The sequence below is a fragment of the Arminella tubonensis genome, from assembly GCF_003240585.1.
Classification (GTDB): domain Bacteria; phylum Pseudomonadota; class Alphaproteobacteria; order Rhizobiales; family Rhizobiaceae; genus Rhizobium; species Rhizobium tubonense.
Genome location: NZ_PCDP01000038.1, coordinates 1 through 114,034, shown reverse-complemented (window position 1 = coordinate 114,034; position 114,034 = coordinate 1). Strand labels below are relative to the sequence as shown.

109 protein-coding genes and 1 tRNA gene (1 of these 110 cut by a window edge) are annotated in these 114,034 nt (G+C 60.4%); 73 read left to right on the top strand and 37 right to left on the bottom strand.

Annotation, left to right across the window (positions count from 1 at the left end):
• From fliK to folD, 19 genes are all read left to right on the top strand, one after another.
• Positions 1-1,353: the 3' portion of a flagellar hook-length control protein FliK gene (gene fliK, locus CPY51_RS17985; protein ID WP_111161609.1), read on the top strand. Its footprint begins 231 nt before the window's first position; only the last 1,353 of its 1,584 coding nucleotides appear in the window; its start codon lies beyond the left edge, outside the window; the stop codon is at positions 1,351-1,353.
• Positions 1,256-1,861: a transglycosylase SLT domain-containing protein gene (locus tag CPY51_RS17980; protein ID WP_111161608.1), complete on the top strand. Its 606-nt coding sequence runs from the start codon at positions 1,256-1,258 to the stop codon at positions 1,859-1,861. Before fliK ends, CPY51_RS17980 begins: the two co-directional genes overlap by 98 nt.
• 280 nt (positions 1,862-2,141) lie before the next feature.
• Positions 2,142-2,813 carry a transcriptional activator Rem gene (rem, locus tag CPY51_RS17975; protein ID WP_111161607.1) on the top strand — a complete coding sequence of 224 codons (672 nt, stop codon included), beginning with the start codon at positions 2,142-2,144 and terminating at the stop codon, positions 2,811-2,813.
• A gap of 126 nt (positions 2,814-2,939) precedes the next feature.
• The gene (locus CPY51_RS17970) at positions 2,940-4,232 is read left to right on the top strand and encodes a flagellar hook protein FlgE (protein WP_111161606.1); all 1,293 of its coding nucleotides are present in this window, start codon (positions 2,940-2,942) and stop codon (positions 4,230-4,232) included.
• Between the two features lie 22 nt (positions 4,233-4,254).
• On the top strand, positions 4,255-5,745 hold the full coding sequence (flgK, locus tag CPY51_RS17965; protein ID WP_111161605.1) for a flagellar hook-associated protein FlgK: 1,491 nt from the start codon (positions 4,255-4,257) through the stop codon (positions 5,743-5,745).
• A gap of 3 nt (positions 5,746-5,748) precedes the next feature.
• Positions 5,749-6,843, top strand: a complete 1,095-nt coding sequence (locus CPY51_RS17960; protein ID WP_111161604.1) for a flagellar hook-associated family protein — start codon at positions 5,749-5,751, stop codon at positions 6,841-6,843.
• 35 nt (positions 6,844-6,878) lie between these two features.
• Positions 6,879-7,226: a flagellar biosynthesis regulator FlaF gene (gene flaF, locus CPY51_RS17955; protein WP_111161603.1), complete on the top strand. Its 348-nt coding sequence runs from the start codon at positions 6,879-6,881 to the stop codon at positions 7,224-7,226.
• Positions 7,223-7,672, top strand: coding sequence for a flagellar biosynthesis repressor FlbT (flbT, locus tag CPY51_RS17950; RefSeq protein ID WP_111161602.1), 450 nt, complete (start codon positions 7,223-7,225; stop codon positions 7,670-7,672). The genes flaF and flbT overlap by 4 nt, the downstream gene beginning before the upstream one ends.
• Complete coding sequence (flgD, locus tag CPY51_RS17945; RefSeq protein WP_111161601.1) at positions 7,663-8,151, top strand: flagellar hook assembly protein FlgD; 489 nt, start codon at positions 7,663-7,665, stop codon at positions 8,149-8,151. The genes flbT and flgD overlap by 10 nt, the downstream gene beginning before the upstream one ends.
• A 37-nt stretch (positions 8,152-8,188) precedes the next feature.
• On the top strand, positions 8,189-8,455 hold the full coding sequence (gene fliQ / locus CPY51_RS17940; protein ID WP_111161600.1) for a flagellar biosynthesis protein FliQ: 267 nt from the start codon (positions 8,189-8,191) through the stop codon (positions 8,453-8,455).
• A gap of 129 nt (positions 8,456-8,584) precedes the next feature.
• Positions 8,585-10,672: a flagellar biosynthesis protein FlhA gene (gene flhA / locus CPY51_RS17935; RefSeq protein ID WP_111161599.1), complete on the top strand. Its 2,088-nt coding sequence runs from the start codon at positions 8,585-8,587 to the stop codon at positions 10,670-10,672.
• Positions 10,669-11,421: a flagellar biosynthetic protein FliR gene (gene fliR / locus CPY51_RS17930; RefSeq protein WP_111161598.1), complete on the top strand. Its 753-nt coding sequence runs from the start codon at positions 10,669-10,671 to the stop codon at positions 11,419-11,421. The genes flhA and fliR overlap by 4 nt, the downstream gene beginning before the upstream one ends.
• A 16-nt stretch (positions 11,422-11,437) precedes the next feature.
• Positions 11,438-11,857 (top strand): hypothetical protein, encoded by a 420-nt coding sequence (locus tag CPY51_RS17925; protein ID WP_111161597.1) that lies wholly within the window; start codon positions 11,438-11,440, stop codon positions 11,855-11,857.
• Between the two features lie 31 nt (positions 11,858-11,888).
• Positions 11,889-12,482 carry a rod-binding protein gene (locus tag CPY51_RS17920; protein WP_111161596.1) on the top strand — a complete coding sequence of 198 codons (594 nt, stop codon included), beginning with the start codon at positions 11,889-11,891 and terminating at the stop codon, positions 12,480-12,482.
• A 12-nt stretch (positions 12,483-12,494) separates the two neighbouring features.
• Positions 12,495-12,860 (top strand): hypothetical protein, encoded by a 366-nt coding sequence (locus CPY51_RS17915; RefSeq protein ID WP_111161595.1) that lies wholly within the window; start codon positions 12,495-12,497, stop codon positions 12,858-12,860.
• Positions 12,860-13,399 (top strand): hypothetical protein, encoded by a 540-nt coding sequence (locus CPY51_RS17910; RefSeq protein ID WP_111161594.1) that lies wholly within the window; start codon positions 12,860-12,862, stop codon positions 13,397-13,399. Before CPY51_RS17915 ends, CPY51_RS17910 begins: the two co-directional genes overlap by 1 nt.
• A gap of 319 nt (positions 13,400-13,718) precedes the next feature.
• Positions 13,719-14,510, top strand: a complete 792-nt coding sequence (locus tag CPY51_RS17905) for a WecB/TagA/CpsF family glycosyltransferase (RefSeq protein WP_111161593.1) — start codon at positions 13,719-13,721, stop codon at positions 14,508-14,510.
• Positions 14,511-14,662: 152 nt separating this feature from the next.
• Positions 14,663-16,639: a GumC domain-containing protein gene (locus CPY51_RS17900; protein WP_111161592.1), complete on the top strand. Its 1,977-nt coding sequence runs from the start codon at positions 14,663-14,665 to the stop codon at positions 16,637-16,639.
• Between the two features lie 122 nt (positions 16,640-16,761).
• On the top strand, positions 16,762-17,661 hold the full coding sequence (gene folD, locus CPY51_RS17895) for a bifunctional methylenetetrahydrofolate dehydrogenase/methenyltetrahydrofolate cyclohydrolase FolD (RefSeq protein WP_111161591.1): 900 nt from the start codon (positions 16,762-16,764) through the stop codon (positions 17,659-17,661).
• Positions 17,662-17,672: 11 nt separating this feature from the next.
• Here folD and CPY51_RS17890 read toward each other — a convergent pair whose 3' ends face one another.
• Positions 17,673-18,698 (bottom strand): LacI family DNA-binding transcriptional regulator, encoded by a 1,026-nt coding sequence (locus tag CPY51_RS17890; RefSeq protein WP_111161590.1) that lies wholly within the window; start codon positions 18,696-18,698, stop codon positions 17,673-17,675.
• A 299-nt stretch (positions 18,699-18,997) separates the two neighbouring features.
• Between CPY51_RS17890 and CPY51_RS17885 the strand changes: the two genes are divergently transcribed.
• From CPY51_RS17885 to CPY51_RS17860, 6 genes are all read left to right on the top strand, one after another.
• Complete coding sequence (locus tag CPY51_RS17885) at positions 18,998-20,359, top strand: ABC transporter substrate-binding protein (RefSeq protein ID WP_111161589.1); 1,362 nt, start codon at positions 18,998-19,000, stop codon at positions 20,357-20,359.
• 130 nt (positions 20,360-20,489) lie between these two features.
• Positions 20,490-21,506: a carbohydrate ABC transporter permease gene (locus tag CPY51_RS17880; protein WP_111161588.1), complete on the top strand. Its 1,017-nt coding sequence runs from the start codon at positions 20,490-20,492 to the stop codon at positions 21,504-21,506.
• Between the two features lies 1 nt (position 21,507).
• The gene (locus tag CPY51_RS17875) at positions 21,508-22,671 is read left to right on the top strand and encodes a carbohydrate ABC transporter permease (protein ID WP_111161587.1); all 1,164 of its coding nucleotides are present in this window, start codon (positions 21,508-21,510) and stop codon (positions 22,669-22,671) included.
• A 28-nt stretch (positions 22,672-22,699) separates the two neighbouring features.
• Positions 22,700-24,352 (top strand): beta-galactosidase BglA, encoded by a 1,653-nt coding sequence (gene bglA / locus CPY51_RS17870; protein ID WP_111161586.1) that lies wholly within the window; start codon positions 22,700-22,702, stop codon positions 24,350-24,352.
• A gap of 21 nt (positions 24,353-24,373) precedes the next feature.
• Positions 24,374-25,462: an ABC transporter ATP-binding protein gene (locus CPY51_RS17865; RefSeq protein WP_111161585.1), complete on the top strand. Its 1,089-nt coding sequence runs from the start codon at positions 24,374-24,376 to the stop codon at positions 25,460-25,462.
• Positions 25,463-25,579: 117 nt separating this feature from the next.
• Positions 25,580-25,984: a hypothetical protein gene (locus tag CPY51_RS17860; protein ID WP_420820715.1), complete on the top strand. Its 405-nt coding sequence runs from the start codon at positions 25,580-25,582 to the stop codon at positions 25,982-25,984.
• Between the two features lie 71 nt (positions 25,985-26,055).
• Here the strand turns inward: CPY51_RS17860 and edd are convergent, their stop codons facing one another.
• The 5 genes from edd to CPY51_RS17835 form a co-directional block, all read right to left on the bottom strand.
• A complete protein-coding gene (gene edd / locus CPY51_RS17855) occupies positions 26,056-27,873 on the bottom strand; it encodes a phosphogluconate dehydratase (protein ID WP_111161583.1) in 1,818 nt (605 codons plus the stop codon).
• 68 nt (positions 27,874-27,941) lie between these two features.
• Positions 27,942-28,640 carry a 6-phosphogluconolactonase gene (pgl, locus tag CPY51_RS17850; RefSeq protein ID WP_111161582.1) on the bottom strand — a complete coding sequence of 233 codons (699 nt, stop codon included), beginning with the start codon at positions 28,638-28,640 and terminating at the stop codon, positions 27,942-27,944.
• 10 nt (positions 28,641-28,650) lie between these two features.
• A complete protein-coding gene (gene zwf / locus CPY51_RS17845; protein WP_111161581.1) occupies positions 28,651-30,126 on the bottom strand; it encodes a glucose-6-phosphate dehydrogenase in 1,476 nt (491 codons plus the stop codon).
• A 130-nt stretch (positions 30,127-30,256) separates the two neighbouring features.
• Positions 30,257-31,555, bottom strand: coding sequence for an NAD(P)/FAD-dependent oxidoreductase (locus tag CPY51_RS17840; protein WP_111161580.1), 1,299 nt, complete (start codon positions 31,553-31,555; stop codon positions 30,257-30,259).
• A gap of 12 nt (positions 31,556-31,567) precedes the next feature.
• A complete protein-coding gene (locus tag CPY51_RS17835; protein WP_111161579.1) occupies positions 31,568-33,004 on the bottom strand; it encodes a glutamine synthetase family protein in 1,437 nt (478 codons plus the stop codon).
• Positions 33,005-33,132: 128 nt separating this feature from the next.
• Between CPY51_RS17835 and CPY51_RS17830 the strand changes: the two genes are divergently transcribed.
• From CPY51_RS17830 to CPY51_RS17825, 3 genes are all read left to right on the top strand, one after another.
• Positions 33,133-34,314, top strand: a complete 1,182-nt coding sequence (locus CPY51_RS17830) for a BaiN/RdsA family NAD(P)/FAD-dependent oxidoreductase (RefSeq protein WP_111161578.1) — start codon at positions 33,133-33,135, stop codon at positions 34,312-34,314.
• A 162-nt stretch (positions 34,315-34,476) separates the two neighbouring features.
• Complete coding sequence (locus CPY51_RS32855; protein ID WP_195909565.1) at positions 34,477-34,617, top strand: hypothetical protein; 141 nt, start codon at positions 34,477-34,479, stop codon at positions 34,615-34,617.
• A gap of 342 nt (positions 34,618-34,959) precedes the next feature.
• Positions 34,960-37,497, top strand: coding sequence for a methyl-accepting chemotaxis protein (locus tag CPY51_RS17825; protein WP_111161577.1), 2,538 nt, complete (start codon positions 34,960-34,962; stop codon positions 37,495-37,497).
• Here the strand turns inward: CPY51_RS17825 and CPY51_RS17820 are convergent.
• Positions 37,482-37,811: a hypothetical protein gene (locus CPY51_RS17820; RefSeq protein WP_146260144.1), complete on the bottom strand. Its 330-nt coding sequence runs from the start codon at positions 37,809-37,811 to the stop codon at positions 37,482-37,484. The genes CPY51_RS17825 and CPY51_RS17820 overlap by 16 nt on opposite strands.
• Positions 37,812-37,813: 2 nt before the next feature.
• Between CPY51_RS17820 and CPY51_RS17815 the strand changes: the two genes are divergently transcribed.
• A complete protein-coding gene (locus CPY51_RS17815; RefSeq protein ID WP_111161575.1) occupies positions 37,814-38,683 on the top strand; it encodes a LysR family transcriptional regulator in 870 nt (289 codons plus the stop codon).
• A 2-nt stretch (positions 38,684-38,685) separates the two neighbouring features.
• On the opposite strand, the gene CPY51_RS17810 is transcribed toward CPY51_RS17815, so the two are convergent.
• Positions 38,686-39,120 (bottom strand): GFA family protein, encoded by a 435-nt coding sequence (locus CPY51_RS17810; RefSeq protein WP_111161574.1) that lies wholly within the window; start codon positions 39,118-39,120, stop codon positions 38,686-38,688.
• A 268-nt stretch (positions 39,121-39,388) separates the two neighbouring features.
• On the opposite strand from CPY51_RS17810, the gene CPY51_RS17805 reads away from it, so the two are divergent.
• The 4 genes from CPY51_RS17805 (at position 39,389) to CPY51_RS17790 (ending at position 43,467) form a co-directional block, all read left to right on the top strand.
• Positions 39,389-40,486, top strand: a complete 1,098-nt coding sequence (locus tag CPY51_RS17805) for a polyamine ABC transporter substrate-binding protein (protein ID WP_111161573.1) — start codon at positions 39,389-39,391, stop codon at positions 40,484-40,486.
• Positions 40,487-40,586: 100 nt separating this feature from the next.
• Entirely contained in the window at positions 40,587-41,729 is a 1,143-nt protein-coding gene (locus CPY51_RS17800) for an ABC transporter ATP-binding protein (RefSeq protein ID WP_111161572.1), read from the top strand.
• A gap of 4 nt (positions 41,730-41,733) precedes the next feature.
• A complete protein-coding gene (locus CPY51_RS17795) occupies positions 41,734-42,645 on the top strand; it encodes an ABC transporter permease subunit (RefSeq protein ID WP_111161571.1) in 912 nt (303 codons plus the stop codon).
• Between the two features lie 3 nt (positions 42,646-42,648).
• Entirely contained in the window at positions 42,649-43,467 is an 819-nt protein-coding gene (locus CPY51_RS17790) for an ABC transporter permease (RefSeq protein WP_111161570.1), read from the top strand.
• 12 nt (positions 43,468-43,479) lie between these two features.
• Here the strand turns inward: CPY51_RS17790 and CPY51_RS17785 are convergent, their stop codons facing one another.
• The gene (locus CPY51_RS17785) at positions 43,480-45,369 is read right to left on the bottom strand and encodes an AsmA family protein (RefSeq protein ID WP_111161569.1); all 1,890 of its coding nucleotides are present in this window, start codon (positions 45,367-45,369) and stop codon (positions 43,480-43,482) included.
• A gap of 164 nt (positions 45,370-45,533) precedes the next feature.
• Here CPY51_RS17785 and CPY51_RS17780 point away from each other — a divergent pair, with 164 nt between their 5' ends.
• On the top strand, positions 45,534-47,486 hold the full coding sequence (locus CPY51_RS17780; RefSeq protein ID WP_111161568.1) for an acetoacetate--CoA ligase: 1,953 nt from the start codon (positions 45,534-45,536) through the stop codon (positions 47,484-47,486).
• 287 nt (positions 47,487-47,773) lie between these two features.
• Positions 47,774-48,202 (top strand): type II toxin-antitoxin system PemK/MazF family toxin, encoded by a 429-nt coding sequence (locus tag CPY51_RS17775; RefSeq protein WP_111161567.1) that lies wholly within the window; start codon positions 47,774-47,776, stop codon positions 48,200-48,202.
• A 172-nt stretch (positions 48,203-48,374) separates the two neighbouring features.
• Here the strand turns inward: CPY51_RS17775 and CPY51_RS17770 are convergent, their stop codons facing one another.
• The gene (locus CPY51_RS17770) at positions 48,375-52,124 is read right to left on the bottom strand and encodes an ATP-binding protein (protein ID WP_111161566.1); all 3,750 of its coding nucleotides are present in this window, start codon (positions 52,122-52,124) and stop codon (positions 48,375-48,377) included.
• 228 nt (positions 52,125-52,352) lie between these two features.
• Here CPY51_RS17770 and CPY51_RS17765 point away from each other — a divergent pair, with 228 nt between their 5' ends.
• From CPY51_RS17765 to CPY51_RS32850, 5 genes are all read left to right on the top strand, one after another.
• Entirely contained in the window at positions 52,353-52,802 is a 450-nt protein-coding gene (locus tag CPY51_RS17765) for a phasin (protein WP_111161565.1), read from the top strand.
• A 128-nt stretch (positions 52,803-52,930) separates the two neighbouring features.
• Positions 52,931-53,007: transfer RNA gene (locus CPY51_RS17760), tRNA-His, on the top strand.
• 160 nt (positions 53,008-53,167) lie between these two features.
• Positions 53,168-54,115, top strand: a complete 948-nt coding sequence (locus CPY51_RS17755) for an LAPAL motif-containing putative phage structural protein (RefSeq protein ID WP_146260143.1) — start codon at positions 53,168-53,170, stop codon at positions 54,113-54,115.
• Positions 54,116-54,248: 133 nt separating this feature from the next.
• Entirely contained in the window at positions 54,249-54,689 is a 441-nt protein-coding gene (locus CPY51_RS17750; protein ID WP_111161563.1) for a DUF4174 domain-containing protein, read from the top strand.
• A gap of 36 nt (positions 54,690-54,725) precedes the next feature.
• A complete protein-coding gene (locus CPY51_RS32850) occupies positions 54,726-54,890 on the top strand; it encodes a hypothetical protein (protein WP_195909564.1) in 165 nt (54 codons plus the stop codon).
• Between the two features lie 133 nt (positions 54,891-55,023).
• On the opposite strand, the gene CPY51_RS17745 is transcribed toward CPY51_RS32850, so the two are convergent.
• Together CPY51_RS17745 and CPY51_RS17740 are read right to left on the bottom strand one after the other, a co-directional pair.
• Positions 55,024-55,260 (bottom strand): hypothetical protein, encoded by a 237-nt coding sequence (locus CPY51_RS17745; RefSeq protein ID WP_146260142.1) that lies wholly within the window; start codon positions 55,258-55,260, stop codon positions 55,024-55,026.
• Positions 55,261-55,466: 206 nt separating this feature from the next.
• Positions 55,467-56,348: a LysR family transcriptional regulator gene (locus tag CPY51_RS17740; protein ID WP_111161561.1), complete on the bottom strand. Its 882-nt coding sequence runs from the start codon at positions 56,346-56,348 to the stop codon at positions 55,467-55,469.
• Positions 56,349-56,465: 117 nt separating this feature from the next.
• Here CPY51_RS17740 and CPY51_RS17735 point away from each other — a divergent pair, with 117 nt between their 5' ends.
• Both CPY51_RS17735 and CPY51_RS17730 read left to right on the top strand, forming a co-directional pair.
• On the top strand, positions 56,466-57,962 hold the full coding sequence (locus CPY51_RS17735; protein ID WP_111161560.1) for a CoA-acylating methylmalonate-semialdehyde dehydrogenase: 1,497 nt from the start codon (positions 56,466-56,468) through the stop codon (positions 57,960-57,962).
• Between the two features lie 155 nt (positions 57,963-58,117).
• On the top strand, positions 58,118-58,465 hold the full coding sequence (locus tag CPY51_RS17730; protein ID WP_111161559.1) for a VOC family protein: 348 nt from the start codon (positions 58,118-58,120) through the stop codon (positions 58,463-58,465).
• A gap of 21 nt (positions 58,466-58,486) precedes the next feature.
• On the opposite strand, the gene CPY51_RS17725 is transcribed toward CPY51_RS17730, so the two are convergent.
• Positions 58,487-59,380 (bottom strand): TauD/TfdA dioxygenase family protein, encoded by an 894-nt coding sequence (locus CPY51_RS17725; protein ID WP_111161558.1) that lies wholly within the window; start codon positions 59,378-59,380, stop codon positions 58,487-58,489.
• A 298-nt stretch (positions 59,381-59,678) separates the two neighbouring features.
• On the opposite strand from CPY51_RS17725, the gene rirA reads away from it, so the two are divergent.
• The 7 genes from rirA (at position 59,679) to CPY51_RS17690 (ending at position 66,692) form a co-directional block, all read left to right on the top strand.
• Positions 59,679-60,167, top strand: coding sequence for an iron-responsive transcriptional regulator RirA (gene rirA / locus CPY51_RS17720; protein ID WP_111161557.1), 489 nt, complete (start codon positions 59,679-59,681; stop codon positions 60,165-60,167).
• Positions 60,168-60,516: 349 nt separating this feature from the next.
• The gene (locus CPY51_RS17715) at positions 60,517-62,112 is read left to right on the top strand and encodes an ABC transporter substrate-binding protein (protein ID WP_111161556.1); all 1,596 of its coding nucleotides are present in this window, start codon (positions 60,517-60,519) and stop codon (positions 62,110-62,112) included.
• Between the two features lie 88 nt (positions 62,113-62,200).
• Complete coding sequence (locus CPY51_RS17710; protein ID WP_111161555.1) at positions 62,201-63,205, top strand: ABC transporter permease subunit; 1,005 nt, start codon at positions 62,201-62,203, stop codon at positions 63,203-63,205.
• Between the two features lie 9 nt (positions 63,206-63,214).
• Entirely contained in the window at positions 63,215-64,105 is an 891-nt protein-coding gene (locus CPY51_RS17705) for an ABC transporter permease subunit (protein ID WP_111161554.1), read from the top strand.
• Positions 64,105-65,115, top strand: a complete 1,011-nt coding sequence (locus CPY51_RS17700; RefSeq protein ID WP_111161553.1) for an ABC transporter ATP-binding protein — start codon at positions 64,105-64,107, stop codon at positions 65,113-65,115. Before CPY51_RS17705 ends, CPY51_RS17700 begins: the two co-directional genes overlap by 1 nt.
• Positions 65,112-66,065: a peptide ABC transporter ATP-binding protein gene (locus tag CPY51_RS17695; protein WP_111161552.1), complete on the top strand. Its 954-nt coding sequence runs from the start codon at positions 65,112-65,114 to the stop codon at positions 66,063-66,065. The genes CPY51_RS17700 and CPY51_RS17695 overlap by 4 nt, the downstream gene beginning before the upstream one ends.
• Before the next feature lie 42 nt (positions 66,066-66,107).
• Positions 66,108-66,692 (top strand): gluconokinase, encoded by a 585-nt coding sequence (locus CPY51_RS17690; protein ID WP_420820714.1) that lies wholly within the window; start codon positions 66,108-66,110, stop codon positions 66,690-66,692.
• On the opposite strand, the gene CPY51_RS17685 is transcribed toward CPY51_RS17690, so the two are convergent.
• The 3 genes from CPY51_RS17685 to CPY51_RS17675 all read right to left on the bottom strand — a co-directional run bounded on the left by CPY51_RS17685 (position 66,689) and on the right by CPY51_RS17675 (position 69,571).
• Positions 66,689-67,936, bottom strand: a complete 1,248-nt coding sequence (locus CPY51_RS17685) for an NAD(P)/FAD-dependent oxidoreductase (protein ID WP_111161550.1) — start codon at positions 67,934-67,936, stop codon at positions 66,689-66,691. The two genes, CPY51_RS17690 and CPY51_RS17685, sit on opposite strands and share 4 nt — an antisense overlap.
• 88 nt (positions 67,937-68,024) lie before the next feature.
• A complete protein-coding gene (locus CPY51_RS17680) occupies positions 68,025-68,522 on the bottom strand; it encodes an isoprenylcysteine carboxyl methyltransferase family protein (RefSeq protein WP_111161549.1) in 498 nt (165 codons plus the stop codon).
• Complete coding sequence (locus tag CPY51_RS17675) at positions 68,519-69,571, bottom strand: type III polyketide synthase (RefSeq protein WP_111161548.1); 1,053 nt, start codon at positions 69,569-69,571, stop codon at positions 68,519-68,521. The genes CPY51_RS17680 and CPY51_RS17675 overlap by 4 nt, the downstream gene beginning before the upstream one ends.
• 197 nt (positions 69,572-69,768) lie before the next feature.
• Here CPY51_RS17675 and CPY51_RS17670 point away from each other — a divergent pair, with 197 nt between their 5' ends.
• The 7 genes from CPY51_RS17670 (at position 69,769) to CPY51_RS17640 (ending at position 76,833) form a co-directional block, all read left to right on the top strand.
• Positions 69,769-70,305, top strand: coding sequence for a tetratricopeptide repeat protein (locus tag CPY51_RS17670; RefSeq protein WP_111161547.1), 537 nt, complete (start codon positions 69,769-69,771; stop codon positions 70,303-70,305).
• 66 nt (positions 70,306-70,371) lie between these two features.
• Positions 70,372-71,016, top strand: a complete 645-nt coding sequence (locus tag CPY51_RS17665) for an RNA polymerase sigma factor (RefSeq protein ID WP_111161546.1) — start codon at positions 70,372-70,374, stop codon at positions 71,014-71,016.
• Positions 71,013-71,816 carry an anti-sigma factor family protein gene (locus tag CPY51_RS17660; RefSeq protein WP_195909563.1) on the top strand — a complete coding sequence of 268 codons (804 nt, stop codon included), beginning with the start codon at positions 71,013-71,015 and terminating at the stop codon, positions 71,814-71,816. Before CPY51_RS17665 ends, CPY51_RS17660 begins: the two co-directional genes overlap by 4 nt.
• A gap of 152 nt (positions 71,817-71,968) precedes the next feature.
• The gene (locus CPY51_RS17655; protein WP_420820713.1) at positions 71,969-73,564 is read left to right on the top strand and encodes a Ppx/GppA phosphatase family protein; all 1,596 of its coding nucleotides are present in this window, start codon (positions 71,969-71,971) and stop codon (positions 73,562-73,564) included.
• A complete protein-coding gene (locus tag CPY51_RS17650) occupies positions 73,564-74,283 on the top strand; it encodes an RlmE family RNA methyltransferase (RefSeq protein ID WP_111161544.1) in 720 nt (239 codons plus the stop codon). The genes CPY51_RS17655 and CPY51_RS17650 overlap by 1 nt, the downstream gene beginning before the upstream one ends.
• A 66-nt stretch (positions 74,284-74,349) precedes the next feature.
• Entirely contained in the window at positions 74,350-74,733 is a 384-nt protein-coding gene (locus CPY51_RS17645; RefSeq protein ID WP_111161543.1) for a VOC family protein, read from the top strand.
• A gap of 102 nt (positions 74,734-74,835) precedes the next feature.
• Positions 74,836-76,833, top strand: coding sequence for a PhoX family protein (locus tag CPY51_RS17640; RefSeq protein WP_111161542.1), 1,998 nt, complete (start codon positions 74,836-74,838; stop codon positions 76,831-76,833).
• Between the two features lie 32 nt (positions 76,834-76,865).
• On the opposite strand, the gene CPY51_RS17635 is transcribed toward CPY51_RS17640, so the two are convergent.
• Positions 76,866-78,290 carry a DHA2 family efflux MFS transporter permease subunit gene (locus CPY51_RS17635; protein WP_111161541.1) on the bottom strand — a complete coding sequence of 475 codons (1,425 nt, stop codon included), beginning with the start codon at positions 78,288-78,290 and terminating at the stop codon, positions 76,866-76,868.
• A gap of 229 nt (positions 78,291-78,519) precedes the next feature.
• On the opposite strand from CPY51_RS17635, the gene CPY51_RS17630 reads away from it, so the two are divergent.
• Positions 78,520-79,515, top strand: a complete 996-nt coding sequence (locus tag CPY51_RS17630) for an MBL fold metallo-hydrolase (protein ID WP_111161540.1) — start codon at positions 78,520-78,522, stop codon at positions 79,513-79,515.
• A gap of 380 nt (positions 79,516-79,895) precedes the next feature.
• Positions 79,896-81,401, top strand: a complete 1,506-nt coding sequence (gene guaB / locus CPY51_RS17625; RefSeq protein WP_111161925.1) for an IMP dehydrogenase — start codon at positions 79,896-79,898, stop codon at positions 81,399-81,401.
• A 540-nt stretch (positions 81,402-81,941) separates the two neighbouring features.
• Here guaB and CPY51_RS17615 read toward each other — a convergent pair.
• A complete protein-coding gene (locus CPY51_RS17615; protein WP_111161538.1) occupies positions 81,942-82,856 on the bottom strand; it encodes a LysR family transcriptional regulator in 915 nt (304 codons plus the stop codon).
• Positions 82,857-82,967: 111 nt separating this feature from the next.
• Here CPY51_RS17615 and CPY51_RS17610 point away from each other — a divergent pair, with 111 nt between their 5' ends.
• Together CPY51_RS17610 and CPY51_RS17605 are read left to right on the top strand one after the other, a co-directional pair.
• Positions 82,968-83,723, top strand: a complete 756-nt coding sequence (locus CPY51_RS17610) for an SDR family oxidoreductase (protein ID WP_111161924.1) — start codon at positions 82,968-82,970, stop codon at positions 83,721-83,723.
• Between the two features lie 131 nt (positions 83,724-83,854).
• Positions 83,855-84,271: an MAPEG family protein gene (locus CPY51_RS17605; protein WP_111161537.1), complete on the top strand. Its 417-nt coding sequence runs from the start codon at positions 83,855-83,857 to the stop codon at positions 84,269-84,271.
• 291 nt (positions 84,272-84,562) lie between these two features.
• Here CPY51_RS17605 and CPY51_RS17600 read toward each other — a convergent pair whose 3' ends face one another.
• On the bottom strand, positions 84,563-85,516 hold the full coding sequence (locus CPY51_RS17600) for a LysR substrate-binding domain-containing protein (RefSeq protein ID WP_111161536.1): 954 nt from the start codon (positions 85,514-85,516) through the stop codon (positions 84,563-84,565).
• Between the two features lie 219 nt (positions 85,517-85,735).
• On the opposite strand from CPY51_RS17600, the gene CPY51_RS17595 reads away from it, so the two are divergent.
• On the top strand, positions 85,736-86,035 hold the full coding sequence (locus CPY51_RS17595; protein WP_111161535.1) for a YjiS-like domain-containing protein: 300 nt from the start codon (positions 85,736-85,738) through the stop codon (positions 86,033-86,035).
• Between the two features lie 109 nt (positions 86,036-86,144).
• Here the strand turns inward: CPY51_RS17595 and CPY51_RS17590 are convergent, their stop codons facing one another.
• The 6 genes from CPY51_RS17590 to CPY51_RS17565 all read right to left on the bottom strand — a co-directional run bounded on the left by CPY51_RS17590 (position 86,145) and on the right by CPY51_RS17565 (position 92,862).
• A complete protein-coding gene (locus CPY51_RS17590) occupies positions 86,145-87,014 on the bottom strand; it encodes a DUF937 domain-containing protein (RefSeq protein WP_111161534.1) in 870 nt (289 codons plus the stop codon).
• A 121-nt stretch (positions 87,015-87,135) separates the two neighbouring features.
• On the bottom strand, positions 87,136-88,509 hold the full coding sequence (locus CPY51_RS17585) for a glutamate--cysteine ligase (RefSeq protein ID WP_111161533.1): 1,374 nt from the start codon (positions 88,507-88,509) through the stop codon (positions 87,136-87,138).
• A gap of 149 nt (positions 88,510-88,658) precedes the next feature.
• Positions 88,659-89,396: a 16S rRNA (uracil(1498)-N(3))-methyltransferase gene (locus CPY51_RS17580; protein ID WP_111161532.1), complete on the bottom strand. Its 738-nt coding sequence runs from the start codon at positions 89,394-89,396 to the stop codon at positions 88,659-88,661.
• Positions 89,397-89,412: 16 nt separating this feature from the next.
• Positions 89,413-90,912: an inorganic phosphate transporter gene (locus tag CPY51_RS17575; protein ID WP_111161531.1), complete on the bottom strand. Its 1,500-nt coding sequence runs from the start codon at positions 90,910-90,912 to the stop codon at positions 89,413-89,415.
• 64 nt (positions 90,913-90,976) lie between these two features.
• The gene (locus CPY51_RS17570) at positions 90,977-91,498 is read right to left on the bottom strand and encodes an NUDIX hydrolase (RefSeq protein ID WP_195909562.1); all 522 of its coding nucleotides are present in this window, start codon (positions 91,496-91,498) and stop codon (positions 90,977-90,979) included.
• A gap of 365 nt (positions 91,499-91,863) precedes the next feature.
• On the bottom strand, positions 91,864-92,862 hold the full coding sequence (locus CPY51_RS17565) for a zinc-dependent alcohol dehydrogenase family protein (protein WP_111161529.1): 999 nt from the start codon (positions 92,860-92,862) through the stop codon (positions 91,864-91,866).
• A 118-nt stretch (positions 92,863-92,980) separates the two neighbouring features.
• On the opposite strand from CPY51_RS17565, the gene CPY51_RS17560 reads away from it, so the two are divergent.
• From CPY51_RS17560 to CPY51_RS17535, 5 genes are all read left to right on the top strand, one after another.
• Positions 92,981-93,832 carry a LysR family transcriptional regulator gene (locus CPY51_RS17560; RefSeq protein ID WP_111161528.1) on the top strand — a complete coding sequence of 284 codons (852 nt, stop codon included), beginning with the start codon at positions 92,981-92,983 and terminating at the stop codon, positions 93,830-93,832.
• Between the two features lie 334 nt (positions 93,833-94,166).
• Positions 94,167-95,606, top strand: a complete 1,440-nt coding sequence (locus tag CPY51_RS17555) for an FAD-linked oxidase C-terminal domain-containing protein (protein ID WP_111161527.1) — start codon at positions 94,167-94,169, stop codon at positions 95,604-95,606.
• A 5-nt stretch (positions 95,607-95,611) separates the two neighbouring features.
• Complete coding sequence (locus tag CPY51_RS17550) at positions 95,612-96,805, top strand: FAD-binding protein (protein ID WP_420820719.1); 1,194 nt, start codon at positions 95,612-95,614, stop codon at positions 96,803-96,805.
• Between the two features lie 197 nt (positions 96,806-97,002).
• Positions 97,003-98,331, top strand: a complete 1,329-nt coding sequence (gene glcF, locus CPY51_RS17540) for a glycolate oxidase subunit GlcF (protein ID WP_111161524.1) — start codon at positions 97,003-97,005, stop codon at positions 98,329-98,331.
• Between the two features lie 40 nt (positions 98,332-98,371).
• Positions 98,372-98,812 (top strand): hypothetical protein, encoded by a 441-nt coding sequence (locus tag CPY51_RS17535; RefSeq protein WP_111161523.1) that lies wholly within the window; start codon positions 98,372-98,374, stop codon positions 98,810-98,812.
• Between the two features lie 22 nt (positions 98,813-98,834).
• Here CPY51_RS17535 and CPY51_RS17530 read toward each other — a convergent pair whose 3' ends face one another.
• The 3 genes from CPY51_RS17530 to CPY51_RS17520 form a co-directional block, all read right to left on the bottom strand.
• A complete protein-coding gene (locus CPY51_RS17530) occupies positions 98,835-99,506 on the bottom strand; it encodes an outer membrane protein (protein WP_111161522.1) in 672 nt (223 codons plus the stop codon).
• A gap of 158 nt (positions 99,507-99,664) precedes the next feature.
• Positions 99,665-100,345, bottom strand: a complete 681-nt coding sequence (locus CPY51_RS17525; RefSeq protein ID WP_111161521.1) for a L,D-transpeptidase — start codon at positions 100,343-100,345, stop codon at positions 99,665-99,667.
• A 136-nt stretch (positions 100,346-100,481) separates the two neighbouring features.
• The gene (locus CPY51_RS17520) at positions 100,482-101,234 is read right to left on the bottom strand and encodes a L,D-transpeptidase (protein ID WP_111161923.1); all 753 of its coding nucleotides are present in this window, start codon (positions 101,232-101,234) and stop codon (positions 100,482-100,484) included.
• Between the two features lie 209 nt (positions 101,235-101,443).
• Between CPY51_RS17520 and CPY51_RS17515 the strand changes: the two genes are divergently transcribed.
• Both CPY51_RS17515 and CPY51_RS17510 read left to right on the top strand, forming a co-directional pair.
• A complete protein-coding gene (locus CPY51_RS17515; RefSeq protein WP_111161520.1) occupies positions 101,444-102,073 on the top strand; it encodes a DNA-3-methyladenine glycosylase I in 630 nt (209 codons plus the stop codon).
• Entirely contained in the window at positions 102,070-102,603 is a 534-nt protein-coding gene (locus CPY51_RS17510) for a hypothetical protein (protein ID WP_111161519.1), read from the top strand. Before CPY51_RS17515 ends, CPY51_RS17510 begins: the two co-directional genes overlap by 4 nt.
• A gap of 185 nt (positions 102,604-102,788) precedes the next feature.
• Here the strand turns inward: CPY51_RS17510 and CPY51_RS17505 are convergent, their stop codons facing one another.
• The gene (locus CPY51_RS17505) at positions 102,789-103,490 is read right to left on the bottom strand and encodes an HAD family hydrolase (RefSeq protein WP_111161518.1); all 702 of its coding nucleotides are present in this window, start codon (positions 103,488-103,490) and stop codon (positions 102,789-102,791) included.
• A 252-nt stretch (positions 103,491-103,742) separates the two neighbouring features.
• On the opposite strand from CPY51_RS17505, the gene CPY51_RS17500 reads away from it, so the two are divergent.
• Positions 103,743-104,792, top strand: coding sequence for an aldo/keto reductase (locus CPY51_RS17500; protein WP_111161517.1), 1,050 nt, complete (start codon positions 103,743-103,745; stop codon positions 104,790-104,792).
• Between the two features lie 67 nt (positions 104,793-104,859).
• Here CPY51_RS17500 and copM read toward each other — a convergent pair whose 3' ends face one another.
• The 5 genes from copM to CPY51_RS17475 form a co-directional block, all read right to left on the bottom strand.
• Complete coding sequence (gene copM / locus CPY51_RS17495; RefSeq protein ID WP_275540482.1) at positions 104,860-105,258, bottom strand: CopM family metallochaperone; 399 nt, start codon at positions 105,256-105,258, stop codon at positions 104,860-104,862.
• A gap of 24 nt (positions 105,259-105,282) precedes the next feature.
• Positions 105,283-105,663 carry a hypothetical protein gene (locus CPY51_RS17490; RefSeq protein WP_111161515.1) on the bottom strand — a complete coding sequence of 127 codons (381 nt, stop codon included), beginning with the start codon at positions 105,661-105,663 and terminating at the stop codon, positions 105,283-105,285.
• Between the two features lie 67 nt (positions 105,664-105,730).
• Positions 105,731-106,042 carry a BrnA antitoxin family protein gene (locus tag CPY51_RS17485; protein ID WP_111161514.1) on the bottom strand — a complete coding sequence of 104 codons (312 nt, stop codon included), beginning with the start codon at positions 106,040-106,042 and terminating at the stop codon, positions 105,731-105,733.
• Positions 106,005-106,283 carry a BrnT family toxin gene (locus tag CPY51_RS17480; protein WP_111161513.1) on the bottom strand — a complete coding sequence of 93 codons (279 nt, stop codon included), beginning with the start codon at positions 106,281-106,283 and terminating at the stop codon, positions 106,005-106,007. The genes CPY51_RS17485 and CPY51_RS17480 overlap by 38 nt, the downstream gene beginning before the upstream one ends.
• Before the next feature lie 85 nt (positions 106,284-106,368).
• Positions 106,369-107,124 (bottom strand): hypothetical protein, encoded by a 756-nt coding sequence (locus CPY51_RS17475; protein ID WP_111161512.1) that lies wholly within the window; start codon positions 107,122-107,124, stop codon positions 106,369-106,371.
• A gap of 122 nt (positions 107,125-107,246) precedes the next feature.
• On the opposite strand from CPY51_RS17475, the gene hisS reads away from it, so the two are divergent.
• From hisS to hisG, 3 genes are all read left to right on the top strand, one after another.
• Entirely contained in the window at positions 107,247-108,767 is a 1,521-nt protein-coding gene (gene hisS, locus CPY51_RS17470; protein ID WP_111161511.1) for a histidine--tRNA ligase, read from the top strand.
• Between the two features lie 172 nt (positions 108,768-108,939).
• Positions 108,940-110,061, top strand: coding sequence for an ATP phosphoribosyltransferase regulatory subunit (locus tag CPY51_RS17465; RefSeq protein ID WP_111161510.1), 1,122 nt, complete (start codon positions 108,940-108,942; stop codon positions 110,059-110,061).
• The gene (gene hisG, locus CPY51_RS17460) at positions 110,058-110,753 is read left to right on the top strand and encodes an ATP phosphoribosyltransferase (RefSeq protein WP_111161509.1); all 696 of its coding nucleotides are present in this window, start codon (positions 110,058-110,060) and stop codon (positions 110,751-110,753) included. The genes CPY51_RS17465 and hisG overlap by 4 nt, the downstream gene beginning before the upstream one ends.
• Before the next feature lie 72 nt (positions 110,754-110,825).
• Here hisG and CPY51_RS17455 read toward each other — a convergent pair whose 3' ends face one another.
• Positions 110,826-111,272 (bottom strand): DoxX family protein, encoded by a 447-nt coding sequence (locus tag CPY51_RS17455; protein ID WP_111161508.1) that lies wholly within the window; start codon positions 111,270-111,272, stop codon positions 110,826-110,828.
• 214 nt (positions 111,273-111,486) lie between these two features.
• On the opposite strand from CPY51_RS17455, the gene CPY51_RS17450 reads away from it, so the two are divergent.
• On the top strand, positions 111,487-112,194 hold the full coding sequence (locus CPY51_RS17450) for a glutathione binding-like protein (protein ID WP_111161922.1): 708 nt from the start codon (positions 111,487-111,489) through the stop codon (positions 112,192-112,194).
• Between the two features lie 66 nt (positions 112,195-112,260).
• Here CPY51_RS17450 and CPY51_RS17445 read toward each other — a convergent pair whose 3' ends face one another.
• Both CPY51_RS17445 and CPY51_RS17440 read right to left on the bottom strand, forming a co-directional pair.
• Positions 112,261-112,707 carry a hypothetical protein gene (locus CPY51_RS17445; protein WP_195909569.1) on the bottom strand — a complete coding sequence of 149 codons (447 nt, stop codon included), beginning with the start codon at positions 112,705-112,707 and terminating at the stop codon, positions 112,261-112,263.
• Between the two features lie 761 nt (positions 112,708-113,468).
• Positions 113,469-114,034, bottom strand: a 566-nt coding sequence (locus CPY51_RS17440; protein ID WP_275540480.1) for a TCP-1/cpn60 chaperonin family protein, incomplete at its 5' end; no start/stop codon positions are given.

Genomic DNA, 114,034 nt, shown 5'->3' with positions numbered 1-114,034 from the left:
AGCGGCGCGGCCACGGCAGCAGACACCACAACGGCTGAGGATGCATCGATGGCGACCAATGCTGCCGGCTCACCGACCGACGTCAAGGGTCAAACGGTTCCGACCGGCCTGAAGACGCCGCCGTTGCTTTCCGGTTTCCCGAAGTCGCTTCTGGGCCTGCAGAAGCCGGCACTGGCCGACCAGTCGCAGCCGACAGATGCCGCACCCTCGACTGACGTGATGCCGGCTGTAGATGCCGCGAATCCGACCGGCGACCCGGTTCAGCAACTGGCTGCCACGGTTCCGACGGATCAGATTGCGCAGGTCCCGGCCGTTCAGACTGATGCAACCGATCCTGATAAGGCAGTTAAGACGACCGACTCTGCCGACAGCAAACCGACAGACACGCCGGCTCCCGATGCGAGCGGCGCCGTATCGGACGCACTGTCGCTGCTCAATGTTCCCCAGGTAAACGCGGCCCCGGCTATCCTCCAAACCGTCGCTGCCGCATTCGCCGCCGCTGATACACAGACGCCGGCAGAGCCGGCGCCTGAGCAGCCGCTTTCGAAGGTCGCCACAGACAAGATGACCAGCTTGTCGGATGTCATCGGCACCGATGCCGCACCGGCGACGACGACGGACGGCGCCGCGCAGACGTTCAAGCTCGTTCGTGCCAACGGCCGCAGCGGCTCGATGGATATGTCGATCGGCAAAGGCAGCGACGACACCGCACAACTCGACGTCAAGACCACGACAGGCGGCACAGGCGATACCATAACCGTGCTCGACTCGCGCCGCTTCCTCGGGCTCGCCGATGGTTCCAATTCGTCGCTCGTCACAGGTGCGTTGTCCGGTGACAAGGAGTGGGCGGCAACCATGCGATCGAGCTCGGCGATGGCCAGCGCCGACAGCGCGACCAGCACCGGCAAAGTCGTCAATACGCTGAAAATCCAGATGAATCCGATCGACCTCGGTCTTGTGACGGCCAACATGCGGCTGTCGGGAGATCAGTTGACCGTTGATCTCAAGGTTCAGTCCGCGGAGGCCTATCGCCAGCTGACCAACGACCAGAGCAAGATGGTGGACGCGCTCCGAGCACAGGGTTTTGCCGTCGATCGCATTACGGTTTCGATGTCGCCGGCGGCGTCCGACGGAGGCGACAGACAGAGCCAGCCGGGCTTCCAGGGCCAGCAGTCGCAGCAGCAGTCCACCGCCAACCAGGGGCAGGGCAGCGAGGCGCAGGCGAGACGGCAGGGCTACACAGGGCAACAGACGAATGGAAACGACAGTGGCCGGAGCTCGAAGGACGTGGCCGTGGACGACGGCGTTTCTGGCGGCTCTCAGCGCGGTCGCTCTGGTAGCGTCTATCTCTAGCGCCGAAGCATCGGCGGATGGCCTTTGCGAGCGCGAAATACAGTCCGCAGCCGCGAAATATGGCATCCCCGAGGGCATTCTCTACTCGGTCGGGCTGACGGAAACCGGGCGCAGGGGATCGCTTTATCCGTACGCGATGAACATCGAGGGAAAGCCGTTTTTCCCGCCATCCGAAGATGCCGCGCTGCAGCAGTTCGCGATGGCAAGACAAGCGGGCGCCAAGCTGATCGACGTCGGTTGCATGCAGATCAACCAGTACTTCCATGGCGAGAATTTTGCCTCCGTCGAGGCCATGTTCGACCCCCACGCAAACGTCGAATATGCCGCGAAATTCCTCCGCGATTTGCACGACAGGCATGACACCTGGACCATGGCGGTTGCACGCTACCACGCAGGCCCGAACAACAATCCCGAGCAGAAGATCTATGTCTGTCGGGTCATCGCCAATCTGGTGGCGACCGGCTATGGCAAGTGGACCCCGAACGCAGCCACTTTTTGTCAAAATTGATTAGCCATTAAGTTGCATTTTTATCACATTGGCACTCCGTCCATTATGGCGACAATGCGGACAAAAAATGGAAGGCAAGACGGACCTTCACAATGTATTAATTTTTCCACCGCTTTCTTGTATATAAATGGCACAGCACCTACTAAATGTAGGTCAAATCGCATCCTAAATCTTAAGCAATGGTTAATTTACGTCACTCACTTCCTGCAGTTGTTCGTGATTCGCCCGATTCGTACCCATAGCGCATCGGAAACACCACAACTGATTCGGAGGCGGACGAATGATCGTAGTGGTTGATGAGCGAGAGCTCGTTAAAGACGGATACACTTCTCTTTTTGGGCGCGAAGGCATTCCTTCCACGGGGTTCGATCCCCGGGAATTCGGCGAGTGGGTACAGACCGCAGCCGACGGCGATATTGCAGCTGTGGAGGCGTTTCTGATCGGCCAGGGACAGCACGTTCACCAGCTCCCACGCGCAATCCGCGATAGGTCGCTTGCCCCTGTTATAGCGGTCAGCGACCATCCTTCGCTTGAGGCGACTCTGGCGCTCTTTGATTGCGGCGTCGATGACGTCGTCCGCAAGCCGGTTCATCCAAGGGAAATCCTTGCCCGCGCCGCCGCCATCCGCCGCCGTCTCAAGGCGATCGCCAACTACACGGAAGTCGGCTCCATCAGGGTATTCTCCGACGGTCGCGACCCTGAGATCGGCGGCGACGTTTTCGCCCTGCCACGTCGCGAACGGCGCATCCTCGAATACCTGATTTCCAATCGCGGACGCCGGGTCACCAAGACCCAGATCTTCAGCGCGATCTACGGCATCTTCGACGAAGAGGTCGAGGAGAACGTCGTTGAAAGCCACATCTCGAAGCTGCGCAAGAAACTGCGCAAGAAGCTCGGCTTCGATCCGGTCGATTCCAAGCGGTTCCTTGGATATTGCATCGACTGGAACTGATGCCGAAAGGCAGTCACTCGCATCCCTGAGAAGCTGCTTCATGATGACCGGCTTTTCCTCTCCAGACAGCTTCACGCAAGGCAGGCCACTTAGTCTTGCGATCACGAGGAAAATGAGGATTTTCACATGAGCATTTTCGGCAGCATGAAGACGGCGGTTTCAGGGATGAATGCCCAGGCAAACCGTTTGAGCACGGTTTCGGATAATATCGCGAATTCCAACACAACCGGTTACAAGGAAGCTTCCACCAGCTTCTCCTCCCTCGTTCTGCCGTCGGGTTCGGGAAACTACAATTCCGGTGGCGTCGAAACGACCGTTCGCTACGCGATCGATCAACAGGGCGATGTTTCCTACACCACGTCAGGTACCGATCTCGCTATTCAGGGCAGCGGCTTCTTCGTTGTGCAGGATGCCGCCGGAACGCCCTACATGACCCGTGCCGGCGACTTCCAGCCTGACAGCTCGGGAAATCTGGTAAACTCGGCCGGCTTCACGCTCATGGGTTATTCGTATGGCTCGGGCGCGCCGTCCGTCGTCGTCAACGGCTTCAGCGGCCTCGTTCCGATCAATGTCAATCAGACCGGCCTGACCGCAATCGCTTCGACTAGCGGTAGCTACTCAGGCAATTTGAATTCGAATGACGCGGCCATTACTGCCAACGGAGCGGGTACCAACACCTCTGCCTCGACCTACTCGGAAAAGAGCTCCGTGATTGCCTATGATAGCCAGGGCAACGCGATTACCTACGACGTCTACCTCACCAAGACAGGCACCAATGCCTGGGATGTTGCAGTCTATAATCACGCAGACGCGAGCACCGGGACCACGCCGTTTCCATATGGTGCGGCCAGTTCGGCCCCCCTTGGGTCTGGCACCATGAAATTCGATAGCAGCGGCCAGTTGATCACGACGCCGGCAGCCAGTGCAGGCACGATCACTTCCACCGCCCCGCTGGTCATCACGGACGGCACTCCCGCCCGCACGATTTCCATGGATATGTCGGGGTTCACCCAGCTCGCGGCCAGCTTCACAGCAACTGGTGACGTTAACGGCCAGGCGCCGAATGCAGTGAAGAGCGTCACGATTGGCAAGGACGGAACCGTCGCCGCGCTTTACGGCGACGGCAGCACCAAAAATCTCTATCAGATTCCGCTGGCAACCGTTGCAAGTCCTGACAAACTCACCCTGCAGAGTGGCAATGTCTATTCTGCCAACGGCGAGTCCGGCGTGACAATCACCGGTTTCCCGCAGTCCGGCCAGTTCGGCTACATCCAGTCCAGCGCCCTCGAAGAATCCAACGTCGACCTCGCAAGCGAGCTGACGAACATGATCGAGGCTCAGAAGAGCTACACGGCAAATTCCAAGGTGTTCCAGACCGGGTCCGACCTGATGGACGTTCTTGTGAACCTCCAACGGTAAAATTAAGAGTTAGAGGGCGACCATGTCACTCACTTCGGCACTCAATACCGCGCAGTCGATATTCAACAATACGGGCACGCAGAGCAGCGTCGTATCGAACAATATCTCCAACGCGAACAATGCAGACTACGTCCGGCGCCAGGCGGTATTGACCGTCTCGTCGGGCGGTGCCCAGGTGGTGCAGATTGCCCGCAATCAGCAGCCGTCCCTCCAGCGTCAGTTTTTGAGCAGCACATCAAGCGACGCGGCCCAGCAGCGGGTGCTGCAGGGGCTCACCGACATTCAATCGGGTACCGTGGGCGGCAACGACAGCGAGTTGGCGCCTGCGACGTATCTCAGTGCTTTCCAAAAGGCACTGACGACCTATGCCGGCTCGCCCAACAGTACGACAGCGGCACAGGCGGCGATAACCGCCGCCCAGGACGTCGCCACCTCGCTCAACAACGCGACGAACGCTGTCCAGGCGGTGCGCACCAGCGCCGACAAGGAAATCAAGACGAATGTCGACACGCTGAACAAGCTGTTGACGCAATTCCAGACCGCAAACGATGCGGTCAAATCGGCAACGGCTCTCGGCGGCAACACGTCGACAGCGCTGGCCGATGCGCTCGACCAGCGCGATAGCGTGCTCAAGCAGATCTCGTCGATCGTCGGTGTCACGACTGTTACGCGCGACAACAACGACATGGCGCTCTACACGTCAGAGGGAACGACCCTCTTCGAGACCTTGCCGCGCACGGTGACCTTCAGCCCGACGAATGCCTATAGCGCATCTACTACGGGCAACGCGGTCTACATCGACGGAGTAGCCGTCGATGCCGGAACCGGCGCGGCCACCACCGGGCAGGGGACGTTGCAGGCGCTGCTGCAGGTTCGAGACGAGACGGCGCCGACATATCAGAGCCAGCTCGATGAGATCGCCCGTGGCCTCGTGACCATGTTTTCGGAAAAGGGAACGGGTACGCCGGCTGCGCCGACATTGCCTGGCCTATTCACCTGGTCGCCCGCAGGTGGCGCTACGCCCTATACGCCGACGACAAGCACCGTAATCCCCGGCATCGCTGGAACGATCACAGTCAGTTCGTCGCTGATCACCTCGCAGGGCGGCAATCCCAATCTTCTGCGCGACGGCGGCATCAACGGGACCGGCTACGTCGAAAACACCAGCGGCGATGCCAGCTACTCCACGCGGCTCGACAACTACGGCACTGCGATGAACGCCGATATGACGTTCGATCCGACGGCCGGCGTCGATACCAGCACGAATATTCTCAGCTTCTCCTCCGGTTCCGTGGGCTGGCTGGAAGCGCAGCGCAGCGCGGCAACGTCGGGCGCGGAGAATACGTCGGCGGCCCTGTCTCGCTCAAGCGACGCCTACTCCAACGGAACGGGCGTCAATCTGGACGAAGAGCTGACACTGATGATGGACATCGAGCAGTCCTACAAGGCCGGCACGAAGATATTGAATGCCGTCAACGAGATGCTTCAAGCAGTTCTAGATATTGCGAGCTAAGCGATGAAACTTTCCACGATCTCAAGCAACGCGATCCAAAATGCCATGCGGCTGACCATCCGGCAGTCGCAGAACGACATGACGCAGGCCTCGCTCGAGGCGACGACGGGTGTCTACGCCGATATCGGTGTTTCGCTCGGTGGGCAGACGGCACAGAGCATCGACCTGACCCGCGAGACCTCGCGCATCGACGCCATTCTTGGCAGCAATTCCATTGCTGAGGGCAGAATGACCGCCTCGCAGGACGCCATGAAGAACATGACGACGGCGGCGCAGGATTTCATGAACCAGCTCATCGCGCTTCGCGGCAACAAGGATGGATCCAGCGCAACGCTGACGCAGCAGACTGCGACCGATGCACTGAGCAGTCTCGTCGGCGCCGGAAACACCATGCTTGGCGGCCAGTACATCTTCGCCGGCACCAACACCGACGTGCAGCCGCTGACAGACAATACCGCTACCGCGACGTCAACCATTCAGACCGCGTTGACGGCCTATGCGGCCACCCAGGGCGTGGCGGTAAACGCGCTCACCGGCACCCAGATGACGTCGTTCATCACCAGCTACGTGGAGCCTGCATTCTCGGGAACGCCTGCTTCGCCAGTACCGCCGGTCCTCACCGACTCTGGCGGCGCTACGATAACCATACCGGATTGGTCGACCTGGTCGAGCGCATCCAGCCAGAACCTGACGAGCCGGATCAGCAACTCGGAGGTGGTTGAAACCTCCACCAACGCGAACGGCCCAGGTATGCGCTATCTGGCGCTGGCAGCAACGGTGACGACCGCATTGTCGGGACTGACCTTGAGCCCGGACGCTGCGAATGCGGTCACCGACCAGGCCACCAGCTATGCCCGCCAGGCGGTCGATGGCTTGAACAATCAGGCAAGCCAGCTGGGTCTTTCCCAGTCGCGCGCCACCAAGGCGGACGACGCGTTGAATGCCCAGAAGGACATCTTCAACAACAACATCGTCGATCTGCAGGGCGTCGATCCCTACGAGGCCTCGACCAAGGTCAACAGTTTGGAAACGCAACTTCAGACCGCTTACACAATCGTCTCGAAAATACAGCAGTTGAGTCTCGTGAATTACCTTTGATGATCAAGGGTTCGCAAGAATAAGAGGATGCATGAATGTATCAGTTCTCATATGCGGAAGTCATGCAGGATGCGGTGGTCGACGCCAGGGAACGGGAGCGCCAGGTCCTGGACCGCTCGATAGCTCTCCTGGCCGCGGCAAAAGAAAAAGAAAAATACTCTCGGGAAGCAATCGAGGCTCTGTTTTACACCAGACGGGTTTGGGTCGCTTTCATCGAGGATCTGAAGAACCCCGAAAATCAGCTTGAGATACAGCTGCGCGCCAATCTCATCTCTATCGCCATCTGGATATTGAAGGAATGCGAGAGGATCAGGAAGCGGCAGTCGACGAATTATCAGGGCATCATCGATGTCACCACCATCATCAGGGATGGACTTAAATGAAAAGTACCCTTCGTATATCGCTAAAAGCCGGTGAGAAAATCTTCATAAATGGGGCCGTGCTTCGCGTAGACCGCAAGGTCGCTTTGGAGTTCCTGAACGACGTGACCTTCCTTCTCGAGAACCACGTTCTCCAGCCGGAAGACGCAACGACACCGCTTCGCCAGCTCTATTTCATAGCGCAGATGATCCTCATCAATCCGGAAGGCAAGGAACAGTCGACGACGATGTTCCGCAAGTCGATCGTGATGTTGTTGACCTGCTTCAAGAACGAGGAAGTTCTGGCCGAGCTGAAGCGTGTCGACGGTCTCGTCGCTACCGGTCGCGCCTTCGATGCCCTCAAGGCTATCCGGGGTCTCTACACGGTCGAGGATGGCATCCTGAACAACCAGGAAATGCCCGCTGCGACGATCGAACAAATTCGCAAGGAAATCGCACCATGGCGGTAGACCCGGTCAGCGCTATCTCGACCAACAACGCCGCTGCCTCAGGCGACGCCAACAGCTCCAATTCGGCGACGGCGGCAGCTGGCGCGACCATCAACTATAACGACTTCCTGCAGCTTCTCATCGCCCAGATGAAAGACCAGGATCCGACCAGCCCGATGGATGCCAGCGCGCAGATCTCGCAGCTGGCCAGCTTCTCGCAGGTCGAACAGCAGATCCAGACCAACAACCATCTGGAAACGGTGCTCACCAACCAGATGCTGTCCCAGGCCGCGAACTACGTCGGCAAGGACATCATCAGCGCCGATGGCACGGTCAAGGGTACGGTCAAGGAAGTCAGCGTCTATTCCGACGGCATCATTGCAATTACCGAGGCAGGGGATAAGGTTCTCGTGCAGCCGGGAATCAGTGTAACGCCGGCCGGCGGCAGTGCGGACATCGATACCACGTCGACAACCAGCACTGACAGTTCGACCAACTAAACACTGGTCCCTCGTATGAAGCGGGAATGGCCTCGACATGAATGAAGCTGATGCACTGGACATCTTTCAGGCCGCGATCTGGACAGTCCTCATCGCGTCGGGTCCGGCTGTCCTTGCGGCCATGATTGTCGGCCTGGTCATCGCCATCATCCAGGCGCTGACCCAGATTCAGGAAGCGACGCTGACCTTCGTGCCGAAGATCGTCGCGGTCATGGTGACGGTCGGCGTTACGGCCCCGTTCGTCGGTTCGCAGATCTCGATCTTCACCAATCTGGTGTTTTCGCGCATCCAGTCCGGCTTTTGAGCGCGAGACGCAAGGGCTGACCGGCCCCGCAATCATCCTCGCGCAAGCTTCACCCCCTAATTCTCGGTTTGAATAGGATAAGTGGCAACGCCGCTTGTCCCCTCTCATGAAGAGACGGAAACCGACAAAATGGCGCAGCCTCCTGCAATAGCCCTTCCGAAAGTCAATCCGAGCCTGCGCGATGTCGGCTTCGCGATGGGCATCATCCTGATCCTCTGCGTCCTGTTCCTGCCCATTCCGCCGTTTCTGATCGACATGGGCCTGGCATTCTCGATCGCACTTTCCGTGTTGATCCTGATGGTTGCGTTGTGGATTCAGAAGCCGCTCGAGTTCTCGTCCTTCCCAACCATCCTGCTGATTGCCACCATGACGCGTCTGGCGCTGAACATAGCGACGACACGCGTCATTCTCTCTCACGGTTTCGAAGGTGAGAGGGCGGCTGGCGGCGTCATCGCCGGCTTTGCAAATCTCGTAATGTCCGGCGATTTCGTCATCGGTCTGATCGTCTTCCTGATCCTCATCACCATCAATTTCATCGTCATCACCAAGGGCGCGACGCGTATCGCCGAAGTCGGAGCGCGTTTCACCCTTGACGCCATTCCCGGCAAGCAGATGGCAATCGACGCCGATCTGTCCGCCGGTCTCATCGATGAAAAGGAAGCGCAGCGACGGCGCAAGGAGCTGGAGGAGGAAAGCTCCTTCTTCGGCGCGATGGACGGTGCCTCGAAGTTCGTGCGCGGTGATGCAGTCGCCGGCCTCCTGATCACCAGCATCAACATCTTCGGCGGCATCATCATCGGCTATTTCCGCCATGGCATGCCGATCGGCGAGGCTGCCGACGTCTTCGTCAAGCTCTCCGTCGGCGACGGTCTCGTCGCCCAGATGCCGGCGCTGATCGTTTCGCTTGCAGCAGGCTTCCTCGTTACCCGCGGCGGCAGCACCGGCTCGACCGACCAGGCCGTTATCAACCAGCTCAGCGGCTATCCCCGTGCGCTCGCAGTCGCCGCGGTCCTCATGGGCATCCTGGCGATCATGCCCGGCCTGCCGTTCTTTCCCTTCATCACGCTGGGTGGCCTGATGGCGACCGGTGCGTGGCTGATCCCGCGCCAGATCGAAGCCGGAAACAAGATCCTCCGCGACCAGGAGGAAAAGAAGGTGATGCAGTCCAAGGAGCTCGAAAAGGACTCTGTCAAATCGGTGCTCAAGACCTCGGAAATCGAGCTGGCACTCGGCAAGATCGTCTCCACCCGCATGCTCGGCGCCCACCAGGAACTGGCCTTCCGCGTCGGCAAGATGCGCAAGAAGTTCGCCACGCAATACGGCTTCGTCGTCCCCGAGATCAAGGTCACCGACGATATCGCCATTGCCGACAAGTCCTACCAAATCCGCATCCACGGCACGACCATCGCCTCGAATATCCTGCGCGTCGGTGAAGTGCTTGTCGTGACCGGTGCCGGCCGCAAGCCGACTGTACCGGGCGACGAAATCCGCGAACCGGCTTTCGGCATGCCCGCCGTATCGGTTCTCGAGGCCTTTGCCGAAGATCTGAAGCGCGAGGGCTTCCAGCCGATCGACAATGTTTCGGTCGTGCTGACGCACATGAGCGAAGTCATCCGCAACAACCTGCCGGCGCTTCTCTCCTACAAGGACGTCAAGATCCTGATCGATCGCCTCGACCCGGAATACAAGAAACTTGCCGACGAGATCTGCACCTCGCACATGTCCTATTCCGGCCTGCAGGCCGTCTTGAAGCTGCTGCTCGCCGAGCGCGTCTCGATCCGCAACCTCCACCTCATTCTCGAAGCCGTCGCCGAACTAGCACCGCACGTCCGCAAGACGGAGCAGATCGTCGAGCACGTCCGCGTTCGCATGTCGCAGCAGCTCTGCGGCGACCTGGCTGATAACGGCGTGCTTCGCGTGTTGCGCCTCGGCAGCAAATGGGACCTCGTCTTCCATCAGGCGCTGAAGCGTGACCCGAAGGGCGAAGTCATCGAATTCGACATCGATCCGCGCACGCTTGAGGAGTTCAGCGAGCAGGCAACCAAAGTTATCCGTGAATTCATGGACCGCGGACTACCCTTCGTACTTGTCACGTCGCCGGAAACACGATCCTATGTGCGCATGATCATCGAACGCCTGTTCGCGACTCTCCCCGTTCTGTCGCATGTGGAATTGGCAAAAGGAATCGAGATCAAGATTCTGGGCGCCATTTCATGATTTCAGACCCTCAGGGGACCATCCTTGCCTTGTTTCTCGCATTCTGCCGCATAGGCGCCTGCGTGATGGTTCTTCCGGGGTTCTCGTCTGCCCGTATTCCGCAGCAGATCCGCATTCTCGTTGCCGTCGCCCTGTCGATGGCGATACTGCCTGTCTTGTGGGAGACCATCTATCCCAAGGCGTCCGCCGGCGGCGCCAACTATATATACCTGATCTTCACCGAATCGCTGATCGGCGCGATGTACGGGATGATGGCGCGGCTTTATACGCTGGGCCTGCAATTCGCCGGGTCGGTCATATCGATGCTGATCGGTTTCAGCGCGCCCGGCGGGATGGATCTGGTCGAGGAATCCAGTGAGACATCGCTCACCAGCCTGATCACCTTCGCCGGCCTGATGATCCTGTTCATCATGGATTTCCACCACTACGTCTTCAAGGCGCTGGTCGACAGCTACACTGTCATCCCGTTTGGCGGGCATCTACAGATGCAGGCGACGCTGATCTCCTTCACCGATACGCTTCAGGCCACCACATTTATCATGCTGCGGCTGGCCAGCCCGTTCCTCCTCTATGGGCTGATGTTCCAGTTCTCGGTCGGCTTCATCAACAAGCTGGCGCCGCAGATCCCGATCTACTTCATCTCGACGCCATACCTTTTGATGGGTGGCTTGTTCATGCTCTATCTCAGCATAGCCGCCATGATCAGCCAGTTTTCGGACGCCTTTCTCAGCGTCTACAACGGCCATTGACGGCAGGGAGAGCGACATGGCCGAACGAACGCGATCGGAAAAATTGAAGCGCCTCGTCGCCGTTCAGCGCCATCTCGAACGCATGGCGGAAAGCGATCTTGCCGAGACCAGCAAGGTCCGCAGCGAGGTGGGGCAATCGATGGATCGCGTCATCGATGCGATCGGGTCGATGGATCCCGTCCATATGGTGTTCTCAGGCCACTATGCGGACCGATTCGGGCGTTTGACGCTGCGAGACCAGCAGCTTGCCGGAATGCAGGCGATGATAGAGACACGCGTGCTGACCGAACGCACCAAGGCGAACCGTCTCGAAGAGCATATGAACGACGCTCGCGCGCTGGAATCCCGCGAATCCGACGACAATGCGGTCTACGACATCATCGACCAGCAGGCCGCGTCCGCAACGCCAGCCTCCAGCAAGCTTCAAAAATCATAATCGTCGCGATTTCAAGTGAAAGGAACGTGACGTGGCGATTTCACCCCCGAGTGATTTGGTCCTGGATGTTTTGAAGGCCGCAGATCCGGTCGACGTTCAGGCCGCCCAGGCCAAGCTCCAGGCAAACAAGGCGGCCTTTGCCGCTACCAGTCTCGCAGAGGCCGGAAACGGCTTCGCGTCGACTGTCGACATTTTGAACAAGGCCGGCACGCAGTCGGGCCTTGGCAACGCGCACACACAGGTCAAGTCGGAGAAGGTGCCGGCCGCCTACCAGAAGTTCGAAGCCATGGTTCTGCAGAATTTCGTCAAGAACATGCTCCCGACCAGCGACACGCTGTACGGCAAGGGCAATGCCGGCGAGATCTGGAAGGGCATGATGGCCGAGCAGTTGGGCAACACGCTTGCCAAGGACGGCGGTATCGGCATTGCCGAGAAGATGTTCCACGAGCAGCTGCAGAAAACCCGCGGGACCGGCGTTGCCAACGTCGCGACCGATGAAAACGATCGCAAGATGGCGCTGAGCGCAATCACCGATTTCGAGCGCAAGACACTTGGCACGACATCCACCGACACGGATGAAAACGGCTCGGTGGTCAATGCGAGCATCTTGGCGAAAACAGCTTAAGGGGGTGGGGACATGGAAATAATTTCGAACGACTATCGCATCAAGTCTGTACTTGGCCGCCTTGAAATGATCATCGACAACGAGAATGTCAGGATCGGCAAGGACCGGGATTTCGACCTGAAGGTATCCAACGCGCACAAGAGCCGGTGCCTCTACGAGCTGTCGATGCTGTTTCGCGACACCGATCCGGCAGAACTCGCGGCAGCACATATCGAGCAGTTGCACGCGCTGAAGAAGAAGCTCGTGCTCAACGCCCGGCGCGTCGAAGCGCATCTGGAAGCGGTTCGCGCCGTGGCCGAGATTCTGAAGAATGCCGTGCAGGACGCCGATGCGGATGGCACATATTCCCAGGAACAATTTCTCGTTCGTGAGGCTTGATGATCAAGCTCGTTCTAACAGGCGTTTGGGTTTGCGTGGTCACTCTGGCGGCGGTCTATTTTTCCGTGCAGCTGGCAACCGCGCCGACGACCGACCCGAACGCCGCAAAAACGCCGACGCAGGAATTCGTCAAGGGCGAACAGATCAATATCCCCGTCATCAGCAATGATGGCGTGAGCGGCTATTTCCTCACTAAGGTCTCGTTCATGATGAACAAGGACAAGGCCAAGGATCTGCCGCTCCCACTGGTCGAATTGACGACGGACCAGCTGTTCACGCTGCTTGTCGGCAACAAGATGATCGACATCGCCCATCCGAATTCCTTCAAGCTCGATGAATTCCGTAGCGACATCAAGAAGAATATGAACGAGCGTCTCGGCGGAGACTATATTGCCAGCGTGCTGGTGGAGCAGATCGACTACCTCTCGAAGGACGAGATTCGCTCCAACGCGTCAGGCCCGGTCAAGAAGAACATGAAGCCGGTGAAGGTCGTCCAGGGCGATCCTGTTCCGGAGGGCGCCGACAAGTCCACGGAATAGATGGGGCTTCAATGCAGCATTGCGATATTTCGATCCGACCGGCCGCTTCCCAGTGAGGCGGCCTCTTGCGTTAACCAGAACCTCAGCTCGTGCTCGCTTAGAAAATAAAAAATTAGTATATCGGCAAAGAAATTTCGGATCGGCGGCCAACCTCGTCGAGACATGGTTAACAAAAGCTTGGGCTTCCTTCGCAACTTCTAGAGAATTCCGTAAAACTTGCTTCGGAGAGCTTTGTTATAAGCATCGCGGCTGCGTGGTTGTTGCCGAAGCCCGTGTGATGTGCGTCGACGCATGAGGCGTCGATTGCAGGAGGTCTTGTGTGAATCTGGTCGCAAATTTCGCGGTGCATGCGTCGCGTCGAATGATATTCGATCTGCCGGTCTGCGATCTCGATTGGCAGGACGCGCTCACCTTTGTCAACGAGCTGGCGTCGGCAACCGCTGGCCAGACGGTGATATCCTTCGTCAACGCCCACAACATGCTCGTCATGCTGAATGACGGAAACTACCGCGAAGTCCTTTCGGGCAATCTGGTGCTGCCGGATGGGCTCGGGTTGGACATCGCTTCACGCGTTTCCCACGGCGCATCGTTCCCCGCCAATCTCAACGGAACTGATTTCGTGCCGGCGCTTCTGACCTTCATGGACAAGCCAAAACGTATTGGACTGGTCGGAGGACGACGCGAAGTAATTGAAAAAGCAGCTGAAAATTTCCGAGCGCACGCTCCCTGGCATAACTTCGTCGTCATCTCCGATGGCTATTTCGACAAGCAGAACAGCCAAGGCGTCGTCGCTGAAATCGAGCGGCAAAAACTCGACGTGCTGATCGTCGGCATGGGAACGCCGCTGCAGGAAGCTTGGGTGGCGGCCAATGTCACCCCCGAACACGCCCGTCTCGTTCTGACGGTCGGTGCCCTGTTCGACTTCGTCTCGGGTACCGTTCCGCGGGCACCCTCGATCATGCGCACGCTGCGGCTGGAGTGGGTCTACCGCCTGCAAAAGGAACCGGGCCGTCTTTGGCGCCGATACCTGCTCGGTGTGCCGCTGTTTCTCTATCAGGTCGCCAGGCACCGCCTCAGCGAGCGGCATCAACGCCTATATCCCGACGCGTGAACCTGCAGCCTGCGGCATAGGCGGGCGCTTTCGCCATGCCGTTATATTCTCGGGCGTTAACTCTTTATTTGCCATGAAAATTTAAGGTGAGTTAATCTTCCGGAAGCTGCCGTCACGAGTCTCGGCGGTTTTGTGCACGAGATAAGCCCGCGATGCCGCAGCCACGAGAGATCAGGAAACCCCGCCTATACGACGCTAGCGTCAGGCCGTTGTCGCGGAATGGCGAACCCGTCCGCGCACTCGTTGGCGGCGGCCAGGCTTATCCCTCGGCTGCAAACATCCAGTCGCCCAGCGACGCCGAACTCCTCGATATTATCAGCCGTGCGCTACGGGGCGACCTGCACCCCGCATCCGGCCGAAACGGTGCGAGAGCAGCGCTCGACGAGCCGGCGCCCATATCGTCCGTCATAAGGGGAATCCTGCAGCGCGAGCCGACGGCCGAAATCCATCGGCCCATCGCTCCGGAGTTGGATGTCTCCGACGTCGAGCTGGAGTGGGAACCGGTGGAAGCCGCCCAGCATGAACCGAAGCGATCCGATTCGCCGCCGGAATTGCAGTCGCAAATTGTTATCCCGGATAACTCAAATCCCGTTCGGTTGCCGCGCCGCCGCTGGGCGTTCGGCCTGTCATCGATCGCCTTCGTCGTTGCAATGTCCATTGTGGGCGCGAGCATCCCTGCATGGCTGGCTGGTCCTCCCCGCTATGTCGCGCAGGCCCGGCTGCAATTGCAGGGCGAGCCAGTTTCGCAACAAGGTCTCCTCGGCGCCATCGCCGCCCGTCTCTCATCGCCGCATCTTCTCTCCCAGGTCGTTGCCAAGCTGAAGCTGGACCGCGACGCCGAATTCACCGGTGGCAAGACAACAGCCATGGGCGTCGTCTTCGATCTCTTCGCCGGCAGCGGCGGTGCATCGGACGCGCCGTCGCGGGCGCAAGCCAAGCTGCGCGATAGTCTTCTGGTGGCGAGCGATCAGCGGACCGGCGCGCTGCAGCTCTCAATCGTCTCAGGCAATGCGGCGAAATCTGCGCGGATCGCCAATCTGTTGGCCGATGTCGCCGTCTATGACGCGGCGATGACGCAGAATACCACCGCTTCCGGCAAAGGCGCCGCCGCAGCTGACGCGAGCAGCAAGGCCTATGATCAGGCGGTCGCTGCGCTCGCTGCCTTCAGGGCTGAGGTCGGCGACGACAAGATCAAGGCTGCCGTCGAGTTGCAGCAGCAGCGCAAGGATATGGACGCGGAGGTCGCGGCGGCCGCGAATGCGGTGCAGACGGCCCAGATCCGCATCACTGCCGCGAAAACCACCAAGCTCGCCGACATACTCGACGGTTCGCTTTCGCCAGACCTTGGCTCTCCCGCCGGGCTGGAGGAGCTGCGAAACCGCTACGCCGCCGAAAAGAGCACGCTATCCCAGCTCTCGGCCCAGCTCGGCCCGCGCCATCCCCGGCTGTTGGCGCAACAATCGACCGTCGATGGCTTGCGCGCGCAAATCCAGGCCGAGCTGCAGCGTCTCGTCGCCTCCTGCGACGCGGAACTCAAGCTGGCGCTCAGCGACCAGAAGTCGCTCGCCGACAAGGTCGTCGCGCTCGGGCAGAAAACCGTCGGCATCGACATGGTCCGCTTCGGCCAGCTGCAGGATGGTGCTGAGACAGCCCGCGCTCGCTATGAGGCGGCGCTGCAGACCGTCGGCATCGACAAACCGTCCGCAACTCCGGTTCCGCTTTCCGTTGCCGTTCCAGCCGTCGCCCCTGCGTGGCCTCTCGACGACAATTTGGCTGCCGCCGAGATGACAGGGTTTCTGATGGCGCTGGGTATCGCCATTTGCCTCGTGTTCCTGCGCACATGGGTGGCCGATGCCCTGCTGAGCGACGAGGACGCTGCAGTCGATATCAACACGCCCGAGCCCAATCGGAATAAAGCGGTGGAGGAAAAGCGCCCCGCAATCGAGCCACCTCCGCTGAGATTCGACATCACCACATCGGTCGCCAACGATCGCCCCTTCAGGGAGACGGAGCGGGCACCAGCCGCCCCGGTCGTTGATGAGAACCTGGCCGTGCTGCAGGACGGCATGGCCTCCCTCAGAGCCAAGGTGGAAACCTATGCCCTGCAGCGACGTGCCGCACCGAGGTAAGTGAGATCCTCGAGAAATACCCTTGTAATTACCGCTTTTTGACAGCATAGGGCGTTGGCAGGCAAATTCCGTTCTTCGCCGAGCGCTAATTTGCCGTCAAGTTCGAAGCCTGGGAGAGATGCGTGACGACAGTGATTGACGGCAAGCAGGTGGCTGCTTCGGTAGTTGATGCGGTAAAATCGGCAGCTTCGGCGCTGGAGAAGGAAACGGCCAGGAAAACCGGCCTTGCCGTGGTCATCGTCGGCGACGATCCTGCAAGCCATACCTATGTTGCCGCCAAGAGCCGGATGGCCAAGGAGTGCGGCTTTAACTCGATCCAGCATACGTTGCCGGTCGAAACGACGCAGGAAGAACTGGCCGGGCTCGTCGGTTCGCTCAATGCAGATCCCGCCGTCAACGGCATCCTCGTGCAGTTGCCGCTGCCCAAGCACCTGAATTCCGATGCCATCATTCAGTCCATCCTGCCGGAAAAGGACGTTGACGGATTGCATGTGGTCAATGCCGGCAAGCTCGCGACCGGCGACCTTGCGACGGGCCTGATTTCCTGCACCCCCGCCGGCGCCATGCTCTTCGTGCGCCGCACCCACGGGGAAGATCTTTCAGGCCTCAACGCCGTTGTCATCGGCCGCTCCAATCTTTTCGGCAAGCCGATGGCGCAACTGCTCCTGAATGCCAACGCGACAGTCACGATCGCCCACTCCCGCACCAAGAATCTGCCTGCGGTCTGCGCCCGGGCCGACATACTGGTGGCGGCTGTCGGTCGTCCGGAAATGGTCAAGGCGGATTGGGTCAAGCCCGGCGCGACGTTGATCGACGTCGGCATCAACCGCATCGCGGCACCTGAGCGGGGCGAGGGCAAGAGCCGCCTCGTCGGCGATGTCGCCTTCGCGGAATGCGCTGAGGTCGCTTCGGTCATCACGCCGGTTCCAGGTGGCGTCGGCCCGATGACCATCGCCATGCTGATGGCGAATACCGTGATCGCCGCCTATCGCGCTGCGGGCAAGACCGCGCCGACTTTCTGACAGGCGGCGCTCTAATCGGCCGGCGCTACGCCGGTCGATGCCCTGACGATCAACTCCGTCTTCCAAAGTTCCTGTTCCGGATAGGGCCCGAGATTATTCAGGCTGCCGATCAGCCTCTCGGCGATGCGAGCCCCGGCCAAGCGCAGCGACGACCGCGTCGTCGTCAGCGGCACGGAGAAATTCTCCGGCTTCAACAACGGCAGCACGTCGTCGTGCGCGATGAGCGAAATGTCCTCGCCGAGTTTCAGTCCTGCCTGGTTGACGGCGCGGATTGCGCCTAGCGACAGCACCGTGCTCGAGCAGAGGATCGCCGTCGGTCGGTCGGCAAGCTGCAGGAAACGCTCCATCGCCAGCGTCCCTTCTTCGTCAGTCATGAGAGTATGGCTGATGCAACTCTCCTCCAGCGTAAGCCCGTGCTCGGACAGCGCCGCAATAACCCCGTTCTTGCGACGAATGGCGAAATCATATTGAGCAGGACCATTCATCAGCGCGAACCGCTTGTGGCCGAGCAGTAGCAGAAGCTTTGTCGCGTTGTAGAAGGCGCCTTCGTTGTCAATGTCGAGATAGGGGTAGTCGGTTTCGGCACCAAGAGAGCGCCCGTGCACGACGAAAGGGATCGATAGGGACCTCAACATTTCCAGCCGTGGATCGTTGCCACGCAAATAGGCTATGAACAGCGCGTCGACATTGCCGCTGATGGCGAGCCGCCGAAGGGCGGCGACCTCGTCGTCCGGCTCCGCCGGCATGAGAACAAAATGGAAATCATGCCGCAGCGCCTCTTCGCCAAGGCCGGCGAGAAATTCGCCGAAATGCACGTCGAAGGAATGACCCGGCGCCGTCGGCATGACGAGGCCGATCGAACCGGCCTTGCCGGTCGCGAGCCTCTGGGCGGCCTTGTTTGGCCGGTAGCCGGTCTCCCGAACCGCTCTTAGCACCCGCTCCCGCGTTTCGTGATTGACCTCGGGATAGCCGTTCAATGCGCGGCTGACAGTGGTCTGCGACAGGCCTAACATTTGCGATAGCTGCTTCAGATTCACCTGGTCTGTCCTCTCGCATCAATGCGCTACTTTGGAGCATAATGCCTCCTCACGATCCAAAGCGCCTTCAATTATGTAGCAGCGGTTCGGCCTTACTCAAGGAAAATCGCTTTATATCTCCGACTAAAACTATGCTGCGTTGCGAGTTTTCCCTATCGCGGCCACAAGTTACACAAATCCGCTTGACTCCAGGCGGTGCGGTGGATTGAATCGAAACTAGCCAAAGCGCTTTGAAAAGCGGCATGGTTGTGCAGTTGGAGGCACGTTCTGCCTTTGGGAATTATGGGAGGGTTGACCGCATGAAGAAGTCATTTTTGATGGGCGTTGCAATGGCTGCGCTGATGGCTGGTGCCGTCTCGGCAGCGGACCTGAAGTTTCCGCCCGGCGCGGATACAAAGTTCGATTGGAAGAGCTACGATGAGTTCAAGGCCGCGCATGCGGACCTGAAGGGCGAAACCATCACCATCTTCGGTCCATGGCGCGGCGAGGACGAGGCGCTGTTTACCAGCGTGCTCAACTATTTCACCGAGGCGACCGGCGTCACCGCCAAATATTCCTCGTCCGAAAATTACGAACAGCAGATCGTCATAGACACCCAGGCGGGATCGCCGCCCAACATCGCGATCCTGCCGCAGCCGGGCCTGCTCGCCAACCTCGCCAGCAAGGGCTATCTGACATCCCTCGGCGACGACCTGGGCAAGTGGGTCAAGGACAACTACGGCGCCGGCGACAGCTGGGTCAGCTACGGCACCTACAAGGGCAAGGACGGCAAGGACGGTTTCTACGCCTTTCCGTACAAGGCCGACCTGAAGTCGCTCGTCTGGTACTCGCCGGAGAATTTCGAGGAAGCCGGCTATAAAGTGCCGGCAACCATGGAAGACCTGATGAAGCTGACCGACCAGATCGTCAAGGACGGCGGCGTGCCGTGGTGCATCGGTCTCGGTTCGGGCGGCGCGACGGGCTGGCCGGCAACGGACTGGGTCGAAGACCTGATGCTCCGCACGGTATCGCCGAAGGACTACGACGACTGGACCACCAACGAGCTGAAGTTCAATGATCCCAAGGTCGTCAACGCGATCGAGGAATTCGGCAAGTTTGCCAAGAACCCCAAATATGTCGACGGCGGTGTGGCCGCGGTTGCCTCGACCGATTTCCGCGACAGCCCGAAGGGCCTCTTCGCGGTTCCGCCGAAGTGCTACCTGCACAAGCAGGCATCCTTCATCCCGAGCTTCTTCCCGCAGGGCACGAAGCTTGGTCAGGACGCCGACTTCTTCTACTTCCCGCCTTACGCCTCGCATCCTGAACTCGGCAAGCCGGTTCTGGGCGCCGGTACGCTGGCAGCGATCACCAAGGACTCGAAGTCGGCTCGCGCCTTCATCGCCTTCCTGCAGACACCGATCGCCCAGGAAATCTGGATGGCACAGTCCGGCTTCCTGACCCCATACAAGGGTGTCAATACCGCGACCTACGCCAACGACCAGTTGCGCAAGGAAGGCGAGATCCTGACCACCGCCACCACGTTCCGCTTCGACGGCTCAGACCTGATGCCCGGTAAGATAGGCGCTGGCGCGTTCTGGACCGGCATGGTCGATTTCGTCGGCGGCAAGTCTGCCCAGGCTTCTGCCGATGACATCCAGAAGGCTTGGGACGGAATCAAGTAAACCCTCCATCGATCCCTGTCGCCGGTCAAAACCGGCGACAGTTCAAGCCGCAAAGGCAGGCATGGTGCCGTGGGGACGGCGCTGCGATGCTCGAAAGCGGTTGCGCAAGAGAACATCAGGGGAGGGTCGCATGGTTTGGCAGATTTTATCGGCGTTGGGCGCCGTGGTTCTGGGCGTTGGCGCCTGCGCCGCCTATTTCTATTTTTCCAACAAGCTCTTGGACATCGTCTTGCCGGCACGGGAGGGTGACGACGTCTTCGTCGCCTCGCGTAATCTGCGTCGACGTTCGATCATCCGGCCCTGGCTTTTCATCGGGCCGGCACTCTTCCTGCTGCTTGTCTATCTTGTCTATCCCGTCGTCGCCACGTTGATCCTGTCCTTCTACGATCGAAGTGGCGAGCAGTTTGTCGGCGGCGCGAATTATCAATGGGCATTCTACGACCGCGAATTCCGCCAGTCGATTTTCAACAATATCCTGTGGCTTGCCGTCGTACCCGCCGCCTGCACCTTCTTCGGGTTGGTGATCGCGGTGATGACCGACCGCATCTGGTGGGGCAATATCGCAAAGAGCATCGTCTTCATGCCGATGGCGATCTCCTTTGTCGGCGCTTCGGTCATCTGGAAATTCATCTACGAATATCGCGGCGGCAACGACACGCAGATCGGCCTGCTGAACGCCATCGTCCAGATGTTCGGTGGAACGCCCGAGGTGTGGATATCGGTGCCCTTCTGGAACAATTTCTTCCTGATGATCATCCTCATCTGGATCCAGACCGGCTTTGCCATGGTCATCCTGTCTGCCGCCCTGCGCGGCATCCCTGAGGAGACCATCGAGGCTGCCGTCATCGACGGTGCAAACGGCTGGCAGATCTTCTGGAAGATCATGGTGCCGCAGATCTGGGGCACGATCGCCGTGGTCTGGACGACGATCACCATCCTCGTTCTGAAGGTCTTCGACATCGTGCTCACCATGACCAACGGCCAATGGGACTCAATGGTGCTCGCCAACCTGATGTTCAACTGGATGTTCCGCGGTGGTGGCGACAGCGGCCGAAGCGCGGTCATCGCGCTGATCATCATGGTCGCCGTCATGCCGATCATGGTCTGGAACGTTCGTCGGGCCAACGCGCAAATGAAGGGGCACTGAGATGTCGATAGCACAAAGTCTCTCCCGGATTGGCCCCGCCCGCCTGTTCGTTCATTTCGCAGTCCTTCTGATCGTCATCATCTGGCTGGTGCCGACCCTCGGCATCTTCGTCACGGCGCTGCGCGACAAGGACCAGATCACCGTTTCCGGCTGGTGGACCGCCTTCGTCGGCTCCTCGCAGACCACGGCGGTAAGACTTGCCGGCGCCGATAAGCAGCAGCAGGATGGCGCCGGCTACGTCATCGCTGGCTCCGTCTTCGGAGATGGCGGGTCGCTCGGCAAAGTCCAGGCCTTCGGCGTCAAGATCCAGGACCCTGCCGCATTCAAGGCAGGTGCGCCGGCAGACCTCGGCGATGGCGAGACGCTCCTCATCAACGACGACGGCAGTTACAAATATTCGAAGAATGCATCCTTCGCCGATGCTCGCCCAAGGCGTATCTACGTCTCGGTGGCGTCGCCGCCGCAATTCACGCTGCAGAATTTCAAGACTGTGGTCACCGGCGAAGGCATTGGCCAGTCCTTCATCAATTCGCTGACGGTGACCATTCCCGCGACGATCATCCCGATCCTGATCGCCGCCTTTGCCGCCTATGCGCTTGCCTGGATGGAATTTCCCGGCAGGGCGCTGATGATCGCACTCGTCGTCGGGCTGATCGTCGTCCCGCTACAGATGTCGCTCATTCCGCTGTTGCGACTTTATAACGAAATCGGCACCTTCTTCGGCGTCCCGTCGAAGACCTATCCGGGAATCTGGCTGGCACACACAGCCTTCGGTATGCCGCTTGCCATCTATCTGCTCCGCAACTACATCGCCGGCCTGCCGAGGGAGATTATCGAATCCGCCCGCGTCGACGGCGCCAGCGATTTCGATATCTTCGTGAAGATTATCCTGCCTTTGTCCTTTCCGGCGCTGGCTTCCTTTGCGATCTTCCAGTTCCTCTGGGTCTGGAACGACCTCTTGATCGCGATGGTGTTCCTCGGCACCAACAAGGATCAACTCGTGTTGACCGGCAGCCTCAACGCGCTGCTCGGCTCGCGCGGCGGCAATTGGGAAATCCTCACGGCTTCTGCCTTCGTCACCATCCTCGTTCCGCTTATGGTCTTCTTCGGTTTGCAGCGCTATCTCGTGCGCGGTCTGCTTGCCGGGTCGGTCAAGGGCGGCTGATACTCCGCATGCATACAGGACCTCTCGAATGACTATCGCTTCCGCATCGATCACGGCGCCCGACAAGAATTGGTGGCGCGGTGCCGTGATCTACCAGATCTATCCGCGCTCCTTTCAGGATTCCAACGGCGACGGCATCGGCGATCTCAAGGGCATCGCCGCTCGCCTGCCGCACGTGGCGAACCTCGGCGCGGACGCGATCTGGGTTTCGCCCTTCTTCATGTCGCCGATGCGCGATTTCGGCTATGACGTCTCCGACTACGAAGACGTCGACCCGATCTTCGGAACGCTGACCGACTTCGATTCGCTGATTGCCGAAGCCCACCGCCTCGGCATCAAGGTGATGATCGACCTTGTGATCTCTCACAGCTCCGACCGTCATCCCTGGTTCGTCGAAAGCCGCTCCAGCCAGAATAACCCGAAGGCGGATTGGTACGTCTGGTCGGATTCGAAGCCGGATGGAACGCCGCCAAACAACTGGCTGTCGATCTTCGGCGGTTCTGCCTGGGCGTGGGATCCGACCCGCATGCAGTACTACATGCACAACTTCCTGACCTCGCAGCCCGACCTCAACCTACACAATCCCGAGGTCCAGGATCGGCTGCTCGATGTCGTACGCTTCTGGCTCGACCGCGGCGTCGACGGTTTCCGGCTGGATACCATCAACTTCTATTTCCACGACCGCGAACTGCGCGACAACCCGGCGCTTGAGCCGGCAAGGCGCAATGCGTCAACGGCTCCGGCCGTGAATCCCTATAATTTCCAGGAGCACATCTACGACAAGAACCGCCCCGAAAACATCGCCTTCCTCAAGCGCTTCCGCTCGGTGCTGGAGGAATATCCGGCGATTGCTGCCGTCGGCGAGGTTGGCGACAGCCAGCGCGGGCTGGAGATCGTCGGCGAATATACGTCCGGCGATGACAAGATGCACATGTGCTACGCCTTCGAGTTCCTGTCGCCGGATGCGCTGACACCATCACGGGTCGAAGAGGTCATGAGCGACTTCGGCGCTGCCGCTCCGGATGGTTGGGCCTGCTGGGCGTTCTCCAATCACGACGTCATGCGCCATGTCAGCCGCTGGGGCAGCCTGGTGGCGGATCGCGAAGCCTTCGCCAAGCAGTATTCGGCAATCCTCATGACGTTGCGCGGCTCGGTCTGTCTTTACCAGGGCGAGGAACTGGGGCTGACGGAAGCAGAGCTTGCCTATCAGGATCTGCAGGATCCCTACGGCATCCAGTTCTGGCCGGAATTCAAGGGTCGCGACGGCTGCCGCACGCCGATGGTCTGGGACAGCCAGGTCGCGCAAGGGGGTTTCTCGACCGTAAAGCCGTGGCTGCCGGTGCCGGTTGAACACATCCTGCGGGCTGTCAGTGTCCAGAGCGGCGATGAGAATTCCGTGCTGGAGCACTACCGCCGCTTCCTCGCCTTTCGCAAGCAGCATCTCGCCTTCGCCAAGGGCGAGATCGTCTTTGCGGAGCCGCAGGAAGAGGTGCTGGTCTACACCAGAAAATTCGAAGACGAGACTGTGCTCTGCGTGTTCAACATGAGCGCGTCGGAGGGGACGGCAGACCTGCCGGAGGGCAATTGGCAGGCTTTGCCGGGCCATGGGTTTACGAGCAATAATTACGGCAACAAGATCGATATTCCGGCCTGGGGCGCTTATTTCGCGCGTCTTGCCTGAAAGCTCGGGAGGGGGCATCGCATGACTGGAGTTGTTTTAAAAGATATCCGCAAATCCTACGGCTCGGTGAACGTGCTGCACGGCATCGATCTTGAAATCGCCGAGGGCGAATTCATCGTCTTCGTCGGCCCGTCCGGTTGCGGCAAGTCGACACTGCTGCGGATGATCGCCGGGCTCGAGAGCATCACCGGTGGCGAGATGGTCATTGGCGGACGCGTCGTCAACGAAGTCCCGCCATCGCGGCGCGGCATCGCCATGGTGTTCCAGTCCTACGCGCTCTATCCGCATATGACGGTCTACGACAACATGGCCTTCGGCATGCGGATCGCCCACGAGAGCAAGCAGGAGATCGACCGGCGCGTCCGCGCCGCCGCCTCCAGTCTGCAGCTGACCCAGTATCTGGACCGCCTGCCAAAGGCGCTATCCGGCGGCCAGCGCCAGCGCGTGGCGATCGGCCGCGCCATTTGCCGCGACCCGAAGGTCTTTCTCTTCGACGAGCCGCTATCGAACCTCGATGCAGCCTTGCGCGTCGCCACCCGCATCGAGATCGCCCGGCTGAGCGACTCCATGCCGGACACGACGATGATCTACGTCACTCACGACCAGGTCGAAGCGATGACGCTTGCCGACCGCATCGTGGTCCTTTCCGCCGGTCGCATCGAGCAGGTCGGCGCTCCGCTCGATCTCTACGAGCGCCCGCACAATCTCTTTGTTGCAAAATTCATCGGCTCGCCGGCGATGAACATCATCCCGTCAAGCATTGCGCAAACTGGCGATACGACCACGATTACCCTTACCGGCGGCAAATCAGTGACGCTCGATATTCCGTCCGCCGCATCGGAAAAGGGCAAGACCGCCAGCTTCGGCGTGCGGCCGGAAGATCTCCGCATCGCGACCGGCGAGGACTATCTGTTCGAGGGCGACGTGGCCATAGTCGAGGCTCTTGGCGAAGTCACGCTGCTTTACATCGAGGGCCTTGTGGACGGCGAGCCGATCGTTGCCAAGCTTTCCGGCATTGTCGACATCAAGAGGGGACAGAAGATGCGTTTTGCCGCAGATCGCGCGAAACTTCATCTCTTCGATGCGGAAGGTCACACCTATCGGCGATAGTTCCAAAAATGGTCCGCAGCTGCGTCGAGAAGATTTTAGCTGCGGCTTTTATTCGAACCTTCTGTTAAATTTCGACTGCTAGAACTGGGGCTCCTTACGCAATTCAGGACGCATCTGATGGCAGCTTCGGGGTCGCCAAATCATTTTCTAAACAAGGAAGAGTCTTTCATGTACGACCGCGAGGCGCGGTATCGCATGGAGGATACCATGAACGCAGCGCGTATCGAATATACGGAGAAGGGTGTCATGCATCTGGCATCCCGCCGCTGCGACATCATGCGTATTTCAAAGAGTGGCGCGATCCTGGCGATCCTCACCCAGTACAATCTTCCGAAGCAGTTCTATCTGGACATTCCGGATGCCCGCATCACCAAGGTCGGTTGCATGCTGATGAAGGTCTTTGCCAACAACACGGTCGAGGTCCGCTTCTTGAGGCTGATGACGGAGAAGGAGCTGAACAAGATTTTCGTCTACAGCACCCATCCGGCCCACCGCGACCGCGTTCTCGACATCCGCTCGTGACATTGCGTTGAAGCTGAAAAAGCCCCGCAGGACACTGGTCCTCGGGGCTTTCGTTTTCATGCATGCAAGCCTTACAGGAAGACGCCGGCACCCTGGTCGGCAGGTCCCGCGGCGCGGCGGAACGGCGCGAACAGTTCGCGCCCCATACCGAATTCATTCTCCGACAGATCGATCTTGACCGGAATGCGCTCGGCCATGTCAGCGGCGTCGACGAGCACCTCGAGTGTGCCCGCGATCGCGTCCAGACGAATGATATCGCCTTCCTGGATGCGCGCGATAGGGCCCCCTTCGACCGCTTCCGGCGTCACATGGATAGCGGCCGGGATCTTGCCGGATGCACCGGACATGCGGCCGTCCGTCAAAAGCGCCACCCGGAAGCCGCGGTCCTGCAGCACGCCGAGTGCCGGCGTCAGCTTGTGCAGTTCCGGCATCCCGTTGGCCTTCGGTCCCTGGAAACGGACGACGGCGACGAAGTCCCGGTTAAGTTTGCCGTCCTTGAAGGCGTCCTGCATTTCCTTCTGGTCGTGGAAGATCATCGCCGGCGCCTCGATGATATGCCGCTCCGGCTTGACGGCGGAGATCTTGATGACAGCCTTGCCGAGATTGCCCCTGAGCATCTTCAAGCCGCCATTGCCCTGGAAGGGCGTTTCGATTGCGGCCAGCACCTTGGGATCGGCACTCTTTTCAGGCGCCGGTTCGCGCAGCACAGTACCGTTCTCGCCAAGCTTGACGTCCACGGCGTAGCCATCGAGCCCGTGGCCGAACACGGTCCGCACGTCGTTGTGCAGCAAGCCCTTCTTCAGAAGCTGCTTGATGAGGAAGCCCATTCCGCCGGCAGCGTGGAAATGGTTCACGTCGGCAAGGCCGTTCGGGTAGACGCGGGCAAGCAACGGGATGACATCCGAGAGCTCGGAAATGTCCTGCCATGTAAGAATGATCCCGGCCGCGCGCGCCATCGCAACGAGGTGAAGCGTGTGGTTGGTCGAACCACCCGTGGCATGCAGCCCAACGACGCCGTTGACGATCGAGCGTTCGTCGATCATCTCGCCGGCCGGCGTGAATTCGTTACCCATGGCGGTGATTGCCAGCGCCCGCTTCGTCGCCTCGCGGGTCAGTGCTTCGCGCAGCGGCGTACCCGGGTTGACGAAGGATGCGCCGGGCATGTGGAAGCCCATGATCTCCATCAGCATCTGGTTGGAGTTGGCGGTCCCGTAGAACGTACAGGTTCCCGGGCCATGATAGGACTTCGATTCCGCTTCGAGCAGTTCCGGACGACCGACCTTGCCCTCTGCATAGAGCTGGCGCACGCGGGATTTCTCGTCGTTCGGCAGGCCGGTGGTCATCGGTCCCGCCGGGATGAAGATGGCCGGCAAATGCCCGAAGGAGAGGGCGGCAATCACCAGCCCCGGAACGATCTTGTCGCAGACGCCGAGGAACAGTGCCGCATCGAACATATTGTGCGATAGGCCGACAGCAGCCGACATGGCAATCAAATCGCGGGAGAACAGCGACAGCTCCATGCCGGGCTGGCCCTGCGTGACGCCGTCGCACATGGCGGGAACGCCGCCCGCGACCTGCGCAATACCGCCCGCTTGCGCTGCCGCCTCGCGGATGATCGCCGGATAGCCTTCGAAAGGCTGGTGGGCGGAAAGCATGTCGTTGTAGGAGGTTATGATCCCGAGATTGGCGACCTGGTCCCCCGCCAGGGCATCCTTCTCGGAGGGGGAACAGACTGCGAAGCCGTGGGCGAGGTTGGCGCAGCCGAGCACGCTGCGCTGCGCACCCTTCGTCGCCGCATCCCGCAGCCGGCCGAGATAGCGCTCCCGCGTTGGCTTGGAGCGTTCGATAATACGTGTGGTGATCGCAGAAATGCGTGCGTCAGCGGACATGGTTCATCCCTGCCTGTTTAGCTTGTGTTATGTATCGTGTCGGCTCGTCGTCGCCTTGACCGGCGAACTCAGGGAGCCCAGTAAATCTGAACCGGAGAAGCGGCCCTGCGTAAAATGGCGCGGATCGGCATTTCCAATTCGTCACCGGCCTGTTCGGCCTTGGCGAGAACCTCTTTCTTCCCCTCGCCCTCGATATGGAGCACCAGCAATCTGGCGTCCTGAAGGCTGGAGAAGGTGAAGGTCAATCTCGGCTCGCCGGCGCCCTCTGCTTCCATCGTGATGACGCCCCGGGGCGTCGCCGGGTCGAGGGCAAGCTTCAGATTGTTACCGCCGGGAAAAAACGATGCCGTATGGCCATCGCCGCCCATGCCGACAATCGCGACATCGAACGGATCATCGATGCCACGGGTCTGCTGCGTCACGATGACTGCCGATTTCGCGGCGTCCTCCGCAGGCTGGTAGAGCGGCACGAAACGCGCCGCCGCTGCCTTGTCCTTCAGAAGGTTGGCCTTGACCAGCAAATGGTTCGAGCGCGGATTGTCCGGTGGGACAAAACGCTCGTCCACCAGCGTGATCGTCACCTTGTCCCACGCGAGCGAACGCGATGACAGCGCCTGAAAGAAGGCCTTCGGCGTGGAGCCGCCGGAGACCGCTATGCTTGCGGAACCGCGCGCGGTGATGGCAGCCGAAAGAGCTTCGGCCACCCTGTCCGCAAGACCGGCGGCGAGTTCTGCGCCGCTGGCAAAAGCATGCATTGTCGCTGCCATCGCTATCCTCCTAGATCTCGTCGTGCCAGGTACGTCCGTCGCGCTCGATCAACGCGATGGATTGGCTCGGACCCCAGGTGCCGGAGGTGTAGCCCTGGACCTGCTGCCCGGTTGTTTCCCAGCCCTTGAGGATCGGGTCGACCCAGTGCCATGCCGCCTCGACTTCGTCGCGGCGCATGAACAGGGTCTGGTTCGAGCGGATGACGTCCATCAGCAATCGTTCATAGGCATCAGCGCTGCGAACGTGGAAGGCGTCGGCAAAGCTCATGTCGAGCGAAACGTTGCGCAGGCGCATGCCGCCCGGACCCGGGTCCTTGATCATCAGCGACTGCTTAACGCCTTCATCAGGCTGCAGGCGGATAATCAGCTGGTTTTGCTGGATGCGTCCGGCCGCCTGGTCGAAGACCACATGCGGGATCGACTTGAAGGTGATGATGATTTCCGACATACGGCCGGCGAGACGCTTGCCGGTGCGGATGTAGAAGGGAACGCCGGCCCAGCGCCAATTGCCGATTTCGGCCTTGATGGCAACGAAGGTCTCGGTGTTGGAAACGCCGCCTTCGAGCTCGTCGAGATAGCCCTTGACCGGGCCGCCTGCCGAAGCGCCGGCACGGTATTGGCCGCGAACCGTCGCATGCTCGACATTGGACGCATCGATCGGCTTGAGCGCGCGCAGCACCTTCAGCTTCTCGTCGCGCACGGCTTCCTGGTCCATCGAGGACGGAATTTCCATCGCCACAAGGCAGACGAGCTGCATGATGTGGTTCTGCACCATGTCGCGCAACGCGCCGGCGGTGTCATAGTAGCCCGCGCGGCCCTCAAGCCCGACGGATTCGGCAACCGTGATCTGCACGTGGTCGATATGGTTGGCGTTCCACAGCGGCTCGTAAAGCGCATTGGCGAAACGCAGCGCCATAAGGTTCTGAACGGTTTCCTTGCCGAGATAATGGTCGATGCGGAAGATCTGTTCTTCCTTGAAGACCTTGCCGATCGTGTCGTTGAGTTCGAGCGCCGAGGCGAGGTCGCGGCCGATCGGCTTTTCGACGACGATGCGTGTCGACTTGGTGATGAGCTTGTGGTCGCGGATCTTTTCCGAAATGTCGCCGAAAATGCCGGGAGCAACGGCGAGGTAGAAGGCCCGAACGCGCTCCTTGCCCTCTTCGAGCAGTTTCTTCAGCACGTCCCAGCCGTTGTCCGTCTTGGCATCGACGGGAACGTAGAACAGGCGCTCGCAGAATTTAGCGACTTCCTTTTCGTCGTATTCGCCCTTCTTGAGATGTTCTTTCAGGGCATCCCGGGCAAACTTGCGATACTCCTCGTGCGACAGTGCACTGCGGGAAGCGCCGATGATGCGGGTCGGCTCGGTGAACTGGCCTTCGATCTGGCGGTGATAAAGCGCGGGGAGGAGCTTGCGCTCTGCAAGGTCGCCGCTGCCACCGAAAACGACATAGTCAAAGGGTTCAACGGGAATAATTTGGCTGCTCATGAGGTATCTCTCAATCAGGCTGGGTTGTAGCCCCTTTTAATCTAATCGATTTAAAAAGGCCAGTGTGCGTTGCGATGAATCTCAAATCTGCTTGTAAAACGAATTGTCCGGAGAGGAAATCCGCTGTTGTTCAAAACCTGTCGCGCAGCGCAAACCAGGTCAGCGCCAGGAACAGAAGTGGAGCCCGCATCCGCGCTCCACCGGGAAACGACGGGATGTCCAGCGCCTTGAAAAGATCGAGGTCGTCAGAGCGCCCGAGCACCGCGTCAGCATAAAGCTTACCGCAGTAATTTGACAGCATTACTCCATGGCCGGAATAACCGCCGATCGAGGTGACGCCGGGCACGACCTCGCGCGCGAACGGTTGGCGGGGCAGGGTGATGCCCACAGTTCCGCCCCATGCATGGGTGATCTCGATGTTCCGGAGTTCAGGGTAAAGCTCCGCGATCTGCCGCGAAATATGGCTCTTGATGTCGCGAGGATTGTCGGAAGTATAGGCCTCGCGCCCGCCGAACAGCAGGCGTCCATCCCGGGATTTGCGGAAATAGCGCACCACGAACCGCGAATCTGCGACGGCCTCTCCGCCCGGCAACACGCTGCGAAATTGGTCGAGCGGCACAGTGGCACCGATGAAGGAGCGGATCGGCATGACATGCCTTGCCGTCACCGGCTCGAGATTGCCGATATAGCCGTTGCAGGCGATCAGCACCCGTTCCGCGGTGATCGTCCCGCTCGCAGTCTCGATCTCCGTCCGTCCGCCGCGTTGCTGGATCGCGGTCGCCCGGGTCATTTCGAACAGCGAGGCGCCAGCTTCCTGCGTTACCCGCGCCAGGCCGATCAGCAGCTTCAAAGGATGGATATGGCCGGTCCCCGTGTCCCGCACCCCGCAGAAATAGCGCTTGGAGCCGAGCCGCTCGCGCGTCTCCGCCTCGTCCATGAAGCGCATGTGCGGATAATCGTAGCGCATTGCCGCGATTTCAGCGTTCTCGACATAGGCCCTGATGTAGCCCGGCTTGTGCGCGACATTCATCTGCCCGGGCATGTATTCGATATCGATCCCATGCTCGGCCGCGAATGCAAGCAGATGGTGCTTGGCGCGTTCTGCGAGATCGAACAGTGCCTTCGAGCGCTCGTAGCCGAGCGTCTCCTCCATCTCCTCCGGCCACCAGCGCTGTCCGGTGCCGAGTTGGCCGCCATTTCGGCCGGACGCGCCGTCGCCGATCCTCGCCCCCTCGATCAGCACGACATTGGTGCCCGCCCTGGCGAGATTGTATGCCGCTTGCAGCCCGGTATAGCCGCCGCCGATGATGGCGACGTCAGCGCTTCGCGAGCCGTCGAGGGCCGGATAGGTCGGGCGGTCTCCCGACGTCGCCTGATACCAGGAAAGTCCAGGCGCAATCGGGCTCTGCCAATTCTCGGACAACGTCATCGGTTGATCCCCTCACACGTTGAGCAGAAGGAATTCCCGCTCCCAGGGACTGATCACCTGCATGAAGGTCTCGAATTCGCCTCGCTTGACGCCGGCATAGATGCCGATGAATTCCTTGCCGAACACTTCCTCGAAGGCTGGCTCGTCTTCCATCAGCGACACGGCTTCAAGCAGGCCGCGCGGCAGGTCGATAGAGCCTTCGTTGGCGGCATCATCAGTCGGTGCGGTCGGTTCGATCTGCCTCATGATCCCGAGAAGGCCTGAGGCAAGCGATGCGGCCAGCGCCAGATAGGGGTTGGCGTCCGAGCTCGGCAGCCGGTTTTCGACGCGGCGCGCCTGCGGGTCGGAGACCGGTACCCGAAACGCGGTCGTACGGTTGTCGTATCCCCAGGCATTGTTGACCGGGCAGGACATGTTCGGCGCCAGCCGGCGGTATGAATTCACGTAGGGCGCCAGCATCGCCATTGCGCTCGGCACATATTTTTGCATGCCGCCGATGAAGTGGAAGAACTCGGGCGATGGGCTGCCATCGAGGTCGGTAAAGACGTTCTTGCCTGTCTTGATGTTCACCACCGATTGATGGATGTGCATGGCCGAGCCTGGCTGGCCCTGCATCGGCTTGGCCATGAACGTCGCGTAGATGTTGTGCTTCAGGGCTGCTTCACGAATGGTCCGCTTGAACATGAATACCTGGTCGGCAAGCTCGATCGGGTCGCCGTGGCGCAGGTTGATTTCGAGCTGGGCCGGACCTTCCTCATGGATCAGCGTGTCGATCTCCAGCCCCTGCTTCTCGGAGAAATGGTAGATGTCGTCGATCAGCTCGTCGAACTCGTTGATGCCGGCGATGGAATAGCCCTGGCCGCCAAGGATCGAACGGCCGGACCGGCCCTTCGGCGGATGCAGCGGATAATCCGGGTCGTCGTTGGTGGCGACCAGGTAGAACTCGATCTCCGGCGCCACGACCGGCTTCCAGCCGCGCTCCGCATAGAGCGCCAGGATGCGCTTCAGCACGTTGCGCGGCGTGTAGGAGACTTCGCCGCCCTCGGAGTTGACGATGTCGCAGATCACCTGCGCCGTCGGATCGGTTTCCCAAGGGACAATCGAGAGCGTCGACAGATCGGGAACAAGCTTCAGGTCGCTGTCGCGCGGCTCATAGCGAAAGCTTTCGGTCTCGTCGGGATATTCGCCCGAGATCGTATGCCGATAGATTGCCGAAGGAAGCGCCAACGAGGTGTTCGACGTGAATTTCGACGTCGGCATCATTTTCCCGCGCGGAACGCCGGCAAGGTCGGGCGTGATGCATTCGATGTCCTCGATCCCTCGGGCCCGCAGCCATTGAACCGCTTCCTTCCAGTCGTTCACTCCGCGCGCCGACCTTAGGCTTGGGGGAAGGGCTGCAACTTTGGAGACCGGCTTGGAGGCCTTCAGCGGGGTCTTCTTCGAGGGCATAAAACACCGTATCGCGTTGATCGTGGCCGCATCATAACGGCAGTTTGCCAATTGGCGAGGGGGAGAAGGCGTTGACTTTCGCCGTCTGATGGAAAAATGAGAGCGGTGAACGACAGAGGGAACAGGATTTGGCCCGCAAATACGACGTGATCGTCATCGGCGCCGGCGCTGCGGGCATGATGTGCGCGATACAAGCCGGAAAGCGCGGTCGCTCGGTGCTGGTGATCGACCATGCCGCGGCGCCCGGCGAAAAGATCCGCATTTCTGGCGGCGGCCGCTGCAACTTCACCAATATCCATGCCGGCCCGAAGAACTTCCTGTCCGCCAATCCGCATTTCGCCAAGTCCGCCTTGGCGCGCTACACGCCACGGGATTTCATTGCCCTGGTCGAACAGCACGGCATTGCCTGGCACGAGAAGACGCTCGGCCAGCTCTTCTGCGACAATAGCGCCAAGGACATCATCCGCATGCTGGCCGACGAGATGCGGGCAGCCGGCGCCGAGCTGCGGCTGAAGATCGAGGTGGCAAGCATCGAGCAGATCGACGGAGGATTTCGCGTCGCAACGTCGGAAGGGGCGCTCGAGAGCTCGTCGCTGGTCATCGCAACCGGCGGAAAGTCTATCCCGAAGATGGGCGCCACCGGTTTCGCCTACAAGATCGCCGAGCAGTTCGGATTGCCACTGATAGAGACGCGGCCGGCTCTCGTACCGCTGACGCTCGACCCCGCACTCCTCGAATTGCTGGCGCCGCTGTCGGGCATTGCCGCTCCAGCCGAAATCCGCCATGGCAAGACCGCCTTTCGCGAGGCGCTTCTCTTCACCCATCGCGGGCTCAGCGGCCCTGCGATCCTGCAGATCTCATCCTATTGGCGCGAGGGAGACGAGATCACCGTTGGGATCGAGCCCGACATCGATGTGCTCGCCCATCTGAAAGCTGCGCGCCAGGCGAACGGTCGGCAGTCGGCACAGACGGCGCTTGCTGAAATCCTGCCGAAGCGTCTGGCTCAGCACATCGCCGAGGCCGAGAAAATGACCGGCAACATGGCCGATCAATCCGGCGCGCGCCTGGCGCAGCTCGCAGCCGCCGTGCAGGACTGGAAGATCAAGCCATCCGGCTCCGAGGGCTATCGGACCGCCGAAGTCACCTTGGGCGGCATCGATACGGCCAGCCTTGATTCGCGGACCATGGAGACAAAGGCCGTTGCCGGCCTCTTCTTCATCGGCGAATGTGTCGACGTTACCGGCTGGCTCGGTGGTTATAATTTCCAGTGGGCCTGGGCCTCAGGATATGTCGCCGGCGAGGCCGCGTGATGTTTTGGCCCGGGCATTTGCCCGGTTGCGGGGCATTCAATACTTCTTAAGAGAGCTGCGCCATTCTGTCCCGATGTCGTCAGCCGAATGGCTTCCTATATTAAGGGTTGCCGACACGCCGCTTTCGGTTATCGTGTCAGTGCGAAAATGGGATAAATGCTCATGAACAGGAATACGCGTCGCGCTCGTGCCATTGCAATTGCTGAAACCCAGTCCACCAGGCTGCTGACGATCCGGCTGGTAATGGTGGCGACTGGTGCCACGGCGGCTTTGCTTTGTTTGATCGCGTCTCGCCTCGTCTAATCGGACTTGGTAGATTGCCGGAATGTTCTTGGCAGCAGATTTAGTCTGCTGCCTGCTATGCGGTGAAGGACGTTTTGCAGGAGTGCTACAGCGCCCGCGTCCTTTTCACCTGCCCGACAGCTTCGCTGTTAGTTGTTTAAAAACAACCTTATCCTAATATTAAGATATTCCCTTCAAGCTTGCCGAAATTCTAATGGATGCATCTAAATCGATTAGATGCGAGGCAATGATTGCCCCCTTCGGGTTCCGTCTGATCAAAACCAAGGTTTACGGTTGTGCACTCACGTCAACGCCTCCTAGGCGCCGGCGGGGGGAGAGGTGTATGAAAGGCCAGAGCCACACATGTTGATCGATAAAATTCTGTCCCGCTTCAAGATCAAGACGAAGGTCCTGATTTTCGTCTTGCCTTTCGTCATCAGCATTTCCGCGGTCGGCTTGACCGGCCTGTATGCGTCAGGCCTGTTGCAAGGGCGGATGGAGATATCCAACAGCGTGCTGCAATCGCTGACGGGCTTCAAAAACCTCTACGCCTCCATGGACGATTTCCTGCGCATCACCAGCGAGCCGGCGCGCGACAAGCTTTACACCGACCTCAAGTCGCAAGAAGCCGTGTTGAACGCGACGCTCAACCAGGTCGGCAAGGACGCCGACGGCCATGACGAACTGGCCGATGCGACCACAAAGACCGCCGGCATTTCCGATGTCGTTGGCAAGCTCTGGTCCCTGCACCAACAGGAACTCGACGTGCGCAAGTCGATCGACGAGGCACAGAGAGTGTTGATCGGAACCCGCTTCAACGTCAATTTCCAGGCGCAGCAGCTCGCGGACACCATGCGCACCGACGAAGCGAACGCGACCGCAACGCTGCGCGCTGCCGACCGCCTGCTGAAGGGCGGTGACGCGCTCGTCAGCGTCGCGGAAGACTTCGGCAAGGCCCAGACCCCTCCAGACAAGGTCAAGGCCATCAAGGACCGGCTGCCTGATGTCGTCAAGGCGCAGCGCTCGATCGAACTCGCCATCCCGCAGAACCAGAAGAGCATGACCCAGTCGCTGGACGGCACCATCAAGGACCTGACCACCCTGGTCAACGGCACTGATGCGGCGACCGCTACCGACCAGACCGTCACCGATATGACGCGGCTTCTCTCGCGCTTCCGCCAGATGTCGACCTACACGCAGCTGACTGCCACCCAGATGATGCGGCAGGCGACCACGACCTTCGTCGCGCTCGATGCCCGCGTCGTCCAGACAAATTCCGTCCTCGAGGACACACGCCGCCTGGAAGCCTCGATCTATTCGATGCAGCTGGTGCTGGCCGAATTCCTGTCGACCACCAACAAGGACAACCTTGTCCGCCTGCGCCAGGAAGTCGCCAAGCTCGGCACTGACATGAATACGCTCGATCAGAGCGCCAAGGGCATGGATTTCACCGACGACATCGATGCGGCGATCGCACCGGCAATCAAGTCGATGGATGTGGACGGCGGCAAGCTCGTCGACACGATCACCCAGCGGATCGCCGAATACGCCAACGCCCGCCAGGAACTCGATCAGATCTGGGGGCAGTTGACCGCATTCGCCCAGACGCAGAAGCAGAGCGCCGGCGTCGAGCGCCAGCAGTCGAACTTCATCTCGATCCTCGCGACAGCCCTCGGCATCATCCTGTCGATCGCCGGTGGTATCGCTCTCGTGCTGACGCTGCAGCGCCCGATCGGCCAGATCACCGCTGCCATGCGCCGTATCGCCGAAGGACGGCTCGAAACCAGCATATCGGGCGAACAGCGCTACGACGAAATCGGCGATATTGCCCGGGCGCTTGGTATCTTCAAGGAAAACGCGCTGTCGAAAATCCGTATCGAGGAACAGAGCGACGAGGAACGCGCGGCGGCAGAAAACGAGCGGCAGCGCAACGACGCGGAAAAGCGCGAGCTGGATCGCCAGATCGACTTCGCCGTCAGCGAACTCGCAGCCGGTCTCGAACGCCTGGCCCAGGGAGATATTTCCTCCACCATCGAGACGCCGTTTATCGGCCGCCTCGAACAGCTGCGCCAGGATTTCAACTCGTCGATGGCCCGCCTGCAGGAGACCCTCAGCCAGGTTCGCGACAATGTCGAGCTGATCCAGAACAACGGCAACCAGATGGCTGCCTCCGCCGAGGACCTGTCGAAGCGCACCGAGCAGCAGGCTGCATCGCTTGAAGAAACCGCCGCCGCCGTCGACGAGATCACCGTAACCGTTCGCTCTTCGGCAGAGCGTGCGAAGGATGCCGACGTCATCGTCCGCGAGGCCAAGCGCAGCGCCGACGATTCGGCTGTGGTCGTCAACAACGCCATCGACGCCATGACCCGCATCGAGGATGCCTCGCGCCAGATCGAGCAGATCATCGGCGTGATCGACGAGATCGCCTTCCAGACCAACCTCCTGGCGTTGAACGCAGGCATCGAAGCGGCTCGCGCCGGCGAAGCCGGCAAGGGCTTTGCAGTGGTCGCCATGGAAGTCCGCGAACTTGCTCAGCGCTCGGCCGCGGCCGCGCAGGAAATCAAGAGCCTGATCAACAAGTCGACCCGCGAGGTCAATTCCGGCTCGCAGTTCGTCCAGGAGACCGGCACGGTGCTGGAGAAGATCAGCAGCCAGATCGTCACCATCAGCCAGCACGTCGAGATGATCGCCCGCGCCAGCCACGACCAGTCAAGCGCCCTTCAGGAGGTCAACGCGACGGTCAACCAGATGGATCAGATGACCCAGAAGAACGCCGCGATGGTCGAGGAGACCACCGCCGCCAGCCGCGAACTGGCAAACGAGGCCGACGCACTGATGCATCTCATCCAGCAGTTCAAGATAGAAGCCGAGGCCGACCGCAACTACTACCGCGCGGCCTGATCGCAAACCTCGTTGCACGCATTCGAAACGGACCGGTGGATATTTCGCCGGTCCGTTTTGTTTTTGGCGGCAGCGGTGATCCCGCGAAGGTAGCGCCAGATCGCCGCGAAACGGTCGAAAGGATCGTCGCCGAGCTCGCGATAAAAGCTCGCCTCATCCTTTTTCCAGCGTTCCCGGTCGGCTTTGTTTTGCAATTCGATGATCTTGACGATGGCAAAGTGGTCAAACATGGCTGTCTCCGCGATTGGAACTGCCGCGAGTCTATCCATCAAAAAAAGCTTCATAAACGGCCGAAAATGCTCTATATTTTTCATTGATGAAAAACACGAATTGGGACGCCTATCAGCTCTTTCTGGATGTGGCGCGCGGCGGCGGCTTGACCGGCGCCGTCGCTTCGAGCGGTCTCAGCCCCGCCACGATCGGCCGGCGCATGCTCGATCTCGAAAAGCAGGTGGCGCGTCCGCTATTTGCACGAAGCCAGACAGGATACGCGCTGACATCCGACGGCCAGGCACTGTTCGATCAGCTGCTGGAAATGGAAGCGGCGGCCCGAAAGGTCGATGGCTGGCAGCGCGGCGCTGTGGGGTCGGCGGTCGTGCGGATTGCGGCAGGCACCTGGGTCGGCTGGCTGCTGAGCCAGAGCATGCCGGCGATCTGCTCGGAGCGCGATGATTTCCGCGTCGACCTCTATCTGGCCGAACGCCGTGCCAGTCTTACCCATCGCGAGAGCGACATCGCCATGCGCGCCTTCGAACCGGAAGAGGCGAACCTTGCGGCCGTTAAGGCCGGCGACGTCGCCTATGCCGCATACAGGGCACGCAATGTCCCGTTTGCCGGGCGGGAGCGGTTCATTGCCGTCAGTGAGGAAGAGGCTGTTTCCGCCTATCTGCGCTGGCCGCATGCGAACCACGAAGCCGAGATTGCCATCACGGTCAACCGTCCACGCTCGCTCCGCGATCTCGTTCTCGCCGGCGCGGGGACTGCCGTCCTTCCCTGTTTCGTTGGCGACCTCGAACCCCGGCTGGAGCGGACAGGCGACGAAATCGAGAGCCTCCGCCATAGCCAGTGGATTGTCATGAACAACGAGGATCGCCACATCAGGGAAATCCGCACGGTGATCGACCGGATGACGAAGCTCCTGAAGAGCCATGCCGATTTATTTGCCGGCAAGCGGCCGACCTATTGAGTCTAGTCCGGAAGCAGGATACCGGACCCGCCCATCTCCGCCGGCATGTCCTTCTGCTTGGGCAAGCCGTCCTTCATATGCAGGACGGTGGTTTCGTAGTTCACGTGCAGCCCCGGCTGAAAATCGAGCGTCGGAATGATGGCGGCGTAGACGTCGGTCACGCCCCATAGCGGATGTTCCGTCAAAAGGTGCCCGCCGCAAATCGCGCACCATTTGCGGATGCTCGTCTCGGTTTTCTGATAGCTCGCGACGTGACCGGCGCCCTTGGTGACGCTGACGGCGTCCGGCGGCCATAGCGTGAATGCGTTGACCGGGCCCGCCGACCACTCGCGGCAGGAATCGCAATGGCAATAGCCCATCGCCACCGGCTCGCCCGCCACCTCCACCTCCACGGCGCCGCAAAAACATCTTCCCGAATGGGTTCTCATCATTGCCATTGACTGCCTCTCCTCCCTGGCTGCATCGGCAGGTAGCCAGTCTAGCGCCGTCACGGGCGGGTAGCAATATTAGCTATTGATCATGTTGCCTGCCGATCGCCGCGCAGGCATCGACCGGGGCTGTCATCTGCCATATCCGGATATTCCGAAAAAGCTTGTTCCAGCTTTGCCTTTTCCTCTTGTAGCCCTTCGAATTCCTTTCTAGTCTACCGGGAAAAACAGAGGGTTGGGTATCGGATAGGTACCCGTGAACGGAACAGGAGAGATAATGAAATCCATTCTCGCACGCTTGGCCCTGACCGCTATTGCCGCGGTCGGCCTGGTGGCTTCCGCCTCGGCTGCGGATCGCGTCGTCAATGTTTATAACTGGTCGGACTATATCGACGATTCCATCCTGGCGGATTTCACCAAGGAAACCGGCATCAAGGTCGTCTATGACGTCTACGACAGCAACGAGACGCTGGAGGCCAAGCTTCTGGCCGGCGGCACCAATTACGACGTCGTCGTCCCGACGGCCTCGTTCCTGCAACGGCAGATCGCGGCCGGCGTCTATCAGAAGCTCGACAAGTCGAAAATCCCCAACCTGTCGAACATGTGGACCGAGATCACCGACCGCGCCCAGAAATACGATCCCGGCAATGACTATGCGGTCGACTACATGTGGGGCACGACGGGCCTCGGCTACAACGTCGACAAGATGAAAGCCATCCTCGGCACCGACGAGCGGCCGAACTGGGATGTTCTCTTCAAGCCGGAAATGGCTGCGAAGTTCAAGGATTGCGGCATCTACATGCTGGATTCGCCATCCGACGTGCTTCCCTCGGTCCTGGCTTATCTCGGCCTCGATCCCGACAGCCGCACGCCAGCGGACCTGAAGAAGGCGCAGGATCTGCTGACTTCGATCCGCCCCTATATCCGAAAGTTCGATAGCTCCAACTACATCAGCGCGCTCGCGCAGGGCGATATCTGCCTCGTCCTCGGCTATTCCGGCGACGTCTTCCAGGCCCGTAGCCGCGCCGAAGAGGCAAAGAACGGTGTCAAGATCGGCTATTCGATCCCGTCGCAGGGCGCCCAGATGTGGTTTGACATGATGGCGATCCCGAAGGACGCCCCGCATGTCGCCGAAGCACATGAATTCATCAACTACATCATGAAGCCGGAAGTCATCGCCAAGGCGTCGAACTATGTGTTCTACGCCAATGGCAACAAGGCTTCGCAGCAGTTCGTCGACAAGGAAGTTCTCGACGATCCGGTGATCTATCCCCCTGAAGATATGATGAAGAAGCTCTTCACCACGACGCCCTACGATAACAAGATCCAGAAAACGGTCACGCGACTGTGGACCACTGTTATCACCGGTCAGTAATCGGCATGCCATCGGCCCGGATCTCAAAAGTCCGGGCCTTTTCGTTGGCGGCGCCGGGTCTGCAGCTGTCGCCATGCATCGCGTCATGTGGGGATAAACGATGAAATCTCTCGGCAATATCCGTCGCTCTTTCGCTCCGTGGGCGGATCCTTCGGCAAAGCCGTTCATTTCGGTTCGCAACGTCACCAAGAAGTTCGGCAATTTCACCGCCGTCGACAATCTGTCGCTCGACATCTACGTCAGGGAGTTCTTCGCGCTGCTCGGCGCCTCCGGCTGTGGCAAATCTACCCTTCTGCGCATGCTGGCCGGCTTCGAGCAGCCGACCTCCGGCGAGATCATCCTCGACGGCCAGGATCTGGCGGGCATCCCGCCCTATCGCCGGCCGGTCAACATGATGTTCCAGTCCTATGCGCTTTTCCCGCACATGAGCGTCGAGAAGAACATCGCCTTCGGCCTCCGGCAGGACGGGATGGCAAAAAACGAGATCGCCGATCGCGTCGCGCAGATGCTGAAGATGGTGAAGCTCGAGCAATTCGCGACACGCAAGCCGAACCAGCTCTCCGGCGGCCAGCGCCAGCGCGTGGCGCTCGCCCGCTCGCTCGCCAAGCAGCCGAAGGTGCTGCTCCTCGACGAGCCCTTGGGCGCGCTCGACAAGAAGCTGCGCGAGGAGACCCAGTTCGAGCTGATGGACCTGCAGCAGAGTCTCGGCCTGACCTTCGTCGTCGTTACCCACGACCAGGAGGAGGCCATGACCATGGCCGACCGCATCGCCGTCATGAGCCACGGCAGGGTGGCGCAGGTAGCGACGCCTGCCGAAATCTACGAAGCGCCGAACTCCCGCTTCGTCGCTGACTTCATCGGCGATGTGAACATTTTCGACGGCAATGTCGTCGCAGCAGGATCCGGCATTGTCGAGATCGCGGTCGACAGCGGCTTCACCCTGCGCACGGCCACAAGCGACACACGCCAGCAAGGCAGCCGGGCGGGCTTCGCCATCCGCCCCGAAAAGCTGCGGGTGACTGCGAGCGCGCCAGCCAATGCCTCGGCCAATGCCGTCGAGGGTGAGATCTGGGACATCGCCTATCTCGGCGACATGACCGTCTTCCACGTCAAGCTGAAGAGCGGCCAGGTGGTCAAGGCATCGTCGCTCAATGCCGTGCGGGCCGTCGAGGATCCTTTCGCCTATGACCAACAGGTCTGGGTTTCCTTCGACGACAATGCCGGCGTGCTGTTGAAGGATTGAGATCATGGCAACGCTCGGCTCATTCATCAACCGCCGCCTCGTCATCGTCATTCCCTATCTGTGGCTGCTGATCTTCTTCCTGGCGCCGTTCTTCATCGTTTTCCGCATGTCGCTGTCGACCTCGGAAACAGCGATGCCGCCCTATACGCCTGTCTTCGCCATATCGGACGGATGGGCCGGCTTCTGGAGCAAGGTCAGCGAACTGTCCTTTGACAACTATGTCTGGCTGACCGGCGATCCCCTCTATTTCAAGGCCTATATATCGAGCGTCGTCATCGCCGCCGTCTCGACGCTGCTGACGCTATTGATCGCCTACCCAATCGCCTATGGCATGGCCCAGGCACCGCGCACGATCCGCCCGACGCTGTTGATGCTGGTAATCCTGCCGTTCTGGACGAGCTTCCTCATCCGCGTCTATGCCTGGATCGCCATCCTGAAACCGGAGGGGCTGCTTAACCAGGTGCTTCTCTATTTCGGCATCATCCACGAGCCGCTGATCATCCTCAATACCGACACCGCAGTCTATATCGGCATCGTCTATTCCTACCTGCCGTTCATGGTGCTGCCGCTCTATTCCGCGCTGGAAAAGATGGACGGAACTCTGATCGAGGCGGCCGAAGATCTCGGCTGCCCGCCGATCACGGCATTCTGGCGGGTGACGTTCCCGCTGTCGCTTCCGGGCGTCATCGCGGGCTGCATGCTGGTGTTCATCCCAGTCGTCGGCGAGTTCGTCATTCCCGACCTGCTCGGCGGATCGCAGACGCTGATGATCGGCAAGACGCTCTGGAACGAGTTCAACGCCAATCGCGACTGGCCGGTCTCCTCGGCAGTCGCAACCATCCTCTTGCTTATCCTCGTGATCCCGATCGTATTCTTCCAGAATGTACAGGCCAAAGCCGACGAGCAGGGGAGCTAGCCGATGCCCAGATGGTCCCGCTTCAACATCATCTCGGTCACACTCGGCTTCGCGTTCCTCTATTTGCCGATCGTGCTGCTTGTCATCTTTTCCTTCAACGAATCCAAGCTGGTGACGGTCTGGGCGGGCTTCTCGGTCAGATGGTATGTGCAGTTGATGCAGAACCAGAGCCTGCTCGATGCCGCTTGGATGACCCTCCGCGTCGGCGTCATCTCGGCGACGCTCGCGACCATCCTCGGAACGCTGGCTGCTTTCACGCTGGTCCGCCATACCCGCTTTCGCGGCCGCATGCTGTTTTCCGGCATGGTCTATGCGCCGCTGGTCATGCCTGACGTCATCACCGGGCTGTCGCTGCTGCTGCTCTTCGTGGCGATCGGTTTCGACCGCGGCTTCTGGACGGTGACGCTGGCGCACACGACGCTCACCATGTGCTTCGTCGCCGTGGTGGTGCAGTCGCGGCTGCTGAGCTTTGATCGTTCGATAGAGGAGGCGGCACTCGATCTCGGCGCCTCGCCGGTTCGGACGTTCTTCGAGATCACGCTGCCGCTGATATCGCCTGCGGTATTCTCCGGCTGGATACTCGCCTTCACGCTGTCGCTGGACGACCTGGTGATAGCGAGTTTCACCTCAGGTCCCGGCGCAACCACCTTGCCGATGAAGATCTACAGCCAGGTGCGTCTCGGGGTCACGCCTGAAATCAATGCGGTCTGTACGCTCCTGATCGGCGTCGTTACCGTCGGCGTCATCTGCGCTTCCATCATCACCAAGCGCCGCGAGCTCCAGCGGCAGCGCGACGAATACGCCGCCGCCGCTGCACCTTGAGCTCAAGAGATACTATTGTTGTACCGGCTTCTGTAGCAGGGTCGAGACCGGCGAGATGACCGGGTCGGGCCATGTTCCACCCATGAAGAACGGCATCAGCGGCAGGTCGGTGGCATTGGCCGGATCGGCGGCCTCCAGCGTGCCCGAAAGCGCCAGCGCATTGCTGCGGTAGGGCACCAGGCCCGACAGCGTCATGATCTCGTTTCGTCCGACAATCTTTGCATCGTGAACTTCGGCCGATCCCTTGGCGAAGGTGGCATCGAAATTGATGGTGTCGAAATCGAAGGCGGTATCGGCGACGTCGCTGATCCGGAAGAACGTCTTCTGGGTAGCCAGTGCCCGGAAAGTGGAGATGTTGAACTGCTTGAAGGTGCCGGCCTTGGTCGAAAAGTGCAGCTTGCCGGAGACATCGCTGAGGCTTGCGGCCCAGATCGGCTTGGTTGTTCCAAGCGACAGGTCGAGCGATCCGACCGCGAGCGGCAGCGGACCTTCAAGCTTCAATCTGCTGACAAGGCTCGCAAAGTCGGCATTGCGGATGGATATCTGCAATTTCCCGCCGGCATCGAAATCGCGTTCCGTCACCTCGAGATGTGCGGTCAGCTCGCCGCTTTCAAAGCCGCTGTCGCCAATGTCGAACTTGGCGGTGCCGCCGGCAACCAGCAGGCTGGCGCCGATATCGTCGAACAGGAAAGGGCCAAGTGCCGCCTTCTTGGCCGAGAGCCGAAGGTCCAGATCAAGCCGCTGCAGCGGGTTGCCGTTGATGATCGTATCGATGGCGGTATCGGCGGCAAGCCGCATCGAAAATGCTGCCAGGAATGGATTGAGGTTCATCTGGTCGAAGGCCAGCGTACCGGAGATCTTCGGCTTGCCGGCAGCGGTGTAGCCATAGTCCATGACGCCTGATGCTGCCGCATCGTTGAGCTTGAAGGTCAGATCGTTGAACCGAAGGCTGTTGTTGATCGTCGCGATATTGGCATTCAGCGAAATATTCTTGAGCGTGCCGGCCCCGGGCAAGCGCTCGCCGCTCCATGCCAGGAACGACGGCATGTCGGGAATGGTCATGTCGAGATTGCCGGCAAGCGCCGAAAAATCGGAAATATTGGTGACGCCGTTAAAGGTCCCGCTCATCAGCGGCGACGAGAAAGTCGTCTTTGCGTCGACATTCTTGCCGGCAAAAAGCAGCAGTGGCTGCGCGGAGTCGAAGTCGACCTTGACGTCCTGGCCGTTGAGGCGCGCCAGGAGAACGGCGCTCATCGGCCTCGATAGCCTGGGCCAGGAGATGTCGGCGTTGATTGCGTCCAGTTTGAAGAGCCTGCCGGTTCGGTTGTCGGTGAGCTCAACCTTCCCATCCTCGACGGTCAGCGCCCCGATTCTCGCGTCCTGTTCCCGGCTCATGACGACGCCGTTGGTGGAGTTGGTTTCCACCCTCTCGATCGCCTTGGCAAGCAATCCCTCGTTGGTCCAGTCGATCAGACCGCCATCATCCCTGCGAAGATAAAGAACCGGCCGTAGGAAATGAAACTCATGAAAGCGCGCATGCCCGCGCAAAGCCTGCAGAAGGGAAAAATCGGCCGAAAGACTGTCGACGTGGCCAAGAATCTTGCCTGTCGAGCTCGGTTCGCGGATCGTAACCTGGTTGAGCGTTATCCTCGGGGTCGGCCAGAATTCCAGTGCCGGCGTGCCCTCGATCTCGGCCTTGTATCCCGACCACTTCGAAAGCGCGTCCTCGATGCCGGAGCGGACCAATCCACTCGAAATCAGAAACGGTGCTGTTGCCCGGAAAACGGCGAATACGATGACGATCGTCAACAGGACCGCGCCCGATGTCCTTGCAACTCTCGGCAGCCAGCGCCCCATGGATCGCACGGCGACCTGCCATCTTTTATTCCTGGACATCGTCATGATTGTGCAGAAACTTTCAAACCGTTGCGCATGATATCGCCTGCGTTTGCCGGATATAGGAAATGTAGTCCATATGCAAATGCCGCTTCCGGACAAGCCACCGTTGTCACGATCTTTATAATGCGTTGCAGCATGATATATAGACCGGAACTGGAGGAGTGAGAATGCAAGACGACCGGCCGCTTTGGACACCCTCGGAGCAATCCCGCAGCACTAGTCCGATGCATGTCTTCATGGAAGCCTGCAACGAGCGTTTCGGCTTGGCACTTTCAGATTTTCCGAGCCTGCATGCTTGGTCGATAGCCGACCGGGAGAGCTTCTGGGCGGCAGTTTGGGACTTCTGCGGCATCAAGGGCTATCGCGGCGAGCGGACGCTGGTCCACGGCGACGATATGCTGGAAGCACGCTTCTTTCCGGATGCCGAGCTGAACTTCGCTGAGAACCTGCTGATAAGGTCGGGGGATAGCGATGCGCTGATATTCCGTGGGGAAGACAAGGTGCGCGATCGCTGGTCCTGGGATCGGCTGACGGAAACCGTATCGAAGCTGCAGCAGGCCTATCGGGCGCTTGGCATCGGCAAGGGCGACCGTATCGCCGCGATGATGCCGAACATGCCGGAGACGATCGCCTGCATGCTGGCTGCCGCCTCCATCGGCGCCATCTGGTCCTCCTGCTCTCCCGATTTCGGCGAGCAGGGCGTCATGGACCGCGTCGGCCAGATCGAACCCAAGCTCTTCATCGCCTGCAGCGGCTACTGGTATAACGGCAAGCTGCAGGATGTGACCGAAAAGGTCAGTGCCGTCTCCCGCCGTCTCGGCGTCCCGGCTCTCATCGTGCCCTATGCGGGCGATGCCGATGCGGTTGTCAAGGCAACCGCGAATGCCAGAACCCTCGAGGATTTCCTGACGCCGTTCGAGGCAAAGCCTGTCGAATACGCAGCGTTGCCGTTCTCCCACCCGCTATACATTCTGTTTTCCTCCGGCACGACCGGCGTTCCCAAGTGCATCGTCCACTCCGCCGGCGGCACGCTGCTGCAGCTGGTCAAGGAACACCGTCTGCATTGCGGTGTCCGGCCCGGCGAGAAGGTGTTCTATTTCACCACCTGTGGCTGGATGATGTGGAACTGGCTGGTCAACGGCCTTGCGGCCGGCGCCACCCTCTGCCTCTACGACGGCTCGCCCTTCGCCCCCGATGGCAATGTCCTCTTCGACTATGCGCGGGATGAGAAATTCGCGGTCTTCGGGACCTCGGCCAAATATATCGATGCGGTGCGCAAGAGCGGCCTTACGCCTGCGACCTCCCACGATCTTTCAAGCCTGCGCCTGATGACCTCGACGGGCTCGCCGTTGTCGCCCGAGGGCTTCACCTTCGTCTACGAGGGCATCAAGGGCGATGTTCAGCTCGCCTCCATCTCGGGCGGAACCGATATCGTCTCCTGCTTCGTGCTCGGCAATCCGCTGCAGCCGGTCTGGCGCGGCGAGATCCAGGGGCCTGGCCTCGGTCTTGCCGTCGACGTCTGGAGCGAGGACGGCAGACCCGTGCGCGGCGAAAAAGGCGAGTTGGTCTGCACCAAGGCCTTCCCCTCGATGCCTATCATGTTCTGGAACGATCCCGATCGCGCCAAATACCGCGCGGCCTATTTCGAGCGCTTCGACAATATCTGGTGCCACGGCGATTTTGCCGAATGGACCGAGCATGGCGGCCTGGTTATTCACGGTCGCTCCGACGCGACCCTCAATCCCGGTGGCGTGCGCATCGGCACGGCGGAGATCTATAACCAGATCGAGCAGATGGAAGAGGTCGCCGAGGCGCTGTGCATCGGGCAGGACTGGGAGGACGATGTACGGGTGGTGCTGTTCGTCCGCCTGGTGCCGACGGCAGAGCTGACGGACGATCTGGTAAAGGCGATCAAGACCCGCATCCGCACCGGAGCCACACCACGCCACGTGCCGGCAAAGATCATCGCCGTTAGGGATATTCCGCGCACCAAATCCGGAAAGATCGTCGAGCTCGCCGTCAGGGACATGGTTCACGGCCGACCCGTCCGCAACAAGGAGGCGCTTGCCAATCCGGAAGCGCTCGATCTTTTCGCAGGCCTTGCGGAATTGCGGGAATAAGCGCTGTCAAGGCGGATTTTGCGGGTGAAAGATAGCCGGTCGCCGGTAACCCGGCGTTAAGAAACCTTGGCCAAAAGTAAACCCAACTTGGTGCCATGAAGCTCCAGGACATGGCGTTATGCGCTCAAAACCTTGTTAAACAGCATCGACTTCAAAGGCAGCTTCGGCTGCCTTTTTTTGCCCATGCCTGCAACCAGGAGTAATAGCGCTAGCCGATTGCGCGCTTTCTTGTTACGAAGAGATCATTATACAAAAATAATTTTATACAGCATGACGGTTGAAAATAGATGGCTCTGAAATTCCCACCGCAACTGGGCTTAGTTGTCATCTGCGACTATGCGACGGGTTTTCGGCCACCCGAAATGGTCAAGGAACGACTCGCCATCGTTGTTTCCAAAAGATTGCCTAATAGAGATGGCCTATGTACCGTCGTGCCATTGAGCACATCGCCCAGCCGGTCCGAGATTCGATATCAATGCCAGACAACGTTGCCGTCGGAGGCTCCGCCACCCTATCAAGGCACGATCAAGTGGGCCAAAGCTGACATGCTGGCAACCGTGGCCTTTGATCGGCTCAGTCTCCCATATACCGGCCGCGACAAATCCACTGGCAAAAGAAAATATCTACAGATTGTCCTGGGAGCCGAGGAATTGAAGAAAATCAGGGTGGCCATGCTTCATGCGCTCGATCTCGCGATCTTGACAAATCACCTGTAAACCGCCACTTGTTACGTCGATTGCGCTCGCAGAATATCGTGGTGCGCCTCAAGTCCGCTGAAAGGCGGCGGGCCTATGCAGGACGATATCAAGTCGCAATGGTTGTCAGCCCCATCTTCCGAGGTGGGGCTTTTTATTTTGCCCGACCTGACGAACCAAGAATAGCGGTGACCTAGTTCGCCAGCACGCGCGGCGAGGGGAAGGTGATTTCAACAAGCGTTCCCTCGTTCGGCGCGGAGTTGATCGAGAAAAGCGCCCGGTTGGCGTCGACCATTGCCTTTGTAAGCGGCAGGCCGAGGCCCGTGCCGTCGCCGCGCTTGCGCGAGTTGGTCGCTACCTGCCGGAATGGCTTCATCGCCTGTTCGAGCTCCGTGCGGGTCATTCCGACACCGGTATCGCGGATGCGGATGACCACGCTGCCATTGCCCTCATACGACGTGGACACGACGATCTGGCCGCCGGATGGCGTGAAGCGGATGGCGTTCGAGAGGATGTTGAGCGCGATCTGCTTGATCGATCTGAGATCGGCGACGACGTTCGGGACAGATTGCGAAAGCGCCGTGCGGATGATCACCCGCTGGTTGTTGGCCTGCGGCTGAACCAGCGACACCGCCTCGGCAATCGCCTCGTTGAGGCCGACGGCGCCGAATTCGAGATCCATCTCTCCCGCTTCGATCTTCGAGATATCCAGCAGGTCGTTGACGATATCGAGCACATGGCGACCTGAACGGCCGATGTCGTTGGAATATTCGACATAGCGCGAATGGCCGATCGGGCCCAGCCGCTCGCTCGCCATCATGTCGGAAAAACCGATGATGGCGTTGAGCGGCGTGCGGATCTCGTGGCTGACGCGGGCAAGAAAATCGCTCTTGTGGGCATTGGCGGTCTCGGCGGCGCGCTTGGCGTTGCGCAGGTCTTCTTCCGTGCGCTTCCACTGCGTGATGTCGCGAATGACGGCGCAGTAGCCGTTCGACGAGGTCAGCTTGCCCATGGTCATGAACAGCGGCACGAACCCGCCCGATGCCTCGCGGCCGATGACTTCGCGGCCGTCGTTAAGGACGCTGGCGACGCCGTGTCCGGCAAGACCACTCAGATAATCGAGAACCGCCTTCTGGCTTTCATGCGCAAACAGCATGACGAACGGCTTGCCGCGTGTCTCCTGGTCGTCGTAGTTGAACAGCGCGCTTGCCGAACGGTTCATCGAGCGGATATCGCCTTCCGGCCCTATGATGACGACGCCATCGGTAGCAGTCTCCAGGATGGACCGCAGTTCCTCGACCTCGATCTGGAGCTTCGCCACCTTTTCCAGCATCCGCTCCGGCCGCACTTCTTCGCGGCCGGCAATCTCTGTCAGCTCCGCCGGCTCGTCGTCCTTCTCGATCGGCATCAACGCCAGCATCAGGGCGCTGTTGTCTTCCCAGCGGATGGACTGCAGCCTTGCCGTTACCGGCACCAGCGAATCATCGGCGCGAACGACCATCATGGCGCCCGGGCGGTCTGTCTTTCCGTCGAGGTCGTGGCGCTGCAGCAAAGCGTCCAGTCCGCCGACGCCTTCGATCTCGGAAAGCCCGGCATAGCCCGTCAACCGCAGCAGCTCGGGATTGCCATGGATCAGCCTGTCGCCCGCATGGACGAGAATGGCGATCGGCAGCTGGTCGACGATCTCGGCGGAAAGCCCGCTAGTCATCTTCACCCGCGGCGGAATGACCGTGTTCAGCACGTCAAGCGGGTTGAAATCCTCTTCGGGTGCCGAGGCTGTATCCGGGGCGGTTGTCTCGCCGCCATGGTTGTTGTCGTTGTTTGCAGTCTGTGGCACCGTCGCTTCGATGACATCGACATCGTCTGCCGGCGCATCGGATATTTCGCCCGCAATTGCCGTGTCATCTCCTGGTTCTGCCGGTATTTCTTCGAACGCTGCCAGGATTTCCGAACCGATCAAACCGCCAGCCTGTTCGCTAACCGCCGGCTCCGTCCTCTTGCCGAAGGGTTCGAGTTGCTTGGCAATTTCCCGGAATGCCGCTTGCTCGCTCGCGGACAGGCCGTCGCCGACCGTCATCCGGTGCTCATGCAGCTGGATGATCTTGTCGGAGAGCCGGCGGTTCGGCGTGTCGGCAATTTTCAGCACCGGCGGCTCGGCCGAAAAAGGCAGCTCCGGCTCATCCCGTTCATAGGTAGGAACGAGCGATGCGGGTGCCTCGTCCAGAATATCCGCAGAGATATCCTCGGCAACGACCGGTTCGGCATCTGCCAGCGAAGACTGCTCTTCGGCTTTCTCGTCCTCCTCGACGACCGGGCTTAGCGTCAAGCCCATTGCCATCGGATCCTCGATCGCGTCCGACAGGCGGACGACGCCGAAGCCGCGGAAGCCGTCGAATTCGCGGCTTCTCGTATAGGTCGGCAGCGCCGCCAGGTCGACCGGCACCATCAGGCTGGTGCCTTCGATCGGCCAGTTGATCGTCCTGCCAGACCAGGTGTCGCGTTTTGCCAGCAACTCGGCGATCTTGCCTTCGGGGTCGAGTTTGAACAATGCGGCGATATCGGCAAAGGCCGCACCGGTAACCTTGGCCGCGTGCGGCCCGACGGCTTCGGCGAATTCACGCGAGATCTCGCTGAACCTGCCTTCCGCATCTATCTTCCACACGAACCGGGTCGCGCGACCATTGCTCTTGAAGGCAAAGCCATCAGCCCTCGCGATTTCCGACTCGGCTTGCACGGGCATCGGCGTTTCAGCCGCAGTCGGTTCGATTGTCGCAGGCTGGACAGGCGTCTCCGGCGCAATCTCCGGATCAGAAAGAGCCGCGGCATCTTCCGCAACATCAGCAGTCGGCTCGTCCTCAGACAAACCCGCCTCCGCAGAATGCGGATCGGCCTGCGCCTCCTCGACGGCATCAAGCGCTGCAGCGTCTATATCTTCGGCGGTTGCTCCGTCGAGCACGGCAAGGGCTTCGACATCGGCCGGATCGTAATCCGCGATTTCTTCCGTGACATCGGCCTCATCGGTCGGAATTTCCTCCGGCACTTCCTCGACGTCCACAATGCCGGCGACGGCCTCGATGACGTCGGTAGATGGATTTGTCGTGATTGGAGCCTCTGTTGTCTCCACAGCATTGACCACCGTCTCCGGCATGGTCTCGGCCGCCGCTTCAGCCTGCGCGACGATCTCCGCCGCCGGCAGGGCGACTGCGACAGCCTCGACCGGCACTGGCTCTTCGGAAACAAAGCCTGAGGCAGGCTCCTCGACCGGGTCCAGGTGACCGATCGCCATTTCGACGACGAACAGCAGGTGCAGGGCAGGGATATCGGAAAGCTTTCCGACGGCGGCCGGCAGGTAGCCCCTGCCTGTCGGGATGGGACGCTTGATCATTCGCTCGGGTTGCGCGCCGGCCATGATCACCAGCATCTTTGCCGTCTGCGGCGTGATGCCGAGCGCGCCGAAACGCGGCGAGGAGGCGATGATATCGCCGTCGCGACCGATGACGGCCATGTGCGTGTCGGGGTCGTCGAAGCCTTCAAGCATGCGGCGGGCACTGTCGGCAGTCTCGAGCGGCTTGGAGGCGACGGGAGTGGAAAACAGGATTGCTTCCTCGCCGGCCTGGATGCGGATCATCTCGACGGCAGCATTGGCGACGACGCGCTGGAAGCCCGAGGTCATGCGGATGAGAAAGCTGCGGGTATCGCCCACGGCTGCAAGCTGGCGGGCAGTCGCCTCGATCTGCCGGAAGGAGACATCGCCGGGCTTCGCACCCTGGTCGAGAAAATCGTAGATGGCGGCATAGCCGAACAGGTCGGCGCCGGCCCCGTTGGCCCAGAGCACGCGGTCAAGCCCGGTCGAGAACAGCACCATGGCCTCGCCACGAGAAAAGCGCTCGCGAATGCGCGGATGCACTGCGATGTCGATGAACGGGTACTGGACTGCGGGCATTATCCAACCTGTTGTTCGGGCTTGACGCCTTCTCTAGTCTTTAACGCTTTATTAATAACGGCGCCCCGATTGCAGGTCCAGCGACGCCGCCTGCTTTCGGGCGAGAAGGTTAACGCGTTGTGCGGCGCACAAAAATGTTGCACTGCACAACGAGATGTACTATATCAGCGTCATCGAGTTCATTGCGGGCACCTTTGTGGAGACAGCCCGCCAGAAGGAGTGCTGACAATGGCTACCATAAAGAGAGATGACGTTTTTTCAATTGCCGCCTTCGATCCGGCAAAGATGTCCGAGCAATTTCGTGATTTCGCCGAGCAGGGCGCAAAGCAGTCCAAGGATGCCTTCGCCAAGATGAAGACGGCCGCCGAAGACGCCGGCAAGACCGTGCAGTCGACGATGCAGACGGCGCAGGCCGGCTCCGTCGAAATCGGCCTCAAGGCCATCGACGCGCTCCGCACCAATGCCGAAAACTCGCTTTCGCACATGGAAGCTTTGCTCGGCGTCAAGTCCGTTGCCGAGTTCTTCGAGCTGCAGACGTCCTTCTTCCGCAAGCAGGCTGAAGTGACTGCCGAACAGGCAAAGTCGATCCACGAAACCTCGACCAAGGTTGCCGAAACGCTGGCAAAGCCGGCCAAGGCCGCTGCCGAAAAGGCCATGGCATCCTTCAAGGCTGCCTGACACCTAAAGCCTCAGAGAAAAAAGGCCGGAACCCGCTTCCGGCCTTTTTCCACATTAAGACCAGATAAGACTTGAAAAAAATCTGAAGTCCTCGTATTTCACCCCCGTCGCGTCGAACGCGATGTAGTGCGGTTGTAGCTCAGTTGGTTAGAGCGCAGGTTTGTGGCACCTGAGGTCGGAGGTTCGAGACCCCCCAACCGTACCATTTCTTTCCACAGAAAATTATGAACTTGTCAGGTCCGCAGGTTGCGGATCAGTACCCACGCAACATTCCGCGGGGTTCTCCAACGATTTCGCGGAAAACGGGAAAAATTGTTTGACGCGTTGTATCGTAGGTAGTCTCCTAAGGTTTTCTTGGGGGGATAATGGTGTCAGAAGTGAGCAAGGCGCGGTTAACGATAGCGTATGATGGAGAAGCCGTCCGCGATGGAAGCATGGACGTGCGCGACCTTGCGCCGGCGCTGCTGGCGGTGGGGCAGTTATTCGATGCGGCGAACCGTACATTGAACGGACCCGACGCCCCTAAAATGACCGTGAATGTGGTTGCGACTGCACCCGGCTCGTTTGAGATTAGCGTCGACATTATCCAGTCGCTCTATGAGCAAACCAAATTACTGCTCAATGGTGACGCGATCACCGCCGCGTTGAACCTGAAGGAATTGATTTTTACTAGCGTGGCGGCCGTTACCGGCACGACGGCCACCGGTATATCGTTAATCCGGTTGCTCAAGTGGTATAAGGGCAAAAAGCCCGATCGCGTCGAACGTCTGAGCGAAGACACTATCCGCCTGACCTTCGACGGTGTGTCGACTGACGTTCCCCTCCGGTTGCTACGCCTCTACCAAGACCTGTCGGTGCGCAAGGCGGTAGAGGGCGTGATCACCGATCCGCTGCTCAAGGATGGTATCGACCAGTTCAAAGTGATTGAAGCCAAAAAGGTTGTCGAGGAGGTAGACAGGCACGAAGCCGCGTACTTCGTTGCTCCCGAGCCTGAGGGAAAGGTCGTTCTAGATGACATTCGAAAGGCCGCATTCTCCATCATTTCGTTGGCCTTCAAAGAGGACAACAAGTGGAGGCTGCATGACGGTAACGCTCAGATCAGCGCGACAATTGAGGACAAGGACTTCCTCTATAAGGTGGACCACGCGCAGATTTCGTTCACGAAGGGCGACATCTTGGTGTGCGAGGTAAAGGTCACACAAACCCAGACTAGCGGCGGTCTAAAAGCTGACCATGCCGTCATAAAAGTCCTGGAGCATATTAAGACCCCACAGCAAATGGACCTGCTGATCGAAGACCCAAGGCCTAAGTAACTGATGCTTAGACAGCAGCGATCTGCGCAGTAATGTTCTAAAGGCAGATATTCGCGCCACGACCATCCCTCCCCATCAAATCATGGAACCCTCCCGGCCCCTCCTCGTTCATCAAATGACAGGAGACCCGCCCATGACCAAAACGATGCTTTACGGTGCCACGAAAGTGGATGAGACGAACGTTGCCTATGCGGCAGCGCCGAGCCTTGAGCAATTCCAGTGGAAGAGCCGCGTGCTTGTAGTTTTCGCGAGCGATGACGATCCCAAGGGCGAAAGCCAGGTGAATGAGCTTCTGAGCCAGCGTCTCGGGCTTTCCGAGCGCGATATCGTGGTGTTGCGGGTGCGCGATGATGTCGTTCAGCCCGTCTTTGGCGAGGCTGCGGATTTGAGCGCCGACGATCTCCGCCGGGACCTGGAGGCGGTTGACGCGGCAGAGTTCGCCGCGGTGCTGATCGGCAAGGACGGAACGGTCAAGCTGCGCGTCAGCGAGCCGATTGCCGGCCCTGAGCTCTTCTCGATTGTCGACAGCATGCCGATGCGCGCGGCTGAAGCGACGCGCCGGCAGGTGCAGTAGCGCCTGTCCACCCAACTCAGGAACAGGAGTTTGGCGATGTCCGTCCCAAACGAACCTATCCAGCCGCCGATGCCAGCCCCGGGCTGGACACCAAACGTGCCCATCAAGGAGCCGGAGCCGGATACCCTGCCGGACGAGGCGCCTTTGCCCAACCCGGACGAGAATGACGAACCTCCGCAGCAGGTTCTTTGGGCGCGATGATCGAGCATAGATCTACCTATGTAGTGGTCGAGACGGTATGATCAAGCGTGTAGTTGTGGCCACCATCTCGCTGTAAAACTTCCGGTGCACGTTCCTGAACGCGAGGTTAAAATGGGTCGACGGGAAAGTAAGATCATAACCGATATGCAATATACAACAAAAGTAAGAAAATAAGTATCCCGAATATCCGCAACCGCTTTACCGCGACTTGAACGCCAGCAATTTCAGCGGCCAATGTATTGGTATTGACGGCGGACTGTTTCTTCACTTTATTCAGCGCGTTGTCGGTGACCTCCTCCAAGAGATCCTCAAGTTGCCGCCGTTTCGGATTGCTCCGCTGTGAATTCAATGGTTGTTCTAGGCGCATCACGTTCCTAACTATCCGGATTTAGCTGCGCTGAGCGCAGGCTTGACACGGACAAAATATCATAATGCAAGGCATTTAACAGTGAAAAACAACCTTTGAGAGATATTATAGTCGATACTACATTAGGATGTTCTCGGTGAATTTGAATTGGATCTGCAAGCGCACTGGCGGGCTGGAACTTTTAGTCTCAGTTCTCTGGCGTTCGCGGCCTAAAGAAATATCTGCCGTTCCGCGCTCACAAGTTCCTGCAGATAGTCGACCACGGTCCTGACCCGCACCAGATCGCGGGCGCTTTCGTGGTATGTCGTCCAGTAGCCGCGACGAATTGCGACGTCCGGCAGGATGCGCACCAATTCCGGATATTGGCGGGCGATGTAGTCGTGCAGAATGCCGATCCCGGCTCCGGAGCGCACCGCCTCGGTTTGCCCGATGGCGGTCGATATCTCGAAGGAGGCATCCCAGCTCCGCATCACCTCGCCGGTGAAGTCGAGCGATGCGGTAAAGATCAGGTCTTCGACATAGCCGATGCGCGGATGGTTCTTCAGGGCCTCGACACTTTCGGGCGTGCCTGCCTCGCTGAGATAGCTTTTGGAAGCGTAGAGGCCTAGCGTATAATCGGTAAGCTTCGAGGAGATAAGGCGGCCCTGTTCGGGACGCTCGAGCGTGATGGCGATATCGGCCTCGCGTTGCGACAGGGAAAAGGAGCGCGGCACAGGCACCAGCTGGATGCGCAACTCCGGATGTCGCGCGATTAGGCTGCCGAGACGCGGCGCCAGAAAGGAGACGCCGAAACCGTCAGGCGCGCCGATGCGCACGGTGCCGGCAATCGTGCTGTCGAGATGGCCGACGCTTGCCTGCGCCCGCAGCATTTCGGTTTCCATGCGCTCGGCGGCATGAAGGAAGATCTCGCCTTCCGCAGTCAGCTCGCAGCCATTCGTGCGACGGACGAGAAGACGGGCCTTCAAGCGCTCTTCAAGCGTGGTGACCCGTCGGCTCAGCGTCGCGTGGTTGACCCCAAGCCGCTTCGAAGCGGCCAGAATCTGCCCTGTACGGGCGACGGCGAGGAACATGCGGACATCATCCCAATCCATGTGTTAGCCCTTGGACTTTAATTTACGCACAACGGATGCTTATAGCAGCGCATTGATTTGTGCAAATTGAAGTGCGAAACTGCATCATCCAAGAAATCCTAGAGGAGGAGACATATCATGCGTGAGATCGGTCATTTCATTGGCGGCAAGCATGTCGCCGGCACCAGCGGACGCACCAGCAACGTCTATAACCCGGCAACCGGCGAAGTGCAGGCGACCGTAGCGCTTGCCAGCACGGGCGAGCTGCGCGCCGCTGTCGAGAGCGCCAAGGCGGCACAGCCGAAGTGGGCGGCGACCAATCCGCAGCGCCGCGCCCGCGTCTTCTTCAAGTTCGTCGAGCTTCTGAACACCCACATGGACGAACTCGCCGAGCTTCTCTCGCGGGAGCACGGCAAGACGATCGAGGACTCGAAGGGCGACGTCGTTCGTGGCCTGGAAGTCTGCGAATTCGTCTGCGGTATTCCACATCTGCAGAAGGGCGAGTTCACCGAAGGCGCTGGCCCCGCGATCGATATGTATTCCATGCGCCAGGCGCTTGGTATCGGCGCCGGCATCACTCCGTTCAATTTCCCGGCGATGATCCCGATGTGGATGTTCGCGCCGGCAATCGCCTGCGGCAACGCCTTCATCCTCAAGCCGTCCGAGCGCGACCCGTCGGTGCCGATGCGCCTTGCCGAGCTGATGATCGAGGCGGGCCTGCCCTCCGGCATCCTCAATGTCGTCAACGGTGACAAGGCCGCCGTCGACGCAATCCTCACCGACCCTGATATCGGCGCCGTCTCCTTCGTCGGGTCCACGCCGATCGCCCGCTACGTCTATGGCACCGCGGCGATGAACGGCAAGCGCGCCCAGTGCTTCGGCGGCGCCAAGAACCACATGATCATCATGCCCGATGCCGATCTGGACCAGGCCGTCAACGCGCTGATGGGCGCAGGCTACGGCTCGGCCGGCGAGCGCTGCATGGCAATCTCGGTCGCTGTTCCGGTCGGCGAGGAAACCGCCAATCGCCTCGTCGCGAAGTTGACGCCGAAGATCGAGGCTCTGCGCATCGGCCCCTACACTGACGACAAGGCCGACCTCGGCCCGCTCGTCACCAAGGAAGCTCAGGCCCGCGTCACCGGCCTGATCGGCCGCGGCGTCGAAGAGGGCGCCAAGCTCGTGGTCGACGGCCGCAACTTCAAGCTCCAGGGCTATGAGGACGGCTATTTCGTCGGCGGCTGCCTGTTCGACAACGTGACTGCAGACATGGACATCTACAAGACCGAGATCTTCGGGCCGGTCCTGTCAGTCGTCCGTGCCAAGAACTACGAGGAAGCCCTCGACCTGCCGATGAAGCATGAATATGGCAATGGGGTCGCGATCTATACCCGCGACGGCGACGCCGCCCGCGACTTCGCCTCGCGCATCAATATCGGCATGATCGGCATCAACGTGCCGATCCCGGTTCCGCTCGCCTACCACTCGTTCGGTGGCTGGAAGGCCTCCAGCTTCGGCGACCTCAACCAGCATGGCTCCGACTCGATCAAGTTCTGGACGAAGACGAAGACCGTCACTGCCCGTTGGCCCTCTGGCATCAAGGACGGCGCCGAATTCGTCATGCCGACGATGAAGTAGGATTTTAGCCGCATTGGACTAGACACGGAGCCGCCGCCCATTGTTTCATGGGCGGCGGCTTTCGTTTGTTAGAGATTGCAGTTCGTCCCGCCGCCGCTGCTTGCAGTGTCCTTGATGGAATGCTAGAACAAAACACGAACGAGAGGAACCCCGACATGACCGGCAACTATCAGATCGACTATATCGAGTTTCCGTCGACGGACGGCCTGAAGACCCGCCGTTTCTTCGAGGAGGCATTCGGATGGAATTCGGTGAGCTACGGGCCGACCTATCACGCGCTGGAGGCGGCAGGCATCGAAGCAGGGATTCAGGGCGATAGCCAGGAGACGACGGCAGCACCGCTTGCCGTGGTCAGAACCACGGACCTTGACGCGGCACAGCGCGCCGTCGAACTCTCGGGCGGCGTGGTCACCCGCCCTGCATTCAACTTTCCCGGCGGTCGCCGCTTTCATTTTCGCGAGCCGGGCGGCAGCGAAATGGCGGTTTGGATCGCGGTGCCTTGAGCCGCTTTGAAGACATCGCGCTCACGATAGCGGCACGCCGCCAACGGTAATGCGATGCATGAGCCTGCGCTGGCCCTGATAGTCGTTCAGAGCCAGATGCCAGGTAGAGCGATTGTCCCAGAATGCCACCGAGCCCTTGGCCCAGCGAAATCGCGTTACGAACTCCTGCCGTTGCGTGTGGGTGTAGAGGTAGGATAGCAGCGACTGCGATTCCTCAGCCGTCCATCCCTCGATCCGAAGCGTGAAACTTGGATTGACGTAAAGCGCCTTCCTCCCGGTGTCCGGATGAGTGATGACGACGGGATGAACCGCATCCTGCGTTGCCAGTTCAGGGTTGAGCACTCTGCCCTTGAGATCGTTTTGTCCAAGGTGGGTGCTGCTTTGAGCGCCAAAGACGTGGCGGCTCGAATGGACCGCGCGCAAGCCCTGCAGCGTGTGCTTCAGGCCATCCGACAAGTGCTCATATGCGGCATAGGCGCTGGCAAAAAGCGTGTCGCCGCCAACGTCGGGCACGTCGATGGCATAGAGGATCGACCCCTTGGCCGGCGCTTCGTCGTAGGAATGGTCGGTATGCCAGCCTCCGCCGAAATTGGCCTTCTGGTGTGCTTCCTTGACGACTTCCGCAATCTCCGGATGGCCGTCGACCGATTTGAAGAAGCGGTTTATGTTGATTTGGCCGAACTGCGCGGCAAACTGGATGTGCTGGTCCGGGGTCAAGGTCTGGTCGCGAAAGAACACGACGCCGTGATTTCCGAGTGCCTCGTCAATGGTGGTCTTTTCATGCGCGGCGAGCGGACGGGAAAGATCGATGCCGTCGATCTCGGCTCCAACAGCGGGACTAAGCCGACGAATGGAAATCCCAGTTCCGAACTCGGATGCCCTGTCGTGATTTACAGCCTGTCTAATCGCGCTCATTATACATTCCTCTTTGAAAATTGAACTGATCCAAAGATGTCTAAATCCATAAAGATTATCGAGAAATAGATTTTCAATCTCAGGTCGCGACGTGGATTTTTTCCGCGGTGATGGCGCTGCAGGCAACGTGCGACGTCCATGAGAGCCCTATACAAGGCGAAGTCGGGCTCCAGATAGGCGAGGGAACCGCGATTTGTGGATGTCGATAACGTGACTCTCTATTTCATCTTTTGGAATTGTTCAAAACTGGGAAACGTCTTATATAGCTCCTTGCAAGGCCGCGATTCAGGAGATCCACATGCGTTTGACGAAGCAGACAAACTACGCAGTTCGCATGTTGATGTATTGTGCCGCCAATGACGGCTATCTGAGCCGTATCCCGGAAATCGCCAAGGCCTACGGTGTCTCCGAGTTGTTTCTGTTCAAGATTCTCCAGCCGCTGACCAAGGCCGGCCTCGTCGAAACGGTTCGCGGCCGCAACGGCGGTGTGCGTCTCGGGCGCGCTGCCACCAAGATCAGCCTGTTCGATGTCGTCAAGGTGACCGAGGATAGCTTCGCCATGGCCGAATGCTTCGAGGATGGCGCTGTGGAATGCCCGCTGGTCGATAGCTGCGGCCTGAATTCGGCGCTGCGCAAGGCGCTGAACGCCTTCTTCGACGTGCTTGCCGAATATTCGATCGACGATCTCGTCAAGGCTCGGCCGCAGATCAATTTCCTGCTCGGCATCACAGATCACGATCACAAGGCCCTGAACAAGCGAATTGCATTCAGCGTCCCGGCGGCCTGAGCTTTAGCGTCAATCTGATTTGTCTTTCAGCTGCGGCTGCCTCTGGCGGTCGCAGTTTTCGTTTGAGGAAAGGGTGCCGCGGCTGCGCGCATCTCCCATTCTTCATGCGTCGTCATATGAAGGCATGCTAAAATATTTCGAATGCGTCAAAAATGGCGTCGTTTTTGTCGGATTATTACCAATACACCGTCAATTTTGTTGGATTTTTCCTAAAGTGAACCATTTGGAAAATTTTTCTGCGGTCCATGTTGCTTTCATAAATTAAATATCGTTCCATCTGCCGTCTTTCCGGATTGCGAAACCCGGAAACCACAACTTTAAAACAAGAACAAACCTGGGAAACGATAAAATGAAAAAGATCTCTGTCCTTATGGCAGTGACCGCCCTGGCTACGGTCATGGCGACGTCGGCTTGGTCGAAAACGCTGGTCTATTGCTCTGAAGGATCGCCGGAAGGCTTCGATCCTGCGATTTATACTGCGGGTACGACGTTCGATGCGTCCTCGCGCACCGTTTACAGCCGTCTCGTCGAGTTCAAGCATGGCAAGACGGAGATCGAGCCCGGCCTGGCCGAAAGCTGGACCGTTTCCGACGACGGCAAGGAATATACCTTCAAGCTGCGTCCCGGCGTGAAGTTCCAGACCACCGATTTCTTCACCCCGACGCGCGACCTCAATGCCGATGACGTCATCTTCTCGTTCGAGCGCCAGCTCAAGGCCGACAGCCCCTGGGCGAAGTACGTCTCCGGCGGCTCCTATGAATATGCGGCCGGCATGGGCTTCCCGACGCTGGTGAAATCGGTCAGCAAGGTCGACGACCTGACTGTCAAGTTCACGCTCAACAAGCCGGAAGCGCCTTTCATGGCTGACCTTGCCATGGATTTCGCGTCTATCATGTCGAAGGAATATGCCGACAAGCTCGCGGCAGACGGCAAGATGGGGCAGTTGAACCAGCAGCCCCTCGGCACCGGCCCGTTCACCTTCGTTGCCTACCAGCCCGACGCGGTTATCCGCTACAAGGCCAACGACACCTATTGGCACGGCAAGGAAAAGATCGACGACCTCGTCTTCGCGATCACGCCTGATGCATCGGTTCGCGTCCAGAAGCTCAAGGCCGGCGAATGCCAGATCATGCCTTATCCGAACGCTGCCGACGTCAAGGACCTCAAGGCCGATACGTCGCTCAAGGTTCTCGACCAGCCTGGCCTGAACGTTTCCTATCTCGCCTACAACACGCTGATCGCACCGTTCGACAAGCCGGAAGTGCGCAAGGCGCTGAACATGGCGATCAACAAGCAGGCGATCGTCGACGCCGTCTTCCAGGGTGCGGCGAGCGTTGCAAAGAACCCGATCCCGCCGACCATGTGGTCCTATAACGACGCCGTCCAGGACGACAAGTACGATCCGGACGCCGCCAAGAAGATGCTGGCCGACGCCGGCGTCAAGGATCTCAAGATGAAGATCTGGGCGATGCCGGTTTCGCGTCCGTACATGCTGAATGCCCGGCGCGCTGCCGAACTGATGCAGTCTGACCTGGCCAAGGTTGGCGTAACGGTTGAAATCGTCACGCACGAATGGGCCGATTACCTGAAGCTCTCGTCCGCCAAGGACCGTGACGGTGCCGTCATCCTCGGCTGGACCGGCGACAATGGCGATCCGGACAACTTCCTCGACACCCTGCTCGGCTGCGATGCCGTCGGCGGCAACAACCGTGCGCAGTGGTGCAACAAGGAGTTCGACGACCTGACGAAGAAGGCCAAGCAGACCGCCGACGTCGCGGAACGCACGAAGTTCTACGAGCAGGCACAGGTCGTCTTCAAGCGCGAAGCTCCATGGGGCACGATCGACCATTCGACTGAATTCGTTCCGATGAGCGCCAAGGTTTCCGGCTACGTGCAGGATCCGGTCGGTGTTCACCGTTTCGATGGCGTCGATATCGCTGAATAACGAAATATATGCAAAGATGCCCGGCTAAGGCCGGGCTTGACCGGCGGTCGGGCTTTCCTGACCGCCGGAACAATATTGGACATATGTCATGTTGCGATTTTTTCTCGGCCGTATATCGGTCCTGATCCCAACGTTCCTCGGCGTCTCGCTCATCGCTTTCGCGTTCATCCGTCTGCTGCCCGGCGATCCGGTCATGCTGATGTCGGGCGAGCGCGTCATGGCGCCGGCCCGGCACGCGGAGATCATGCACGACCTGGGTCTCGACCGTCCCGTTGCCGTTCAGTACCTGAGCTATCTCGGCAATCTCCTGCACGGCGATTTCGGCACGTCGATCGTCACGAAGCGGCCTGTGCTGACAGAGTTTCTGACGCTGTTTCCAGCGACGCTGGAGCTGTCGCTCTGCGCCATGATCCTGGCCATCTGTCTCGGGGTGCCGGCTGGCGTGTTCGCCGCGGTCAAGCGAGGTACCTGGTTCGACCAGACAGTCATGGGCGTCGCCCTTGTCGGCTATTCAATGCCGATCTTCTGGTGGGGCCTGCTGCTGATTATCGTCTTCTCCGGCTACCTGCACTGGACGCCGGTCTCGGGCCGCATCTCGCTGATGTATTTCTTCAAGCCGGTCACCGGCTTCATGCTGATCGATAGTCTTCTCTCCGGCCAGGCCGGTGCATTCAAGTCCGCACTGAGCTACCTGATCCTGCCGACGGTCGTGCTTGCGACAATTCCGCTTGCCGTCATAGCGCGCCAGACCCGCTCGGCGATGCTGGAAGTCCTTGGCGAAGATTACGTGCGTACCGCACGCTCCAAGGGTCTGAGCACCTTTCGCGTCATCGGCGTGCATGCGCTGCGCAACGCCATGATCCCGGTCGTCACGACGATCGGTCTCCAGACCGGCGTGCTTTTGGCCGGCGCGATCCTGACCGAGACCATCTTCTCATGGCCCGGCATCGGCAAATGGATGGTGGATGCGGTCTTCAAGCGCGACTACACCGTCGTTCAGGGCGGATTGCTGCTGATCTCGGTGATCATCATGGTCGTCAATCTGGTGGTGGACCTGCTCTACGGTCTCATCAACCCCCGAATTCGTCACTAGGAGCGGCCCATGAGCATGGCAAGCGCCAAGTCCGCCCAGCCCTCCGCCCTTTCGGAGTTCTGGTATTATTTCTCCCGCAACAAGGGTGCCGTCATCGGGCTGGCGGTGTTCATCATCGTCCTCGTGCTGGCGGTCTTCGCCCCATTCGTCTCGCCACATGGCCCGAGCGAACAGTTCCGCGACGCGCTCCTGGCGCCACCGTTCTGGATGACCAACGGCTCGTTCTCCTTTCCGCTCGGCACCGATGCCGTCGGCCGGGACATCATGACCAGGCTGATTTTCGGCGCGCGTTTCTCGCTGTTCATCGGCCTCGTCGTCGTCACGCTGTCGGTCGTCTCGGGCGTGCTGATCGGGCTTGTCGCCGGCTATGTCCGCGGCCGCACCGATATCGTCATCATGCGCATCATGGACATCATCCTCGCCTTTCCGTCGCTGCTCCTGGCTCTCGTGCTCGTCGCGGTGCTGGGGCCGGGCCTGCTGAACGCGATGATCGCGATCTCTCTCGTCAACCAGCCGCATTTCGTCCGTCTCACCCGCGCCTCTGTTATGACCGAGCGCGAGAAGGAATATGTCATCGCCTCGCGCGTTTCCGGAGCGGGCAATCTCAGGCTGATGTTCAAGACCATCCTGCCGAACTGTCTTGGGCCGCTGATCGTTCAGGCGACGCTGGCCTTCTCCGCCGCCATTCTCGATGCGGCGGCACTGGGCTTCCTCGGCATGGGCGCACAGCCGCCGACACCGGAATGGGGAACGATGCTGGCCGAAGCCCGCGAATTCATCCAGCGGGCCTGGTGGGTCGTCACATTCCCGGGACTCTGCATTCTCATTACCGTCCTTGCCATCAATCTGATGGGCGACGGCCTGCGCGACGCGCTTGATCCAAAGCTGAAGAGGTCCTGATGCCGCTTCTCGATATTGAAAATCTCACCGTCGAATTCCAGACGTCTTCCGGCCTCTTCCGCGCCGTCGACGGCGTCTCTCTCGGTTGCGACAAGGGCGAAATCCTCTCGATCGTCGGCGAATCCGGCTCGGGCAAATCCGTGTCGATGCTCGCCGTAATGGGCCTTTTGCCCTGGACTGCCAAGATCACCGCCGACCGCATGTCGTTCGACGGCAAGGACCTGCGGCAGATCTCGTCGCGCCAGCGCCGCAAGATCGTCGGCAAGGACATGGCGATGATCTTCCAGGAGCCGATGTCGAGCCTCAACCCGTGCTTCACCGTCGGCTTCCAGCTGGGGGAGACCTTGCGCGTCCATATGGGCCTCAATCGCCAGCAGCGGCGTGACCGCTCGATCGAGCTTCTGCAGCTCGTCGGCATTCCCGCACCCGAGGAGCGCCTGTCGGTCTATCCGCACCAGCTTTCCGGCGGGATGAGCCAGCGCGTGATGATCGCCATGGCGCTTGCCTGCAATCCGAAGCTCTTGATCGCCGACGAGCCGACCACGGCACTCGACGTCACGATCCAGGCGCAGATCCTCGATCTGCTGGCGCGGCTGCAGCAGGAGCAGGGCATGGCTCTGGTCCTGATCACCCACGATATGGGCGTGGTGGCGGAAACCGCCGAGCGCGTCCAGGTCCAGTATGCGGGCCAGAAAGTCGAGGAACAGCCGGTCAAGAACCTGTTCCGAGATCCGCACCACCCCTACACCGCGGCACTGCTCTCGGCGTTGCCGGAGCGAGCAATCGTCGGCCAGCGGTTGCCCTCGATCGCGGGCGTCGTGCCGGGTCAGCATGATCGCCCGACCGGCTGTCTTTTCGCGCCGCGCTGTTCGTTCGCGACGGCGGAATGTGATCGCGGCGTCAAGCGGCAGGGGCCAGAGCTCGGCCTTGCGCTTTGTAATTATCCATTGAAAGACGGCAAGCCCCTCGGTCATCCGAGCCTTGTCGTACCCGCAGGAGGCCTGGCATGACGGGCGCAGTTCTCGAAGGGCGCGATCTCGCCCGTTTCTACACCGTCAAGCGCGGCATGTTCAAACCGGAGGCGACCGTCAAGGCGCTGAACGGCGTGAGCTTCAGCCTTTATTCCGGCAAGACGCTCGCAGTCGTCGGCGAATCCGGTTGCGGAAAGTCGACCCTTGCCCGCCTCGTCACCATGATCGAGGACCCGACGGCAGGCGACCTGCTGATCGACGGCAAGCCCGCTCGCATCGGCGACCGCAGCCTGCGCAGCCAGGTGCAGATCGTCTTCCAGAACCCCTACGGCTCGCTCAATCCGCGCCAGAAGGTCGGCTCCATCCTTGAGGAGCCGCTGAAGATCAACACCAACGACGATGGTCCGACCCGCCGCCGCAAAGCAGAGGCGATGATGGAGCGCGTCGGGCTGAGGCCGGAACATTACGATCGCTATCCGCACATGTTCTCCGGTGGCCAGCGCCAGCGTATCGCGATTGCCCGCGCCCTGATGCTGCGGCCGAAGGTGCTGGTGCTTGACGAGCCGGTCTCGGCGCTCGATCTCTCGATCCAGGCGCAGGTGCTGAACCTGTTGATGGATTTGCAGAAGGAGATGGGGCTCGCCTACCTCTTCATTTCGCACGGCCTGTCGGTGGTGCGTCACATCGCCGACGAGGTGATGGTGATGTATCTCGGCCGCCCGGTCGAGACCGGCACGGCGGCCGAAGTCTTCGCCCATCCGCGCCATCCCTACACGGCGGCACTGTTGTCCGCGACGCCGATCGCCGATCCCGAACGGGAGAAGAACCGTATCCGCTTGCAGGGCGAACTGCCGTCGCCGCTCAATCCGCCGATGGGGTGCCACTTCAATCCGCGCTGCTGGAAAGCCCAGGATATCTGCCGCAAGGTCGAGCCGGAACTGACCGGCGAAGGCACGCAGCATTTCGCCTGCCACTTCCCGTTGGACTAAGAGCATTTTCCGAGAAAGTGGATACCGGTTTCTCGAAAGAAAATGCGACAATCTCTGAGAGCGCAAGCAGTGACCGACGGAGCGAAAATGCCAAGCGGAGAAAAGAACCCCACCGCGATCATCGTCATGGGCGTGAGCGGCAGCGGCAAGACCTCGGTTGCCGAGGCTCTTGCGGCCGAACTTGACCTGCATTTTATCGAGGGCGACGCGCTGCACCCCGCGTCCAACGTCGAGAAGATGAGCAAGGGCATTCCGTTGACCGACGAAGATCGCATGCCCTGGCTCGACCTGATCGGCGCCGAGATCGCGGCCGCGTTGAAGCGGGGCGAAGGGATCGTCGTCTCCTGCTCAGCGCTGAAAATAATCTATCGCGACCGTCTGCGCAGAGAGGCTGGCGGACCGCTCTATTTCGTTTACCTCGAAGGCTCGAAAGCGCTATTGGCCTCCCGCATGGGCGCGCGCAAAGGCCATTTCATGCCGCCGTCGCTGCTCGAAAGCCAGCTGAAGACGCTGGAAGTGCCGACCGGAGAGCCCGGCGTCGTCACTGTCGATATCGACGATACCGTCGGCAATATCGCAGCGGCCGCGGCAAGGGCGCTTGCATCGCTGCGTCGAGCGCCCGATTAGGGCGCAAAACGCTCCGGCGCATAGGCTGAAACATCGATAAACGGCTTCTCGCCTAATATCAGTTCCGCCAGCACGCGACCGGTGACCGGACCGAGCGTCAGTCCGTGATGCGCATGGCCGAAAGCGAACCACAGCCCTTCATGCCGCGGCGCCTTGCCGATGATCGGCATCATGTCGGGCGTGCAAGGGCGGGCACCCATCCACGGTTCAGGATCGAGCCGTTCGCCGAGCGGGAAAATCGTCCGCGCCACTTTCTCTGCTCGGTCGAGCTGGACCGGCGTCTTCGGGGCATCTCGCCTGGCGAATTCCGCGCCGGTCGTGAGCCGTATGCCCTGGTTCATCGGCGCCAGGAAATAGCCGCGCTCCTTGTCCAGCGTCCAGTTGTTGAGAACCGCGTTGCCCTCGACGGCATAGTGCATGTGGTAGCCGCGCTTGACCCCGAGCGGAAAATTATAGCCGAGGCGGTAGGTGGCGGTGTCCGCCCACGGGCCCAATGCCAGTACCGCGTCATCAGCCTCGATCGAACCTTCCGAGGTCATGACCTTCCAGCCACTCCCGAACTGGCCGAGCGATGCCGCGTCGCCATTGGCAACGCGGCCGCCGAGGCTTTCGAAATATCGGAGATAGGCATTCGTCAGTCCCAGCGGATCAAGCACCGACCACGGATCGCGCCAGCGCAGGCCGCCGATGAACGGCCCTGAAATATTCGGCTCGAGACGGGCGATATCCTCTTTGGACAGCGCCTCGTAGTCGACGCCGAACTCCAGTCGTAGCCGCTCGGCCTCGGCCAGTTCCTCGTCGCGTTTGGCAGCCGTACGGAAAATCTCCATCCAGCCGTCCTTGCGGATCAACTCTTCCGCGTGGGAGGCAAGGATCAGGTCGTTGTGCTCGGAGACTGAATTTTCGATCAGCGGAGCGTAGGCCCGCGAAATCACGTCGTGCCGCTTGCTGTTGGAATTCCACCAGTAGCGGGCGAGAAAGGCGAGCTGCCCCGGCAGGGCGCGCATATGATAATGCGCGTCGATGCGATTGTTGATGGCATAGCGAAGAAGCAGGCCGAGCTGTTGCGGAAAGCCATAGGGCACGACACCCTCGCGCTGGATCAGGCCGGCATTGCCGTATGACGTTTCCTTTCCGGGTGCCTTGCGGTCGATCAGGGTAACCTGTCGCCCGCGCCGCTGGAGATGGATGGCAGTCGATACGCCGACGATGCCGGCGCCAAGCACGATTGCGTCTTTGCTCATTGTTCCCTGCGGTCTTTTCGGTAGTCCCAGCTCTCGAAAATGCCTGTCTAACTGCCGCTGCGCAAACGAAAAATGAGATTGTTCAAGCTTAAAGCATATCGGCGGCCAAGGCTGCGTTTTCTTCGCCGATCCGCACCCGCAACATGGCGGCGTTGAGCAGGGAAAAAACCAGCGCGTAGTAAGGAAGCCCGAACGCCAGCGGCAGGACGGCAATCTCGCCGATGACGATCGCGTAGTTGGGATGATTGAGGAAACGATACGGCCCGGAATGCACCAGCGGCGCACCGGGCAGTATGATGATCCGGGTCGTCCACCGGTCTTTCAGCGTCGCCAGAACCCAGATACGCAAAAGCTGCAGCGACATGAAGACGAGGAACCAGACGAGATTGACCGGTCGATCGGGCGCGGCCACCCACAGGCCGGCGAGCCAGAGGGTGTGCAGAAGCACCATGTAGGGATAGTGCTCGGCGCCGACCTCCCGGCCGCCCCTCGCGAGAAGCAAAAGCGTGTTGCGACGCGCGTAGAATAGCTCCGCGAGCCGTTGCAGCGTGACGAAGGCAAGGAGGGCGATAGACGGCCACATCATGCGGTCCTCTTCAAGGTGACGCAGCTTGCCGTAAACCCCGGTCCCATGGCGATCATCGCCGAGCGTTCCGGAAGGCCGGCAGCGATTGCCCGCTGCAGCACGAACAGGACGGTCGGCGACGACATATTTCCGTAGTCGGAGATGATATCCCGCTCGTGGTCGAGAGAACCGGGCTCGAGCGCAAAGGCGGTCTCGAGCGCAGCGAGCACCTTGGTGCCGCCCGGATGGCAGATGAAGCGGTCGATATCGGCAACGGTCAGGCCGGCGCGCGCCAAAATACTGCTGACCGCCGGCTTGATATTGTCAAGCGCAAATGCCGGCAGTGATTGTTCGAGGATGATGCCAAGCCCGGTGTCGTCGATTTTCCAGCCCATGATCCCGAGCGTATCCGGAAACAGGTGCTCGCCGCTCGATTCCACTTCCGCAAGTCCGCGATGCTGGGTGCGAAGGATGCAGGCTGCGGCGCCATCGCCGAAAAGGGCCGTCGCAATGATGTTCGGCCGCGTCAGTTCGTCGAGCCGGAAGGCAAGCGAGCAAAGCTCGAGGGCGACGAAGAGAACGGTGGCACCCGGACGACTCTTCGCCATCCGCGAGGCGATCGCGAAGCCGGAGACGCCTGCCGCACAGCCAAGGCCGAAGATCGGCACGCGTTCGATGTCAGGGCGAAAGCCTATGCGACCGGCAAGCCTCGCCTCGAGGCTTGGGGTGGTGAACCCGGTCGATGAGACCGTGACGATGCAATCGACTTCCGAAGCTTTCATTCCGGCGAGAAAGAGTGCCTCCGTCGTCGCCTTGACGAAAAGTTCGCTGGCAACTTCGGCATAGGCTCCCATGCGGTCCTGCCAGCCATGCGGCTCGGAGAACCAGGACAGCGGGCGCGCCGCATGTCGCTTGAAGATGCCGGCATTGTCGAACACCCGGGCAAGAAGCTTGAATTCTCCGTAGCGGTCCGAGAAAAGCCGAGCTGCCGTCTGACCCGCATCCGATTGATAGATAATGTGCTCGGGATTGGCGACTGCCAGGCTCACGAGCTTAACTGTTTCGGTCACTATGTGTCTCCTTCACACCCATGTCGGGCACAGGTTCAAACACTTCTACGTCCGGAAAAATTCGTGGACCGAAAATCACGAAAGCGTGATGGGTCTATATGCGTCGCCAGCAATAAAAAATGGCGATCTCACCGAATAAAACTGGATGATGCGGTGTTCTCCAGCCGCAACGTTCATTTTTGCCAAGGAGAAGACCCATGACATCAACCGCAATCCGCCTGGCTTCGATCGCGCTCGGTACCTGCCTGACGCTCGGTGCGCTTTCCATTCCTGTCTTTGCGATCGGCGATAACGAAAGCACGACCCCGACCTGCAAGAAGGGCGAGATCTACGACAAGAAGGCCAAGAAGTGCGTGAAGCAGCAGGGCGCCAATATAACTGACGAGAACCGCGCCGACTACGCCTATTCGCTGGCCAAGGATGGCCGCTATGAAGAAGCGCTTGCCATGCTCGATACGCTGAAGGACCAGAACACGGCGGAGGCATTGAACTATCGCGGTTATGCGACGCGGAAACTCGGTCGTACCGACGAGGGTATCTCCTACTACCTGAAGTCCGTCCAGCTCGACCCGAAATACGCAAAGGTCCGCGAATATCTCGGTGAAGCCTATGTCATCAAGGGTCAGATCAATCTTGCTCAGGATCAGCTGAACACCATCAAGTCGATCTGCGGCACCAGCTGCGAGGAATATCAGGATCTCCACGAGGCCATCCAGGACCCGTCAAAGATCTGACACCGACGCTCCGCCGACATACGGCAGGCAGGTTATGGTTATCGACGTCTGTGAAAGGTCATATGCGTGTCAGTCGCTCATTTCCCGTTTCCTGCCTATATTAGGGTTAAAGTGGAATCGCCGGCGAGACCGGCGGTTCACAAGGCACAAGTCGGTGTGGAGGATGCTATCGCCAGCGAAGACGATATTAGGGCGGGCCTTTCGCAGCATCTGGCGCGGCTCTGGCGCTACGGCATCGTGTTGTCGCGCCAGCGCGACGTCGCGGACGATCTTGTCCAGGCGACCTGCGTCAGGGCGCTGGAGAGGGCGGGCCAGTACATTGCCGGAACGCGTCTCGATCGATGGCTGTTTTCGATCCTGCATTCGATCTGGTTGAACGAGGTCCGGTCGCGCCGGGTGCGGATGGGGCAGGGCTTCGTCGATGCAGACGAGACCCTGGTTTTCGACGGCGCCCGCGAGACGGAAACGCACATCCTTGCCGGTCAGGTGTTGCAGCAAGTGCAGGGCCTGCCCGAGGCGCAGCGCACCGCGGTGTTCCTGGCCTATGTCGAGGGGCTTTCATACCGCGAGGTCGCGGAGGTTTTGAACGTTCCGATCGGAACCGTGATGAGCCGGCTGGCGACCGCCCGCGCGAAACTGGCGGAAGTGATGGAGCCGCTTGATGGGACGAGAAGATCGGACCGGGGATTGACGAATGGGGGATACGAATGAACGAGCACGATAAAAATGAATTGCCCTCGGACGAGATGCTGGTCGCCTTCATCGACGGCGAGCTGGACGCCGCAAAGACTGCCGAGATCGAGAAATTGATCAACGCGGATGAGGCTACTGCCGAGCGCTTCGAATTTTTGTCGCGCAGCGACCTCCCCTATGTCGAAGCCTTTGCGCCTTTGTTGAAGGCCGCCCCTGATGCCAAGCTCCAGGCCATGCTGGGCGCCATTCCCGCCACGACACCACGGAAATTCTCTACGTCAGGCGTCAGCCGTCGCGGCTTCCTCGCCGCTGCCGCGGCTTGCCTGATCGCCGGGATCGCGGTCGACAGGGGGCTCATCGAACTAAATCATCGCCTGGAAAAACCCGACGAAGGCGCCGAGTGGCGTGCTGTTGTTGCCCAATATCTCGGACTCTACACCGCGGATACGTTGAGCGCGCCCGCCGGCGACAGGGCGGCCCAGGCGGCGCAGCTCGAACAGGTCGGCTCGAAACTCGGGATTTCTTTGACCCCCGAGACCGTGGCGCTGTCGGGCGCCGATTTCCGCCGGGCACAGGTGCTCGAATACGACGGCAAGCCCTTGGCGCAGATCGCCTACCTCGATCCCGAGGACGGACCGATGGCGCTTTGCATCATCTCCTCGCAAACGGGGCCGGCCGAACCGGACATGGAGCGTCGGCACGGCATGAACGTCGTCTACTGGTCGAGTGCCGGCCACGCCTTCATGCTGATCGGCCATTCGACGGCCGACCGGATGAAAACCATGGCCGACGGCGTACGCGCCAAATTGGCCGCCTGAGCTGTCTTCCGCGCGGCAAATTAGGCATGTTCGCACGCGCCAAAAACAGTTTGGCGAAAACACGTCCTGCTGGTATTCTCTCCCCAACGAAAATCGAATGAGTGCCTGCTGCATGCCCTAACGGCCTTGCGCGGCGCGATGGAAAAAGACACGTGAGAGACCCCGTTAGCGGCGAAATGCCGCAATCAGGCGGGGCGTCGGTGGCAGAAGAGCGCAGGAAGGGCAAATCCTCCCGGCGCGCAAAGCGTAAACGTGGTGGCAACGCCCGTGATCCCGCTATTTCTGCCGAGCCCAATCAGGCCGGAAATCCCGGTCTGGCGGCGATACGCCCCGAAGACAATAGCGCTGGTTCTTCAGCACGCAAGCGAAAGCGGCGACGGCGTTCGCACGGCCCGTCGCATGACAACGCTCCCAAGCCCATCCAGTTGATGCAGACAGTGGCAGTCGCCCCAGGCCAGCCAGCCCCGGAGGATCGCGACCACGCGCAAGCCGGCAAGAGCAGCAAGCACCGGCGCAAGCATCGCGGCAAGCGCGGTTTGCAGGGGCGTCCGCTTGTGCAGGAAAAGCCGCCGCAGCTGGTCGCTCCCGAGGGACGGCAGGGCGACCAACCGAACGGACACGGCGACCATCGTGGCCAGGAGCGCCATGCAACACCTCAGCGGCACGATGGTTTCCACCAGCATCAGCACAACCATTCCGACAACGAAAGCCAACGCCCGGTCGATCTCTACGCGGCCCTCGATCTCGGCACCAACAATTGCCGGCTGCTGATCGCACAGCCGACCCGTCCGGGCCAGTTCCGCGTGGTCGATGCCTTTTCGCGCATCGTACGGCTTGGTGAAGGGCTTGGTGCCAGCGGGCGGCTTTCCAACGAAGCGATGGACCGCGCCGTCGAGGCCCTGCGTGTCTGCGCTTCGAAGCTGAAGGCCCGCGAAATCCGTCGCGCCCGCCTGATTGCAACCGAAGCCTGCCGGTCTGCGGAAAACGGCGAGGCTTTCCTTGCGCGCGTCATCGAGGAGACGGGCCTGGATCTCGAGATCATCGACCGCGAGACCGAGGCTCGCCTGGCGGTCTCCGGCTGCTCGTCGCTGGTTGGCCCCGAGGCCCGCTCGGTCGTTCTCTTCGATATCGGCGGCGGCTCGTCGGAGATCGCCGTCATCCGCATCGAGGACAATCGTTCCAGCCGACTTGCAAACCATATCACCCACTGGACCTCGCTTCCGGTCGGCGTCGTTACCTTGTCGGAGCGTCATGGCGGCCGCGATGTGACGCCGACAGTTTTCGAGGCGATGATCAATGAAGTCGAGCGCATGCTCGACAAGTTCGATTGCCCGCCCGTCGCCGGCGCCACGGCCGACAGCGCCGATTTCCATCTGATCGGGACATCGGGAACCGTGACGACGCTTGCCGGCGTCCATCTCGATCTGCCACGATATGATCGCCGCAAGGTCGATGGTGTCTGGCTGTCGGACGACGAGGTGACGGCAATGCAATCGAAGCTGCTGTCCTGGGATTTCGCCGGGCGTGCCGCAAATCCCTGCATCGGCCCCGACCGCGCTGATCTTGTGCTTGCCGGCTGCGCCATTCTGGAGGCGATCCGCCGCCGTTGGCCAAGCCCACGCATGCGCGTCGCCGATCGTGGACTGCGCGAGGGATTGCTGACCGATATGATGGCGGACGACGGGGTCTGGCGGCGTGGCCGCTCCCGTCGCGGCTATCGCCCGAGAGATTTGAAAGGGCCGAATTGATGACAAAGCCACCGATCGGCGGCAACCGCACCGGACGCAAGCTCGGGCAGCGTGTCCTGAAGAAAAAGATGAAGGCCTCGTCGCGCCAGTGGCTGCACCGCCATATCAACGACCCCTACGTCCAGCGTGCGCAGCTCGAGGGCTATCGCGCCCGTGCCGCATTCAAGCTGCTGGAGATCGACGAGAAATATCATATCCTCAAGGACGCGAAGCGCATCATCGACCTCGGCGCCGCACCGGGCAGCTGGTCGCAGATCGCCGCCAAGGTCACCGGCTCGACGGACGAGGACATCCGTGTCGCCGCGATCGATTTCCTGGAGATGACGCAGCTGCCGGGCGTCAGAATCCTGCAGCTCGACTTCCTCGACCCTTCTGCGCCGCAATTGCTGGTGGACGCCGTCGGCGGCGCCCCTGATATCGTCATATCCGATATGGCCGCCCCAACCACCGGCCATCACCGGACCGACCACCTGCGCACGATGCATCTCTGCGAAGTCGCGGCGCACTTTGCCATCGAGGTCCTTGCCGAAGGCGGGCATTTCCTGTCGAAGACATTCCAGGGAGGCACGGAGCGCGAATTGTTGGCGCTGCTGAAGCAGAACTTCAAGCAGGTCGTGCATGTGAAGCCGAATTCGTCACGCGCGGAATCGGTCGAAATGTTCCTGCTCGCCAAGGGCTTCAAGGGACGTAAGACTGAAGTCGAAGCAACAGAAGCTTGATTTAGCATCTGCTTTTGGTCGATGATGCAATTTCACTCGATTTTTCAGTCTGCGTAAATCTTGACCATGCTTCTCTACGTCACGCTAGGCACCAACAATCTGAACGAGGCGCGTCGCTTCTATGACGCGGTTCTGCCTACCATCGGCTATCGACGCCAGCGCGATTCCGAAGAAGAGATCGGCTATGCGGCGGACGGCGACAGGCGCTGCCGCCTCTGGGTCGTCCTGCCGTTCAACAAGCGCTGGGCCACCAGCGGCAACGGCTCGATGGTGGCGCTTGAGGCGTCGACGCGCGCCGCCGTGGACGCGTTTCATGCGACGGCACTCGCAAACGGCGGCGTCGACGAGGGAGCCCCGGGCCTGCGCTCCTACCACGCTCATTTCTATGCAGCCTATGTCAGGGATCTCGACGGCAACAAGATCAGCGCCGTCTGCGAAAGCCCGGAATAGGCGCGAGACGCGACACCCTTTTTTCCTCCGTCACAACGTTGTTACGCCAGCGTTCTAGCAATCCTGGATTGTTTTAATTCCGATTGCGAAGAGGTGAGCAACATGAACGAGAACTGTCCGACCTTCCGTACCAGCCTGCTCGAGGAAAATGTCGGCCCGGGCCACAATCCAACCGACAATCCCACGATGGGCGAGCTCATTGCAGCACGGTTTTCGCGCCGGGGATTTCTGAAAGGCTCTCTGGCTGTCTCTGCCATAGCCACGACTGTTAGCCCCTTGGCCTTGATGCTGGCCGACGATGCCCGCGCGGCAGAAAAATCCGCCTTTATCTTTGAAGAGGTTGAAGCCGGTATCGACCAGCATGACCATGTAGCCGCCGGTTATGACGCCAATGTGCTCCTGCGCTGGGGCGACGGCCTGTTCCCGGATTCGCCCGAGTTCGATCCTCTGAACCAGACGCCGGAAAGCCAGGCCCGGCAGTTCGGCTACAACAACGACTATGTAGGCTACATTCCGATCGGCGGTTCATCCGAACACGGCATCCTGGTCATCAACCACGAATACACCAATGAACATCTGATGTTCCCGGGTATCGTGAAAATCGTCAAGGACGACAAAGGCAAGGACAAGCTCGAGATAGTGCCGGCCGACCGAAAGCGCGTCGATATCGAGATGGCCGCGCATGGCGGCACAGTCGTCGAGATCATCAAGGTCGATGGCAAATGGCAGGTGGTCAAGGACGGCAAGTTCAACCGCCGCATCACAGCCAATACCGAAATGCAGCTGTCCGGTCCCGTCGCCGGGAACGAACGCACGAAGACCAATGCGGACCTATCCGGCAAAAAGGTCTTCGGCATGATCAACAACTGTTCCGGCGGCGTCACTCCCTGGGGTACCTATGTCTCGGGAGAAGAGAATATCCAGGGTTATTTCCTTGGAAAATTGCCCGAAGACAGCAAGGAGGCGGCCAACTACAAGCGGTTGGGCATCCCGGACACCAGCTATGACTGGGGCAATTTCCACGATCGCTTCGATCTATCAAAGGATCAGAACGAGGCAAACCGCTTCGGCTGGGTTGTCGAGATCGATGTCAACGATCCCAACTCCATTCCCAGGAAGCGCACCGCGCTTGGCCGTTTCAAACATGAAGGCGCCGATTCCATCGTTGCTAGGGATGGCCGTGTGGTCTTCTATCTCGGTGACGACTCACGGTTCGAATATGTCTACAAGTTCGTCACTGCCGGTAAGTTCAATCCGGACGATCGTGCCGCCAATCTCGACCTGATGGATGATGGGACGCTCTACGTCGCCAGGTTCGATATCGACGGCGCGGTCAACTGGTTGCCGATTGTTTTCGGCGAGGGCCCGCTAACCGAAGCCAATGGCTTCCACTCTCAGGCCGATGTCCTCATCGAAACGCGCCGCGCGGGCGACCTGCTTGGCGCGACCAAGATGGATCGCCCCGAAGACATTGGCCCCAATGGCGTCAATGGCAAAGTCTACGTCATGCTGACCAACAACAGCAAGCGCAAGACCGAAGAGGTCGACGCCGCCAATCCACGCGCCAAGAACGCCTTCGGTCATATTGTCGAGATAACCGAAGAAGACGGTAACTTTGCCGCCGTCAGGGGCAAGTGGGAAATCCTGTTGAAATGCGGAGATCCCTCGGTCGCGGAAGTCGGCGCCTCGTTCTCCACGGATACCACCAAGAACGGCTGGTTCGGAATGCCGGACAATTGCGCTGTCGATGCGGATGGCCGCTTGTGGGTATCCAGCGACGGCAATTCCCCCAAGGAAACCGGGCGAACCGACGGCCTGTGGGCTATCGACACCGAAGGCCCGGCCCGTGCCACCTCGAAGCTGTTCTACCGCGTGCCCATCGGCGCCGAGATGTGCGGGCCGCTGATGTTGCCTGACATGGAAACCATGATGGTCGCGGTGCAGCACCCGGGCGACGGTGGCGAGGATTGGGAGGGCTTCGGTCGCCAATCATATTATGAGGATCTTTCCACCCGCTGGCCGGATTTCAAGGACAACATGCCCGTCCGCCCATCTGTTGTAGCGATCACCAAAAAAGGCGGCGGCAAGATCGCAGTCTGATCCATGGCTTGTGTTCAGTAGCGGTCGAGCTCTCACTCGGCCGCTGGCTGAACCGGCGGCAATGACGCCGTCGCCTTCAGGCTGGCCTTATGGCCGGACACGATGGCACCGGCGCTGCGATCCATGCGGATGAACGGGATCGTGGCGATGACAGTCAGGATCGAGATCGCGAAGAAGGCGATGTGGAAGTCGGATACCGACAGCGATGTGCCGCTGAAGAATGTTGTCGTCTCGAGGATGGCCGCGGCCACAGCGACACCGAGCGCCAGGCTGATCTGCTGCATGACCGAACTCATCGAGGTCGCCTGGCTTGCCTGATTATCGTCGATATCGGCAAAGGCTAGCGCATTGATCCCTGTGAAGAAGAATGAGCGCGAGAACCCTCCGATCAGCAGGACGGCAATGATTGCAAGATGCGGCGTCGTCGGCTCGAACAGGCCGGTGGTGATCGTCGTGACCGTGGTCACTCCGGCCGCCGTCAGCAGCGCGGTCTTGAACCCGACCGCGGCGAAGACGCGCTTGGCGATGAACTTCGTGCTGATCGCGCCGATAGCGCCTGCAAAGGTGATGAGGCCGGACTGAAACGGATTGAGCCCGAAGCCGAGCTGCAGCATCAGCGGCGTCAGGAAAGGCATGGCGCCGATGCAGATGCGAAACAGCGTCCCACCGGTCACCGATGCGCGGAACGTCGCGTTTTTCAACAGGTTGAGGTTCAGAATGGGGGCCGGATGCTTGCGGGCATGGCCGACATAGAGAAAGCCGCAGACGAAACCGATGACCACGGACGATATGCCGATGATCGGGGGCAGGGCGGGCAGGCTGATCACCGACATGCCGAACACCACGCCGGCAGCGGCGAACGAAGTCAGCAGGAAGCCGAGGAAATCCAGCTTCGGCGGCATTGTCGCCTCGACGACGGGCAGGAAGATGGTTGCGAGAACTACGCCGATGATGCCGACCGGGACGTTGATCAGGAAAATCCAGTGCCACGAGAAATAGGTGGTGATGAAACCACCGAGCGGCGGGCCTGCCAGCGGCCCGACCAGCGCCGGAATGCTGAGCAATGCCATCGCCGATACGAGGTCGCTGCGCTTCGTCGTGCGCACCAGAACCAGCCGCCCGACCGGCGTCATCATCGAACCGCCGACACCCTGCAGAAACCGCGAGCCGACGAACTGGAGCACATCGGTCGAAATGGCGCAGAGGATGGAGCCGACGACGAAGACGCAGATGGCGAGACGGAAGATGCGCTTGGCGCCGAACCGATCGGCCATCCAGCCGCTGATGGGAATGAACACCGCCAGCGCGACCATGTAGGAGGTGAGCGCCAGCTTGAGCGTGATCGGCCCGACGTGAAGATCCGCAGCGATCGCCGGCAGTGCCGTGGCGATTACGGTGGAGTCCATCTGTTCCATGAAGAGAGCAACGGCGAGGATCAGGGGAACGATACGGTTCATAAGTCTTTTGCCTTGGATGGTGGTGTCATCGGGAAGGCGCCGCTAACGCGACACCCGCTCTGTAGTCCTCTCGGCAAGCGCTGCCAATCCCGTAAATCACCCTTCAGGCGCGGCAGGATCACGTCTTCGTGAAATCTCGCGTCGCCCGGCGCATCCAAACAAATTGACATATGCCAAGCGCATAGAAATGCTAAACGCATTCAGAAGCGCCCGGTTCGCTGAGGCGAGGATGACAAGGTCGATTACGTTGAAACGACGGACGCTGGTGGCAGGGCTTGGCCTGCTGTCGGCCGCGTCGATCATCGGCCGATCCGCAAATGCCGGGCCGGTTAAGTCCACAGGAGAAAGTGCAGATATGACTGCAGCAATGCCACAGGTTAGTCAGTTCAAGCTTGGTTCTTTGAAGTTCACGGTCGTAAGGGACGGTGCGAACGTTCTCGAAAAGCCATGGGAAACATTCGGTTCGAACCAGAGGCCGGAAACGGTCCAGGCGCTTCTTGCCGAAAACTTTCTGCCGACCGACAAGCTTCTCAACACCTACGCTCCGGCAGTCATCGATACCGGCAAGGACGTCGTTCTCGTCGACACCGGCTTCGGTGCGGCGATGCGCGGCAAAGGCGCCGGCATGTTGCTGGATGGACTGAAGGCGGCCGGCTACAGCCCGGACCAGATCACGGCGGTAGCCCTGACGCATATGCATGGCGACCATATCGGCGGCCTGATGGAGAACGGTGCGCCGACCTTTCCGAATGCGAGATATTTCGGCGGCCAGGTGGAATATGATTTCTGGACGGACAAGGCGCGCGAGGGAACGCCAGGCGAGGGCAACCAGAAATCGGTCATGGCCAATGTCGTGCCGATCGCCGATAGGATGACCTTCCTCAAGGAGGGCGACCAGATCGTCAGCGGCATGACCGCGATGCTCGCCCCCGGCCATACGCCCGGCCACATGGTCTTCCATGTCGAATCGGATGGCGAGCAGCTTGTCATGACCGGCGACGCGGCAAACCACTACGTCCTGTCGCTGCAACGCCCCGATTGGGAGGTCCGCTTCGACATGGACAAGGCGCAGGCTGCACGGACCCGAAACAGGATCTTCGACATGATCGCCAAGGACCGCATTGCCTTTCTCGGCTATCACATGCCGTTCCCAGCCGTCGGTTTCCTCGAAAAGAAGGATATCGGCTTCCGCTATGTGCCGAAGACCTATCAGTTCGATCTTTGAGCACGAGCAATCCGAGGAGGCGAGGGGGAGCGGCAGTGTCGTCCAGCCAGAAGTGGGAGCGGCGGGAGGCGCTAGCCCTCATCCAGAGGTGGGAGCGGAGCGACCCTCGAAGGAAGAGGGCGCTTGCTCTGATGCCAGCCGATTGGCCAAGGCTAAGGGATGGGGCGACCTATCAATTCCCCCTCACACTCCCATGCGATGGACCCCGCCCCGAGCTCAGGACATAGCTGCCAATGCTGCGCTGCATGCTTTTGCTATTCCCTTCCTGTCATAGACGTGTTACGAGCCCTCGCCAACTTCCTAGCAACTTTTGCAAGCCCGCCCGGGCGGACGATTCGTTCCGGAGCGCTCCTGCTTTTTCTTAAATGAAGGAATTGGCCATGGCCCGCATCATTGAAACGGCAACTGGTTTAGAAGCCCTGACCTTCGACGACGTGCTCCTGCAGCCGGGGCACTCCGAAATCATGCCCGGCCAGACGAACGTCGCCACCCGTATCGCCAAGGACATCGAGCTCAACCTGCCGATCCTGTCGGCGGCGATGGATACAGTCACCGAAGGACGCCTTGCGATTGCCATGGCGCAGGCCGGCGGCATCGGTGTCATCCACCGCAACCTGACGCCCATCGAGCAGGCCGAACAGGTCCGCCAGGTGAAGAAGTTCGAGAGCGGCATGGTCGTCAACCCGGTCACCATCGGACCCGACGCGACCCTTGCCGACGCCCTGCACCTGATGAAGACCTACCGCATATCGGGCATTCCGGTGGTTGAGAGCCCCGGCAGCGGCACGCAGAAGCCGGGTCGCCTCGTCGGTATTCTCACCAATCGCGACGTTCGCTTCGCCTCCGATCCGACGCAGAAGATCTACGAGCTGATGACGCGCGAGAACCTCATCACCGTCAAGGAAAACGTGGACCAGCAGGAGGCCAAGCGCCTCCTCCATTCGCACCGCATCGAAAAGCTGCTCGTAGTCGATGGCGAAGGCCGTTGCGTCGGTCTCATCACCGTCAAGGATATCGAGAAGTCGCAGCTGAACCCCAACGCGTCGAAGGATGCGCAGGGCCGGCTTCGTGCGGCTGCGGCCATCAATGTCGGTGACGACGGTTTCGAGCGCGCCGAACGCCTGATCGAGGCCGGCGTAGACATGCTGGTGGTCGACACGGCACACGGTCACTCGCAGCGCGTGCTCGACGCTGTCACCCGGGTCAAGCGGCTGTCGAACTCGGTGCGCATCATGGCCGGCAATGTCGCCACCTATGACGGCACGCGCGCATTGATCGATGCCGGAGCCGATGCGGTCAAGGTCGGGATCGGCCCAGGCTCGATCTGCACCACCCGCATCGTCGCCGGCGTCGGCGTCCCGCAGCTCGCGGCCATCATGGCCGCCGTCGAAGCGGCGCAGGCGCAGGATATCCCCGTCATCGCCGACGGCGGCATCAAGTTCTCCGGCGACCTTGCCAAGGCGATCGCGGCCGGTGCTTCGGCCTGCATGATCGGCTCGCTGCTCGCCGGCACGGACGAAAGCCCCGGCGAGGTCTATCTCTACCAGGGTCGCTCGTTCAAGGCATATCGAGGCATGGGTTCCGTCGGCGCCATGGCACGTGGCTCGGCCGATCGCTATTTCCAAGCCGAGGTCCGGGACACGCTGAAGCTGGTGCCGGAAGGCATCGAAGGCCAGGTTCCCTACAAGGGCCCCGTCTCCGGCGTGCTCCACCAGCTTGGCGGCGGCCTAAAGGCGGCGATGGGTTACGTCGGCGGGCAGGACCTCAAGGACTTCCAGGAGCGCGCCACGTTCGTGCGCATCTCCGGTGCGGGCCTGCGCGAAAGCCACACCCACGACGTCACGATTACGCGCGAAAGCCCGAACTATCCCGGCGGTGGGGTCTGATCGCCAACAGGCGACGGGCCGTCGATTTTCAAGGTCGCCGGCCCGGGCTATTTGTCTGGCCTAGTCGATAACTGGGCAACCGCGTCGATTGGCGAAGGACATGCGGTCGGGACCGCCGTCGTTCCAGCCTCGGACGACGATCCGGCGTCCATTCATCTGAATGGAATCAATGCGACGGAAACCTTCGTCCCGGGCTGCATCCACGAGGTCGCGCCGGCTGCAGCCCTCATGCTCCCTCGGACGACGATCCCAGTTTTGATCTTGCCTGCGGTCCATCGGCGGCGGGCCGTAATCCTGATCGTCGGAGTATTGGGCCAAGGCATTTGATGGAATTAATTGCATTGCGATCAAGCCGGCAAATGCAACGAAAGAAATTCGTGGAAACCATCCCGTCATTTTCCGCTCCTCCTGAGCTTACAGTTCATCCGTGCCCCACCGCACGCACCGTTGTGAATACAACGCCTGAGTCGCGAGCGCGTTGCATGGTGATTCATGTTCGTCAAGAAAATGGTAAAATACAGGCTTTCGACGCAAACCTGATCAGCGCGGCCAGCGCCAGGGCGGGTTCGACAGGCGCTCGGCCATGAAACCGGCCAAAGCCTCCACCTTTGCAGGACGCGTCCGCGCCGACGGCGTCACGAAATAGAGCGCCCCCCTTGGCAACGTCCAATCGGTGACAATCGCCGTCATCCGGCCATCGGCGAGATAGTCGCTGCAGATGAATTCCGGCAACTCGGCGATTGCGAGCCCCTCCAGCACCATCGGGATCAATGCGTCGGAATTGGTGACGCGCAAGGCCCCGGTCGGCGTCACGACTTCCTCGTCGCCCGCCTCGTTGCTGAAACGCCAGACATCCTGCCGCGGGCGATAGGCATAGCCGAGGCAGTGCGCCGCATTGAGATCGCGCGGATGTTCGGGGCGGCCATGGCGCTCGACATAATCAGGGGATGCAACGATGAACGGCGCGACGGCGGTAAGCCTCTTCGCAATCAGCGACGAATCCGGCAGCACCGCGATCCGTAGTGCCGCGTCGAACCCGTCGCCGATGAGGTCGACCACCGCATCGCTCATGTGCAGGTCGACCGATATGTCGGGATAGAGCCTGAAGAAGTCCGGAAGGATCGGCGCGACGCAGCGCAGGCCAAACGACATCGGCACCGCGAGCCGGACCAGCCCGCGCGGGTGCCCGGCGAGCTCGCGCGCCTCGTTTTCCATCTCCTCCGCTTCGCAATAGAAACGCGAGGCCCGCTCGACAAGGCCGCGACCGAAATCGGTCAATGCCAGCTGGCGCGAGGTGCGGTTGAAGAGCCTTGCGCCCAGCCTCTCCTCCAGACGAGCGACGCCGCGCGACACCGTCGCGACCGAAACGCCCATGACGCGGGCGGCCTGCGCAAAGGACCGCTCCTCCGCGACCTTGGCAAACATGGCAAGTCCTTCGAAGTCGGGCAAATTCATCGTTTCATTCCTGCAATGATAGTTTGCATCTCTTTCTATTTCGAGACGACCGGCTCGTCCATATCTCTCCGTCATCGACATCTGATCGATCGCAAAAAGGAGACGACGACAATGACTGGAAGACTTCAGGGCAAGATCGCAGTGGTGACCGGCGCAAATTCGGGCATCGGCCTCGCCACGGCAAAGCGTTTCGCGGCCGAAGGGGCACGCGTCTACATCACCGGTCGACGCCTGGCCGAACTCGAAGCTGCCGCCGCTGCAATCGGCCCCCAGGCGATAGCGGTCCAGGCTGACTCGAGCAAGCTTGCCGATCTCGACCGGCTCTACGAGCGCGTGAAGTCCGAGGCCGGACGCATTGACGTGCTCTTCGCCAATGCCGGCGGCGGGTCCATGCTGCCGCTCGGAGAGATTACCGAAGAACAATATGACGACACGTTCGACCGCAATGTGAAAGGTGTTCTCTTCACGGTCCAGAAGGCGTTGCCGCTTTTGTCGAAGGGCTCTTCGGTGATCTTGACGGGATCGACCACCAGCATCACCGGCACGGCCAATTTCAGCGTCTACAGCGCGTCGAAGGCGGCGTTGCGCAATTTCGTACGCAGCTGGATACTCGACCTCAAGGACCGCGGCATCCGCATCAACACGCTGAGCCCCGGGCCGACCGAAACCCCCGGCCTGGTTGGCCTTGCAGGTCCCGACGCCGCGCATCAGAGGGGACTGCTCGACTACATGGCATCGCTGGTCCCGCTCGGCCGTGTCGGTCATGCCGACGAGATTGCCAGCGTCGCCTTGTTCCTCGCGTCAGACGAATCGAGCTTCGTCACCGGCATCGAGCTCTTTGCCGATGGTGGCCAGGCCCAGGTTTGAGGCAGGGTGTGACAGTTTGACAAGCCATCCGCCGCGGGTTCGCGGCGGATGGCCAGCTTGAGCCACTGGCAGCGGAGATTATTTTCGACTACTGCTCATCCCGTGTTCAGAGAGCCCACGGAGTTCGCCGCATGACCGGCTATGAAATGTTCTGGCCCATCGTGGCGCATGCCGTGCTTGTATTCATTCTCTATTGCCTCTTGGGCCTCCGCCGCTCCGCCGTCGTCAAGGCCGGCAAGGCTGAGAGTCACCAGTTTCGGGAAAACCGGGACGAGCCGGCCGAAAGCCTGGTGGTTCGCAACAACCTTGCCAACCAGTTCGAGCTTCCCGTCCTTTTCTACGCAGTCTCCATCATTCTTTTCATAACGCAGGCGGACAATCTCCCCGCCGTGATCCTCGCCTGGATCTTCGTCGTCTCGCGCTACGCGCATTCCTACGTTCACGTCACCAGCAACAATCTTCGCTATCGCAGCCCGCTGTTTACGCTTGGCTTTCTGGCGCTGTTCGGCATGTTCGCCTGGCTGGTCATCTGGATGGCCCTTTCCTGATCACGCCGCCCGCTTTCGCATTCAAGCTGGTTCACCCGGACTACGAGGGTGGTGTCGGGGCAGCGTTGAGGGAAGCACATGGCTATGTCGCGGATACGATCAGCGCGGCTGCGGAGTAGGGCGGTGCACTATTCTACCTTCTCCCTCGGGGAGAAGGTGGCCCCGAAGGGGTCGGATGAGGGGGTCTATCGTCATCCGCCATGCCGCCGGTGTACGCCGCACCACCCCCTCATCTGCGCTGACGGGCATCTTCTCCCCGCTGGGGAGAAGGGGCTGCAGTGTTTGCCGCCCTCACCAGCTCGGCAACACGTGCCCGGCCCGCGCGCGCGGATGATAGCGGTTGAATGTCTTCGTTTCGCCGTCGAGATCGTCGTCGACCGATGCCGGGGTGATGTTGTCGAGACAGGCCGATATATGCGCGGTGATGGCGTTCATCAGCGAGGCGGAAACACCCGGGCGTTTCATGATGCCGATCTGGACCGGTGGCAGGGACGGAAAGCCGTCAGCCTGGCTGAGCACCTTCATGCCGGTCCGAAGCGCTGATTCCGGCATCACCGAAACCGCCATGCCGGCAAGCACTGCTGCGGCGACGACCGTGCAGGACCAGCTCGTGAACAACACCTGATAATCGCGCCCAACCGCGTCCAGCGATGAACAGGCGACCTGACGCCACTGGCAGTCGCGACGGCCGACCGCAAGCGGCACCGGCGCGTCGTCGCGCAGCGGATGGTTGGCCGAGCTTACCCAGCAGAGCGGCTCGGTGCGCACCACATCGGAAACGCGCTCGCGCGGATTGTGAGTGACAAGCGCGATATCGAGTTCGCCCCGGTTGATCCGCTCGGCAAGATCGACCGAGGGTTCGCAGACGATATAGAGCTCGACATTCGGGTGGGTCTTCGCAAAGCGGCCGATGATTTCGGGCATGTAGCGATCGGCATAGTCGTCGGGCGTGCCGATGCGCAGCGTCCCCTCCAGCCGATTGTCGTCGAAGGAGGCGATTGCCTCATTGTTCAGGCGGATGATGCGGCGGGCATAGTTCAGCAGCTTCTCGCCCTCCGATGTCAGCCGGTTGCCGCGTCCATCCTTGATGAAGAGCTGCTTGCCGATGCGCTCCTCAAGACGACGCATCTGCATCGACACGGCGGACTGCGTCTTGAAGACCCGATCGGCCGCCTTCGTGAAGCTCCCGGAGTCGACGATGGCGATGAATGTCTGCAACTGGTCGAGGTCTAACGGCGATGCCATGACTGTCACCTGTGAGAGAGGACCTATAAGAGAGGTTGATGATAATCATTAGAAACATTCGTTGGACTGATCAATAGGCTTTTGGCATCTTCCAATTGCAAATCACAAAGCAATCCGGATCGGCTTCTGCCCATCCGGTCGGTGTTCAACCTTTGCTCCTCCCGTGGACCTCCTGGGAGGGGAAGGGTTGTTGCGTGCCTTGGAGGAAAGGATACTCAAATGCGCACGACAGAACGGACTATGGACCTCGGTCTCGCAAAGCCCTCTTCATCGTTGATGGGGCGTCTCGCGCTCGCTTTCACGAAGGTGGCCTCCGTCTGGCGCGTTCTCCGCAATCGTCGCGAAGTCAACCGCTTGACCGATCTGACCGACGCCCAGCTGCTGGATATCGGTCTCACCCGCCTTGAGCTGGAGGCCGCGCTGACGACGTCGAGCTTTTTCGAGGACCCGTCCTCGCACCTGACAAAATCGGCGCGTCGCGGCAGCCGCTTCTCATCCTTCGGTTTGCTGCGTAGCTGAACCGGAGTCACTGTTTCCCCGCAGGGTGATAGCCAATAGCCCTGCTTCTTGCCCGGTGCTCGGTCTTCCGACACCGGGTTTTTTCTTGGCCGGATATTGCGATGGCGGCCTATTTTTTCTTCGGCGCATCGGCCGACGGTGACGGCTGTGCATAGCGTTCGAATATGCTTTCCATGCTCTTCTGGTAGTTCTTCTGAACCTCCAGACCGCTGTCGAACATCGTGTTCAGCATGGTTGCATATTGCGTCACGTCGAACGCCGGAGCCTCGGGCTTGGCTGCCGGCTTCTTTGGTGGCTCGGGCGTGAAGGGAAATCCGCGCATCATGTCCTGGAAGGACTTGGCAAACGGATTGTCGAGAAACGGGTTGCCGGCCGCGGTATCTCGCTTCGGCGCCTGGGCGCCGAACATCATGCCCATCGCTTGCGTAAACGGGTGGTCGAAGACGCTTTCATGTGGCATCGGCGCCTTCTTCGGCGCAAAGCCCATGGTTTGCAGCCAGTTCTGCATCATCTCGCCCATGTCGGTGTTGATGAACGGATTTGCCGGCATCTGCATCTGGCCGCTGGTCTCCTTGAAGAGCCCGCCCATCAGCGTATCGGCCATGCTGGGCAGCATCTTCTTGTAGATTTCCTGCCCGATCCCCGTCATCTGGGCTGCCTGCGCCGCGATCGCCCGCGATACGTCCTTCGAGCCGAAAAGCCGCTGCAGCACATTGTTGCCGTCGGCGATCCCTTCAGGCGTGAATGCCTTGCTCACATCCTCGAAGTACTTGGCGTATGTGCCGGAGCCGATCGCCTGCATCACGCCGGTAAAGTTGTAGGGATCGCTGGCGCTGCGCCTGAAACCGGAGGAGAAGGCAGGCATCAGCGCCGCGATGGCCTTTGCCGATTGCTCCTGCGCAAGATTGAACTGCTTGGCCATGACGTCCATGGCCGATCCGTTTTGCGCCTGCAGCATCATGTCGAAGAGTGGCAGCATCGAAGTCCCTTCCTCAGGTGTAGAGCAGGCCTGTCATCGCGCCACTATATCCGGAAAAGCTAACACGCAAACCGGTTTTTGCCGGCCTGCGATCGTCAGCGGGGACTGACCAAAATAAGGCTCAGTACTGGTATTCCTCGAAGACCGGTTCGACCGATTGGTTCCAGCGTCCGTTGTAGAGCATCAGCAGATCGTCGGCGAGCGTCGCCTTCTTTGCCAGCACCTCTTCGAGCGGCGCCAGGAACACGCTCTCGTCCTGGCCTTCGCCGTTCAGAAGCGCCCGGGACTTGAGGCCGGCGCGGGAGATGCCGACGACCTCTCTAGCGATCTCGTGCAGCGAGCGCCCGTGGAAGCGGGCATTGAGACCCTGCGTCGGCACCGCGTTGCGCAGCGTTTCGACCTCGGCAAAACCCCAGTCCTTGGTCAGTTCGTCTGCCGCGTCCAGCGCCGCATCGTCATAGAGCAGGCCGACCCAGAAGGCCGGCAACGCACAGATCCGCCGCCACGGGCCGCCGTCGGCGCCACGCATCTCGAGGAAGCGCTTCAGCCGCACATCGGGGAAGAGGGTGGAGAGATGGTTGGTCCAGTCGCCCATCGTCGGCTCCCAATCGGCGATCTCGCCTTTCAGCGCGCCGTTCATGAATTGCCGGAAAGTGACATGGGTGCAGTCGTGATAGCGGCTATCGCGCACGACGAAATACATCGGAATATCCAGCGCCCATTCGACATAGTGTTCGAAGCGGAAGTCGTCGCCGAAGGTGAAGTCGAGCAGGCCCGAGCGCTGATTATCGGTATCGCGCCAGATGTCGCCGCGCCACGAGAGCTCGCCGTTCGGCTTCCCCTCGGTGAACGGCGAGGAGGCAAACAACGCCGTCGCCAGCGACTGCAGCTTCATCGATACCCGCATCTTGCGGCGCATGTCCGCTTCGGAGGAGAAGTCGAGGTTCACCTGGATCGTGCAGGTGCGGTACATCATGTCCAGGCCCTTGGTGCCGACCTTCGGCATGTAGCGGGTCATGATGTCGTAGCGCGATTTCGGCATGCGCGGCGTTTCCGCCAGCGTCCACTTCGGGCTGCCGCCGATGCCGAGGAAACGGATGCCCATCGGCTCGGCAACGTCTCGAACCGTCGCCAGATGCTGGTTGGATTCCTTGCAGGTCTGGTGGAGGGTTTCGAGCGGCGCGCCGGACAATTCGAACTGGCCGCCGGGCTCGATCGAGATCGCGCCCATGCCGTGCGGCTCGGCAAGGCCGATGACATGGCCGGCATCGACGATCTCTTCCCAGCCCAGTTTCTCACGCATGCCCGACAGCAGCGCCGAGATGCTGGCTTCGCCATGATAGGGAACCGGGCTGTTGTCGGCGCGGAAAAAGGCGAATTTCTCGTGCTCCGTACCGATACGGAATCGCTCCTTGGGCTTGCTTCCGGCATCGAGATACTCGGTCAGCTCCGAAACCGCAGAGATCGGCGTCTGGTCTGTAGTGTCGCGGGCCATGAAGTTACCTTGATCTCGGAACGAAGCCTGGGTGGGACGCAGGCCAATTGGAAGGCTGATAGGGCCGGATTGAGGTGCTGCGCAAGTGAAATTCTTTCATGGCTCGATCAAAAAAATAGGATACGCCGATATTTTTTGCCGCAGGTCGTTTATTCCCAATCGCCGATTGCAGCCTGGATAACTGCCATCGCCGCGACTGCTGCGGTATCGGCGCGGAGAATGCGCGGGCCGAGCGGAATGGCGGTGACGAAATCGAGGCTGCGCAACAGGCTGCGCTCGTCTTCGGAGAAGCCGCCTTCCGGACCGACCAGCAGCGCCAGATGCTTTTCCTTGATCGCGTTCAGCAGCGGCAGCGGATTTTGCCCGGCGTTTCCCTCGTCGCAATAGATGATGCGCCGTTCGCGCGGCCAGCGCTCCAGCAGATCCGCAAGCCTAACGGGCTCGGCCACCTCGGGAATGGCGAGGATGCCGCATTGCTCCGCGGCTTCGACCGCGTTGGACCTCAGGCGGTCGATATTGGTGATCTTGCCCTGGACGTGTTGCGTCATGACCGGCTGCAGCAGGCCCGCCCCCATCTCGACAGCCTTCTGTATCAGGTAATCGAGCCTGCCGACCTTTAGCGGCGCGAAGAGGTAGTGCAGGTCGAAGGGCTTCGGCTGCGGTCGCGTCTGTTCGACAGGCGTCAGCTGGATGCGCTTGCGACTAGGGAAGGAGAGGGTCGTCCTCCACTCGCCGTCGCGGCCGTTGAAGGTCAGCACCTCGGCGCCCGCCTCCAGCCGCAGAACGTTCGCGAGATAGTTGAACTGATCCTGGCTCGCCTCGATCGGGCTGCCGTTGATGATATCGGCATCTATAAACAGTCGCTGCATGCGAAAATTGGCGCGCATGATCTACCCCAAGCGTTCAAACAAAGAGCGCGACCATAGCCCAATAAATCACCGCCGCAAGCGTCGCGGCCGCCGGAACCGTCACCACCCAGGCGGCGATGATGGTCATGAAATGCGAGCGACGCACCAGCCGGCGGCGGCTGATCTCATCCGGATTGCGCTCTTCCGCCTCGATATCCCATTCGTCCGCCTTCATCCGCATGTAAGCCATGCGCCGGGCGGAGTTGCGGGTGTACCATTCGCGGAAGAAACCGACGCCGAAGACTGCGCCGACAGCGATGTGGGTGGAGCTGACGGGGAAACCGAACCACGACGCGACGATCACGGTGGAGGCCGCCGAGAGCGCTACGCAGTATCCACGCATCGGGTTCAGCTTGGTGATCTGTTCGCCGACCAGCCGGATCAGGCGCGGTCCGAATAGGAGAATGCCGACAGAGAGCCCGCAGCCGCCGATGAGGATCACCCAGAACGGCGCCTCGTATCGCGCGGTAACGACATGCGTCTCGGCGACGCGGACGATTGCAGCCAAGGGTCCGATGGCGTTGGCGACGTCATTTGCTCCATGCGCAAAGCAAAGCAGCGCGGCGGAGCCGATCAGCGGCAGGCGAAAGAGCGTGCGCAGGGAACTGTTCTTGTTGTCGCATCCGATGGATTGCCTGGCGACGAGCGGCCTTGCGACCAGCCACGCAACTATCCCGCAGGCGATGCCCGCTGCAAGTATCGTCGGACCCGACATGGAACCCTCGGGTGCCGTCTGCAGCAGGAGATAGGCGGCGAAGGTGCCGGCCATGACGCCGATCAAGATCGGAATCCAGTATTTGGCGGCCGCGATCTTGTCGTCGCGATAAATGATGAAGCTCTTGATGAAATAGAGAAAGCCTGCGGCGATGGCACCGCCGAGGATCGGCGTGATCATCCAGCTCGCCGATATTTCCAGCAGGACGCGCCAATGGATCGGCTCTACTCCGACGGCAGCCACGCCGGCGCCGACAACCGCGCCGACGATCGCGTGCGTCGTCGAAACGGGCGCATTCATCCAGGTCGCGACGTTGATCCACAGGGCGGCCGCCATCAGCGCCGCCATCATCAGCCACGCAAGGGTGCTGCTGTTTGGGATCTGCGACGGGTCCACGATGTTGGACGAGATGGTCTTGATCACCGGTCCGCTGGCGACTGTCGCCCCGAGAATCTCGAAAAACGCCGCCATGACCAGGGCCTGCGCCATGGGGATCGCCCGGGCGCCAACGGCGGCGCCGACCGTGTTGGCGACGTCCTTGGCGCCGATATTCAGCGCCATGTAACCGGCAAGCGCGACCGCCGCGATAATCAGCGTCGCGCCGGGACGATCCAGCACGTAGATGCCGGCAAACAGCATCGCAATACCGAGGAAGATGAGAGCGAAGCCCGGCGCGATCAGCCGCCTTGAGACGTGCTCGGTCGCATCCTCGACAAAGGTTAGTTTGTCGAGATCCTTGTCGAGTGTCCATTTTGTCGGTGTAGCCGGGCGGTCAGGCATTCCATTCTTTCTATCGCGTTCCGTTGACTAGCGCTCCCGGCCCGGGCGCGCAACGGGTGGCGAATTATTCCGGTGGGGACTGCTTGGCGTCCTTCGTCGGTTTCATGGGCAAGCGAGCGGCCATGCGCTCCTGGAAGACGAGTATCAGGTCTCTAAGTTCCGGTTCGTTGACGCGTTTGACGGCCTCGTCGCAGGAAACCCATTCGAGCTTGCGCTCGCCCTGCTCCTTGAAACTCTTGGCAAGCTCGGTCACTTCAAGCGGATAGACCTGAACCTTGCAGCCGACCTTCAGCCCGTCCTTCAGCATCTTGGTGTAGGTGAAGACCCCGAGCGCTGCTGCTTCGACGTTGCCGCGCACGCCTGCTTCCTCGAAGGCCTCCCGGGCGGCAACCTCGTGCGAAAGCTTGCCCACCATCGGCCAACCCTTCGGGATAACCCAGCGGCCGGTGTCGCGGCTGGTCATCAGCAGCATTTCAAGCTCGCCCGTCTTCTTCTTCAGCCGATAGCAAAGCGCACCATATTGCTGCCGCGGCGGGCGCCGGAACATCAATTGTACATCAGTTGCGAGACGGGCGAGAAGGGTCAATGATTGGGTCACCTTTGTCGGTCAAATCGAGAATCATTCTTATATAAGTATTCTACGTTAAACTTCAGTATTCCATATGGCAAAAAGGGTGGTCGGCTAACAATTGAAGATTGTTAAATATGAAAATATCCGGTGATGAGGCATCGAATAGACGCCAACGCGTGTCCTTTTAGCGTCATTTCATTTGCGAGCAACGACAAGAATTTACAATTTCAGCGTAAACTTTTTGAGAGGGCGGTGTCGTGCAAGATTGTTGCGACCGCCGCCGCCTCCGATGAACGCGCTAAGTGCCTTTTTTGAGGCAGTGGGGCGCATGGCGAGACTTTTCCACCGTACAGTTGTTCCAGCTTGGAATGCCGCCTTCTTTAATCGACATCGATAACCAGCTTGCCTTTCGACTGTCGATTCGCGATGAGCTCATGCGCCTCGCCGGCATTTGCGAATGTGAAGCGGCGCGCATCAAGCTTGGGCATGACCTGTCCGGCTTCCGCCAGTTTGGTGGCTTGCCGCATGATATCGCCCTGATGCGTGCGGCCTTCGCCGGTCAGCAGCGGCAGCAAGGTGAAGACACCGGAATAGGTTGCGGCCTTGAAGGAAAGCGGCGCCAGCGCATGCGTGCCCCAGCCAAGGCAACTGACCACATGGCCAAATCGGTTGACGGCTTGAAAGGCCGTGTCGAGGCCCGCACCGCCGACAGTATCATAGACGAGATCGAAGCCCTTGCCGCCAGTATGGGCTTGAACATAGCCCACGACGGTTTCAGTCGCGTAGTCGATCGGTGTCGCCCCAAGACTTGCGAGGTAATCGGCTTTCGACGCGCCGTCGACGCCATAGACATCCGCACCAAATGACTTGGCGATCTGCACGGCGATGTGTCCGACGCCGCCTCCCGCGCCGAGCACCAGCACTTTCTGGCCAGACTTGACATTGGCGCGGTCGACCAGGCCCTCCCACGCGGTAATGAACACCAGCGGCAGCGCTGCGGCCTCGCGCATCGAAAGATTGTGCGGCTTCAACGCCAGGAGGTCGGCATCCACGGCTGCATATTCAGCCAGCGACCCCTGGACGCCTCCAACGCCGCCGGTCATGCCATAGACCTCGTCGCCGCGGCGAAAACCGGAAACACCCGACCCGACCTCCTCGACGACACCGGCAAGATCGATGCCGAGAATGGCGGGCAGGGGATGTCGCGCATGTCCAGCGGCACCGGCGCGGATCTTGGTATCGAGCGGATTGACCCCGCTTGCCTTGACCCGAACGAGAACTTCGCCGGCGCCCGGCAACGGCCGCGGAATGTCCGTCAGCCGGAATGGTGAATTTGCATTATCGACGATCAGTGCCTTCATGGTCGATTGGGTGGACATCATTTTGCTCCTTCTTTGCGTGGGTGGAGAATGATCCGTCGAAGAAAGAATGGAAATGAAATAGATTGCACGATATCCATGCATTTTCGTTTGAAGTCGCGATTGCAAGGATATGCAAATGGAATGGAGCGATATCGAGATATTCCTCGCCATTGCGCGCGAGGGAACGCTTGGGGCGGCGGCAAGGAAGCTCGACTTGACCCAGCCTACCATGGGCCGGCGCCTGCGGGCGTTCGAGAACGCTGTCGGTCAGACACTGTTTCAACGCACCGCCGCCGGCTTCGTGCTCACCGACGAGGGTTCGGCGATCCTCGGCCATGCGGAGCGGATCGAGGAGGAGGCGCTTGCGCTGCGACGATCGCTTGCCGGACAGGGCAAGCAACTGGACGGGACGCTGAGGCTCTCGTCATCCGACTGGTTCGGCGCGCATGTCCTTTCGCCCGTCCTCGCCGATTTTTCACGGCTTCACCCGGGGATAATAGTCGAGTTGATCACCGAAAGCCGCCTCCTCAGTTTATCGCGGCGCGAAGCCGATCTCGTCTTCCGCATCACGCCCTTCACCGAGCCGGAGGTCATCTCCCGCAAGCTGATGCGTATCGACTACGCCCTTTATATCAGGAAGGGCGATGACCGCCCGAGGGAAGGGGACGGCGCAGGCGCACGCCTGATCACCATGGACGAAGCTTTCAGCGGCATGCCCGATGTGGCATGGCTGAAACGCATCCTGCCGAACGCCACCGTCGCAATGCGCAGCAACAACCGCGAGGTCCAGGCAACGCTCTGCGCATCCGGCGCCGGCCTCGCCGTCCTGCCGCGCCCCCTTGGCGACAGGATCGCCGCTATCGAGCCCGTGGAAACGACAGAAAAACCACCCGGCCGCGACACCTGGATCGGCTATCACCGCGACCTGAAGCGGCTGGCGAGACTGCGTGCGCTGCTCGATGTCGTGATAGAGCGGCTGGGTGGGTGAGCCCTCAATACCCCTCTCGCCAAGCCGCCCCCCTCTGTCGGCCGGGCCGACATCTCCCCCACGGGTGGGGAGAACAATCTGACGCGCCCTCGAATTTCGGTACAACTGAGCTTTGTTTGTTTTGCCACGCAGGCCCGGAAAACTCCATTCTCCCCACCTGTGGGGGAGATGTCACCGCAGGTGACAGAGGGGGGCGGCTTGGCGAGAGGCCACGAAATATGACTCTTGTTCGACGCCACTGAACACCATCGCGACCCCGCAAGCCGATTGTATTCTCGACGGAGGCTATTAAAAGAAACAACATGCCCGTTGCTTGGCTTGTATGAGGAGTACCATGGTGGAGGCCATTTCGTTTCTGGCGCCGCGTGCCGATGTCCTGGCGCGCCGCAAGGAGATTGTTGCCGATCTCATCGACCTGCTGCCGCCCGAATGCCTCATCCATGAGGCGCGGGAGCTGGTGCCATTCGAGACCGATGCCTTTGTTTCCTATCGACGTATTCCCCTGGCCGTCGCCCTGCCGCGCAGCACGGCGGAAGTCGCAGCCGTCATGAAATACTGCCACAGATACGGCATTCCCGTTGTCCCGCGCGGCGCCGGCACGTCGTTGTCTGGCGGTGCTATCCCGCAGGAGGACGCGGTCGTCCTCGGTCTCTCGAAGATGAACCGCATCCTCGAGATCGATTTTGCCAATCGCGCGGCTGTCGTCCAGGCCGGCGTGACGAACCTCAATATTTCCGAAAGCGTCTCGGCGGATGGTTTCTTCTACGCCCCTGATCCGAGCTCCCAGCTCGCCTGTACGATCGGCGGCAATATCGCGATGAATTCCGGCGGCGCGCACTGTCTGAAATATGGTGTGACGACCAACAACCTCCTCGGCGTCAAGATGGTCCTGGTCGACGGATCAGTCATAGAGCTCGGCGGCAAGGCGCTGGATGCGGCAGGCTATGACCTGCTCGGTCTCGTCTGCGGCTCGGAAGGTCAGCTTGGCATCGTCACAGAGGCAACGGTGCGGCTGATCGCCAAGCCTGAGGGATCGCGCCCCGTGCTGTTCGGCTTCGACACATCGGAGCAGGCGGGCGCCTGCGTCTCCGAGGTCATCGCATCGGGGATCATACCCGTGGCGATCGAATTCATGGACAAGCCGGCGATCGAGATTTGCGAAGCTTTCGCCCATGCAGGATATCCGCTCGATGTCGGCGCGCTGCTGATCGTCGAGGTCGAAGGTTCCGAGGCGGAAATGGACCTGATGTTGAAAAACGTCGTCGAGATCGCCCGCCGGCATGCGGTGAAGACGGTGCGCGAATGTCAGTCCGCCGCCGAAGCGGCGCTGATCTGGAAGGGCCGCAAATCCGCCTTCGGCGCCACGGGCCGGATAGCCGATTATATCTGCATGGACGGCACCGTACCGCTCAGCCAGCTCTCATACGTCCTGCAGAAGACCTCCGAAATCGTCGCGCATTATGGCCTGCGGGTTGCCAATGTCTTCCACGCCGGCGATGGAAACATGCACCCGTTGATCCTCTTCAACGCCAACGATCCCGAAGAATCCGCCAAGGCCGAGGCGGCCGGCATGGATATCCTCAGGCTCTGCGTCGACGCCGGTGGCTGTCTTACCGGCGAACACGGCGTTGGCATCGAAAAGCGCGACCTGATGCGCCACCAGTATGCAGAGGTCGACCTCGCGCAGATGATGGCGGTGCGCAGCGCCTTCGACGCCGGTTGGATACTCAACCCGTCGAAAGTTTTCCCGCTCGATGGACGAACAGCCGCATGAACGAAATGCAAGTGCCTGTCACGGAAGAGGAAGCGGCCGCGATCATCCGCGATCACGCGGAGCGTGGTGCCTCGCTTTCGATCGCCGGCGGCAACACGCGATCCGGTTTCGGCAATGCGTTCGAAGCGGAGACAGATCTACGCTCGACCGGTCTCACCGGGATCGTCGCCTATAATCCCGGCGAGATGGTCATGACCGTGCGCGCCGGCACCCCTGTTGTCGAGGTTGAGGCGGCCCTTGCCGCCAACAGTCAAATGATGGCTTTCGAGCCGATGGATCATCGTCCGCTGATGGGCACATCAGGCGCGCCGACCATCGGCGGGATCTTCGCCGCCAATGTCTCCGGCCCACGCCGGCTTCTCTCGGGTGCCGCCCGCGACAGCCTGCTCGGCGTGCGCTTCGTCAACGGCCGTGGGGAGATCGTCAAGGCCGGCGGCCGGGTAATGAAGAACGTCACCGGGCTCGATCTGGCCAAGCTGATGGCCGGATCGCACGGCACGCTCGGCCTTCTGACCGAGGTCACCTTTCGCGTGCCGCCGACGCCGAAATCGCAGCAAACGCTTGTCGTCTCCGGTCTCAACGATGCCGAGGCGACTGCCGCGATGGCGGCGGCAATGGCGCTGCCGCTTGAGGTCTCGGGTGCTGCCCACCTGCCGCTTACGGTCGTCTGGAAATTTCTCGGCGGAAAGCTGCCGGAGGGCGAGGCGACCGTGTTGCGCATCGAGGGCCTGCCCGCTTCCGTCGACGTCCGGATGGAAAAGCTCGCGGCCGCGATGGCCGGCCGTGGCCGGGTCACGCGGCTTGACGACGAGCAGAGCCGCTGGATCTGGCGCGATATCCGCGACGTGCTGCCCTTTGCCGACGGAACGATGCGGCCGGTCTGGCGGGTATCCGTCGCACCCGGCATCGGCCATCAGCTCGTCGCAGCGCTTCGGCTCCAGGCCGGTGTCGATGCATTCTACGATTGGCAGGGCGGCCTCGTCTGGCTGCGCATGGAAGCCGAACCCGAAGGCGATCTCGTGCGCCGCTATATCCACGCGCTCGGCGGTGGGCATGCGACTTTGCTCAGGGCACCGGACAAAGACCGCGCCTCGACGGCAGCATTCCAGCCGGAGCCTGAGGCAGTCGCATTGCTGTCGCAGCGGGTGAAGGCTAAATTCGATCCGAAGGGGATATTCAACCCGGGGAAGATGGGGTGATCATGTCGTTTGGCGCGTGCAACCCCCCTCTGCCCTGTCGGGCATCTCCCCCACAAGGGGGGAGATTATATGCTGCTGCTTGGGAGCTCCGTGATATCCGCTCCGGGCGCCCAATCTCCCCCCTTGTGGGGGAGATGTCGCGTAGCGACAGAGGGGGGTCCCATCCTCCGCAACATAGCCGGTCGGAGTCCCCATAAATGCAAACCAACTTCACCGCCGAGCAGCTTGCCGATCCGCATGTGGCGGAATCCGAGAAGATCCTGCGCAAATGCGTGCATTGCGGCTTCTGCACCGCGACCTGTCCTACCTATGTGACGCTCGGAAACGAGCTCGATAGCCCGCGCGGCCGCATCTATCTCATCAAGGACATGCTGGAGAACGGGCGTCCCGCCGACGTCGAGGTGGTCACCCATATCGACCGCTGCCTGTCGTGTCTCGCCTGCGTGACGACCTGCCCGTCCGGCGTCGACTACATGCACCTGATCGACCACGCCCGCGCCCATATCGAAGAGACGTACAGACGCCCCTTCATCGATCGGCTGACGCGCAATATCCTCGCCGCCGTGCTTCCTTATCCCGGCCGCTTCCGTATGGCGCTGACCCTTGCAAGGCTCGGTCAACCCTTCAAGGGGCTGCTCAAGCGCCTGCCCGCACTGGCACCTTTCGCCGCTATGCTCGATCTGGCGCCGCGTTCGGTACCGTCGCCATCGCCCTTCTCTAAGCCCGCAACCTATCCGCCGGAGGCAAAGGTCCGTGGCCGCGTCGCGATCCTCACCGGCTGCGCCCAGCCGGTGCTCGATCCGGCGATCAACGAAGCTACCATTCGGCTCCTGACCCGCCTCGGCGTCGAGGTCGTGGTGCCCGAGGGAGAGGGGTGCTGCGGCGCGCTGGTCCATCACATGGGCCGCGAAAATCAGGCCCTGGCCAATGCCCGCGCCAATGTCGACGTCTGGAACCGCGAGATCGAAAGCGGCGGGCTGGATGCAATCATTATTACCGCGTCGGGCTGCGGCACGACGATCAAGGACTACGGCCATATGCTGCGGCTCGACCCGGCCTACGCGGAAAAGGCGGCGAAGGTCTCGGCGCTGGCCAAGGACATCACCGAATATCTGGCAACCCTCGACCTGCCTTCGCAAATGCCGAAGGGCATCGTCGTCGCCTACCACTCCGCCTGTTCGATGCAGCACGGCCAGAAGATCACCGTGGCGCCGAAACTGCTCCTCAAGGCAGCTGGCTTCACGGTCCGCGATCCGGCAGAAGGCCACCTCTGTTGCGGATCGGCCGGCACCTACAACATCATGCAGCCGGCAATTTCCGCGGAACTCAAGGCCCGCAAGGTTCGCAACCTGGCCGCTACGAAGGCCGACATCATCGCCACGGGGAATATCGGCTGCATCACCCAGATAGCAAGCGCCTCGGCAATGCCAATCCTCCACACCGTCGAACTCCTCGATTGGGCTCACGGCGGGGAAATACCTAAAAAATTAAGGGGTTTGGAGCACACTTCGCGCAAAATTACCTGAGGCAAGACTGCCGGCAGGTTCTAGCCTAGGGAATGCGGGCATGTTGCGTTGGTTGTTGCTATCCGGAGTGGTGCTCGCAAGTGCCGGGCCGGCCTATTCCGCAGGTCGCTACTATTGCGCCGTCGACGATGGAAACGTGAAACTCAGCCTCGATGTCGGCTTCGAGGAGGCGGCGGCCCGCAAGCTCAATCATTTTCGCGGTGCTCTCATCGCCAAGGCGGCGGCCGTACCCAGCGGCTTCAAGACGCTGATGCTCGATTCCAGCCAGCTTGCTCACTACTGGTCCTACGACGGCGACCTGCGCCTCGAAGTCTTTGCGCGGGGCGAAGACCAGGATGCCGGCAAGAGCTTCGACCTGATCATCATGTCGTCCGCCAAGGACGGTACCGCCCCGATGTCGGGAAGCTATGTGCTGACCTTCGATGTGCCCGACGCGAAACCGCTCGAACTGAAGGGCCCGCTGACCTGTTCGGTCAAATAGACCCTGCGAGCGTCACCCGATCTCAGAAATTGAACGACACGCCGAAATTCAAGGCGTTGGTGAACACCCGGGTCTTCAGCGTGTCCCCGCTGTCGATCGAGACGTCGTTGACGAAGGAATAATTGCCTTTGTATTCCACAAAGGTCGCCCAGTGCTTGCTGATCTGGTAGCTGACGCCGGCCTGCGCCTGCAGTGCCAGGCCGCCGAACTGGTAGTCGAAGGTCGTGCCCGATGCACGCGTCACCTCGACATGCGGCACGTTGATGCCGGCGCCGACGCCGACATAGGGCGTCCATTTGCGGCTCGGATCCTGGAAACGGTAGAGCGCGTTGGCGGTCAGGAGATTCAACCCATCGGTGAATTCGAAGTGTGACCAGTCCGGCGTATTGCTGAGATTGCCGTAGACCTTGGCGTGGGTGTAGTCGAGCGAAATGCCCCAGTTCGGATGGTTCAGATCGTCTAGCCACCAGGTGCCGCGAAAGCCGTAGTAGGGCGGGTTCTTGAAGGATTTTCCCGACCAGTCCGGGTCGAACGACGTGCCGTCCGAAACCTTGACGTCGCTGCCCGTCGCCCCCTGGGCGCCGCCATAAACGGAAAACTGCATCTCCGCCGAGGCGGTGCCTGCGAGCAAGCAGAGCATGGAAGAGGCCAGTACGGCAACTGCAGACTGGCGAGCGCGAAATGCACGACGCATGCGGAACCCCCGGTGGAATGGTGCCGTATTGATGGCCGGATTTCATGACAGGCCTATTACAGCGTGCATGAACAATCGCTGCTTAACCGGCAAAGCTGGCATAAAACTGAAAGGGCGGCCCTAAAGCCGCCCCTTTCCGCAACTTGCTAACAGGAATTTCAGCCGCCGAGGCCGCCAAACAGCGTGCGCAGAATATCGACACCGCGATCCTGGTAGCTGATCTCGCCCTGCTTGTTGCCGGGGCCGACAACGATGACCTTGGTGCCGACCGGCACGCGCTCGTAGAGATCGGTCACGTCGCGGTTCATCATGCGGATGCATCCGGACGAGAGATTGAGGCCGATGGTCCAGGGCTGGTTGGTGCCATGGATGCGGAAGGCCGTGTCGTGGCCGTTCTGGTAGAGATACATGGCCCGCGCACCGAGCGGATTGGTTTCGCCGCCTTCCTGGAATGCTGGAAGCTGATGGCCTTCCTTCGCCTCGCGGACGCGCATTTCCGGCGGCGGCGTCCAGCCGGGCCATTCAGCCTTGCGGCCGACCTTCACGACGCCGGACCAGCCGAAACCGTCCCGCCCGACGCCGATGCCATACCGCGTCGCGCGGTTGTTGCCCTCGACCAGATAGAGAAACTTGTTGTTGGTATCGACGATGACGGTGCCCGGGGCTTCGTCCGTCACCAGCCGGACCAGACGCTTGTGAAACTTTTGCGGGACTTCGCGTGTCGGCTTGACATTGCGAACCGCGTCGCTTGCCGTCGTGGCTGGTGCGGCATGCGACACTGTCGTCATGCAACTCAACGCGACAACGGCCGCCGCCGCCAGCTGTATAAAATGCTTCATCCTCGATTCCCTCTCATGCAAAGCGTGGAGAGGCTAATCAAACCGAATTATATTTCAAGATCAACAGGCATTCGTAACGGTCTTTTGCAAGACGATCGACCACTATTCTGTGGGTCGACCGCCAATGCGTGCAAAATTACATCACGACGACCCTGGTTCCGACTTTGACGCGGTCATAGAGGTCGGACACGTCTTCGTTGCGAAGACGAATGCAGCCGGACGAAACGGCGCTGCCGATCGTCCAGGGCGCGTTGGTCCCATGGATGCGATAGAGCGTCGAGCCGAGATACATAGCGCGCGCGCCGAGCGGATTGCCGACGCCGCCTTCCATGTGGGCCGGAAGATAGTGACCCTTGACGGATTCGCGCTGGAGCATTTCAGAGGGAGGCGTCCAATCCGGCCATTCCTGCTTGCGAGTGACCGTATGCGCACCGGCCCACTCGAAGCCCGGCTTGCCGACGCCGACGCCATAGCGCCGCGCCTTGCCGCCGTCCATGACGAGGTAGAGGAAGCGATTGTCGGTATCGATGACGATCGTGCCGGGCCGTTCCTTGGTCCGGTAGTCGACGATCTGCGGCAGATATTGCGGATCGAATGTCGAATGGATGGTCGGTATGCCGGGACGCACATTTGCGACGGGCTGGACAGCCGCTCCGCCGAACAGCGGGTGAATGACGCGCGGCGTGAAAAGCCCGCGCGGCTGCGCCGCCATCGGGCGGACCGGGTAGACGACCGGCTGCACGCGCGCGCCGCCAAGCTGCACCACCCAGGGAGCGGTAAGATCAGGGCTGACGACGACCGGTGGTCGGGATTGATAGCGGTCGTTGGCAAGCGCCGGGGAGGAAAGCACGCCGATCACGCCGGCAGCCGCCAAAATATACTTTCTCATCATCGGATGGACTCTCTACAATGCACCTGACATCGACGCCGAAACGCCCGTTTCTGGCTGTATGGTGACACCGCGCCGCCAGTGAATGGTAAATGCGAGATAGTGAAAACGCCGGCGAGCCGATAAACTTTTCGTCAGGGTTACCGGTCGGTTTGGAAACAGGGTATCCAAATGGTAAACCCTGAGAAAACAAGGAACGAATCGCGCAAATGAGCGGAACAGGTTTGATTACCGGTGACGATGGCAAGGATCGGTGCTTCTGGCATGGCAACCTGCCGGAGTATCTGCGCTATCACGATGAGGAGTGGGGACGCCCCGTAACCAACGACATCAGGCTGTTCGAAAAGATCTGCCTCGAGGGCTTCCAGTCCGGCCTTTCCTGGCTGACCATCCTGCGCAAGCGCGAGAATTTCCGTGCCGCCTTTGCCGGATTCGATTTCGAGAAGGTTGCATTGTTCGACGACGCCGATATTGAGCGCTGCGTCCTCGACGCCGGCATCATCCGCCATCGCGGCAAGATCGTCTCGACCATCAACAATGCCCGTCGCGCCATCGATATGAGAGCCGAATTTGGTTCTCTCGCCCGTTATTTCTGGAGCCACGAGCCGCAGCCGGACGATCGCCCCGCCATGGTCGACTATCCGACCCTCTCGGCCAATCCGACGACGCCGGCCTCGGTGCGCATTTCCAAGGACCTGAAGAAGCGCGGCTGGACCTTCGTCGGCCCGACGACGGTCTATGCGTTCATGCAGGCGATGGGTCTCGTCAACGATCACATCGAAGGCTGCTACTGCCGCGAAGATGTCGAAGCGATGCGAAAAGCTTTGGTGAGACCATGAAGGCCTTCGCATCCGGCATCGCCATTTTTCTCGTCACCTTGGCCGCGGCCGCTCCGCTACGCGCCGAGACCGCGCCTGTCCAGCCACCGCAACTCGACCAGGGCGAGACGCTGGAGAAGCTCCGCTTTCCGGCTGTCACCATGCAGCTGAAGGGCTGGACCAAGTTCGGCAAGGGCAAGGTCTATCAGCTGCCTGTCAAGAAGGGCCAGCATGTGAAGGTGACCTTCAGCTCGAAAAGCCAGTATGCCTTCATGGCGATCTTCGACCTGACCTCCAGCGCCGACGAAGCCTTTTTCGGAACCGACGAGGATGGCTTAACCGCCGACGTCACCGTCAACGAGGACACGACCTGGCTGATCAAGCCCTATTATTCCCGCGTCACCCGAAGACGCGGTCTTGGCGCGCCTTACTCGATCCTCATCGACCCGCAGCCCGCCTCGGCGCCGCAAGTCCAGCCGCCGTCGACACCACGACCTCCCGGACCGTCCCTATTCCCGCCAAAGCCGGCGGCGCCGGCACAACCTCAGTAAGGCGCGAGTTGTTCGCTGACCTCACGCCAAGACACCCCCCTCTGTCGGCCGGGCCGACATCTCCCCCACAAGGGGGGAGATCAACATGTGGAGAGTGCGGCATCCTCCAAATCTCCACCCTTGTGGGGGAGATGTCACGAAGTGACAGAGGGGGGTGACTTGGCGAAGGGCTTATAGTGCCAACCTCACAGCCCCTCGATCAGCGGCCTCAATTCCCCCAGATGCTCAATCTTGCGAAACCGCGGTGCATCTTTCGGCTCATCGACATGTTCCAGCACCCAGGTGAGCGCGTGCGGCACGAAGACGCCGTAGCTTCCCGCGGCAATGGCCGGGACGATGTCCGATTTCAACGAGTTGCCGACCATCATTGCCCGCTCCGGCCCATCGCCGACCTTTGAGAATATCCGGCGATAGGTCACCGCGGTCTTGTCCGAGACGATCTCCACGGCATCGAACAAATCGCCGAGGCCGGATTGCGCCAGCTTGCGCTCCTGGTCGAACAGGTCGCCCTTGGTGATCAGCACAAGCAGATAGGCGCCGGTCAGGGCCTCGAGCGTCTCGTGGACATGCGGCATGGTTTCGACAGGATGCGAAAGCAGGTCCCGGCCGATGTCGAGGATCTCGGCGATGACCTTGGCGGGGACGTGGCCCTCGGTGATCTCGATCGCCGTCTCGATCATCGAAAGCGTGAAGCCCTTGATGCCGAAGCCGTAGTGGCTGAGATTGCGTTTCTCCGCCTCCAGCAGGCGTTCGGATACCTTTTCGCCTTCGGCAAAGTCGGCCAGCAGCGCCGTAAAGTGCTTCTCCGTCAGCTGATAGAATTGCTCGTTCTGCCAGAGGGTATCGTCGGCGTCGAAGCCTATGGTCGTCAGCGGGCGGAGGGACATCGGCCTCTTCCTCGTTATGGCACTTGAAGACAGAAATTTATCGATCCCGCATTCCGTGACAAGTGCATCGCCAGGTACCACCATTGTGTGGCGTTGGGGGATCGCGTTGAAATGCCGTCCGGGTGCATTATGTCACCGTTCTCAGCACAATAAAGGCTGCCGCTGTCTGTCACAACGGGCCAATCAAAAAGCAATACAGGTTGACCAGCCCGCGGGTATCGATCTCGCGGCTGAACACAAGGAATTTTGAAGATGCGCTACAACCAACTGGGAAATACCGGCCTGTTCGTTTCCGAGCTGTGCCTCGGGACGATGACATTCGGCGAGGCCTCCGCCGGAGGTATCTGGGGTTCGATCGCCGACGTCGACCAGGATGCAGCCGACAAGATCGTCGAACGCTCGCTTGCCGCCGGTATCAATTTCTTCGACACGGCCGATGTCTACTCCGCCGGGGTATCGGAAACGATCCTCGGCCAGGCGCTGCAGAACCTCGAGGTTCCACGCACGGACGTCGTCATCGCCACGAAATTCTACGGCGCCATGGGTGAGAAGCCCAACGACCGCGGCGCTTCGCGCGGCCATATCATGGACTCGGTCGAGGCCAGTCTGGAACGGCTGCAGGTCGACCACATCGACCTCTACCAGGTCCACGCGACCGACCTCATCACCCCGATCGATGAGACCCTGCGCGCGCTGGATGATCTCGTATCGAGCGACATGGTTCGCTATATCGGCGTTTCCAACTGGCAGGCCTGGCGCATCGAAAAGGCGCTGGGCGTCTCGGAACGTCGCGGCTTTGCCCGCTTCGAGACCGTGCAGGCTTATTATTCGATCGCCGGCCGCGATCTCGAGCGCGAGATAGTGCCGATGATGGCAGAGGAAAAACTCGGCCTCATGGTCTGGTCGCCGCTGGCCGGCGGCCTGCTCTCAGGCAAATACGGTCCCGGCGCCGCTGGCAACGGCGAGGGACGTCGCGCCAGCTTCGACTTCCCGCCCGTCGACAAGGATCGCGCCTGGGCATGCGTCGCCGCGATGCGCGAGGTGGCCGCAAAGCACGACGCCAGCGTCGCCGAAGTGGCGCTTGCCTGGATCCTGGCAAAGCCGTTCGTCACCACCATCATCATCGGCGCCAAGCGCATGGAACAGCTCGACCAGAACCTTGCTGCGGTCAAACTGCGTCTCGACGCTGAGGATATGGCCAAGCTCGACGAGGTCAGCGCCCTCGAAGCGGAATATCCAAGCTGGATGGTCCCCCGCCAGAACGCTAACCGCCGGCCGGAGCCATTTGAGCCGAAGGGCTGATTGAAGGCACAAGATATGCCGGAGCGAAATCCGGCATATCCTTTCTCATCAATGGATCAAGTACGTGCTACTTGCCGTGCTTTTTCAGCCAGGCATTCATTTCCTTGATCTCGGCTTCCTGCGCCTTGACGATCATCCCGGCGAGCTTGCGCAATTCCGGATCCTTGCCGTATTGCAGCTCCACCTTGGCCATGTCGATTGCGCCCTCGTGATGCGGGATCATGCCGCGGACGAAATCGGCATCGGCGTTGCCGCTGTAGTTGATCGCCATGTCCTTGTGCATTTTTGCATTGGCGGTGGCGAAGGCCTGGCTGGACGGGCCCTGGTCGCCCATCGGCTTGCTCATATCCATGCCGGACATGTCATCGGCAAAGGCTGCCGTGGAGAATGCGAGAGCGAACGCGCTCGCGGCGAGAATGGTTTTCAGAGACATGGGATTCCTTTCCGCTGTCTGAACATCTGTAATTTGTTGGCATCTGGTTGAAGTGTGTCAGGCAAGCCGGGGAGGGGGAGATACGGGCGCCGGACGGGCATCTCTCAGCCGTTTGACGAGACCGGGTGCCGGATAGGAAAAGGCAGCCGCTTTGCCGCTATCGACCGCAACGACTTCGGGCATGACGAGACATGCCGGGCAGAAGGATGCATGTCCCATCGCCCCGCCGCAGGGTATGCTCTCACCGCTGCTATGACTGGCGGCCATAGCCCCGTGACTGTCCATCTGGGCCATGTCGGACATTGCAGGCGAAGCGCTCGTTTCAAAGCGCGCCTCGGCGGCAAATGTCGAACCGCACATCGGACAGGCGCCGAGCGCCGGCATCGCGCCGTAAAGGAGCCAGGCGAAAAGCATTGTCAGAATGGCGAAATGGCGCATGCTTCCACCATAGTTGAACTCTGAGTGAAATCCAGCGCCTCGCCATCATAGGCGCCCCTCATTGCCATCAAAGCTTAGCCGCCTTGCGCAGAGCCTCGTTGATGCGGCCCTGCCAGCCTTTGCCCGTCGCCTTGAAGGCATCGATGACATCCGGATCGAGCCGCAGCGAAATCTGCCGCTTGCGCGCCTCGACCACCGGCCGACCCCGGGCGCGCCGGATGCTCTCGGCGAACTCCGGAAAGACCTCGGCAAATGGCTTGGCGTTCTTGAAGTCCTCCTCGGTCCATTCGGGATTTTCGGGATCCTCAGCGATCCCCTTTTGTATCCGGGCCTCTTCCTCGTCAGTGAGTGTACGGAATTTTTGAATGGCTCTGTGCATAGAGATTCCTTTCTTTGCGGCTAGCTGGACGCAGAGAGATCAACGAAATGCTTTCGACCCCGAGAGTTGCGAATATGACTGCAACAACGTCGTCCGAGAAAACGCCAACGGCTTTCAATCGTCGTTGCTTGGCCTCGATGATCAGAGCGTCGAAAAAGAACTCAATATCGAGATCGGCAAAGTCGAGATCATGTTTATCGAGATTCTTGATGCGCTTCGGCTCATCCCACGTAATCTTCATCGAATAATATCCGAACAATAAAATTTGTCGATAATAAAAGTGCTACAATAAATTTATGGTTGCAGAGACGCTAGCCGATCTCGGATCAGGCGGCAATGACCTGGTGGACGATCTGGTAGTCCTTGCTCTCCTCTCCAAACGGTGCGACCGGCCATGCCCAGCTCGTGCGCGACAGAGGCGGCACTGCGCCGAGAAGCAGGTCGGCTTCCTCGTGTGTCTTGCCCGTCCGGTCAATGACCGCATAGGAAATATCGGTGACAAGGCAGGTCCTGCAGGGCAGCGCGCGCAACCCTTCGAGATGGGCGTCGATCAGCCGTGTCCCGGCATCTTCCGGCATCCTGCCAGCGCTCTCGCCCTCAAGCCTTCGGCTGACGCCGCGGCCGATCTGCGAAAGCAGATTGGCTGAAATGACAAAATCGAGATAGGGAACCTGCCGAAGGAACCCTAGCGGCTCCGGTGCCAGGCCTGGCCCCAATTCCTCGTAGCCCGAAAGGTCGCGTTCGATCAGGCGGACATTGTGATGCCTCTTTGCCTTGAGCCAGACGCGGACCGAGGCGAGGTGCACGAGGTCGACGAGAACGACGGTGTCGAACGCCTTGGCTAGAACGTCGATCGGCACATCGCGCAACAGGCCGGAGCCGAGCACGACCGCCGTCCGCCTTTGCCGCAGATCCGACATCGCGTCCAGCATCGCCTGCCGGCTACGGATTTCGTGATCCGCCCAGGCTTCCCGGCAGCGGCCGGCGCGTGACCAGAGATTGACGGAAGAGCGGACATGCGGCCGAAAGGCTTTGCCGGTGACGGGCAGGGTGGCGAGATATTGGATTGCCTCGGTGATCATGAGCCCAACTAGCACTTGGCTCGCCCAATCGCCAGCGCTCGAATTCCCGCCGCAACCCTTGCCGCACTGCGCCCAATCCGCTACGAAACCGCCACTGTCATAATGACCGGATTGCAGCAGAAATGAACGATAAGCAGAAGAAACCGCAAAAGCTCAGGGCCCGTCTTCCGCGCGGCTTCGTCGACCGCTCGGCCGGCGATATTCGCGCCGTCAACGAGATGGTCGAAAAGATCCGCAAGGTCTACGAGCATTATGGTTTCGATCCGGTCGAGACGCCGCTGTTCGAATATACCGATGCGCTCGGAAAATTCCTGCCGGATGCCGATCGTCCGAATGAGGGCGTCTTCTCGCTGCAGGATGACGACGAGCAGTGGATGAGCCTGCGCTACGACCTGACGGCGCCACTCGCCCGCCATGTCGCCGAGAATTTTAATGAGATACAGCTGCCCTACCGCACCTATCGCGCCGGCTATGTCTTTCGCAACGAGAAGCCGGGGCCGGGTCGTTTCCGCCAGTTCATGCAGTTCGACGCCGATACCGTCGGTGCCCCCGGCGTCCAGGCCGATGCGGAAATGTGCATGATGATGGCCGATACCCTCGAGGCGCTCGGCATCCAGCGCGGCGACTACGTCATCCGCGTCAACAATCGCAAGGTTCTGGATGGCGTGCTCGAGGCCATCGGCCTCGGCGGCGAGGATAAGGTCGGCCAACGGCTCAATGTGCTGCGCGCCATCGACAAGATGGACAAGTTCGGTCCGGACGGCGTCTCTCTGCTGCTCGGCCCGGGACGCAAGGATGAATCCGGCGACTTCACTAAGGGTGCGGGGCTCGATCCGGACCAGATCGCCAAGATACTTTTCTTCGTCGGCATCAAGGACTACGCCGACAGCGCCCGCGAGCTTGCTGAACTCGTTGCAGGAACGTCGAAGGGCGGCGAGGGCGTCGAGGAGCTGAATTTTATTGGCGGCCTTGTCGCCAGTGCCGGCTACCAGTCCGACCGCATCAAGATCGACCCCTCCGTTGTCCGTGGCCTCGAATACTACACCGGCCCCGTCTACGAAGCCGAACTCCTCTTCGACGTCACCAATGAAAAAGGCGAAAAGGTCGTCTTCGGTTCGGTCGGCGGCGGCGGGCGGTATGATGGGCTGGTGTCGCGCTTCATGGGCCAGCCGGTGCCGGCAACAGGCTTCTCCATCGGCGTCTCGCGCCTGATGACGGCGCTGAAGAACCTCGGCAAGCTCGGCCAGAACGAGGTGCTCGAACCGGTGCTGGTCACCGTCATGGATGGCGATGTCGAAGCCATGGGCCGCTACCAGCGCATGACGCAGGAGCTGCGCACCGCCGGCATTCGCGCCGAGATGTACCAGGGCAACTGGAAGAAGTTCGGCAACCAGCTGAAATATGCCGACCGCCGCGGCTGCCCGATCGCCATCATCCAGGGTGGAGACGAGCGGGCAGAGGGCGTCGTCCAGATCAAGGACCTGATCGAGGGCAAGCGCCTGTCCGGCGAGATCGAGGATAACATCGCCTGGCGCGAGGCTCGTGTGGCGCAGGAAACCGTGCCGGTATCCGATCTGGTCGCCAAGGTACGCGAGATTCTTGACGCTCAGGCCGAGGATCGCAAGAGGGCGGATCGGCCGTGAAAACCGTGCGAGGATACCCCCCTCTGTCACTCCGTGACATCTCCCCCACAAGGGGGGAGATTGCAACTAGCTTCGGTATTCAGCCACTTGCTCCCAATCTCCCCCCTTGTGGGGGAGATGTCAGCATAGCTGACAGAGGGGGGTATCTCTCCGCCAACTCGGAGGTCGCCCCATGCCCCTGATCAACCTCCCCAACTTCACCGACGACCTCCTCTCCGAGTTCGCCGCCCGCAGCACCACCCGTGTCGACACGCCGGTGATCCAGCCGGCCGAGCCATTCCTCGACATCGCCGGCGAGGATTTGCGCCGCCGCATCTTCATGACCGAGAGCGAGACGGGTGCGAGCCTCTGCCTTCGCCCCGAGTTCACCATTCCTGTCTGCATCCGCCACATCGAGACGGCGACCGGAACGCCGAAGCGCTATTCCTATCTCGGCGAGGTCTTCCGCCAACGTCGTGAAGGTGCCAGTGAGTTCTATCAGGCTGGCATCGAGGACCTCGGCGACATCAATATCTCGAGCGCCGACGCACGGGCGATCGCGGACGCGACGGGAATTCTCGGCCGTCTGCTGCCGGGCCGCCGCCTTCAGGTCACGCTTGGGGATCAGGCCGTGTTTGAGGCGGTCGTCCAGGCGCTGGGCCTGCCGCTCGGATGGCAGAAGCGGCTGATCCACGCCTTTGGCAACATGGAGCAGATCGAAGCGCTGCTGGCTCGGCTGGTCAGCCCGCAATTCGTCACCGATCTGGATGACGATGTCGCAAGACTGGTCGCTGCGGACGATGAGGCAGCACTTATCGCCCACATCGATGCGACCATGGAAGCAACAGGCTATTCGACGAATGCGAGCCGCTCGCCGGTCGAGATCGCCCGCAGGCTGAAGGAAAAGCTCATTCTCTCCGAGACCCGGCTTGACGATGCAGCCTTCGGGGTTCTCCAGGAGTTCCTGTCGTTGAACGTTCCCCTGTTCAACGCGTCGGCGGCGCTTGCGGGGTTTGCGGATGCAGCAGGCCTGAAGCTTGGAAACGCGCTGTCTCGCTTCGATGGTCGTGTCGCGGCGCTGGCCAATGCCGGCGTCGACCTTTCCACGATCGAATATCGCGCCGCCTTCGGACGCCCGCTCGATTACTACACCGGCCTCGTCTTCGAAATCGCAGTGGAAGGGTCGCAGGCGGTCCTGGTCGGTGGCGGCCGTTTTGACAAGCTGCTGACTTTCCTTGGCGCCCAGAGCCGTATTCCGGCCGTCGGCTTCTCGTTCTGGCTCGATCGGATCGAAACGGAGAGGGCGAACGCATGACCATTACCATCGCGCTGCCGTCCAAGGGACGGATGAAGGACGAAGCTTCCGATATCTTCGAGCGTGCAGGCTTGAGGATCGTCGCCGTCGGCAATGACCGCTCCTATCGCGGCCGCGTCGAAGGTTGGGATGATGTCGAGGTCGCCTTCCTGTCTGCCTCAGAAATCTCGCGCGAGATCGGCAACGGCACGGTCGATTTCGGCGTCACCGGCGAAGACCTGATCCGCGAAGGCCTGGCGGAAGCCGACGCCCGCGTCGAAATTTGCGCCCGGCTCGGCTTCGGCCGTGCGGATGTTGTGGTCGCAGTGCCGGAGATCTGGCTCGATGTCGATACGATGGCAGACCTTGGCGATGTCGCCGCCGATTTTCGTACCCGTCGCGGCCGACGCCTGACCATCGCCACAAAATACTGGCGGCTGACGCAACAGTTCTTCTCGAGCCAGCACGGCATCCAGCTATACCGCATCGTCGAGAGCCTCGGTGCCACCGAAGGGGCTCCGGCCTCCGGCTCCGCCGATATCGTCGTGGACATCACCTCGACCGGCTCGACGCTGCAGGCAAACCACCTGAAGGTCCTGTCGGATGGCGTCATCCTGCGGTCGCAAGCCTGCCTCGTCAGGGCAAGGAAAGACAGCCACGCCAACGATCCGCTGGTCGCCAGGATCATAGCCGCCGTCAAAGACGCCCTCTGAGCTGATGCCGAAATAAAAGAGGCCCGCCGTGATCCACGGCGGGCCTCTTTGCATTTGGGAGGTTTTGGTCGGTTAGGCAGCGACGCTGTAGGAACCGCGGCGTGCGTCGATCGAGTAAAGGCCGGGGCCGTTGGTGGCGAGCATGATGTATGCGCCGGCCAGCGTCACGTTCTTCAGGAAGTTGACAAAGTTCAGGCCATTGATCCAGCCGTTGGCAGCAGCCGGGAAGTCCGGAACATTAACAGGCGACAGGTGGAAAACGACGCCAGTGAAGACACAGAAGGCGGCAAGGGCATAGCCGACGATGCGGGTCTGGAAGCCGACGAGGACGCAGATGCCGGTAACGAGTTCGAACAAGCCTGCGACATAGGTCAGAAGCGTGGCAGCGGGCATGCCGGCGCCGGCGATCATTCCGGCGGTGCCAGCCGGGTCGGTCAGCTTGCCGAAGCCGCTGAAGATGAACATGAATGAAAGCAGGATACGGGCAACGAGGATCAGGATGTTGTTGGTATTGGACATGGCTGTCTCCAGTGGAATGGCATATTGCCGGTTGCGACAATCTCTGGAGCCTATATTCGCTATTTTTGATGCACTGAAAAGATAAACGAACGCAGACGCATTGTTCACAAAGAGCGAACGAAGCTGTCAGCCTGTTCCCCCTTTTCTGCTGCGTCGCTTCGTTTATGGTGCGTTCGAACTCGCCTATTCAATGTTGATCCTAGAGGAAGAATTCATGGCAGACCTATCCGCATTTCCGATCACCAAGCGTTGGCCGGCCAGCGACCCGACCGTCATCCAGCTCTATTCCCTGCCGACGCCGAACGGGGTCAAGATATCGATTGCGCTCGAGGAAATGGGTCTTCCCTATGAGCCTCATCTCATTTCCTTCGGCACCAATGATCAGAAGTCGCCGGAATTCGTTTCCCTGAACCCGAACGGTCGGATCCCGGCAATAATCGATCCTAACGGTCCTGACGGTAAGCCGATCGGCCTGTTCGAGTCCGGCGCGATCCTCGTTTATCTCGCAGAGAAGACCGGCAAACTCATCCCAACCGACGCCGCCGGCCGCTACGAGGTCATGCAGTGGGTATTCTTCCAGATGGGCGGTATCGGGCCGATGTTTGGCCAGTTCGGCCACTTCTTCAAGTTTGCAGCCGACAAGGTCGCCAACAATTCCTATCCGATGGAGCGCTACCGCGATGAAACGAAGCGCCTGCTAGGGGTGCTTGAAGAGCGCCTGAAGGGCCGTCAGTGGATTATGGGCGACCAATATACCATCGCCGATATCGCCAGCTTTCCATGGGTCCGCGGCGTCGACGTATTTTACGGCGGCGGCGACGTGCTCGAATTGGCGAAGTTCCCCTTGGTCAAGGATTGGGTCGCCCGCGCCGCAGCCCGCCCTGCGAGCGTCATTGGGTTGAACGTCCCGAAACGCGATTGATCTGGCGTCCTAAAAGCTGGGCGAGGCCGGTTCCACAAGGACCGGCCTTTTCGTTGCGTTCAGGCACTACTGACGGCCGGTGAGCTGGCTGCCGGGTTCGAGCTTGAAGCGGGGGAACATGAACACGCCGACCATACTGCCGCTATGCCTCTCTTCTGCACCAATTGATTCGCCTATGCAGAACACCGGCTGCCCGTGGCCTCCTGCCGCGAGAACGGTCGTTGAAAAACAAAATGACGACGAGACAGTCGATGCCTGTTCGAACAATTCCAGGATGCGGGCGCGATCCTGCGCTTCGTAACAGCGCATCAGGCTGAGCAGCCCGCACTCGGTGGAGGGCAGCCCGTAGAACATCGTGCTAAACTGCCCAAGCTTGATCACGCCATTCGAAAGATCACCGATCCAGCCCTCCGTCACGCAGAACTGGGCTAGGATATCGCGATCGTAACCGCCGGACTCAGGTGTGCCGAACACGAATGGCGAGGCAACGTCGGATTTCACAATCTTGAACAAGATATTCCCTCGGACCCGGCGCAGCTCCCCAGCCGCACGCTTTAGAAAATTATATTTCACCGGCGGAGTTCGGCCGGGGGCATCAAGTATTCTGCAACTGCATTCGATTGGAGCGAACGTTTCAGCCTGACTATTCTGGCGCTGGAATGAAGAGAGAATCGATACATGCGGTCGCTGCAGCAGGTCGCGGCAGCTGGATTGCCGACGTCGACTGCCCTTACCGCATTGATTGCGCGTCATGCGCGTGGAAGGACGAGCAACGGTGCCATCGCGGCGCCGGAAAACCCTTATAAAACACTGGGCTGGGATTTATAAGATATTTTAAATAAACAGCAATGGGAATATGGGAAATACATCGGCATTTTATCATTCTGAACTTTCACAAAATTCCCGTTACTTGAAGTGTACTTTTATATTGAATAATGCCCGTGTTACGCGAGTCCATTTGGAAAGTACATTGAAAAATTGCGGAGCGATTGAAAATCGACCGGCGGCCTGACGGCAATGACATTTGTCAGTCGCGTGGCAACAGGCGCGATGCGCGAGTGGCACTTGTAGAAATTCCGCAAAAGAAAAGGGCGACCCGAGGGCCGCCCTTCCAAATTCTAATGATCCGGTAGGATCACATCATGTCCGTGCCGCCACTTCAGCGCGCTTGTCGCGCTGGAGCACTTTTGGTCGTGGGCGGCTCTGATGGACATTCCACAAAAGAAAAGGGCGACCCGAGGGCCGCCCTTCCAAATTCTAATGATCCGATTGGATCACATCATGTCCATGCCGCCCATGCCGCCCATGCCGCCTGGCATGCCGCCGCCTGCAGATTCCTTCTTAGGAGCTTCTGCGATCATGGCTTCGGTGGTGACGAGCAAGCCGGCAACCGAGGCTGCGTTCTGCAGGGCTGTACGAACAACCTTGACCGGGTCGACGATACCCATGGCGATCATGTCGCCAAATTCGCCGGTCTGGGCGTTGTAGCCGTAGTTGTCGGTGTTGCTTTCGAGGATCTTGCCGACGATGATCGAACCTTCGTCACCGGCATTTTCAGCGATCTGGCGAACCAGCGACTGCAGCGACTTGCGGACGATGTTGATACCGGCAGTCTGGTCTTCGTTGGCGCCCTTGATGTTGAGGACGACGGAAGCGCGGAGCAGAGCCGTACCACCACCAGGAACGATACCTTCCTGAACGGCGGCGCGCGTAGCGTTCAGCGCGTCGTCGATGCGGTCCTTCTTTTCCTTGACTTCGATTTCAGTTGCACCGCCGACGCGGATGACGGCAACGCCGCCAGCAAGCTTGGCAAGACGTTCCTGCAGCTTTTCCTTGTCGT

Excerpts from the sequence above, each read along its gene's own strand:
- CPY51_RS17635 (WP_111161541.1), bottom strand. The coding sequence starts at position 78,290 with ATGAACCGTATCGTTCCCCTGATCCTCGCCGTTGCTCTCTTCATGGAA.
- CPY51_RS17910 (WP_111161594.1), top strand. The coding sequence starts at position 12,860 with ATGATCAAGCTCGTTCTAACAGGCGTTTGGGTTTGCGTGGTCACTCTG.
- CPY51_RS32855 (WP_195909565.1), top strand. The coding sequence starts at position 34,477 with ATGAACAGGAATACGCGTCGCGCTCGTGCCATTGCAATTGCTGAAACC.
- flbT (WP_111161602.1), top strand. The coding sequence starts at position 7,223 with ATGAAAAGTACCCTTCGTATATCGCTAAAAGCCGGTGAGAAAATCTTC.
- CPY51_RS17560 (WP_111161528.1), top strand. The coding sequence starts at position 92,981 with ATGGAATGGAGCGATATCGAGATATTCCTCGCCATTGCGCGCGAGGGA.
- CPY51_RS17875 (WP_111161587.1), top strand. The coding sequence starts at position 21,508 with ATGTCGATAGCACAAAGTCTCTCCCGGATTGGCCCCGCCCGCCTGTTC.
- CPY51_RS17775 (WP_111161567.1), top strand. The coding sequence starts at position 47,774 with ATGGCTCTGAAATTCCCACCGCAACTGGGCTTAGTTGTCATCTGCGAC.
- CPY51_RS17790 (WP_111161570.1), top strand. The coding sequence starts at position 42,649 with ATGCCCAGATGGTCCCGCTTCAACATCATCTCGGTCACACTCGGCTTC.
- CPY51_RS17450 (WP_111161922.1), top strand. The coding sequence starts at position 111,487 with ATGGCAGACCTATCCGCATTTCCGATCACCAAGCGTTGGCCGGCCAGC.
- guaB (WP_111161925.1), top strand. The coding sequence starts at position 79,896 with ATGGCCCGCATCATTGAAACGGCAACTGGTTTAGAAGCCCTGACCTTC.
- CPY51_RS17555 (WP_111161527.1), top strand. The coding sequence starts at position 94,167 with ATGGTGGAGGCCATTTCGTTTCTGGCGCCGCGTGCCGATGTCCTGGCG.
- CPY51_RS17465 (WP_111161510.1), top strand. The coding sequence starts at position 108,940 with ATGCCCCTGATCAACCTCCCCAACTTCACCGACGACCTCCTCTCCGAG.
- CPY51_RS17505 (WP_111161518.1), bottom strand. The coding sequence starts at position 103,490 with ATGTCCCTCCGCCCGCTGACGACCATAGGCTTCGACGCCGACGATACC.
- CPY51_RS17820 (WP_146260144.1), bottom strand. The coding sequence starts at position 37,811 with ATGAAAAATATAGAGCATTTTCGGCCGTTTATGAAGCTTTTTTTGATG.
- edd (WP_111161583.1), bottom strand. The coding sequence starts at position 27,873 with ATGTCCGCTGACGCACGCATTTCTGCGATCACCACACGTATTATCGAA.
- rem (WP_111161607.1), top strand. The coding sequence starts at position 2,142 with ATGATCGTAGTGGTTGATGAGCGAGAGCTCGTTAAAGACGGATACACT.
- CPY51_RS17640 (WP_111161542.1), top strand. The coding sequence starts at position 74,836 with ATGAACGAGAACTGTCCGACCTTCCGTACCAGCCTGCTCGAGGAAAAT.
- CPY51_RS17615 (WP_111161538.1), bottom strand. The coding sequence starts at position 82,856 with ATGAATTTGCCCGACTTCGAAGGACTTGCCATGTTTGCCAAGGTCGCG.
- CPY51_RS17525 (WP_111161521.1), bottom strand. The coding sequence starts at position 100,345 with ATGAAGCATTTTATACAGCTGGCGGCGGCGGCCGTTGTCGCGTTGAGT.
- CPY51_RS17510 (WP_111161519.1), top strand. The coding sequence starts at position 102,070 with ATGAAGGCCTTCGCATCCGGCATCGCCATTTTTCTCGTCACCTTGGCC.
- glcF (WP_111161524.1), top strand. The coding sequence starts at position 97,003 with ATGCAAACCAACTTCACCGCCGAGCAGCTTGCCGATCCGCATGTGGCG.
- CPY51_RS17980 (WP_111161608.1), top strand. The coding sequence starts at position 1,256 with ATGGAAACGACAGTGGCCGGAGCTCGAAGGACGTGGCCGTGGACGACG.
- CPY51_RS17785 (WP_111161569.1), bottom strand. The coding sequence starts at position 45,369 with ATGACGATGTCCAGGAATAAAAGATGGCAGGTCGCCGTGCGATCCATG.
- CPY51_RS17685 (WP_111161550.1), bottom strand. The coding sequence starts at position 67,936 with ATGAGCAAAGACGCAATCGTGCTTGGCGCCGGCATCGTCGGCGTATCG.
- CPY51_RS17960 (WP_111161604.1), top strand. The coding sequence starts at position 5,749 with ATGAAACTTTCCACGATCTCAAGCAACGCGATCCAAAATGCCATGCGG.
- CPY51_RS17840 (WP_111161580.1), bottom strand. The coding sequence starts at position 31,555 with ATGACGTTGTCCGAGAATTGGCAGAGCCCGATTGCGCCTGGACTTTCC.
- CPY51_RS17970 (WP_111161606.1), top strand. The coding sequence starts at position 2,940 with ATGAGCATTTTCGGCAGCATGAAGACGGCGGTTTCAGGGATGAATGCC.
- CPY51_RS17770 (WP_111161566.1), bottom strand. The coding sequence starts at position 52,124 with ATGCCCGCAGTCCAGTACCCGTTCATCGACATCGCAGTGCATCCGCGC.
- CPY51_RS17485 (WP_111161514.1), bottom strand. The coding sequence starts at position 106,042 with ATGCACAGAGCCATTCAAAAATTCCGTACACTCACTGACGAGGAAGAG.
- CPY51_RS17815 (WP_111161575.1), top strand. The coding sequence starts at position 37,814 with ATGAAAAACACGAATTGGGACGCCTATCAGCTCTTTCTGGATGTGGCG.
- CPY51_RS17610 (WP_111161924.1), top strand. The coding sequence starts at position 82,968 with ATGACTGGAAGACTTCAGGGCAAGATCGCAGTGGTGACCGGCGCAAAT.
- CPY51_RS17550 (WP_420820719.1), top strand. The coding sequence starts at position 95,612 with ATGCAAGTGCCTGTCACGGAAGAGGAAGCGGCCGCGATCATCCGCGAT.
- CPY51_RS17715 (WP_111161556.1), top strand. The coding sequence starts at position 60,517 with ATGAAAAAGATCTCTGTCCTTATGGCAGTGACCGCCCTGGCTACGGTC.
- CPY51_RS17660 (WP_195909563.1), top strand. The coding sequence starts at position 71,013 with ATGAACGAGCACGATAAAAATGAATTGCCCTCGGACGAGATGCTGGTC.
- flgK (WP_111161605.1), top strand. The coding sequence starts at position 4,255 with ATGTCACTCACTTCGGCACTCAATACCGCGCAGTCGATATTCAACAAT.
- flaF (WP_111161603.1), top strand. The coding sequence starts at position 6,879 with ATGTATCAGTTCTCATATGCGGAAGTCATGCAGGATGCGGTGGTCGAC.
- CPY51_RS17595 (WP_111161535.1), top strand. The coding sequence starts at position 85,736 with ATGCGCACGACAGAACGGACTATGGACCTCGGTCTCGCAAAGCCCTCT.
- hisS (WP_111161511.1), top strand. The coding sequence starts at position 107,247 with ATGAACGATAAGCAGAAGAAACCGCAAAAGCTCAGGGCCCGTCTTCCG.
- CPY51_RS17885 (WP_111161589.1), top strand. The coding sequence starts at position 18,998 with ATGAAGAAGTCATTTTTGATGGGCGTTGCAATGGCTGCGCTGATGGCT.
- CPY51_RS17725 (WP_111161558.1), bottom strand. The coding sequence starts at position 59,380 with ATGAGCGCGATTAGACAGGCTGTAAATCACGACAGGGCATCCGAGTTC.
- CPY51_RS17670 (WP_111161547.1), top strand. The coding sequence starts at position 69,769 with ATGACATCAACCGCAATCCGCCTGGCTTCGATCGCGCTCGGTACCTGC.
- CPY51_RS17730 (WP_111161559.1), top strand. The coding sequence starts at position 58,118 with ATGACCGGCAACTATCAGATCGACTATATCGAGTTTCCGTCGACGGAC.
- CPY51_RS17695 (WP_111161552.1), top strand. The coding sequence starts at position 65,112 with ATGACGGGCGCAGTTCTCGAAGGGCGCGATCTCGCCCGTTTCTACACC.
- rirA (WP_111161557.1), top strand. The coding sequence starts at position 59,679 with ATGCGTTTGACGAAGCAGACAAACTACGCAGTTCGCATGTTGATGTAT.
- CPY51_RS17800 (WP_111161572.1), top strand. The coding sequence starts at position 40,587 with ATGAAATCTCTCGGCAATATCCGTCGCTCTTTCGCTCCGTGGGCGGAT.
- CPY51_RS17500 (WP_111161517.1), top strand. The coding sequence starts at position 103,743 with ATGCGCTACAACCAACTGGGAAATACCGGCCTGTTCGTTTCCGAGCTG.
- flgD (WP_111161601.1), top strand. The coding sequence starts at position 7,663 with ATGGCGGTAGACCCGGTCAGCGCTATCTCGACCAACAACGCCGCTGCC.
- CPY51_RS17805 (WP_111161573.1), top strand. The coding sequence starts at position 39,389 with ATGAAATCCATTCTCGCACGCTTGGCCCTGACCGCTATTGCCGCGGTC.
- CPY51_RS17585 (WP_111161533.1), bottom strand. The coding sequence starts at position 88,509 with ATGGCCCGCGACACTACAGACCAGACGCCGATCTCTGCGGTTTCGGAG.
- CPY51_RS17710 (WP_111161555.1), top strand. The coding sequence starts at position 62,201 with ATGTTGCGATTTTTTCTCGGCCGTATATCGGTCCTGATCCCAACGTTC.
- flhA (WP_111161599.1), top strand. The coding sequence starts at position 8,585 with ATGGCGCAGCCTCCTGCAATAGCCCTTCCGAAAGTCAATCCGAGCCTG.
- CPY51_RS17740 (WP_111161561.1), bottom strand. The coding sequence starts at position 56,348 with ATGGATTGGGATGATGTCCGCATGTTCCTCGCCGTCGCCCGTACAGGG.
- CPY51_RS17865 (WP_111161585.1), top strand. The coding sequence starts at position 24,374 with ATGACTGGAGTTGTTTTAAAAGATATCCGCAAATCCTACGGCTCGGTG.
- CPY51_RS17520 (WP_111161923.1), bottom strand. The coding sequence starts at position 101,234 with ATGAGAAAGTATATTTTGGCGGCTGCCGGCGTGATCGGCGTGCTTTCC.
- zwf (WP_111161581.1), bottom strand. The coding sequence starts at position 30,126 with ATGAGCAGCCAAATTATTCCCGTTGAACCCTTTGACTATGTCGTTTTC.
- CPY51_RS17755 (WP_146260143.1), top strand. The coding sequence starts at position 53,168 with ATGGTGTCAGAAGTGAGCAAGGCGCGGTTAACGATAGCGTATGATGGA.
- CPY51_RS17690 (WP_420820714.1), top strand. The coding sequence starts at position 66,108 with ATGCGACAATCTCTGAGAGCGCAAGCAGTGACCGACGGAGCGAAAATG.
- CPY51_RS17645 (WP_111161543.1), top strand. The coding sequence starts at position 74,350 with ATGCTTCTCTACGTCACGCTAGGCACCAACAATCTGAACGAGGCGCGT.
- CPY51_RS17575 (WP_111161531.1), bottom strand. The coding sequence starts at position 90,912 with ATGCCTGACCGCCCGGCTACACCGACAAAATGGACACTCGACAAGGAT.
- CPY51_RS32850 (WP_195909564.1), top strand. The coding sequence starts at position 54,726 with ATGTCCGTCCCAAACGAACCTATCCAGCCGCCGATGCCAGCCCCGGGC.
- bglA (WP_111161586.1), top strand. The coding sequence starts at position 22,700 with ATGACTATCGCTTCCGCATCGATCACGGCGCCCGACAAGAATTGGTGG.
- CPY51_RS17490 (WP_111161515.1), bottom strand. The coding sequence starts at position 105,663 with ATGCGCCATTTCGCCATTCTGACAATGCTTTTCGCCTGGCTCCTTTAC.
- CPY51_RS17750 (WP_111161563.1), top strand. The coding sequence starts at position 54,249 with ATGACCAAAACGATGCTTTACGGTGCCACGAAAGTGGATGAGACGAAC.
- CPY51_RS17600 (WP_111161536.1), bottom strand. The coding sequence starts at position 85,516 with ATGGCATCGCCGTTAGACCTCGACCAGTTGCAGACATTCATCGCCATC.
- CPY51_RS17580 (WP_111161532.1), bottom strand. The coding sequence starts at position 89,396 with ATGCGCGCCAATTTTCGCATGCAGCGACTGTTTATAGATGCCGATATC.
- CPY51_RS17705 (WP_111161554.1), top strand. The coding sequence starts at position 63,215 with ATGAGCATGGCAAGCGCCAAGTCCGCCCAGCCCTCCGCCCTTTCGGAG.
- CPY51_RS17825 (WP_111161577.1), top strand. The coding sequence starts at position 34,960 with ATGTTGATCGATAAAATTCTGTCCCGCTTCAAGATCAAGACGAAGGTC.
- CPY51_RS17590 (WP_111161534.1), bottom strand. The coding sequence starts at position 87,014 with ATGCTGCCACTCTTCGACATGATGCTGCAGGCGCAAAACGGATCGGCC.
- CPY51_RS17565 (WP_111161529.1), bottom strand. The coding sequence starts at position 92,862 with ATGTCCACCCAATCGACCATGAAGGCACTGATCGTCGATAATGCAAAT.
- CPY51_RS17475 (WP_111161512.1), bottom strand. The coding sequence starts at position 107,124 with ATGATCACCGAGGCAATCCAATATCTCGCCACCCTGCCCGTCACCGGC.
- CPY51_RS17810 (WP_111161574.1), bottom strand. The coding sequence starts at position 39,120 with ATGGCAATGATGAGAACCCATTCGGGAAGATGTTTTTGCGGCGCCGTG.
- CPY51_RS17860 (WP_420820715.1), top strand. The coding sequence starts at position 25,580 with ATGGCAGCTTCGGGGTCGCCAAATCATTTTCTAAACAAGGAAGAGTCT.
- CPY51_RS17735 (WP_111161560.1), top strand. The coding sequence starts at position 56,466 with ATGCGTGAGATCGGTCATTTCATTGGCGGCAAGCATGTCGCCGGCACC.
- fliR (WP_111161598.1), top strand. The coding sequence starts at position 10,669 with ATGATTTCAGACCCTCAGGGGACCATCCTTGCCTTGTTTCTCGCATTC.
- CPY51_RS17765 (WP_111161565.1), top strand. The coding sequence starts at position 52,353 with ATGGCTACCATAAAGAGAGATGACGTTTTTTCAATTGCCGCCTTCGAT.
- hisG (WP_111161509.1), top strand. The coding sequence starts at position 110,058 with ATGACCATTACCATCGCGCTGCCGTCCAAGGGACGGATGAAGGACGAA.
- CPY51_RS17835 (WP_111161579.1), bottom strand. The coding sequence starts at position 33,004 with ATGCCCTCGAAGAAGACCCCGCTGAAGGCCTCCAAGCCGGTCTCCAAA.
- CPY51_RS17535 (WP_111161523.1), top strand. The coding sequence starts at position 98,372 with ATGTTGCGTTGGTTGTTGCTATCCGGAGTGGTGCTCGCAAGTGCCGGG.
- CPY51_RS17880 (WP_111161588.1), top strand. The coding sequence starts at position 20,490 with ATGGTTTGGCAGATTTTATCGGCGTTGGGCGCCGTGGTTCTGGGCGTT.
- CPY51_RS17915 (WP_111161595.1), top strand. The coding sequence starts at position 12,495 with ATGGAAATAATTTCGAACGACTATCGCATCAAGTCTGTACTTGGCCGC.
- pgl (WP_111161582.1), bottom strand. The coding sequence starts at position 28,640 with ATGGCAGCGACAATGCATGCTTTTGCCAGCGGCGCAGAACTCGCCGCC.
- CPY51_RS17605 (WP_111161537.1), top strand. The coding sequence starts at position 83,855 with ATGACCGGCTATGAAATGTTCTGGCCCATCGTGGCGCATGCCGTGCTT.
- CPY51_RS17455 (WP_111161508.1), bottom strand. The coding sequence starts at position 111,272 with ATGTCCAATACCAACAACATCCTGATCCTCGTTGCCCGTATCCTGCTT.
- fliQ (WP_111161600.1), top strand. The coding sequence starts at position 8,189 with ATGAATGAAGCTGATGCACTGGACATCTTTCAGGCCGCGATCTGGACA.
- CPY51_RS17925 (WP_111161597.1), top strand. The coding sequence starts at position 11,438 with ATGGCCGAACGAACGCGATCGGAAAAATTGAAGCGCCTCGTCGCCGTT.
- CPY51_RS17795 (WP_111161571.1), top strand. The coding sequence starts at position 41,734 with ATGGCAACGCTCGGCTCATTCATCAACCGCCGCCTCGTCATCGTCATT.
- CPY51_RS17780 (WP_111161568.1), top strand. The coding sequence starts at position 45,534 with ATGCAAGACGACCGGCCGCTTTGGACACCCTCGGAGCAATCCCGCAGC.
- CPY51_RS17650 (WP_111161544.1), top strand. The coding sequence starts at position 73,564 with ATGACAAAGCCACCGATCGGCGGCAACCGCACCGGACGCAAGCTCGGG.
- CPY51_RS17630 (WP_111161540.1), top strand. The coding sequence starts at position 78,520 with ATGACAAGGTCGATTACGTTGAAACGACGGACGCTGGTGGCAGGGCTT.
- CPY51_RS17900 (WP_111161592.1), top strand. The coding sequence starts at position 14,663 with ATGCCGCAGCCACGAGAGATCAGGAAACCCCGCCTATACGACGCTAGC.
- CPY51_RS17515 (WP_111161520.1), top strand. The coding sequence starts at position 101,444 with ATGAGCGGAACAGGTTTGATTACCGGTGACGATGGCAAGGATCGGTGC.
- CPY51_RS17680 (WP_111161549.1), bottom strand. The coding sequence starts at position 68,522 with ATGATGTGGCCGTCTATCGCCCTCCTTGCCTTCGTCACGCTGCAACGG.
- CPY51_RS17700 (WP_111161553.1), top strand. The coding sequence starts at position 64,105 with ATGCCGCTTCTCGATATTGAAAATCTCACCGTCGAATTCCAGACGTCT.
- CPY51_RS17480 (WP_111161513.1), bottom strand. The coding sequence starts at position 106,283 with ATGAAGATTACGTGGGATGAGCCGAAGCGCATCAAGAATCTCGATAAA.
- CPY51_RS17530 (WP_111161522.1), bottom strand. The coding sequence starts at position 99,506 with ATGCGTCGTGCATTTCGCGCTCGCCAGTCTGCAGTTGCCGTACTGGCC.